The organism is Klebsiella sp. BIGb0138 (genome assembly GCF_004342285.1).
Classification (GTDB): Bacteria; Pseudomonadota; Gammaproteobacteria; order Enterobacterales; family Enterobacteriaceae; genus Klebsiella.
Genome location: NZ_SMCV01000010.1, coordinates 114,152 through 203,157, shown reverse-complemented (window position 1 = coordinate 203,157; position 89,006 = coordinate 114,152). Strand labels below are relative to the sequence as shown.

Here is an 89,006-nt window from a genome sequence, read left to right as displayed (position 1 = left end):
CTGGTAGCGAAAAGCATTTTTTCGCCGCGGCAGAACGCCGCTAAAGAATCCGCGTGAGTCGAGGCATTCGAGCTTGCCGACTTTACGCCCGGTTTGCGGTTCAATTACCCATACCTCGCTGGCATCGGGTAATAATGCGCGCACTTCCAGACCAGCATCGGTTGAGTGCATGCCAAGCACGGAGAATGGATCGGAACAATGACCTGCGAGAAGTGCTGAAATCGCACTTTTTTCATTATAATCAGACATGTCAGTCACCCTACTATCATCCTGCGGAAAGAATTAAAACGCCTCTTTCTGCTTTATTGATCCGGTAATATTCCGCTGCAATGCTGCGCATCGAAATATCAACACGTTATTCCAGAGCCTTAAGACATGTCGGTCGTCCACAAATATAGAGTGATTAACCTCCTGAGAAGTGAATTAAATGCGCCGTACGATTTTTGTATTATCTACCTCCAGAATAATTACTCCTGATTTTCTTTCTGTGAGTAAACACTCATTTCTATATCAATTGGAAAACTAATTTTTATTTCGTCACTAATGATGAGTTTCCTCCTGCTAATTTTGCCAGATCGCATACAAAAAAATAAAACATACGCCTGATGACAGCTCAATCATTCTGGGGAGCGCCTTCATGGCAGCATTTACCTCCACCAGACGGCCTGACAGGCGGATTGCGGCGGCAGGAAACGCCCTAAAGTACAAAATCTGCGGCTGGCCTCACAGTTTTCGCGACTCTGCAGGAGAATATCGAGAGGCTGGGCCATACTGAAAATAGCAGAGCATAAACCTTACTCTTCATGGCGATTAAAAGGGAGGAATATGCAGGCAATACACCACGTAGAAAAGTTTCATCCAAAAGATTTTGATTTTATTGCATTAAGTCTGGCCCAGATGAACTCACAAGGGCGGAAAGTGGATGTTGAACAGGTCACCGGCAGTATGAATGATGCATGCAAATCACGGTTCCTGGACAGCTATCGCTACCATCTCAATCTATTTGCAGAAAAATCGCTATCCTGAAACAACAGGCCGGATGATATATCCGGCCTTTCGTTTTGTACCTGCCCTGCGTTAATGACCGGTGGTTAATTTCATTCTGGCGATATTAGCAACACTCATCATAGGAGAGGGCTTTTATTTCTGACGCTCGTTCAAGCGAGCCGTCGTTGCCGGGGTACGCCATTTTCCCTTTTCAGCTCACGCCGAGATAAGCATTCCTGACCTGCGGATTATTTAAAAGCTCTCTCCCGGTTCCGCTCAGCTGGATCTGGCCGTTAACCATCACGTAGGCACGATCGGAGAGCTTAAGCGCATGGTGCGCGTTTTGTTCCACCAGAAACAGCGTCATTCCCTGCTGCGTCAGTTCACGCAGAATCTGGAAAATCTGTTTTACCACCAGCGGCGCAAGCCCGAGGCTGGGCTCATCCAGCAGCAGCAGCTTCGGTCTGCTCATCAACGCCCGGGCAATGGCCAGCATTTGCTGTTCACCGCCCGACAGCGTCATGGCGCGTTGCGAGCGTCGCTCTTCGAGACGGGGAAAAAGCTGATACATCCGCGCCTTATCTTCATTCTGATAGCGGTTGCCGATGGGGATCGTCCCCATCAGCAGATTCTCCTCCACCGTCATATCGGCAAAGATCCGCCGCCCCTCCGGGGCCTGGGCAATCCCGTTGCTGGCGATAAAATGGGTGGACTGTCGGCTGATATCTTCCCCTCGATAGCGTATCTGCCCTTCGGCAATACGCGGCTGACCAAAAATGGACATCAGGAGCGTGGATTTACCGGCGCCATTGGCGCCGATCAGCGCTACCGTCTCCCCCTCATTCACCGTTAAGGAGACCTGTTTCAGCGCCTGGATCTGGCCGTAAAAAACATCCACCTGACGAAACTCAAGCAACGGCTGGTTCATTCGGCGATCTCCTCTTCATCCGTGCCCAGATAGGCCGCAATCACGCTGGTGTTTGACTGGATCGCTTTCGGTTCGCCCCGGGCAATCACATCGCCATGATCGAGCACGATCACGTGGTCTGAAATTTCCATCACCATGCCCATGTCATGTTCAATCAGTAAAACCGTGACGCCATGATGCTGGCGCAGGAAACGGATAATCCGGCTCAGCGCCTGGGTCTCCACGGGGTTAAGACCCGCGGCCGGTTCGTCCAGACAGATCATCTCCGGGTCGGTACACATCGCGCGGGCGATCTCCAGCCGCCGCTGCTGCCCATAGGAGAGCGTCCCGGCCAGCAGGTTGGCGCAATCCACCATCCCCACCACCTCCAGCCAGTAAAAGGCCCGGTCCAGCGCCTGATTTTCCGCTTGACGATAGCCGGGGGTATTTAAAATCCCGGCCAGCAAATTGCGATTGACCTGCATATGCTGGGCCACCAGCAGGTTTTCAACCACCGACATTTCACGGAACAGGCGGATGTTCTGAAAAGTGCGCGCCAGTCCCGCCCGGTTAACCAGATGCGTCCCGCCGAACATTTTGTAATACAGCCGCGTCCCCAGAACGGCAGGATGTAAGAAATCAGCCGGCCGAATCTTTTGCCCCAGCACCTGAATCACATCGGTCATCCGCGCATGGGCATTGAGCTTAATCACCCCGCCGGTGGCGCGATAAAACCCGGTCAGACAGTTAAACACCGTGGTCTTCCCCGCGCCGTTGGGACCAATCAGCGCGGTGATTGAGCCGCGTTTAACCTCAAGATTGACGTCATTAAGCGCCTTGATCCCGCCAAAATGCATCATCAGATGCTCAACCTGTAAGATGTTGTCGCTCATGGCGCCACTCCCTTGCGTACCGCGACGCCGGTGCGGCTGGTTCGTACCAGCCCGCGCGGGCGCCAGATCATCATCAGCACCATCAGCATGCCGAACAGCAGCACCCGGTATTCGTCAAAACCGCGCAGCAGTTCCGGCGTAACCGTCAGGACAAAAGCCGCCAGCACCACTCCCAGCGTCGACCCCATGCCGCCCAGCACCACAATCGCCAGAATCAACGCCGACTCAAAAAAGGTAAACGAAGTCGGATTAACGAACCCCTGATAAGTGGCAAAAAAGACCCCGGCGATCCCGGCGGTAGACGCCCCGAGCATAAACGCCGACAGTTTAACCAGCACGTGGTTCAGCCCCATCGCCCGACAGGCGATCTCATCTTCGCGCAGCGCTTCCCATGCGCGGCCGATCGGCATTCGCGTCAACCGGTGCTTGATAAATAGCACCACCAGCACCACCAGGCACAGCACCGCGTAGATAAAGATAAATTTGAGGTTGGGGTTATAGCTGATATGCAGAAACTCATGGATCGGCACTCCGCCTTCCTTCGCCCGCCGGGCAAACTCCAGCCCGAACAAGGTCGGCGCCGGGACCGAAACGCCATTCGGGCCGCCGGTAAAACTGACCCAGTTATTCAGCACCAGGCGGATAATTTCGCCAAACCCGAGGGTGACGATCGCCAGATAATCCCCATGCATTCGTAGCACCGGGAACCCGAGCAGCGCCCCGGCCAGCGCCGCCATGATCGCCCCTAGCGGCAGCATCGCCCAAAATCCCAGCCCCAGATACTGATAGCCCAGCGCCAGGCCATAGGCGCCAATGGCGTAGAACGCGACATAGCCAAGATCGAGCAGCCCGGCCAGGCCAACAACGATATTCAGCCCCAGTCCCAGCAGGACATAAATCAGCCCGAGGATGGCGACCGTCAGCAGATATTTGGTGGCGATAGCCGGGAAGATTATCGCTATCACCGCCAGCAGCGGAACGATCCACCGCAGTCGTGAACGATAGCCTGGGGGACGCACGTAAACGCCGTCATCGCCCCCTTCAAAGCGCGCGAGAAATTTCCGCCCGCCGCGGCTTTGCAGCAACAGACTGAGCATCAGCCGCCCGGTCATCACCACGGCGACCAGGATCGCCACCCGCTGGGTCGACAGATTGAAGCTATAACCTTTAAGCACAATGCCCACAATCGGGCCAAATACTACCAGCGCGCACAATCCGGCCAGGACGCTATCAATCAGGCAGCTTCTGATATCCAGCCCTGGTTTACGGGACACTTCAGCCATGTTTTACCCCTTAAACCTTTGCAACCATCGGACGACCGAGCAGCCCCTGAGGGCGGAAGATAAGGATCGCCACCAGCAGAGCGAAGGAAAATACGTCTTTGTAGTCAGAGTTCACCAGCCCGGCAAACTGCGCCTCGGCCACGCCCAGCAGCAGCCCTCCCAGCATGGCGCCGGGCAGCGAACCGATCCCCCCCAGCACCGCGGCAGTAAAGGCTTTAATCCCGATGATAAAACCGATATAGAAATCAAAGGTGCCGTAATTCATGGTCACCAGTACCCCGGCCAGCCCGGCCATCGCCGCGCCAATCACAAACACCAGCGAGATCACCCGGTCGGTATTAATCCCGAGGATCGCCGCCATCCGGCGATCCTGTTGCGTCGCCCGACAAATACGCCCCAGCCGGGTGTACTGAATTATCCAGGTCAGGACGATCATCCCTATCAGCGCCGCCGCAAGGATAAAAATTTTGGTCCAGGTGATTTGCACGATGCCATCGCCAACCTGCAGGCGCAGTACGCCGGTCAACAGCGTCGGGATACCCTGTTGGTTGGGGCCCTGGCTAAGTTGCACATAGTTCTGCAGGATAAGCGACATGCCGATGGCCGAAATCAGCGGCGCCAGCCGGGTGGAGTTACGTAAAGGCCGGTAGGCAATCCGTTCAATCGCCCAGCCATAGACGCCGGTGACCACAATGGTGAACACCAGGGTGCCAAAGATCAGCAGGGGAAAAGAGTGAATACCAAACCAGGAGAGCAGCGCCAGCCCGATGGCGCACAGGTAGGCTGAGATCATATACACCTCGCCGTGCGCGAAGTTAATCATGCCGATGATGCCGTACACCATGGTGTAGCCAATGGCGATTAATCCATACACGGCGCCCAACGTCAGCCCATTAATCAGTTGTTGCAGAAAGAACGCTTCCATAGACACCATCCTGCCGGTACACGGGCAGCGAACGGCCAGGCATCCGCCGCACGCTGCCTTGTTTGCGAGTCACACCCTTCTTAATACAGGGCCGGAGAGTTCAGTTAACGGCTAAAGCTGGTGATATTTGCCTTTATCATCCCACTTGTAGACGACGTAATCCGACACTTTAAGATCGCCTTTTCCGTCCCAGGCTTTTTTGCCCATCACGGTATCGACGCTGTTGGCTTTCAGCCATTCGCTGGCTTTGCTGTTATCGGTGCCGACCGCGTTATAGGCCGCGGCAATCGCCTGAATGGAGGCGTAGGCATACAGGGTATAGCCTTCTGGTTCAAAACCGCTGGCGCGGAATTTTTCGATAACGGTTTTCCCTTCCGCCAGGGTTCGCGGATCCTGGCCAAAGGTCATCAGGACGCCGTCGGTGAATTGCGGCCCGCCAGCGGCGGTAACCAGCTCCTCGGTGACGATACAATCGCCGGAGAAGAATTTCGCCTGTACTCCCTGCTCCCTCATCTGGCGAACCAGCGGGCCAGCTTCCGGATGACAGCCGCCGAAATAGACCACGTCAGGTTTCAGCGCCCCGATTTTGGTCACCAGCGCGTTGAAATCCTTTTCGCCACGGGATAACCCTTCATACAGCACCTCTTTCGTGCCGCGCTTCGCCAGCGCCGCCCGGGTTGCATCCGCCAGTCCCTGACCATAGGTGTCTTTATCGTGAATAACGGCGATTTTTTTCGCTTTCAGCACGTCAAGCATGTAGTTTGCCGCAATGGCCCCCTGCTGATCGTCGCGACCGCACATACGGAACATGTCTTTCATCCCGCGCTCGGTAATCAGGGGGTTAGTGGAGCCCGGCGTGATAGTCAGGATCCCCGCTTCGTCATACACTTCCGAAGCGGGCATCGTTGAGGATGAGCAGAAGTGACCGACCACGGCTGAAACGCCGGACTCATCCACCAGGCGGTTAGCCACCGCCACCGCCTGTTTCGGCTCACAGGCATCATCGCCCTGAACCAGCACAATTTTCTCGCCTTTAATTCCTCCCGCCGCATTAATATCCGCCGCCGCCTGCGAGGCCCCTTTCCAGTACTGGGCGCCGTAGGTGGCATTCGGCCCGGTAAACGGTCCGGCAACCCCAATCTTCACATCCGCCTGTGCGTAAAATGCCACACTCATACAACCGGCAATCGCAAAATGAAGAGTCAACTTTTTGAGTTTCAGAGACATTCGATATTCCTCAGCGATTTATAGCCTGGCGCCAGGTCATGGCGCGGAAAATATCATTTACTGTTTGGTTTGCCGAAGGCGGACAGCATGCCGTTACGGCCAGGGTGGAAGAAGCAAAAATCCCGCCAGGGAGAAATGGCCAGCCAGATCGCTTACTAATGGGTGGAGGTCACGCACGGTAACAGCGCATCCCCCTCCGGCTAACGTGCATTTCAGTACAGGTCAGGAGGTTCTGTTGCCATCACGTGGCGAGTCGGGAACTGCGGCGTCCGTACCGACCAGCGTGCTAAACATAGTTGCTCTTTTCACACGTTGCGCACTGCCCTGGTGCAAAAGTGCGAAAATGATCATGAGTGTGAATAATTTTGTTGCGGTATTGTGAAGATGCTAACAAGAAGATGAGGGGAAAGAGGATAAATAGCGCCCGGTCGCGAGGTTAAGCATTGCGTCGTCCACCGCGCTGTGCAGCCCATAGAGGGAAAACGCGCCGTCGGAGGCGCGGACGGCCCTGCGTACGCTGCCGCTATTTATTCCGTCGCGCTATTTTCCGCGCAGGGCCGATTTATCGCCAACCATAGCGATATATTCATCGACCGTTAACGCCTTCGAAAAATAATAACCCTGGAATATGTCGATCCCCATCTCTTTCAACATCGCGATCTGGGCCTTCTCCTCCACTCCTTCGGCGATAATCTGGCAGTTGAATTTCTTCGCCAGGTTCACCATATTTTTAACCACCAGCGCGGAGGCATGGTTGGTTAAGATGTTAAACGTAAAAATCTTATCAATTTTGATAAACTCTGGCGTGAACTGCTGTAAATAGCTGTAGTTGGCATATCCGGTACCAAAATCGTCGAGGGAAAACTCCACTCCCATCGCCCTGAGTTTTTCCGTCACCAGCGAGGTTTGCCGCGTATTTTCAATCGATTCGCGTTCGGTGATCTCCAGCACCAGCCGTACCTGAGAAGCATTCAGCCGGTCCATAAACTGCCGGCACAACGCAATAATGTCATGGTCCTGGAAATTGAGCGAACTGGTATTAAAACAGATAAATAATCCCTGCGGGATCGTCTGCGCCCGCCTACGAAACTGGTTAATCACCTCGGTGAAACAGATGTCGGTGATCCCTTTAATCAGCCCGGTCTGTTCAGCCACCGCAATAAACTTATCCGGAGAAATAGCCCCCAGCCGCGGGTGCTGCCAGCGTACCAGCACCTCTCCGCCAACCACTACTCCCGTCTCGCTATTGACGATCGGCTGGATCCAGGGCTGCAGCTGTTTCAGCTTAATCGCCTGCTTGAGCATGTACTCTACCGTTTCACGGTAGTTGAGATAGTTTCTGAACAGGAACGTCGCGAGGAGCGCGACGAGGATGATAACCAGCAACGAATTGCGCTCATATTTTATAAAGCTGGCGACACTGGAAGCATATCCCCGGTCGGCAATAACGGAATATTTAAAACGTTGCGAGGGTAATTCCACGGCCTTATTAATATCCGGATGGCGGGTCACCGCGCCGGTTTTCGACATAAACCGGTCAGCTACTTTTAAATATAAGCGGGCATCGCGATCGAGCACATTTAATATATTATATAAATAGTAGCCATCAATACCGATCAGCGCGGTATGACCCCGCTGGTCCTGCACACTGTAAACAATTAGCGGGCGTGAGGGCGTTATTTCATTACCGCCCATCATCAGCATCTGACCATGGGCGTATTGCGCCTGATCGACCTTGAATTTACGGCCGCCAAACACCGAGGTACAGTATATTTCATTATTGTTAACCAGATTAACGGTGCGGACATCGGGAATGGTCGCGACAATGGTGCGGATCGCCGTCAAGACCTGTTCATTACAGCTTTTACCCAGATACGGTGCTGCCTGGCTGGCGGCCTGTTGCGCATGGGAGAGCGTCACATCAAGGCTGGCTATTGACTGTTGAAGACGGGAGCGGATATCCGCGTCGAGATTTTTTTGCATCTGCCAGTAGCAAAAACCGTTCCCGAGAGCCAGCGCAAAAATCAAAAATGAAATGATCCAAAGGCGATGTCGAAATGATGTGTTTTTCATGGAAGTCCAGCGTTACTCGCCATTCGAGATGAATAGTTACTCACCGGGCAGAATTTTAACGTATTAAGGACATCCTCACCCAGAATCGATCAAAGTTTAATGTTTTTTATTGAGAAATCATGGTAAACGGCGACATAATTATCAGCTTGCGGCCAGGCTCCGGGACGAAAACCGTCCAGGAAAAGCCTGAAGACAGCCTGTTGATATAAATTTGAAGAATATGAAAATGCTTCTTTCACGCACTCACCTAACCAGCAGGCGTATATGATCATGCGCTTTTACCGCCCGGATGTGATGACCAACCTGACAAGGTCAGGGGTGGCGGCCGCCATCGCCCTGCTACTTGCCAGCTGCAGCAGCAAACCGCCGGTCTCCGTGGTTACTCCGCTGCCACCGGCGCTCAAACACCCCCATCCGGGCAAAAACCATGAGCCGGTGCGCGGCGTCTGGCTGACGACGGTCTCCCGTCTCGACTGGCCGCCGGTTGCCTCCGTCACGATTGGCGACCCGCAGGCGCGCATCCGGCAGCAGCAGAAGGCGCTCACCGACAAACTGGATAAGCTGAAAAGCCTCGGCATCAATACCGTCTTCTTCCAGGTGAAACCGGATGGCACCGCTCTGTGGCCGTCAAAAATTTTGCCCTGGTCCGATATGCTGACGGGCAAAATCGGCCAGGATCCTGGCTACGACCCGCTACAGTTTATGCTGGATGAAGCCCACAAACGCGGGATGCGGGTCCATGCCTGGTTCAATCCCTACCGGGTATCCGTAAATATCCGGCCGAAGACCGTCGCCGAGCTCAACGCGACGCTGCCGCAGGTTCCCGCCAGCGTCTTTGTTCTGCATCGTGACTGGGTCCGTACCGCCGGGGAGCGCTTCGTCCTCGATCCCGGCATTCCGGAGGTTCGCGACTGGATCACCAGCATCGTGGCGGAGGTCGTTGAGCATTATCCGGTTGATGGCGTGCAGTTTGATGATTACTTCTATACCGAGTCCCCGGGCTCAGCCCTCAACGACAGTCAGACCTACCGAAGATATGGTCAGGGATATGCCGCAAAAGCAGACTGGCGGCGGCACAATACCCAGCAGCTGATTGCTCAGGTTTCGCGCGCCATCAAACAGCTTAACCCCGACGTTGAATTCGGCGTCAGCCCCGCCGGCGTCTGGCGTAACCGTTCGCACGACCCGGCGGGGTCAGACACCCGTGGCGCGGCGGCCTATGATGAATCCTACGCCGATACCCGCAGCTGGGTTCAGCAAGGGCTGCTCGACTACATCGCCCCGCAGCTGTACTGGCCCTTTGCCCGCGACGCGGCCCGATATGACGTGCTGGCGAAATGGTGGGCGGACGTGGTGAAACCGACCGGTACGCGACTTTATATCGGAGTGGCGCTGTATAAAGTTGGTGAACCGTCGAAGAGTGAGCCCGACTGGATGGTGAACGGCGGCGTGCCTGAGCTGAAAAAACAGCTCGACCTCAACGAGTCGATGCCACAAATCCAGGGCACCATCCTGTTCAGGGAAAACTATCTCAATCAACCGCAGACCCAGCAGGCCGTCAATTATCTGCAAAGCCGGTGGGGACGCTGAGGGAGAGCAGAAAGATAGCGTCCGGCAAGGAAACTGCGCGGCGAAACGCTCCGCCGCGCAGCTGCAGATCAGTTATTTACCGGGATCACGGCGCCTTTATACTTGCTGCGAATCCAGTCCTGAATCTCTTTTGAGTGCAGAACGTTCACCAGCGCGACGATATCTTTTTTGTGCTCATCGCCACGGTGGACGGTAATGATGTTGGCGTAAGGGTTATTTTCTCCACTCTCCACGGCGATCGGATCGTGTACCGGATCGAGACCGGCATCAATCGCATAGTTGGCGTTAATCACCACCGCGTCGCCTTCATCATTGTTATACATTTGCGGCAGCAGCGCCGCTTCAACGTTAGGCTGGAACTGCAGTTTCTTCGGGTTATCGACGATATCGCTGATGCGCGCATTCACTTTATCGACGCCCGGCTTCAGTTTAATCACCCCCTCTTTTTCGAAGATGGACAGAATACGCCCCTCTTCTGATACCGCATCGCGCATAATGATCTTCCCGCCCTGCGGCAGGTCTTTCAGCGATTTATATTTTTTCGAGTAGATGCCGATCGGCTCAATATGAATCGCCCCGGCGCTGACGAAATCATAGGATTTATCGCCGGCATGATCCTTCAGCACGCTGTTGAGGTAAGGAATGTGCTGGAAATAGTTGGCGTCGATTTCACGACCCGCCAGCGCGGTATTGGGCAGGATGTAGTCCTGGAATGGTTTAATCTCCAGATCGATGCCCTGCTGCGCCAGAATCGGCTTCGCCTGCTCGAGAATTTCCGCATGCGGCACGTTGGAGGCCCCGACGGTCAGGGTATCCGCCCATGAGGCAAAGCTCATGGCGCTTAAGGTGACGGCTGCAATCATCGTTAACGTTTTTTTCATGATGTGATTCCTTGATATTATTAGCGTTTGTCTAACTAGCGTTTGTCTAACAAAGAGGTCAACAGGTCGCCGCAGAACTGGATGATGAAGACAACGATCAAAATCGTTACCGTCGCCACCAGCGTGACGTCACCGTGGTTTCGCTGGAATCCCTCCAGATAAGCCAGATTTCCTAAGCCGCCGGCGCCGATCACGCCAGCCATGGCGCTGTAGCTCACCAGCGCAATCAGCGTCACGGTGATACCGGACACCAGCGCCGGCGATGATTCAGGCAGCAACACCCGAAAAATCAGGGTACTCAGACGCGCGCCCATGGAACGGGACGCTTCGATAACGCCTTTATCCACTTCCCGCAGCGCAATCTCCACCAGCCGGGCATAAAACGGCGCGGCGCCGACAATCAACGCCGGCAGCGCCGCGTTCGCGCCTAAAATCGTGCCGACGAGGGTTTTGGTGAACGGGATCAGCAACACAATCAGGATGATGAAGGGAATCGAGCGAAAGACGTTCACCACCACCGAGATAACGCTATAGAGCGTTCGGTTCTGAAACAGCCCGCCGCGGGCGGTCAGAAACAGCGCCAGCCCCAGCATAATTCCCAGCACAAAAGTCGCCGCCCCGGAGAGCACCGTCATATACAGCGTCTCCTGAGTCGCTGCCCATAGCTGTGGCCATTTAAGGTGCGGAAATAATGTCTCAAACATGGTGAATCACCTCGCCTTCAATATCGCTGCGGCGTAAATCCGCGAGGATATTCGCTATTTGTTCGGCATTAGCCTCCACGTGAACCCACAGCTGGCCGAAGACCCCCTGCGCGGTTTGCGTCATTTTGCCGTGCAGAATGTTGAACGGCAGGCCATAGCGCAGCGTTAATTCCCCGACAATCGGCTGGTGGGTACTGTGGCCGGTAAAGGTCAGCTTAATGACCGTACCGCGCAGATGCTGATTTAGCTGCGGATTAAACGCTTCATCCGCATACTGCCCAATCTGGCGCACAAACTGGCGGGTAATGGGCTGCTGCGGATGGCTGAAGACGTTGATGACCTCGCCTTCCTCAACCACCTTGCCGTTCTCCATGACCGCCACCCGGTTGCAAATCTTGCGCACCACGTGCATTTCATGGGTGATCAGCACGATCGTCAGTTTGAAGCGGCGATTGATGTCCTGTAACAGCTCCAGAATTTGATCGGTCGTCTGCGGATCCAGCGCCGAGGTGGCTTCATCGCACAGCAGAACGTCCGGGCTATTCGCCAGCGCGCGGGCAATCCCCACCCGCTGTTTTTGCCCGCCGCTCAGCTGTGAAGGCCAGGCATTTTCCCGGCCGGTTAACCCGACCAGCTCAATCAGTTCAGCCACCCGGCGTTTGATGGTCGCCTTCGGCGCGCCGGCGATTTGCATCGAGAAAGCGATGTTCTCACTTACGGTGCGCGACCACAGCAGATTGAAGTGCTGGAACACCATGCTGATTTTGAGCCTCGCCTGACGTAGGGCCTCCCCTTTGGCGGCGGAAATATCCTGGCCGTTAATCACCACGCTGCCGGAAGTGGGCTTTTCCAGCCCGTTCAACAGACGAATCAGCGTACTCTTCCCGGCGCCGCTGTAGCCGATAATGCCGTAAATTTGTCCCTGTTCCACCGTCAGATTGACGCCATCCACTGCCGCGATCGATGCCTTTCCCTGGTCGAAAACTTTCGAAATATTCCTGAGAATAATCATGCTGTTGCTTATCCACCCAACGGTTTGGAAGTATAGATGTCCAGACGATGGTAATCATCAATTTATATATTTCAAATGAATAAAAGGAAATTAATTATAACTTTATAGAATTAAACGCCGGCTGGCAGGAAAGTTTGCGGTTATGGCCTCATACAGAAATAGTGAGTCAGAAAAGGATAGCCAGCGGCATGACCCCCTGCCGTTACCCGTTTTTACGGACTTAAACCGCTATCTTCATCAGAGGCAGGCGCCTCATCACCAGACGCCCGCCGGTCAATCTCATCTGCGGTGTTCAAAGGCCAATAGCAGCCACAGTAAAAGTTCGCATCCAATGTTAACCCGATACCAATCTGGAACAGGCCGCCGCAATTCGCCGCCCTGCTTCAATCACGGTAGCGGTATCGGTGGCAATCGACAGGCGAAAATAGGGCGACAGCCCGTAAGCGCTGCCTGCCACCCCCGAAACCCCGTTTTCCAGCAGGTAATCCACAACGTCGGCTTCCGTCTCAATCTTCACCCCGTCCGGACGGTAGCGCCCGATAAGCCCCGCGCAGCGGGCGAAGACGAAGAACCCGCCCTGCGGCGGCGTCAGCGCAAGGCCGTCAATGCCGGCAAGAATGCTGACCAGCGCATCGCGACGCTGTTGATAGGTCGCCACCTGCGGCGCCAGGAAATCCAGCTCACCGCGCCAGGCGGCCAGCGCCGCGGCCTGGCTGACCGAACTGGCGCCGGAGCTGATCTGCGACTGGACGACGGTCATCGCGGTAATCAACGCCTGTGGCCCGGCACCGAAGCCAATGCGCCAGCCGGTCATGGCGTAGGTTTTCGAGACGCCTCCCACCAGCAACGTACGCGCCTGTAATTCAGCGGCAACATTGAGCAAATTGCGGTGCTCGCGGCCATCGAAAAGTATCTGTTCGTAGAGATCGTCAAGCATCACCAGCACCTGCGGGTGTTGCCGCAGCACCTCCGCCAGCGCCGCTAATTCTGCCGCGGAATAGACCGCACCGTCCGGATTACCGGGATGGTTGAGCACCAGCCAGCGCGTGCGCGGCGTAATGCTCGCCGCCAGCTGCTCCGGCTGTAGTTTGTATCCCTGTTCCAGGTGACATTCCACCAGCACCGGCGTGCCGCCATTAAAGCGCACGCTGTCCGGAAAGGTCGGCCAGTACGGAGCCGGCACAATGACTTCATCGCCGTCATTCAGCGTGGCCGCAAAGGCATTAAAAATAACCTGCTTGGCGCCGTTGGCGATGATGATGTTCTCCACGGCAAACTGCAGCTGGTTTTGCTGCTGCAGTTTCTTCTGCACCGCTTCCAGCAGCGCCCGGGTTCCCTGGGTTGCCGTGTATTTGGTTTCTCCGCGGGCAATGGCCTCGTATGCCGCCCGCTTAATATGTTCAGGCGTATCGAAATCCGGCTCGCCGGTGGTGAGATCGAGAATATCGACGCCCGCCTTTTTAAGATCGTTAGTACGTTGTTTCGCCGCCGCGTTAGCCGAAAGCGAAACGCGCTGCACGCGCTGTGAGAGAGAAATGGTCATTCTGTTATCCTTGCGGGCCGATCGCCGGCAGACCCAGATTTTCGCGTAGCGTACTGAACTCATACTCCTCGCGGAACAGGCCGCGACGTCTCAGTTCAGGGATCACCAGCTCAACAAACAGGGAAAGCTGTTCCGGCATTACGGCGGGCATAATATTGAAGCCGTCCGCACCGCCCTGTTCCAGCCAGCGCTGGAAATCATCGGCGATATCCTCTGCGGTTCCCACCAGCACGCGGTGGCCGCGTGAACCGGCCGCAATCGCCGCCAGCTCGCGTAGCGTCAGGTTTTCGCGATACGCCAGATCGGTCAGCAGCTTCACCCGACTCTGATTCCCTTCCCCCGCCGGGACGGCCGGCACCGGGCCATCGAGCGGGAACTGGCTAAGATCCATATTAAAGCGGGTGGAAAGCTGACGAATGCCGTTATCGATATCCACCAGAGTATTCAGCTCGCGCCACGTCGCCCGCGCTTCTTCTCGCGTACGCCCGACAATGGGCATCACCCCGGGCAGGATAAGCACGTGATCCGGATTGCGCCCCGCCTCCTGCACCTGCTGTTTCTGCGAATGGTAAAACGCCTGCGCCTCTTCGAGCGTGGCGGCGGCGGTAAAGACCACTTCGGCCGTTCGCGCCGCAAGTTTCTGCCCGTCGGCGGAGGAACCGGCCTCGATAATCACCGGCCGCCCCTGCGGGGAACGCGTAATATTCAGCGGTCCCTGCACCTGGAAATATTTGCCCCGGTGGTTTATGGCCTGAATCTTCTCGTCCACAAAATAGCGCCCGCTCGCTTTATCCGGCTGCACCGCCCCGTCCTGCCAGCCTTCCCACAGTTTGAAGGCCACCTCGAGGAATTCATGGGCGACCGCGTAGCGCTCGGCGTGCATCGGCATATTTTCGCGACTGAAATTGCGCGCCACATCGGTAGAAAAAGAGGTCACCACGTTCCACGCGGCGCGACCGTGGCTGATATGATCGAGGGATGAAAAGCTACGCGCCAGATTAAACGGATCGCTGAAGGTGGTGGAGGCCGTCGCCGCCAGACCGATATGCCGGGTCTGCACCGCCAGGGCCGCCAGCAGCGTCAGCGGTTCAAGGCGCGCCATGGTAGACGGTAGACGGTAAACGCTGGTCGCCAGCGCATCGCCGATAAAGAACATATCGAACTTACCCTCTTCGGCCTTTTTGGCGATCCACGTCAGCCATTCAATATCGGTCGGCGATCCCAGCGTTTCGGTTAAGCGCCAGCCGCTGACATGGTGGCCAAGCGGTTGTACGAACAGACCAAGGCGCAGCTGCCGGGAGGTGGTGTGGCTCATTATCTTTCCTTCTCAAAAAGTGGCGTTGTCGATCGCCAGTAGCGCATGCTCAATATTTTCGGCGGCAACAGAGAACGGCAGGCGCCCCGCCTCTTTTGCCGGGAATTTCACTTCGCGGGCAATGACGGCAAGGGTTTCCGCACGGTTGTCGCCGATATCGGGTAGCGCCAGCGGCGACCCGTAGCGCCGAAGCAGCGCCAGCAGTTCCGCTTCCGGCTGGCCGTCGTGGCTTTCCAGCAACGACTGGACCAGCAGGCCAAAACCGACCTTCTCGCCGTGCAGCCAGCCGTGCAGTTCCGGCTGATGGGTCAAACGGTTGTGGATCGCATGGGCCACGCCCGGGGCCGGCGTATCATCGCGCATACTGTTCGCCATCCCGGCGACGGCGATATTGGCATCGATCGTTTTCATCAGTGCCGGGGTGACCTCCTGCCGTTCATTGTCCCTTACCGCTTGTGCGCCGTATTTTTCGAAGATCTCCACCGCCAGCCGCGCCGCCTGCACTTTCAGGTTGAGCGCCAGGCTGTCATCGCTTTTCTGCTGATACGGACGGAATTCATACCACTTCGCCAGCGCGTCGACGATCCCGGCTCTGAGATAACGCGCGTCGCTGCGCGCAATCACTTCGCTGTCGACCAGTACCATCAGCGGCATCAGAGACAGCGGCTGGCTGCGGAGGTGCCCGCCGCATTCGTTATAGATAATACTCACCGGCGACCAGGCCGCGCAGGTCGCGGCTACCGTCGGTAGCGTCACCAGCGCGACATCCGCCAGCTGGCTGGCGATGGCTTTGCTGCAATCGAGTACCCGTCCGCCGCCAATCCCCAGCACCAGGGTCGCGTTTTGTCTGCGAACGCAGGCCAGGTGCGTCATAATCGCCGCATCGGTGCACTCCGTGGTCAGAAAATGGGTCTGCCAGCGGATCCCGGCAGCATGCAGGCTGTTCTCCAGCTGCGGATTAACCGCTTTCCATGCCTGTGGACTGGTGATTATCGCGATATTGGTCGCCTGCTTGTGGAGAAGTTCCCCCACGTGGGCGCACAGCCCGGGCTGATGGTGATAGGTTTGCGGTGATTTAATAGCGAACACGTTGTTGGCCTGTTTTCGGATAAAAAGGAGATATCACAACTTTCCGGTACGCCTTCCGTAATAAACGGAAAGTGAATCTCTGGATATATTAAAAAGGTTATTACTCCATCCTACGAGAATGAAAAAAAGAAACAAAGCGCTGATTTGCAATCCTTATTCACTAATTCGCAATAGGATAGATGAAATTTAGCTATCCCTTTAAAAGCTCTTGCATTATGCGCAGGATCAAAGAAATGATACTGCGACATGGGACTAATTTAACAACCGGCTTTCTGCAAATAAGAGATTCAGCTGGCCCGTTTGATAACTGAAAAATAAATTAGCCCTTTAAATAATGAGATTATTATGGCCGCGCACCCAATAGATTTTCTTTTACTTGGTAATAATTTTGGCACCGCGGAAATGCGGGAAATTTGGTCAGAGAAAAATCGCCTGACGCAGCAAATACACGTTGAGGTGGCGCTGGCCTTAGCCGAAGGCGAGCTTGGCGTTATCCCTGAGCAGGCAGCCCTCGCTATCGGCGAACTGGCTGACGCCGACAAGCTCAGCATTGCAGCGATCGCCGCCTCCGGCGCGCAGATGAAACATTCGCTGATGCCGGTCCTGACCGCGCTACAGCAGCAGTGCGGCGCCGCCGGCGAATACATCCATTATGGCGTCACGACACAGGATATCGTCGATACCGCCACCGTCTTACAGCTTAAACAAACTCTGGACGTTGTGGCGCGCGACAGCATCGCGGTGGCTAACGCGCTGAAAAAACTGGCTCGCGATCACCAGTACACGCTGATGGCCGGGCGCACGCATGGTATGCAGGCGTTGCCCACGACATTTGGCTTTAAGGCCGCGGTGTGGCTGGATGAGTTTATCCGCCATCTCGATCGCCTGACGGCCATCAGGCCCCGGCTACTCACCGGCAATCTTAGCGGCGCCATCGGCACCTACGCCGCGCTCGGCGAGATCGGTCCCGAAGTTGAGCGCCGTACCTTGGCGTATCTGAACCTCAATTCGCCGACCATCAGCTGGCAGTCAGCCCGGGACCGCTTTTCAGAATACGCTTCGCTGGCGGCGCTTATCAGCGGCACCTTAGGTAAAATCGGCAACGAGCTGTATAACCTGATGCGTAGCGAAATTAACGAGATCGAGGAACCGTTCAGCGCCGGTAAAATCGGTTCGACCACCATGCCGCATAAGCGCAATCCGGCGGCGATTGAGGGGCTAGCCAGCCTGACCGCCCCGCTGCTACACAGCGTGGCCCTGATCCATCAGTCGATGCACGTTGAGCACGAACGGGATGCCATGAGCTGGCGTGCCGAATGGATTGCGCTGCCAGAAATCTCCGTTTATCTCTCCGCGCAGCTGCAAAACGCTCATGCCATTTTATCCGGCCTGACGGTGAACAAAACCCGGATGGCGGCTAATCTGCAGATGCAGGACGGTCTGCTGTTATCCGAAAAAGTGATGTTCGAGGTCGGTAAAAAAATCGGCAAGCAGAGCGCCCACCGCCTGGTTTACGACTGCGCCATGCGGGCTTTTGAACAGCAGCGATCTTTTAAATCCGTTCTGCTCGCCCATCCCACCCTGGCAGCCAGCATCAACGAAGAGGATCTGCGAAGCTGGCTGGATCCAGCAAACTATATAGGCTGCGCGCCGCAGAAGGTTGATGAAGTCATCCGCTTAGCTGAGCAGTCCGGACATCTATCGCCACCGGAGACGCACGTGTTATGACCCACCATTTCCGCCGGCTGACGCTGGACGACAGGCACGACTACCTGGCGCTGATGCTCGCCGCCTATGCGCCGATTAAAGCGCTGGGAATCCATTTTGATGCCGCCACCGCCGATCTGGCGCGGGTGACCAGACACCTTACCGAGCACGCCGTCTTTGCCCTGTTTTACGACGAACGGATGGTCGCCTCGGTCACCCTGCGTTTCCCGTGGGGTATCCTGCCAGGGCCGTTTAACCTGCCGCATATCGGCTGGTTCGGCACGCATCCGGAGTTCAAAGGGCAAAATCTTGGCGGAAAACTGCTGAGCTGGCTGGAACAGACCATTCTGCTGGGCGAGCTGAAAGCGCCCGCCTATTCGCTCGGCACCGCGGTCAGTCATCCGTGGCTGCGCGATTTCTACCGCAAGCTGGGGTTCGTTCCGATGCATACAACCGACCTCGGCAAAGGCCACATCACGCTGTATATGAAAAAAGTTCTCGATGAATCACAGCACGCCCGCTGGCTGGAACGACAGCCGCCCACAGGAGTTTGACATGCCCGATATTGCTATCCCCCAGGAACATCAGCCTCTGGCGACATTCCTGCAGGATTTTCGTCATCATCTGCATCGCCACCCGGAGCTCTCCAATCAGGAGTTTCAGACCACCGCGGACATCAAAGCCGCGCTGGAACAGCGGCAGATCCGCATCCTCGATTTGCCGCTGAAAACCGGCCTGGTCGCTGAAATCGGCGGCCACCAACCCGGTGCCATCGTGGTGCTGCGGGCCGACATCGATGCCCTGCCGATTGAAGAAAAATCCGCGCTGGATTACGCCTCGCTGACGCCGGGGGTAATGCACGCCTGCGGTCATGATTTCCATACCTCGGCGGCGTTAGGCGCGGCAATTTTGCTTAAAGCGCGGGAAGAGACGCTTACCGGCACCGTGCGCATCCTGTTTCAGGCCGCGGAAGAGACCGGCCACGGTGCGCCGGCGCTGATCGCCACCGGCGCGCTGGACGACGCCGACGTGATTTTCGGTATCCATAACGATCCGTCACTCCCCGTAGGTACCCTCGGCAGTAAGGACGGCGCCCTGACCGCCGGCGTAGATCGTTTCGCCATCACCCTGTCCGGCACCGGCAGCCACGCCGCCCGGCCGCATGAAGGCAACGATCCGATTATCATCGCCGGACAGGTTATCAGCGCTTTGCAGACGCTGATCGCCCGCAATGTGCCCTCCGACCATAACGCCGTGGTCTCCATCACCCAGGTACACAGCGGCAGTACCTGGAACGTCATCCCCGACAGCGCCTGGCTGGAAGGGACGGTGCGCACCTTCAACCAGACCACCCGCGAACTGATCGAACGCCGTTTCCGTCAGGTACTGCGGGGCATCGCGGAAGCCTTCGACGCGCAAATCGATCTCGACTGGCAGCCCGGTCCGCCTTCGGTGGTCAATACCGCCAGATGGGTGGATTTCGCCCTCGCCCAGGGCGAGGCCTCCGGCTTTGAGGCGCGACGCGTCGAGGCCAGCCCGATTGGCGAGGACTTCGCCTTTTACCAGCAGAAACTCCCCGGCGCGTTCATCATGATCGGCTCCGGCGGCCCCTTCGCGCTGCATCATCCCGAATTCCGCGTCGACGATCGCGCGCTGTTCCCGACCGCGAACTATCTTGCGCAGCTTGGCGCGCAGGCGCTGGAGACACTCCGCCAGCAGGACACAGGAAAATAGCCGATGAGCTTAACCCGGGCGCTGGCCGCCCTGATTGTCGATACATTGCCTTCCGCCGACGCGCGCGCGAAGGCCCGTACGGGATTGCTGGATTTTCTCGCCGTCACGCTGCCGGTGACGCGCGGAGATATTGATGATCCCGGGTTGAAAAGTTTGCGCCAGGTTTACCCGGCGGACGATGCCCGGAGCCGCGCGCTGCGGCTCGGCTATGCCGGGCACGCGCTGGATTTCGATGATTTTCATCCCGATTTTCGTGGCCATCCCTCTACCGTCATCCTGCCTGCGCTGCTGGCGCTGGCGGCTGAACGACCGGATATCGACGGCGACCGGTTTCTCGATGCTTATGTCATCGGGGTGGAAGCCGCCGGGCGCCTCGGACTTGCTGCCGGGCCACAGCATTATACCCTCGGCTTTCATAGCACCGCGACGCTCGGCACCATCGCCGCGGCGGCGGCCTGCGCACGGCTGGTCGGGGCGGATGAACAAAATAGCGCCGTGATACTGGGGATTGCCGCCACCCAGGCCTCGGGGCTGCGGGCGCAGTTTGGCAGCGAGGTTAAACCGCTCCACGCCGGACTGGCGGCGCAGGCCGCGGTCAGCGCCACATCGCTGGCAATAGCAGGATTTCACGGCCAGGCAGATAAAGTCCTGGACGCTTTCCTCGCCGCCTGCTGTGCCAATGCGCAGCAAACGGAAAAGCTCACCGCCGGCTGGGGCACGCCGTGGCGCATCGTTCACCCCGGGCTGGAATTCAAACCCTGGCCGACCTGCGGCGGAACGCACGGCGCCGCCGATGCCGCGCGCGCTATTCGCCAGGAGTGGTTGCGGCAGGGAAAAAGCCTTGCGGCGCTGAAGCAAGAGCTGGAAAAGATCGAAGTCTCTTTCCCGCCCGGCGGCGATATTGCGGCCTCTGTGCGCCAGCCGGGCAACGGCATCGAAGCCCGCTTTAGTCTCGAATATGTGATTGCCGCCAGCCTGCTGCGTGAGACGCTGCTGCTGGCCGATTTTTCGCAAGGCGCGCTTGATCCGGAAATTGCCGCGCTGGCACGGACCGTTGTCCGCCGCCCGGACCTCACCGCCCCGCCGGACGAGCTGAATCCGGCGGCCCGTTTTCACCAGGTGACGATCTTTTTACGCACCGGTCACACGCTACAAAAGCGCTTTACCCGCCAGCAAAGCCTGGCTATTCCTTTCGATTTAGCCGGTAAAGTACGCACCTGCTTATCGCGGGCGACGGACGCGCAGCGGGAAGAGGTGGCGGCGCTGAGCCGGCTGAAAAGCCGTGACAGTCTGTCACGGCTTACTGATTTACTCTTTACAGAACGGTAGACAGGAACTCCCGGACACGGACGTTTTCGGCATCATCCAGCACCGTTTTACTCGGCCCCGAGGCGACGATTTTTCCGCCCTCCATAAAGACGATGTTGTCCGCGACTTCGCGGGCAAAACCAATTTCGTGGGTGACGATGACCATCGTTATCCCGGAATGGGCCAGCTTTTTAATCACCTGCAGCACCTCCCCCACCAGCTCCGGGTCCAGCGCGGAGGTGGGTTCATCAAACAGCATGACTTCTGGATCCATCGCCAGCGCCCGGGCAATCGCCACGCGCTGCTGCTGCCCGCCGGAGAGCTGCTGCGGCCAGTCATCTTCGCGGTTGGCCAGCCCGACCTGCTGCAGCAGCGCGCGAGCCTTGCTCAGAACCTGCTGACGATGTTGTCCTTTCACCCGCAGCGGCGCATCGGTAATGTTCTGCAGCACGGTGCGGTGCGGAAACAGATTAAATTGCTGGAACACCATACCGGTGCGGCTGCGCTGTTCGGCGATTTTCCGGCTGCTCAGCTCATACAGCGCATTGCCTTTTTGCTGATAGCCCACCAGTTCGCCGCCGATGCGGATCGTGCCGCCGTCCAGCTTTTCCAGATGGTTGATGCAGCGCAGCAAAGTCGATTTGCCCGAACCGGACGGCCCAAGGATCACGGTCACCGACCCGGCTGGAATATCGAGATTGATGTCATCAAGAACGGTATTTCCCGCAAAACGTTTACTGACTTTACGAAATTGAATCGCCTCACCCATGGCTGGCCTCTCCTGAATTAAGCCTGACGGCGACGGAATGCGGTCGGGATTTGCGTTTCGCCTTACGGTGGCTGCTGCGGCTGAAATAGCGTTCGACGTAATACTGGATCACCGAAAGCAGCGAGGTTAGCAGCAGATACCACAGCGTGGCGACCAGCAGCAGCGGGATCACCTCATAGGTTCGCTGATAGATAATCTGCGCGGAAAACAGTACATCCTGCAGGGAGATCACCGACACCACCGCCGTGGTTTTCAACTGACCAATCACCTCATTGCCAGCCGGAGGCAGGATCGCGCGCATCGCCTGCGGCAGCACGGTGTGGCGGAAGATCTGCGCCGGACGGTAGCCGAGCGCCCGCGCGGCCTCTACCTGGCCGACGCTGACGCTCTGGATACCGGCGCGGATAATTTCCGCGGCATACGCCGACTGGTGCATCACCAGCGCAATCACCGCCGCGCTAAACGGGCTGATGAGCGAATTGGCCGACGCGCTCCAGATTTCCCCTACCCACGGCAGCGAGAGTGAAATAGTGGGATAGAGCGCGGCGATGTTGTACCACAGAAACAGCTGAACCAGCATCGGTACGCCGCGGAAAAACCAGGTGTACCCCCAGCTGACGGCAACCAGTACCGGATTGGAGGAGAGACGCATTAGCGCCAGCACGGTGCCGCCGGCAAAACCGCAGATAACCGAGATGGCCGTGAGCTGCAGGGTCATCAGCACGCCCTGCAGTATCGATGGTCCGGTAAAGTTTTCGGCGATTATCGCCCATTCAAAGCGCGGGTTGTGGAGCATGGAGTTCGCGATAGCGACCAGCGCCAGCACCACGATCAGGGCGCTGATCCAGCGCCCGATATATCTTTTACTGACGATCCGCAGTTCTTCCGGCTGCTGACCGCGGTGGGTATCGCTGCTCATCCGAAAATCTCTTCGTTACGTTTCGACTCGGTGACGGCACCGAAACCGATTGACCATTTGTCGAGGATCTTCTGATACGTGCCGTCTTTAATCAGCGAATTGATCGAGGCCTGGATCGCGTCTTCCAGCGGCGACTGTTTTTGCAGCGCGACGGAGACCGGCGCATCATCAACGTGAATTGTTCCGCTCAGCGCCAGTGCTTTTACCTGGCTGACCTGATAGGTCAGTCCCTCATACGGGCCAAAGAACATCGGCACCCGGCCGCTGACCACCGCCTGGACGCCCGATGGCCGATCCGGGAAGACAGCGATTTTAATCGGATTTTTGCCCGCATCCGTACAGGCTTTGCTGGCCGCTTCAAGCCGGGCGATTTGCGTGGTGCCGGCGCCAGCGCCGATCTCCGCGCCGCAGACCGCATCAAAGGAGGTAAACGGTGCGATACTGGCGTCTTTGCGCGAAATCACGCCAAGACGCGAGGCATCGTAATAGCTGACGAAATCAACCTGCTCAAGGCGTTTGCGGGTCGCATTGATGTTAGACAGCGCCACGTCATAGCGGCCTGATTTGAGACCGGGAATAATGTTGTCGAAACCGCCGGTATCCTGCCAGCGAACCGTCACGCCGAGACGCGCGGCGACGGCATTCATCAGGTCGATCTCGCGACCGGCCAGCGTTTTATTATCTTCCTGAAAAAAGGTGGTCGGCGGCGTATTGGGGTTGGTACCCGCCACGATATAACCGCGTTGAATAATCTCCGCCGGCAGTTTGCTTTTCAGCGCCTCATCCGCAGTCACCTGGAAAGTCGAATAAGAAGGAACATTTTGCTCAGCGGCCCAAACGGTAGATAAATTCCCGGCAAGCAGCGCCGGGAGGAATAATTTGCATAACTTCATGGCGAGACCTATTCGTGGTTGCAAAATCCTGGAGAAAAACCGCGCTAATATCGCGGCTAAAGAGACAAGGTCCGTACCGTTTTAATTTCATGCTTAAAGTTACGCCTGACCTGCCTTAGAACCAATTCTGCAAGGACAGACCTTTTACTGACAAATGATAAAATTAGCTAAGGTTTCCACTAATATGGCTAACGCGCTCCGCGCGGAAAAGAAGTGCGTCGCCATGCTGGGCGCGGTGTTAACCGGGAAGAGGATGAACGTGGGGAATATTTCAGGTCAGCATTCGCTAACCCTGCTCGAGCGCGCTCTGCAGCCGGGCATGAAGCCTGAGTAAGTGCGAAATAATCGCCTCATAGACCGGTTGGGAAAAATCGGGCGGTAATGACCCTTTTGCCGTATCGATAGCCCGCGGGATGTTATCGGCAAAATCATGCAGAATTTCCAGCATCTGCTCCTGCGCAAACCCCACCTCTTTGGCGGTGGCTAAAAAGTGACGGGGATAGAGGGTATGAATGTCCGTTTTGCGCCCTTTGCTCGCTTTCAGGCTCATCGACAGCTTGAGATCGCTCATATGCAGCCCCGCGCCGCCCAGTACCGGAAAGGCGGAGATAATGTCGTAGAACGGGGTTAACCGGTAGCTGCCGCCCGGCTGGAGGAAAATCGAAAAGTTCTTGGCGTGCCCATCGGTGGCGCCAATCAGCCATTGAAAAACGATAAACTTCATAAAATCATAGCGATCCTTCAGGGCGTCGCTCGACCCCAGCAGAAAGTCCATGATCCGGCGAATGCCCGGACCGCCGTCTGACTCATACTTAATGGATGATGGAATGCCAAAAGCCTGGCACAGATCTTCCTGCGGTAAACGCAGCAACACCGTGTTTTCCCGCGCCCAGCGGCGGTCAAAACGTTCCACCGCCAGCGCGCGGATGCTGGCGGTTTGCATAATTTCGGCATCCGGTACCGCGAAACCCAGCGCCCTGGCGAGGGCCAGACACAAATATTCGTTATCCACGCTCTCGCTAAGATCCAGCACCGCGTTAGGCTGCTTTATTTCGCCGATAGGCAGCTTAATAATGTGGGTGGTGGGCGTGGTGCCGGTGGGAATGCACCATTGGCCGTCGATGTTCAACAGCGCGGTTTTTTCCTGCGCCCCGGCCACCGAGATCCTGAAATCATCCTGCTCGTTGACCATTCCGAGAGGAATATCGGACTGATAGGCCGTCAGCAGCGCTTCCAGGCTACGGCCATCCAGAGGCTCCCAGCTTAATGCTCCCCGGTCGGCGTTTTCTCCCGGCGGCAGTAACGTCACCGCCCCGACGCTATCGCGGCCGATCTCGGCCAGCAGATCAAAGGGCTGCTTTGAGCGCGCCTGGTAGCGTTTAACAATCCGCTCCCGCACTTTTGGGCTATCCGGCAACAGATTATCAAAGTAGTTAAACACCGCATCGGCGGTGATGTTGCCGTACTGCAGCGGCAGCGACAGCGACAGCGAGAGTGGACGGGCGCGAGGACTGCGCATCCAGCTCTCCTGATAGCGGAAAACGTGCGCCCCGTTACTCTGCTTGATCAGCTCGCCGACGCGTTCATTGTTCATCCATGTTACGAGGGTTGCCATTACCACTCCAGATCCTGTGGTCTATCGTCTTTTACCCCAACGGCCGGCGCATTTCTTTCGCTCAGCACCATCGTCATTTCAAGCGATTGTAAAATTTTAAACAGCGTCACTAAGGTGGTTTTGTCCGGATGGTTTTCGAAGTTAGAGATGGTCGCCTGCTTTATGCCAATCCGCTTCGCCAGATCGCTCTGCGTCCAGTGGTTGTTCTGCCGGATCAGCTTGAGGTAGTTAGCCAGCTGAACCGGGCCATATATCATCGGTGAAATGCTCACACGCTCTCCTTATCCTCTCTTGGGGATAAAAGCATATTTATACCCTGGTGAGGATAATGTCAATCGGCAAAAATATCCTCTTGTGGGTATAATAACGGTAATATCCCCAGTAGGGGATATCAGAAGTATAAAAAAGGAAGGAGAAAACCCGGCCGCCCGCAGCGACGACCGGAGGAGCCTAGTCGGCAATCAGTTCATCATAGAGGACGCGCAGGCGCGTGCGGAGGTAGAGAACGGCTTTATGTTTACGCGATAACAGCGTCTGCTCGCTGACCCCGCTCTCTTCCGCCAGCGCCTTATAGCTGTAGCCTTGCAGCTCGGTTTTCTCAAACACCTCGCGCTGGGCCGGCGGCAGTTCGCCAAGCGCCTGAGTCAGCTCTTCCCACAGTAGCGCTTTAAGGTACTCCTCTTCCGGGGTGTGCGCTACGCCGAACAGCGTCTCTGAGATCTCATCTTCAGGCCGCTCGCCCTCCTCTGCAGCGCTAAAATAGCCCGCGAGCGGCAGCTCGCGTTTTTTGCGCGCCCGGTCGGTCATTTCGTTGCGCGCCGCGCGGAACAGCCAGGCAGCCACGTTCTCCACCGGTTGTTCCACGGTCATCAGCTGGTAAGTGACTTCCTGCAGGATATCATCCGCATCGGCGCGCACCGAGGTTCGGCCGCGAATGAAGGCTTTCAGCCGTGACCGGCAGGCGTTAAGCGCCGAAATAAGCAGCGACTCCCCCGCCATCCCGGTTTTCATCTCGCTCACTCGACAGGCGTCGTTTTCGTGGCGTCATCCCGCGGCGGGGCTTTCCCCTCCCGCCGCTCGCGCCAGCCGCACGGCCCGCGTTGGCTGAAGCGCTGAACGAACTCTTCACGCTGTTGCGGGCTCATGTTCATCCAACGTTCGTGCATCCGCCGCCGTTCGCGCGCCATACCGAACATTCCGGGGCGAAAACCGAGGCCGCCAAACAGAATGCGCGACAGGGCCAGAATGCCCAGCGCCTGCCAGAAGCCGATGCTCTTGACGCCGAGAATCGCCGGCAGCAGCGCGTTCCACAGCGACATCACCAGCAGCCCGAGGATGGCGATCAGCACCACACCCACGATCAGCGGCTTCGCCATTCGATGGCCACCGAAGCCGCGACCGCGGTGGTGCCCGTGCATATCAAAACCTCTCATCATCGTATGACCTCATTACAGTAGTGAATCGTGATAGGTGGAGAGGTAGACGAATGAGCAACGGAAATATTGCCAGGAAAATGACAAAATCAACGCATACGCTTGGCTATGGCGCATAGCGGGTTGATATTATTGATAAACGACCGAAACCGTCGGCAATACGCTAAATCTCCTGTCCGACCATCAGCCGGTGGCCATCGGGGGTAGCCAGCAAAAATTCACGCATGCCGTGGGGCTTATCGGCCGGCGGCTGCAGGATAAGCGCCCCGTTCTGCCACCATTCATCGTGTAGCGCATCAACATCGGCGACGTTGAGGTAGGCAAAATAACTGTGGTCGCCCAGCGCTGAGGGGCTGATGGCATCCGGGCAATGGCCGAGCATCAGCCTGACGCCGTCGCGGACCATCAACTGCCAGTCCGCCCCTTGCGGCCACTGCGCGGTAAAACCCAGCGCATCGCGAAAATAGTCGACGTTTTTTTGCAGATCGGGGACGGCAAGCACAAACGCAAAAGGTTTTAGTCCTGAGTCGGTCATTTTTCACCTCCATGCTGATATGTTACAACGGATGGCCCAGCCAGCGCTTTTCAAACAGCGGCCTGGAGCGCAGGCTTGCCCGGCGCTGCGCGTATTGTTGATAGATGCCGATCATGTTCTCAGCACAAACATCGTTCAGAGCAGGCTTTGCATCGGGCTGCACGCGGTTTATCTCCTGACATTCGGTCGCCTTGCGCCAGATAAAACGTCACTGTATTACCCACTTCATTGCTGGCGGTATACCGCGCTTTGTCCAGACTATAGCCAGTAGCATTATCAGGCCCTCATTTTCAGCCGGGCGTTGTCTTTCATTCTGGACAAAAAACGGGGTTTAACCACCTGCATGGCCCATATAAACGCCAACAGGCTGCCGACGAAAGGCTTTCTACGGATAAAATTCGTGACAACGTCACAAACAGAGCGACGCTGGCGACCGCTTTCGGGATTGTAATCAAAAAATGAATGCCGTATAACATGACGCAACCGAGGGGTGTCCCGTGAGGGCTGAGATGGCGTAAGCCGAACCCTTTGAACCTGATCTGGGTCATGCCAGCGAAGGGACGGGTCGGCAATTTTGCCAGTTTACCGCCATTGCCTGTTCATACTTCTGCACGCCCGGATCTCCCCTTGTATCAGGAGGTCCTGTGATTCTTCCCGTTTTTACCCAAGGTCTTTATGGTCGTCTGCGCCAGCAGGCCGGTCGCGACTGGGAACGCTACGTTGCGCATCCCTTCTTACGCCAGCTTGCCGATGGCACCCTGCCCGAAATCGCCTTCCGACGCTATCTGACTCAGGATTACCTGTTTCTGATCCATTTTGCCCGCAGCTACGCCCTGCTGGTCAGTAAGCTGCGTACGCTGCCGGAAATGCGCGCCGCCGCCGCCTCGATGAATGCCATCCTTGGCGAGCTGCCGCTGCATGTCGGCTATTGTGCGGGCTGGGGGCTCGATGAAGCCACTATGGCCGGCGAAAACGAAGCGGCGGAGACGGTCAATTACACTCGCTATGTCCTGGATATCGGCCATTCCGGCGATGCGCTGGATCTCCTGACGGCGCTGATGCCCTGCGTCGCCGGCTATGCCGAAATCGGCCTCGGTCTGCTTCACGACCCCGCCACCCGTCTCAGCGATAACCCGTACGCCTCGTGGATTCGTAACTACGGCGACGAGGGCTACCTCAACGGCGTCAATGCCGCGGTCGGCCTGCTGGAAACCGTCTGGCAACAGCGCGGCGGCGAAGCGCGGTTCGCCGAGCTGAGCACCATTTTCACCACCGCCGCTCGCCTGGAAGCAAACTTCTGGCAGATGGGGCTGAATGCCGCGGCGGAGGGGCAGGCGTGAATGCCCCCGCGATTCAGGTCCGGGAGTTAGGCCTGCGCTTCGGTTCGCGGGTGATTTTCACGGATCTGTCATTTGATATTCCCGGCGGAGAGTGGATTTCGCTGCTGGGCGCCAGCGGCGCCGGCAAAACCAGCCTGCTGCGGATTATCGCCGGATTAGCCTCCCCGACTCGCGGTCAGGTGCATGCCAGCGATGGGCTCCCCATTGCGCAGCGGCTGGCGTGGATGGGGCAAAAAGATCTGCTCTATCCGTGGCTGAGCGTACGCGATAACGTGGCGCTCGGCGCCCGGCTTCGCGGTGAACGGGTCGACAGCCAGCGAGTGGCGACCTTATTAGAGCAGGTGGGCCTCAGCCATTGCGCCGACGATCGCCCGGCTTCGCTCTCCGGCGGAATGCGACAGCGGGCGGCGCTGGCGCGCACGCTGTATGAAGATCGCCCCATTGTTTTAATGGATGAACCGTTCTCGGCGTTGGACACCATTACCCGCACGCGAATCCAGAACCTGGCCGCCGGGCTGCTGGTGAATCGTACCGTGGTGCTCATCACCCACGACCCGATGGAAGCCTGCCGGCTCAGCCATCGGCTGCTGGTGCTTTCGCCGCCGGGAGGCATTGACGATGCGCATCATCTGACGGGGGTACCACCGCGCGCGCCGGACGATCCCGTACTACTGGCCAGCCAGGCCGAACTACTACAACAGCTGGTGAGGGGGAACGGATGAGAGGCAAACTGTTGCGCGGCGGGGTGGTGTTTTGCGGCCTGCTGCTGCTGTGGTGGCTGGTCAGCCGCAGCGGCATCCCCGCTTTCCTGCTGCCCTCGCCATCGGCGGTGGCTAACGCCCTGTGGGTCAACCGCAGCTGGCTGGCCTGGCATACCCTGATCACCGTCAGCGAAATTCTCAGCGGTCTGGCGCTCGGCGTAGCGCTCGGGGTGGTGCTGGCGCTGTGCATGATTATCTCGCCGCGCTTTCAGCGCTGGCTGATGCCGCTGGTGCTGACCAGCCAGGCCATCCCGGTTTTCGCCCTCGCCCCGCTGCTGGTGCTGTGGTTCGGCTTCGGGATGAGCGCCAAGGTGATGATGGCGGTGCTGATTATCTTCTTCCCCGTCACCTCGGCGTTTTTTGACGGCCTGCGGCGGGTCAATCATGACTATCTCGATCTGGCGCGAACGATGGGCGCCTCTTTTAGCGCCCAGCTGCGTCACGTGCGTCTGATGGCGGCGCTGCCGGCGCTCGGTTCCGGCCTGCGTATGGCCGCCGCGGTCGCCCCGATCGGCGCGATCATCGGGGAATGGGTAGGCTCCGCCGAAGGGCTGGGCTACGTGATGCTTAACGCCAATGCGCGCATGCAGACCGACGTCTGCTTTGCCGCGCTGTTTATTTTAGTGCTGCTGACCGTCCTGCTTTGGCTGGCGGTGGATGCTTTCTTGCACCGGCTGATCGACTGGACGCCGGAATCGTGACTCACAAGGACAATGAAGGAATCGCCATGAGTAAATCCCTTATCGCCACAATGGCCTTCAGCGCGCTGTTCAGCGCGCAGGCGCTCGCCAACGAGAAACTGACGCTGGTGCTTGACTGGTATATCAACCCTGACCATGCGCCGATTATGGTCGCTGAACAGATTGGCGCCTTTAAAGAGCAAGGGCTGGACGTCAGGATCGTGCCGCCATCCGACCCGGCGCTCCCGCCGCGGCTGGTGGCCGCAGGCCAGGCGGATCTGGCGATCACCTACCAGCCGCAGGTACACTTTTTTGCCGATGAAGGCCTGCCGCTGGTGCGGGTCGGCACATTGATTAATTCGCCGCTGAACACGGTGATCGCCCTCGATAAAAACATTAACACCCCTGCCGATCTAAAAGGAAAAAAGGTTGGCTATTCGGTCAGCGGAATTGAGCAGGCAACCCTGGCAACCATGGCGCAAAACGCCCATATCGACCCGCAAAGCATCAAGCTGATTAACGTCAATTTCCAGCTGACCAGCGCCCTGCTGGCCGGTCAGGTCGATGCGGTGATTGGCGGCTATCGCAATATTGAGGCGCTGGAGCTTAAACTTCAGGGTAAAGACCCGCGGGTGATGAATGTGGAGGATTTTGGCGTCCCGGCCTATGACGAGCTGGTGATTGTGGCCCATCGCGATCGAATTCACGCGGCGAAAATTAAAAAATTCCTCGTTGCCTTGCAAAAAGGCGTGGCGTATCTGCACGCCCATCCGCAGGAGAGCTGGCAAGCTTTTGCCGCCGCTCACCCGGAGCTGAACACCGAACTGAACAAACAGGCCTGGCTGCAAACGGAACCGCTGTTTGCCCGCGACCCGGCGGCGCTGGATAAGCCGCGCTATGAAGCTTACGAACAGTTTTTATATAACAATAAGTTGGTTAAAAAAATCACACCTTTAACCCATTATGCGGTTGAACTGTATTGAGTAACCATACTGCTGGCGGAAGTATTTTCGCCAGCGCATTCAACGAAGCGGTATTAAACCCGGCCGATTTCCTCACTAAGAATTACACTTTTAATGGTTTTATCACACTTTAAATACTTCATTAAAATCAATGAACTATCATCTATTTTCGTTATGTAAAAATAACGTAAAAATACCTCAATAAATAAAACATTGAATGCAGATTTAAAAAGCCATATATTGTGCGCGCTTTATGCATGGCGATTCAATTTCTTAAACCAATTATTCAACCAGTGTTCAACCGCAACGCTGGTTGTGGGAGTGATATGATGACGGATAAAGTCCGTATTGATACTTTAAGTGCAGATTTATTGGACGCAAACAACGAAACCTTTTTGGCCCGTCAGGCTGAATTCGAATCGAACGTCAGGAGTTACCCGCGCAAGCTGCCGCTGGCCATCGCGAAAGCGGAAGGCGTGTGGCTGACCGATGCGGATAACAAGCAGTACCTGGATTGTCTTGCCGGTGCTGGAACCCTGGCGCTGGGCCACAACCACCCTGATGTGCTGCAGAGCATCCAAAGTGTCATTACCAGCGGCTTGCCGTTACATACTCTCGATCTGACGACTCCGTTAAAAGATCGCTTCTCCGAATACCTGCTCTCCTTACTGCCTGGGGAAGGTAAAGAATACTGCCTGCAATTCACCGGCCCATCCGGCGCTGACGCCGTAGAAGCGGCACTGAAGCTGGCGAAAAAATATACCGGCCGGACGTCGGTCATCAGCTTCTCCGGCGGCTACCATGGGATGACCCACGGCGCGCTGTCGGTAACCGGTAACCTGTCGCCGAAAGAAGCGGTCAACGGCATGATGCCGGAAGTGCAGTTTATGCCGTATCCGCATCAGTACCGCTGCCCGCTGGGTATCGGCGGTGAAGCGGGCGTCAAAGCGCTGACTTACTACTTCGAAAACCTGATCAACGACGTGGAAAGCGGCGTGCGTAAACCGGCGGCGGTCATTCTCGAAGCCGTTCAGGGCGAAGGCGGCGTGAACCCGGCTCCGGTCGAGTGGCTGCAGCGCATCCGCAAAGTGACCCAGGAACACGGCATTCTGCTGATCGTTGACGAAGTTCAGGCTGGCTTTGCCCGTACCGGTAAACTGTTTGCCTTCGAACACGCCGGCATTGAGCCGGACATCATCGTGATGTCGAAAGCCGTTGGCGGCGGTCTGCCGCTGGCCGTTCTGGGTATTAAGAAGCAGTTTGACGCCTGGGAACCGGGCCACCACACCGGCACCTTCCGCGGCAACCAGCTGGCGATGGCTACCGGCCTGACCACCCTGCGTCATCTGAAAGATAACGACATTGCTGGCAAAGTCGCGGCACAAGGCGAGTGGCTGAAAGGCAAACTGGCCGACATGCAGAAACGTTTCCCGGTAATGGGCCACATTCGCGGCCTGGGTCTGATGATCGGGATTGAGATCGTCAACCCGAACGAAGCCCAGGACCATATGGGTTGCTACCCGGCTGACGGCGCGCTCTCCGCCCTGCTGCAGAAGAAGTGCTTCGAAGCGGGTCTGATCCTCGAGCGCGGCGGCCGCGGCGGCTGCGTCCTGCGTCTGCTGCCATCGCTGCTGATCAGCAACGCCGAGCTGGAAATTTTCCTCGACAAATTTGAACAGGCCATGCTGGCCGCCGGTGTCAAACCGGTCTGAGTGGAGCGAGTGACCGCAATGTCCAAATTGAATCCGATTCTTGCTGGTTCGGCACAAAGTATTGAGGCCTATCAGCAGGTTATCGCCCAGACCAGCCAGGCCGTCGCGCAGTGGCTGCAGCAGCCTGAGATGTATCAGGGGAAAAGCGTCGCCGAACTGCGCGAACGTATTACCCTTGAGTTCACCGAGCAGGGTTTGGGTAACCAGGCGGCGATTGAACGTGCGATCGAGTACTTCCTGAAAGACAGCCTGTCGGTGCATCACCCGCAGTGCGTGGCGCATCTGCACTGCCCGAGCCTGGTCGTCAGCCAGGCCGCGGAAGTGCTGATTAACGCCACCAACCAGAGCATGGACTCCTGGGATCAAAGCCCGTCGGCGACCATCATTGAGATGAAGCTGATCGAATGGCTGCGCGCTCAGGTGGGCTATCCGGCGGGCGACGCTGGGGTGTTTACCAGCGGCGGCACCCAAAGCAATCTGATGGGGCTGATGCTGGCGCGCGATGCGTTCTTCGCCCGCCGGGGTCACTCAATCCAGCAGGACGGGCTGCCGGGCGATGTGCGTCAGTACAAAGTGCTGTGCTCTGAAAACGCCCACTTCTCGGTGCAGAAGAACATGGCGCTGATGGGCCTCGGCTACCGCGCGGTCACCCTGGTGAAAACCGACCGTTTCGCCCGGATGGACGTTGACGACCTGAAAGCGAAAATTGCCGCCGCGCAGGCCAACGGCGAGCAGATCATGGCGATCGTCGCCACCGCGGGCACCACCGACGCGGGCGCGATTGATCCGCTACGCGAGATTGCCGGAGTGGCGGCGGAACATCAGATCTGGCTGCACGTGGATGCGGCATGGGGCGGCGCGCTGCTGCTCTCTGAGCAGTATCGCGACTATCTGGACGGTATTGAATGCGTGGATTCCATTACTCTGGACTTCCACAAGCAGTTCTTCCAGACCATCAGCTGCGGCGCGTTCCTGTTAAAAGACGCGCGCCACTACGAGCTGATGCGCTATCAGGCGGCCTATCTGAACTCCGAGTTCGATGAAGAACACGGCGTACCGAACCTGGTCGCCAAATCGCTGCAAACCACCCGCCGTTTCGATGCGTTGAAGCTGTGGATGGGCCTGGAAGCGCTGGGGCAGAAGCAGTACGCGGAAATCATCGATCATGGCGTGACGATGGCGAAAAAGGTCGCAGAGTACGTGACCACGCAGCCGACGCTGGAGCTGGTCATGGCGCCGCAGCTGGCAAGCGTGCTGTTCCGCACGCGCCCGCAGCAGATGGCCGACAGCGATGATGCCGCTATCGCCCTGCTCAACCAGCGCGTCGGCGACGCGCTGCTGGACTCCGGCCGCGCCAACGTTGGCGTGACCGAGCACAACGGCGTCACCTGTCTGAAGCTGACGCTGCTGAACCCGATCGTCACCCTTGATGACGTCAAGGTCTTGCTGAGTCTGGTTGAGCGCACCGCGCAGGAACTGCTGGCGCAATAAGCGCTTCCCCGGGTGCGACACAACCCGTCGTTGCAGAAGCCGATAACGCTGGTTATCGGCTTTTTTTTGTTTTTTTCCCACCGGTTCAGCTGACGTGTTCGGGCAAACAAGTGACAACGTCACCGATTCAGCTTGTGGATTCCTGCAACAGCTGTTGAATCATCTTCTCCTGCCCGCGGTAGTCGCCTTCGCCAAACGCGGTATAGCGCAGCTGGCCGCGGGCATCAAACAGATAGTGCGCCGGCCAGTACTGGTTACCAAACGCCTTCCAGATGGCGTAGGCGTTATCCGCCACCACCGGATATGGCAGCCGCCATTTCGCCACCGCCTCACGCAGCGCCGGGAGCGAACGTTCCCATGGATATTCCGGAGTATGCACCCCCACCACCACCAGCCCCGCGGCGCGATATTTATTCGCCCAGTCGCGGACGTGCGGCAGCGTGTGCTGGCAGTTAATACAGTCCCGGGTCCAGAAGTCGATAAGCACAACCTTGCCCTGCAAAGCGTGCGGGCTCAACGCTGCGCTATTGATCCACGCCGTTCCTCCGGCCAGCGACGGCATGGTGCTGGAAGGCGGCGGCGCGACGACAGGCTGCAACCGACCGGCAGGTTGCGCCTGCGGCAGACCGCCGCTCAACCGCTGTTCCAGCGCCTGAGTTAAACCGCTGGCCCCTTGCAGGTAGCGGTCCGCCCCGCTGGCGATTAACGCCACCGAAGCCAGAATCGCCAGCCCCGCCAGCTGACGTAGCCGCTGGCTGAAGGCCAAACCGCGGCGCAGACGCGCCGCCAGGCGGTCGCCAGACCACCACAGCAGCGCCAGCATCAGCGCACACCCGCTGCCATAGGCAACCAGCAGCGCCCCCATCGTGGCCGCGTTAGCGCCAGAGTAACCCAGGCTAAGCACCGCTCCCAGCACCGGCCCGGCACAGGGCGCCCACAGCAGGCCGATGGCCAGACCCGCCAGCAGCGCCGACGTCCCCCCGGTGTGCTGGTCGCTGTGATGATTGATACGGTTGCCCAACGCCACCAGCGGCGCACTCAGGCGCCAGGCAACGCGTAACGACAGCAGACTCAGCCCCACCAGCGCCAGAAACGCCAGCGCCAGCCAGCGGCCGGCCACGGTCAGGTTCGCCACCCAGCTGCCGGTTACCGTCGCCAGTAATGATACGGCGGTAAACATCAGCACCATCCCGGCAAGCAGCAGCAGCAGGTGGCTGCGCCTGCCGCGGAGGTTAGCAAAAATGAGCGGGATCACCAGTAAAGTACAGGGGCTCAGCAGCGTCAGCATGCCGCCCGCGAAGGCTATCAGGACAGACATCATATTCATTCTCCTCGGTATGAGCTCGCGGCCGAAAGCGGCAGCCAGCGCATTACAACAGGCGAATGTATTGACGAAGTGTCTGAAACAGCGCGGTTTTGTCAGTTCAGGTATCTGCAGCCGCGCCGGATACAGAAGGATACAAGGTGGCGGCGGCGAGCAGAAGACTGGCTTCCAGTCCCCCCTGCGCCCGGTTGCGCAGCAGGAGTTGTCCCTGCATCTGGCCCGCCAGCTGAGCGGCAATCGCCAGCCCCAGACCGGTGCCGCCGGTATCCCGATTGCGCGAGTTTTCCAGACGGTAGAACGGCTGCAGAACGGCTTCCAGCGCCTCCTCCGGGATCCCCGGCCCCTGGTCCAGCACCTGAATGGTCAGGTCGCCGCGACGGCTATAAAGCAGCCTGATATCTACCCGTTCCCCGAACTTGAGCCCGTTATCGATCAGATTGGTCATGATGCGTCGTAGCGCCTGCGGCGGGAGCAGCACCGCGGCGGCTTCCCTGGCGGGATGAAAGAGCACCGGCCTGCCGACATCGGCGTAATCGCAGGCGATGCTGTCGAGAAAGGCATTGACATCCAGGCGCTGGCGCGGCTCTTCCAGCGGCTGCGCCGAACGGGCAAAGGCGATCCCTTCCCTGACCAGCCGGCTCATATTATCGAGATCCTGCAGGAGCTTATCGCGCAGCTCCGGCGCTCCCGCCATTTCCACCCGCAGCTTCATCCGCGTCATCGGCGTCTGGAGATCGTGGGAGATCGCCGCCAGGATCCGCGCCCGTTCCTGCAAATGGTCGTGGATCCGCGTCTGCATCGCGTTGAACGCGCGGGCGGCATGCTGCACCTCCCGTGGCCCCTGTTCCGCCATCATACCAGGAACGTGGGCCGCCGGTTGCAGGGCGTCAATGGCGTCGGTGAAGCGGGTCATCGGGCTCACCACCTGGCGTACGGCGTACCAGGCGCAGGCCAGCAGCAGCAGGAACTGGGCGACCAGCAGCGCCGGCAGCCAGCGGGCAATGGCGGGCAGCCGCGGCCATAAATCAAGACTCAGCGGCGCGCCGTCATGCAGGGTGATGTGGGCCTGAATATGCTCACGCGGGCCGGGCACCGCGATAATACTCAGCGGATAGCTGCCGCTGAGCGACTCTTGCAGCGAACGCACCGCGTCGCGGGAACGCCAGCTGGTGGGATAATCGCCGCTGACGCCGGCGGAGAGCTGATAGCGGTAGTTCCCGCGCGCCAGCCGCGCCAGCCACTGCGGACGCTCGGCGGCAGGCAGCCGGTCGAGGATCGCCACGCTGGTGGCCACATCGTATTGCAGATTTCCCAGCATCACGCTGCGGGCGCTGCTCATGCGCTCATAAAACAGCAGCGACAGGGTCAGCGCATTCGCCAGCAGTAGCGCGAGGAACATCATCAGCATCAGCCGGGACCGCAGCGAGCCGGGCCAGAACGTCATTCCCGGGCCTCGCGAATCGAGACCGCGACCGCGAGCACATAGCCTTCGCTACGCACGGTTTTGATGTAGGCCGGTTCGCGGGCATCTTCGCGCAGCCGTTGGCGCAACCGGCTCACCAGCAGATCGATGGAGCGCTCAAACAGCTCCGCATCGCGCCCCTGAGTCAGATTCAGCAGCTGATCGCGGTTCAGCACCCGCTGCGGGTGGTCGAGAAAGACCCGCAGCAGCCGGTACTCCGCCCCGCTCAAGGCGACGATGGCTCCGCTGTCATCCAGCAGGTGGCGCGCGGAGGTATCCAGCAGCCAGTCGCCGAAGGCAATCAGCCGCCCCGCCTCGGTAATTTGCAGATTGGGCGGCAGCGCCCGCGTGCGCCGCAGAATGGCTTTAATCCGCGCCAGCAGCTCGCGAGCGACAAACGGTTTAACCAGATAGTCGTCGGCTCCCATTTCGAGGCCCAGAATCCGGTCGCTGTCCTCCGTGCGCGCGGTCAACATCAGCACCGGGATATTCCGTTGGCCGTGGCTGCGCAGCTGACGGCAGAGGATCAGGCCATCATCGCCGGGCAGCATAATATCCAGCACGATCAGATCCACCTGCCGGGTCTGTAACACCGACCACATCGCTTTGCCGTTGGCGGCCCCGGTGGCACGATAGCCCGATTTATGCAGATAATCGCTCACCAGTTCGCGAATATCGCGGTCGTCATCGACAACCAAAATATGGTCAATGTGTTCCACTGCCGGCTCCACTCACAATCATATCGACTCCAAAAGAATATGCGCTGGCGCCGGAAGCGCAACTCACCGCTTCCGGCGGGCGGGCTATAGATGATCGGCATCGACCACGGCGTTAACAAAATCGTCAGGGGCCTCCTGCGGCAGATTGTGGCCGATGTTGCCGGTTAACGTGCGATGTTCATATTTACCGGTAAATTTCGCCCGATAGCTGGCGGGCGTCGGATGCGGCGCGCCGTTATTATCCCCTTCGAGGGTAAGAGTCGGGACGCCGATGGTCGGCAGTTGCGCCAGCTTTTGCTCGTAGGCCGCGTATTTCTGTTCCCCCTTCTCGAGACCAAGGCGCCAGCGATAGTTGCTGATAGTCACCGCCACGTGATCCGGGTTATCGAGCGCTTTAGCGCTTTGCGTAAACGCGGCATCGCTGAAGTCCCAGCCTGGCGACGCCTGGCGCCAGATCAGCCTGGCAAAAGCATGCGTATTCTGGCGATACCCGGCCTCCCCGCGCGCGGTGGCGAAATAGAACTGATACCACCATGACAGTTCTGCCTCCGGCGGCAGCGGTTTCGCGCCAACCTGCTGGCTGCCAATCAGATACCCGCTCACCGAAACCAGCGATTTGACCCGCTCCGGCCATAGGGCGGCCACGATATCGGCGGTACGCGCCCCCCAGTCAAATCCGGCAAAATCGGCCTGCTTGATGTGTAAGGCGTCCATCAGATGGACAATATCCGCCGCCATGGCCGACGGCTGCCCGTTACGCGGCGTGCTGGCTGCAAGAAAACGCGTACTGCCATAACCGCGCAGATACGGCACGATGACCCGGAAACCTTTTTCCGCCAGCGCGGGCGCGACGACGGCATAGCTATGAATGTCATACGGCCAGCCGTGCAGCAGAATAACCGCCTGCCCGTCGCGTGGGCCCATATCGACATAGCCGATATTCAGATCGCCGGCGTTGATCTGTTGAATATGCTCAAACGCCGCGGCATCTTCCGCCGCGCAAACGCCGGCTGAGCACAGCGCTGAAAGCGACAGCAGCAGCGCGCTACTTTTACGTATCAGGGATAATCTGTTCATCACTAAACCCACCTGTTAATTGCGGACATAAGAACGTACGCACACAGTTAAACAAGGTTTTGTATCCGGCATATGCGGAGAAAGCCGGGGTTTTGCATCGTGATGTATTGCATGCCCCGCCAGATACAATGTGATACATAGCGATGGCATCGTGAAAAGGGGCATTTGTTGCTGGCTTGTCAATTCGAGCTTGCGCCACCGCGGAGATCCGGTAGTTTGTCTCGCCATTAACGGTTGATGAAAGAACAAGGTGTCTGCACGTTATGTTGGTTTTTGATGGTCACAACGATCTGCTGCTCAATCTGTGGCTGCATCACCGCGAAGAGCCGGTTCAGGCCTTTTTCGACGGTATCGCGCAGGGGCATCTGGATTATCCCCGCATGCGGCAAGGCGGCTTTGGCGGCGGCCTGTTCGCTCTGTTTGTCCCGCCGCAGGCGTATATCGCCCGCATGGCCCCGCGCTACGCTAACCAGCTCTGGGATCCGCTGAACATCCTCTGGCAACAGCTGGCGATTCTGCAACGCATCGTGGCGGAGTCGGCCGGCCGGGCGCGGCTATGCCTGACCGCCGCGGACATTGCGCGCTGCCGGCAGGATAGCGTCCTGGCGATGGTCGCGCATATCGAAGGCGCCGGCGGGCTGGATGGCGCTGGCGAAGATCTGCAGGCGTTTTATGCCGCAGGCGTTCGCAGCATCGGTCCGTTCTGGAACCTGGCGAACCGCTTCGGGGAAGGGGTAACCGGTCCCTTCCCCGGCAGCCCTGATAGCGGCCCGGGGTTAACCGCGGAGGGGGTGGCGCTGATTCGTCAGGCCAATGCGCTGCGGATGCAAATCGACGTCTCGCACATGAACGAGAAAGCCTTCTGGGATACCGCCCGCCACTCAATGGCGCCGCTGGTAGCCAGCCACTCCAACGCTCATGCGCTCTGTCCGCAGCCGCGTAACCTGACCGACGCTCAGCTGCTCGCGATCCGCGATAGCGGCGGCGTGGTGGGCGTCAATTTTGGTAATGCCTTTCTGCGCGCCGACGGCCAACGCGACAGCGATACGCCGTTAACGGTGGTGGTCCGCCATATCGACTATCTTATTAACAAAATGGGTGTCGACCACGTGGCGCTGGGCTCAGATTTTGACGGCATCACCCTACCGGACGAATTAGAGGATGTCAGGGGTTTACCCAGACTGTTCAAGGCGTTGCGTCATCACGGCTATGATCAATTGGTGCTGGATAAGCTGGCGTCAGGCAACTGGTTACGTGTATTAAAAAATGTTTGGCAACAATAGGTTGTATTGTAAACATAGCGTTAATTCCTTACATATTCCGGGTTGATCTCTGTCACCCAGAGGCGCACTATTTGTCGGCTATGACTCTTTTTATCTGAGTCGTTAACCCTGTTTAGAGGAAAAATACTATGTGGAAGAAACCTGCCTTTATCGATTTACGTCTGGGTCTGGAAGTGACGCTGTACATCTCCAACCGCTAATCGTTCTGCCCGCCGTTCGCGCGGGCATTTTGTTTTACTATCTGGTCCGTCTTCATGTTTATAAAAGTCCTTGGCTCCGCGGCCGGCGGAGGTTTTCCGCAGTGGAATTGTAACTGCCCCAACTGTCATGGCGTGCGCAACGGGACCATTCAGGCCACCCCGCGCACCCAGTCGTCGATTATCGTCAGCGATAATGGCGAAGATTGGGTGCTGTGCAACGCTTCGCCCGATATCAGCCAGCAGATCGCCCACACCCCGGAATTAAATAAAAAAGGGGTCCTGCGCGGCACCGCCATTGGCGGCATTATTCTGACGGATAGCCAGATTGACCACACCACCGGGCTATTAAGCCTGCGCGAAGGCTGCCCGCATCAGGTGTGGTGCACGCCGGAGGTCCATGAGGATCTGTGCACCGGTTTCCCGATTTTTACCATGCTGCAGCACTGGAATGGCGGCCTGGTTCACCATCCCGTGACGCCGCTGAGCGCTTTTAAGGTCGATGCCTGCCCGGATCTCGCCTTTACGGCCATTCCGATTATCAGCAACGCGCCGCCCTATTCGCCGTATCGCAACCGGCCGCTGCCGGGCCATAACGTGGCGCTCTTCATCGAAAACCGCGCCAACGGCCAGACCCTGTTCTATGCGCCGGGTCTCGGCGAGCCGGATGAGGCGATTCTTCCGTGGCTGCGTAAAGCCGACTGTCTGCTGATTGACGGCACCGTCTGGCAGGACAATGAATTGCAGGCCACCGGCGTCGGGCGCAACACCGGCAGAGATATGGGCCATCTGGCCCTCGGCGAAGAACACGGTCTGGTGGCATTACTGGCGTCACTGCCGGCAAAACGCAAGATTCTTATTCATATTAATAATACCAACCCAATCCTGAACGAGCAGTCTGCGCAGCACCTCGCCCTGACGCAACAGGGCATTGAAGTGAGCCGGGACGGGATGAGTATTTACCTTCAGGACTGAACTATGCTGATAACTGACACCCTGACGCCAGAGGCGTTCGAGCAGGCGCTACGCGCCAAAGGCGCCTATTACCACATTCATCATCCCTACCATATCGCGATGCATAACGGCCAGGCGACGCGAGAGCAGATTCAGGGCTGGGTGGCGAACCGTTTTTACTACCAGACCAATATTCCGCTCAAAGACGCGGCGATCATGGCCAACTGCCCGGATCCGCACACCCGGCGCAAATGGGTTCAGCGGATCCTCGACCATGACGGCAGCAACGGCGAAGAAGGCGGAATTGAAGCGTGGCTGCAGCTGGGCGAAGCGGTCGGTCTGAGCCGCGAGGCGCTGCTGTCGGAACGTCATGTGCTGCCGGGCGTTCGTTTCGCGGTGGATGCCTATGTCAATTTTGCCCGCCGCGCGAACTGGCAGGAGGCGGCCTGTAGCTCGCTGACCGAACTGTTTGCCCCGCAGATTCACCAGTCGCGCCTCGACAGCTGGCCGCAGCACTACCCGTGGATCAAAGAAGAAGGCTATTTTTACTTCCGCAGCCGCCTGAGCCAGGCGAACCGCGACGTCGAACACGGCCTCGCGCTGGCGAAAGAATTCTGCATCACCGTCGCCCAACAAAACCGCATGCTGGAGATCCTGCAGTTTAAACTGGATATCCTGTGGTCGATGCTCGATGCGATGACCATGGCCTACGAACTGCAGCGCCCGCCCTACCACACGGTCACCGACAAGGCGGCCTGGCACACTACCCGACTGGTATAACCGATGAACGAAACCGCTATTGTCGCCTTCCGCCGCGGCTACCGTCTGCAGTGGGAAGCCGCCCAGGACAGCCATGTGATCCTCTATCCGGAAGGAATGGCTAAACTCAATGAAACCGCCGCCGCGATTCTCGAACTGGTGGACGGTCAACGCAGCGTCGCCGCGGTGATTGCCGAGCTGAACGCCCGTTTTCCGGAAGCGGGCGGCGTCGATGACGACGTCAAAGAGTTTTTGCAGATCGCCTATGAACAGAAGTGGATAAAGTTTAGTGAAGCAAAATAAACCCGGCGTTAACCCGCCGCTATGGCTGCTGGCGGAGCTGACCTACCGCTGCCCGCTGCAGTGCCCCTACTGTTCAAATCCACTGGATTTTGCTCAGCAGGACAAAGAGCTGACCACGGCACAGTGGATCGAGGTTTTCCGTCAGGCGCGGGCGATGGGCAGCGTCCAGATGGGCTTTTCCGGCGGCGAGCCGCTGACCCGTAAAGACCTGCCGGAGCTGATCCGCGCCGCACGCGACCTCGGGTTTTACACCAACCTGATCACCTCGGGTATCGGTTTGACCGAGAGCAAGCTCGACGCCTTCAGCGAGGCCGGTCTGGACCATATCCAGATAAGCTTTCAGGCCAGCGATGAGACGCTGAACGCCGCGCTGGCTGGTAACAAAAAGGCCTTCCAGCAAAAGCTGGCGATGGCCAGGGCGGTGAAAGCTCGTGACTACCCGATGGTGCTGAACTTCGTTTTGCATCGCCACAATATCGATCAGATCGACAAAATTATCGATCTTTGCATCGAGCTGGAAGCCGACGACGTCGAGCTGGCCACCTGCCAGTTTTACGGCTGGGCGTATCTCAACCGCCAGGGGCTGCTTCCGACCCGCGAACAGATTGCGCGGGCGGAAAAAGTGGTCGCCGAATACCGCGAGCGAATGAGCGCCAGCGGCAATTTGACCAACCTGCTGTTTGTCACCCCGGATTATTACGAAGAGCGCCCCAAAGGCTGTATGGGCGGCTGGGGGTCGATTTTCCTCAGCGTCACGCCGGAAGGCACGGCGCTGCCGTGCCATAGCGCCCGTCAGCTGCCGGTCGAATTTCCGTCGGTGCTGGAGCACAGTCTGCAAGATATCTGGTACAACTCCTTCGGCTTTAACCGCTATCGCGGCTTCGACTGGATGCCGGAGCCCTGCCGCTCCTGCGACGAAAAAGAGAAAGACTTCGGCGGCTGTCGCTGCCAGGCCTTTATGCTCACCGGCAACGCCGATAACGCCGACCCGGTGTGCAGCAAATCGCCGCATCATGACCAAATTCTCGACGCGCGACGTGAAGCGGCCTGTAGCGATATGAAAATCGGCCAGCTGCAGTTCCGTAACCGTACGCAGTCGCAACTGATCTATAAAACCCGGGTATCGTAATGCAGCCAACGTCGCGCGCCATTGTTCGCCCGGACGGCCTGCGGATCTCGCTGGTTCATCAGGCCGGAGCCTCACGCGCGGCGGCGTTAGTGCAGGTGGCCGCCGGGAGTCACGATGAACCCGAACGCTGGCCGGGGCTGGCGCATCTGCTGGAGCACCTGCTGTTTACCGGTAGCCGCCGTTATCCCGACGATAGCCGCCTGATAAGCTGGATCCAGCGGGTCGGCGGCAGCGTCAATGCCACCACCCAGGCCCGCCGCAGCGCCTGGTTTTTCGAGGTGGATGCCCCGCTGCTCGCCGACGGCGTGCGGCGCTTGCAGGATATGCTGCTGGCGCCCACGCTGGAACCTGCGGCAATTGAGCAGGAGATCGCGGTCATTGATGCCGAAAATCGGCTGATTCAGCAACATGACCCTTCCCGCCGCGAAGCCGCGGTTTTTCACGGCGTACAGGCGCCCGCCGGTTTTCAACGGTTTCAGGTCGGGAGCGCGGAAAGCTTCGCCGGCGAGCGGCAGGCATTACGCGAAGCGCTGACCGCCTTCCATCAGCGCCATTACATCAGCAATACGATGCAGCTATGGCTGCAGGGGCCGCAGTCGCTGGAGGAACTGGAAGCGCTGGCCGCGGAGTTTTGCGCCGACTTGCCCGCTGGCGCGGCTCCGCATCCGTCGCCGCCGATTCTGCTGGCTCACGACCGCTACCTGCAGCTGGAAACTCCGGCACCGGCTGGCTTCTGGTACTGTCCATTGCTTCAGCACGTAGGTGACAACGTCACGTTATTGCGCGAGTTTTTACTCGACGCGGCCCCGGGGAGCCTGCTGGCCACGCTCCGCGAACGCGATGCCGCTTACGATGTTGAGCTTAAATGGTTGTATCAGGATGAGGTTACCGGCTGGCTGGCGCTGGCTTTCAGCGGCGATGACGCGGAAGGCATAAACGCCCTGCTGCCGACGTGGCTTCAGGCGCTGCAGTCCACCACGCAGACGCAGCAGAACCACTATTACCGTCTGGCCCGCCAGCGTTTTGCCGACCTTTCGCCGCTGGAGCAGCTGCGGCAGCGGGCGTTCGGCTTTGCGCCGCTGGCGCAGCCCGTGGACTTTGCCGCCTTTTGCGCCCGGCTGGCCGCCGCGCCGGCGGTGCGTCTGCGCTGTACAAAAGAGAGCGTCTCCCGTACGGTGACCACGCAAGGCTTCACTCTGCCATTAACCCGCTGGCAGCCGCAGCCGACCGCACCTGCGACGGCGGATTTTATCTTTTACCCGCATCACCCCCCCGCCGCTACGCCGCCATTACCTGAAACAAGCGTGCCGCTGGTGCATATTCAGGCGGGTCAGCACCCGACGACGCTGATTTTACGCCCCGCCTTCGGCAGTAATTTTAGCTACGCCGAGGGTCAGCATCGGGGGCAGCGGCTACGTCCGCTGTTCGCCGAACTCCGCCACCTCGGCGGCCACGGCGAATGGCGCCCGGTAGAGGGCGTCTGGCAGCTGATGCTGCGCCTGCCTGAAGCGGTGGCTGCCGTCGAGGGGATACTGGCGGCGATTCTGCAGGTGCTCGCCGCATCGGGCGGGGATGCCGACGCGCCGGCGCAGGAAAGCGTGGCTATCCGCCATCTGCTCAATCACCTGGCCGACAGTCTGCAAACCCAGCCGCCCACACGCGGCTGGCTGGCGGCGCTGGCGGGTGGGAGTGACGCCACCTGTCAGCTCCTGGCCCGGCGCCTGAGCGTACTGCCCACGCCGGTCAACGCCTCCGCCGTCGGGCCGCTGGAGGCGTCTCCCGCCGGGGTGACGCGCCTGACCCACACCAGCGATGACAGCGCGCTGCTGCTGTTTATTCCCTTACCCGATGGCGGGTCGCTGGCGGCATTGCGGGCGCTGGCGCTGCTGTGCGAGCCGCTGTTCTTTCAGCGTCTGCGCGTTGAGCTACAGATAGGCTATGTGGTCAGCTGCCGTTACCTGCGCTGCGCCGACCGGGAGGGGCTGCTGTTTGCCCTGCAATCGCCGGACCGCAGCGTAAGCAGCCTGCTGGGGCACTGCAAACGCTTTTTACGGACGCTGCCTGTGCCAGATGAAACGCATTTCGCTCAGTTGAAGTTGCGCCTGAAAGCGCTGATTGCCGCTCAGCCGCAGGCCGGGACCGCGGCATTGCAGGCCCTACGCCAGCGGCAGCAGCTGGCGACGTTTACGCAGCAAGAGATTGATGCGCTGCAGCGGCAGGACCTGCTCGCGCTGCAGCAACAGTTAAGCCGCCAGCGGCGACGTTGGCGGGTGCTGTGCAGCGCGGGAGATTAAGCCTGCGGACTGTCCGGTTCCATATAGTTCGCCACAAAGCGGGTTAAGATCCCTGCCGCCGTCGAACACTCCTCCACCCCATCCAGCAGCTGCTGCGGGTCGATCCCCTCCATCCGCAGCACTTCGTCACGATACTGAATCAATGAACGCGCGATGTCGGGAGTGAACTCGGGATGGAACTGGGTTGAAAGCGCATGCTGGCTGTAGCGCACGATCTGGTGAGGGTCGTGGGCGGATGAAGCCAGCACCGTGGCCTCCGGCGGCAGCTGTATAACCGTTTGCAGATGGCTGAGATGCGCGGGGAAATGCGCCGGACGGTCGCTTAACAGCGGGTCCGTGCGCCCGGCGGCGGAAAGCGTAATCGCTTTGCAGCCCGTCTCGCGCCCCGCCGGATGGTATTCCACTTCGCCACCCAGCGCGTCGGCCATCAGCTGATGGCCGTAGCAGATACCAAATAACGGCATCTCCACCGCCATCGCCGCGCGGATCCACTCCGCGGTGCTCTTGCTCCACGCCAGCCGATCGGTAACCATCGCCCACGAGCCGGTCATCACTGCCACGGTCTGACTGTCCGGGGCGGGCAGCGCTTCCCCTGCATATACGCGCACGGTGGAAATCTGCCGACGCCAGGGCGCAAGCAGCCGGCTAAACCAGACGGGGAGATCGCCATGCTCGGCCTCGATTTCCGCCGGAGGCGCCCCGGTCTGCACAATAAGGAGCTTGTTTCGCAACGCCATAACCCGTTTACCCTCGATGCTGACCACAGACCTTTCACTATGACGAAAGGCGGCGGTTTCGGCAAATAACCAATATCTATGAGTGACGCCATGCTGGAATAAGCGTTACCGCCAGCAAAGACATTTTTACCTGCAACATCATGGCCGTTTTATGGATGCTATCTTTTGGAAACGAAGAATATCCGGGACGTTGGCAAAATAGGGATCGGAGGTGTTTAAAGGCAGCATGGCCTGCCTTTTCAGTACGTCAAAATCAATTTGCCGCAATAGTTGCGCGACGGGTGAATTTGAACGCACAACCAGTACCGCGCTGGAAATCGAGTCTGCCAGCTCCAGCGCCTGAGGATTATCCAGCGCTCGCATCTTTAAGCCAATTTTATCCAGCGGGATCAGCGAGGGTTCCTGGTGCCAGACACCGGTATCGATCTCCCCAAGAAATACGGAGCGCGGTAGCAGAGTAAAATCCACCTCAACGTACTCACATACCGCCTCCGGAAACTGGGCGCGGGTAAGACGCTGATGATCGCTGGAGTGGAAATCAATCCCGACGCGCAGGCGCCCAGCCGCCGCGGTATCGGCTTTTTCAACTACCACCAGGCTTTCAGGCCGGTAGTAGCTGCCATTACCAACTTCAAATAGTTCATAACCCTCAGCCGCAGCATCGGCCATTAACATCTGCGCAGATCCGGACGAAAGCAGAACGATGTCAGCGGTGTTTTCAGAAAAAGCGGCCAGACGTGAGTGCGCGCCGCGCAGGTAGCCAACGGTCGTGACGACGCTCCATTGGCTACACTGCTCAACCAGCGCTGAGGCTACCTGCGTTGCTTCCCGGGAACCACGAGGGGGTAACAACATATGAACCGGGGGTATCCGCGCGGCATTCCACAACAAAGCAAAGTCCCAGGAGACCACAAAGGTCCCCTGGTGACCGCGAGAAACAAGGGTTACCGCACCGGCTTTTTTCAGTTCCTGTAGCGCTTTTTGGACGGTACCGGAGCCTATCTCCAGAACTTCCTGATACCAGGACGTCGTGGGAAGACGCCCGGACAAGCCAAGCGAAATAATCGAGCGGGCAATAAATGCTACCGGAGAGAGATGCTTCGCTTCGTGCGCAATAACCGTCATTGTTTTCGCCGACTTTTACTGTTCAAGATACCGTAACGCCTGTTCAACGCTCTGATCCTCATGCACTACAGCATTGAGCGCACGCAGGACACCGGCGGGTTGCTGCGCGCGGAAAATACGTCGACCAAACATCACCCCTTTGGCCCCTGCCCGAAACGCATCCGCCGCCAGTTGCAACGTTGCGTGCGGATCCTCGCCACCCGCACCACCGGCAAGTAGCACCGGAGTATAACAGGTGCTTGTTACCGCAGCAAAATCCTCCACGGATCCCGGCCAGAGCGCTTTGACCAGATCCGCCCCGATATCCGCGGCGATACGGCAATACAGACTCATAACTTTGGCGCTCAGCGCATCGGGATCGACGCCTTCCAGCGCGGAACGCGGCTCGATAATCACGCCAATGCCATGCCGCTCGCATTCGCGCACAATACGCGTATTGCGCGCAATTTCCGCCTGCTCCAGCGCCGTATCCTTCTGCCCAAGATACATATAGGTCATAACCGCATCAATGCCGCATGCCGCCACCTCGCCAATCTCAGCCAGTTGCGCGAGGACCCCTTCACCGCGGCCATCTTTGCCCGGCGTATAGATAGAACGCGCATGATTTTTCCAGTCAAGATGCAGCACAAAACCGGGCCGGTCGCGCCCGATAAAGGTTTTTTCAACCAGTGAAATCATCCCCGGCGAAACCATGACGCCATCTGCGCCACGGAGCTGGGCAAAAACGGTTTCAATTTCATCACGCGTTTTCAGCCCCGATGGCGGACCTGACATCACGCCGTGGGACGCGGCAACGACCACCGCGCGCCCCGTTTCCGGGCGCAAAATACGACCTAAGCGAACTGCTTTACCGGTACGGCTATCCATTTTGCTCTCCTTCACAAAGTTGGGAAAAAATGAAAAATGCAATTTGCAGCTTTCTGCAAATTGATCGTATATTAGCCATTAACGTGCTGTCAATGAAATATACCCGGCGCGTTTTTATCCGGCTCACCGTGCAAGGATATTCCTTTAAACTGTCAATACAGGAGTTTGTATGCCCGACATTTCCCATCTCATCGCCGCCCTGAAAGCTGAACTCCCTGAATCGCAGGTGCTCACCGATCGCGACACGCTTCAGGCATCCAGTCACGATACCTGGCCCCTATCCACAAAACTCAGGCGCTTCGGATGCCATGATTATCAGGCTGATGTTGTGGTAAAAGTCACCGACGAAACACAGATCCAGCGGGTACTGGCGCTGGCGACAGCACATGATGCGCCGGTAACGCCTCGGGCGCTGGCATCCTCGGTAACCGGCCAGCCTCTCCCGACTCGCGGCGGCATCGTACTGGATTTAACCGGCATGACGGATCGCCGTGAAGTCAATATCACCAACCTGACCGTGGAAGTGTCCGCCGGTTATAACGGCGGTCAGTTGGAAGATGAGCTCCAGAAGATGGGCTGGACACTCGGCCATTCTCCGCAATCCCTGTATCAGTCCAGCGTCGGCGGCTGGCTGTCGACATTGGCAACCGGGCAATTTTCGTCTTACTACGGTGGTATAGAAGATTTAATTACCGCCTATACGGTCATTCTTGCTACAGGTGAAAAACTACGGCTTAAGGCTTCGCCACGTGCGGCAATGGGGCCGGACCTACGCCAGCTGTTTATTGGCGCAGAAGGTACGCTTGGCATCGTCACCTCGGTACAGCTTAAAATATTCCCCCTCCCCCAGACCCGGCTGTACGACTCGCTGGAACTCCCTTCCGTGGATGCCGGCCTGAAGATCATGCGCGAGCAGGCCATGGCAGGGCTGCGGCCGTTCCTGCTGCGCCTGTATGATGCCAATGAGGCCCGGCATGCTATGCAAAATCCGCAGCAGGATAAGCCGGTGATGTTCCTCGGCGCCCAGGGCGTGGAAGCCGTCGCGCGCGCGGAAATGGACGCTTTTATGACGATTGTCCACCGCCACGGCGGAAAATCAATCGGCTCCGAAGGCGTGCTGAAGTGGATGGATCGCCGTTTTGATTTTTCTACCGTCGAAAAACGGCTTGATAGCAACGGGGGGTTTGCCGAAACCATCGAAATTGCTCATACCTGGGACGGTATAGCCGGACTGTATCACGATCTGAACAAGGTGCTGACCCCCCTCGCAGACGAAGTTCTGTCACATTTCTCTCATGTTTATCCTCAGGGAACCTCGATGTACATGATCCTGCTTGGACGGGAGAACAGCGATCGCGAGGCGGTAGAAAAATTACGAACCATCTGGCGGGAAACGATGCGCGTTTGCCTTGAACACCATGCCGAACTTTCGCACCACCACGGCGGAGGACTGGTACGTTCGCCATACGCCCGCCAATCTCTCGGATCGGCACATTTACTGTTGCGCCGCTTAAAGCAGGCACTCGATCCTAACGGGACGCTGAATCCAGGCAAGCTGGGATTATAAACGCGACATTGAGGGTCATCACGATGTGGTTTCTCGGTATAGATATTGGCACCACACATATCAAAATCATCGGTATCAGCGAGGAAGGCACGCTTTTACCCGTGAAAAAGTGCCGCACTCCCGTCCTGCAACGTGACGGATTAACCTTCCACGATGCGCAAGCCGTATGGCAGGTGCTGGCGATACTGATTGCCGATTACTCCCGCGCGGAAGCGCGGGCCTGCGGTCCGTTGGCCGCCCTTTCTATCGGAACTTTCGGACAAGAAGAATCCGTTGCCGTTAATCAACGCGGAGACATTCTCTACCCTTCCCTGGCATGGTGGGAAAACTATCCCGTCTCCGCGCTGGATAAGGAGACTCACAGCTGGCTGGACAGCGAGGAACACTATGCCATCTCCGGTATGCGTTCACGGCCTAACCAAAGTCCGCAGCGATTAAGCTGGATACGCCGACACCACGGAGATATCTGGCGTCATATCGACCGCTGGGTGGACTTTGGCAGCTTTATCATATGGCGCTTAACCGGAGAATGGCGCGGCGGCACATCACAACTGACGCATTCACAGTGCTTTGATTTAAAAAGCATGCAACCGCATGAACCGACTCTGGCGCGGCTGGAGATTGCGCCAGAGCTATTCCCGACGCCGGCCGATACCGGCGAATGCTGCGGAGAAATTCAAGCGCAAGCGCTGCCGGGGGTAGCCTTGTGTCAGGGAGCCCGCGTATTTATGGGCGGGCATGACCAGATCGTCGGTGCGTTAGCGGTTCAACACAACCAGCCGACCCATGTTTTCGATTCGATAGGCACCTCAGAATATCTGATGGTATTAACCCCCCACTTTCCGGATCCACAGATTGCCTGGAAGCTTGAAATCGACATCGAACGCACATGGAAAGCCGGCGAGTTTGTGATGGGCTGCGCAACCCCTTCCGGGAAAATAATCCAGACCCTCGCCGAACTGCTCTATCAGGGTGAGTATGACCCACTTTTCCACGATCTGTTGATCGAAACAGACGGCAACAGCGTGTCGGTTTCCGTCGATGAAAACGAAGACCAGGGACTTTTCTCCCTGCATCATCTGCATGCCGGCATTCGTCCTGCCGGGTTAGTTCAGGCCACCCTCAACCACATTGCCGATCGCGCCTATCGGCTGCTTACCCATATGTGTGAAATTGGGGCTATTCGTCCCCAGGACGCCGTGCTGATGGGCTCCCTGTTCCAGCGTTCGGAAATGGTTGAACACCGTAAACGCCGCTGGAAAATACCGCTCTTCGCCAGCGAATTAAGTGAACCCGTTGCAATGGGGGCAGCGATGATTGCCCGTGAAAGCTGGTTTATTGCCACCCACCGGGAGGACCAATTATGAAAGTCATCATCGCTTCGTTGAATACGGCTATCGAACGGTTGCTGCTGGTTGATAAACAACGGCCTGGCGAGGTTCATCGCTTGCTGGATGATAAAACCCTGGCCGGGGGCAAAGGGGTAAATGTGGCGCGGGTACTCCAGCAGCTGCGCCAGCACCTGCCTGATGCGCCAGCGCCACTGCTGCTGGGCTTCCTCGGCGGCGCGACGGGACGGCTGTGCGGTGATCTTCTGCGCCAGGAGGCGCTGGAAGGATGCTGGTGCGATATCGCCGGCAGCACCCGCATTTGCGAGGTGATAACAGAGGTGGATTCACCTGAAAACGCCAGCGTCTACAACGCCGGAGGTCCGCCAATTCGCCCGGAGGAGCATCAGCGCCTTCATACCTTGCTGCAGCAAGAAATAGCGCATGCTGATGCTTTGATTTGCACCGGTTCGCTGGCAAAAAACTTGCCTCCTGACGAGTACGGGCGCTGGATCACGTTGGCACGCGCCCGCGGTGTGCTTTCGCTACTTGATACGCACGGCGCCGCGCTGCTGCACGCTGCCAGCGCGCACCCGGATATTATCAAAATCAACCGCGATGAACTGCGCCAGGCCAACGCGACAGCGCAGCAGGATCTCCCGGCAGTCTGGTTGGCGCAGGGGGTCCGCTGCGTGATTATCACCGATGGACCGCGCCCGACGCAGGCCCTGACGCCGGATGGCAATTTCGAACTCACCGCCCCCTCCGTGATAACCGCCAGCCCCGTTGGCTCCGGAGATGCCTACTGCGCGGGGCTGATTGCCAGTCTGCTTTCCCGGCCACAGGCTGGCTGGGTCGAGCATCTGAAGCTGGCGGCAGCCTGCGGCGCCGCGAATGCCGCCAGCTCAACTGCCGGGCTCGCGACCAACATCAATCTTGCAACATTGCAAAATCGTTGCGCGGTACGCGCTATTTCAATACCGCCACGCTCACCCGCTTGATAACGGAGAGTATTATGGTCAGTCATGTACATGTCAGCGCAAAAAATGTCTGGATGCGTAACGTCCTGTTGATTTCAATCGTTACCGCCGTCGGCGGATTCCTGTTTGGTTTTGATAACGGCAGTATTTCGGGTTCTGTTGGCTTTTTGCAAAACAGATTCGCACTTGATGCCGACGGTATTGGCTGGGTAACCTCATCCATCATCGTCGGGTGTATCATCGGCGTGGCGCTGGCAGGCCCGCTTTCCGACGCCGTGGGAAGAAAAAAGGTCCTGTTACTGACGGCGCTGATTTTTATCTTCGGCGTGCTGGGCGAAGCCATGGCGAGCTCTTCAGAGATGCTGGCGGGGTTTCGCATTCTGGTGGGCGTCGGTATCGGCGTGGAAACGACGATTGCCCCGCTCTATATTGCGGAGGTCTCTCCCGCCCATATCCGCGGCCGCCTGGTCTCGCTGAATCAGCTATTCAACTGTGTGGGTAATCTGGCGATTTTTTCCATTGCCGCAGTTATTGCCAGCCAGGCCAGCGAAGCATGGAATATTGAACACGGCTGGCGCCTCATTTTTGCCACGGGTATTGCGCCCGCGCTCCTTTTTCTGGTGCTTCTGGTCTGGGTACCGGAGAGCCCACGTTGGCTGATACGTAAAGGGCGAGATGCGCAGGGTCTGCAGGTATTGCGCAAAATAAATCCGGATGAAGCAACGGCCTGTGAACAGCTTGAAGCCATTAAGTCCGCGTTATTGACTGATTCCCCTTCGCGGCTGAGCGAACTATTCACCCCGCGTTTACGCAAAGCGCTGGTTATCGGTTTCTGCGTCGCACTCTTTCAGCAGATTACCGGCATCAACGCGATTTTTTATTACGCTCCTGAAATATTTAAAACAGCGGGAGTGGATGTCAGCGGTGCGATGTCCTTTACCGTGCTTATCGGATTAACATTGGTTATTTCAACACTGCTCTCTATGTGGATAATCGATAAGGTTGGCCGCCGCTCGTTGCTGATTTTCGGCTCAGCAGGGATGGCTCTCACCCTCAGTTGTACAGGTATGCTGTTTCGCGCCAGTGAAACGCAAACTACGCTCTTGCTAATTTGTATTCTGGCCTATGTGGCAATTTTCGCCGTATCTTACGGTACGGTAGCCTATGTCATCATCGCTGAAATTTTCCCTATTCACGTTCGCGGCATCGCCGTTTCAATTGCGACCTTTGCATTATGGGGGGGTAATTTCTTCGTTTCACGCTATTTCCCGGTTCTGGTAGAAAATATTAGCGCAGCAAATACTTTCTTTATTTTTTCCGGAATTTCGGTGGCCGCGCTGATTTTTGTATTGTGGATGGTTCCGGAAACTAAAGGCAAAACACTCGAGGAGATTGAAGCCGAACTTCATCGTCAATAATGGCTATTCACCGCCAGGAGACATAGCGCACTATCTTACCTATTTGTCTGTAAGCATAAATAATTATAACCGGAGAACATTATGAGACCTGGTAAAATCCTACATCCGCAGATCGCCGCAGCCCTGGCCAGTTTGGGCCACGGGGATATTATATTAGTGACCGACGCAGGCGCCCCAATCCCAACCCATGTCCAGCGAATCGATCTGGCTTTTTATGCCGGCATGATTGATTTGCTTGATATTCTTTCCGTCCTGAGAAATGAAATTTTTATTGAGAATGTTATTTTTGCCGATGCGATCCCGCAAAAAAACCCAAATCTTCTGCAGCGCGTCACTGAAATATTTACTGGTTCAGGAGCCGATTTTACTTTAATTCCGCACACCAGATTAGTTGCTGAAATCTACGGCAGCGCTAAAGTCATTATTCGTTCCGGGTCCTTAATGCCCTGGGGCAACTTCGCCCTGGTGGCAAGCACCGATCCTGACGCCTGGTTTGACGATTCAATGCAAATCATTCCCGAATATGTTGCGAGATCGGCCAGAATCAAAAGTGGCGCGATTCCCGTCATAAAAAACGAGCGGGGAACAAAATGAAAACGACATACGCCATGAGTTATAAGTTGTCCTTCATTGCCTCCCTCGCCGGTTTGTTATATGGATTTGACTCAGCGGTGATAGCCGGGGCGATAGCGCATCTGAAAAACTATTTTTCCCTCGATGCTATCGGTACCGGATGGGCCGTGTCGTCCGTCGTACTCGGTTTTATGATCGGAGCCTTCAGCAGCCAGTTTATCACCAACGCGTTGGGCAGAAAAAAGGCGTTAATGATTACCGGAGGGCTGGTTTTTCTCGCCGGAATGGGAACGGCGTTCCCGTATAATTTCACTCTGTTTATCATCTTCAGAATCGCTGGCGGGATCGGCGTAGGTCTGGGCTCTGCTAGCGCCCCCGCGTATATCGGTGAAATTGCGGCCAGGCAAATTCGCGGTAAGACGCTCGGCTTTTATCAGATGATGATCGCCTTCGGGATCCTTTCTGTCTATCTGGTCAATGCCCTGGTTGCCGGTTGGACAGCGGATCCCGGGTGGGCCACGCAGTACTCCTGGCGGTTTATGCTCGGTGCCATGTCGGTTCCCGGCGGTATATTTATGCTTTTGACATTCTTTTTACCGGAGTCGCCTCGTTGGTTAATTAATAAAGGCCGCGAAGATGAGGCTGGGTTTATCCTGAAATCTATCCACGGTCAGGAATATGATAGTCAGGCCGCCATTAGCGAAATAAAGCGTTCCTTTCAGCAGCAAAAAATCGGCATCGGAAATGAACACGTCTTATCAAAAAGATATCGTAAAGTCTCATTCACCATCATGGCTATGGCCTTGCTGGCTAACCTCTGCGGGATTAACGCTGTACTGTATTATGGCAATGTGCTGTTCGAAAGTATCGGCATTGCCACTGAAAAAACAGCTTATTATCAGCAGATTATTATCGGGGTCGCTTTCTTTGCCGCAGCACTGTGGGCGGTATATAACGTAGAGAAATACGGGCGCAGAAAATTACTTATTATTGGATCGTTCGTCTGCTTCCTCGCCATCACGCTGCTGGGAATTCTCATCTGGATCGGTATCACTCATATTTTTATGCTGGGCATTATGATTGTTTATATTCTCTTTTTCGGCGGAACCATTGGTCCTATTTTATGGATCATCATCCCGGAGCTGGCGCCCAATGCGATCCGCGATAAACTAATGTCGTGGGCCACGCTACTGATCTGGACGGGTAGTTTTATTGTTTCACAAACATTTCCGATGCTGACCAACAGCATGACGCTAAACCGCATGTTTAATGGAAGCTTCCCTTTCTTTTTATATGGGATCTGCTGTTTGTTATGGTTCCTGGTTAACGTATTTTATGTCACGGAAACAAAAGATAAATCACTTGAGCAAATCAGTGCAGAAGTGAGTCAAGCCTGAACTCGCTATGAAACGTCAGCCAGAGTATGCTGGCTGACGCCCTGCTGAACCGCCACATTCAGTCTTCTTGTCGAACCGCATCAGCAACAACCTGAGTACGCACAAATCGGCAAAAAGTCATTATTGACTCATCAGTCCAGAAAGGACTACAGTTGCGGCCATGGCGAGAAATAAAGCATTCGATGAAAACGAGGCGCTGGACAAAGCGATTACGGTATTTGCCGATCGTGGTTTCAGCGGAGCCTCTACCGGCACCCTGCTCAAAGCAATGGGCATTAGCCGTCAGAGCCTCTATGACACCTTTGGCGACAAGCGCCAGCTCTATCTGCGGGCGCTCTTCCGCTATACCGACGATAGCGTGAGCGACATTATCCGCAGCATGGCGGAAGCGGCACCGGCAAAAGCGGCCCTCAACCATGCGCTGGTGAGGTTCGCCCGCCGTCCGGCGGAACAGGGTTGCCTCGGCGTCAGCGCGATCTGCGAGTTTGGCACCAGCGACCCGGAAATCGTGGCCATTGGCGAGGCGGCCGCGCGGCGCCTGCTGGCGGCGCTGGAGGCTCGAATTCACGAGGGGCAGCGGTGCGGCGAAATCGACAGTCGCCTCGATCCGGGTGCCGCCGCCCGCTATCTGGGCACCTTGCTGAATGGCCTGAAGATCAGCGCCCGCGCCGGCGCAACGGCGGACAGCCTGCGACAAACCATCGATATCGCCCTGCGAAATCTGTAACCGCTCCCTTGGGGAGCTTTTTTTGGCCTTATTTTAGACTAATCAATCCAGAAAGGAGTGAGAAATGACAACAGCAGCACTCAGCGGTAAAACAGCCCTGGTCATTGGCGGCTCGCGCGGCATAGGCGCGGCCATTGTCGCGAAGCTGGCAGCCGACGGCGCCGCGGTCGCCTTTACGTGGGTTACCCCGTCTCAGCACATTGCGCAACGGCTGGCGGAGTTTCAGCAGGCGGGGCAAAACGTGCAGGCGTTGCAGGCGGACAGCGCCGACCCGGTCGCGCTGTCCGACGCCGTCAAGCGCGCGGCGACGGCCCTTGGCGGACTGGATATTCTGGTGTACAACGCCGGCATGCTGAAAACCGGCCCGATTGATGATTTTTCGCTGGCGGATTTTGACCGCATGTATGCGGTTAACGTCCGCGGCCCGTTTGTGGCGGTGAACGCCGCGCTGGCGCATCTGCGCCGCGGCGGACGCATTATCACCACCGGCAGCATCGCCGGCGAAAAAGCCGGGGCGCCCGGTTCGACCGTCTACGGGTTGACCAAAGCGGCGGTGGCGCGGATGGTCAGAGGGCTGGCGTGGGATTTAGCCGAACGCGGCATTACGGTGAATGACGTTCAGCCGGGGCCGGTGGTCAGCGATATGACGCCGGGCACCGGTGACATTGGCGAGTGGCTACGCCAGGCGAATCCGCAAAAACGGCTCGGCAACCCTGAGGAAGTGGCGAATCTGGTCAGCTGGCTTGCTGGTCCGGAATCCTCCTACGTTAACGGCGCAGGATTTAAAGTCGACGGCGGCTTTACCGCCTGAAGGTATGCCCGGCCAGCACAATGGCCGGGCAATATCCTACTGCGCGTCGGCGCTATCCACCTGCGGAATAGCGGCTTCACTGCCCTCGGCCACGTCCGGCGCATTGGCCGGATCAAAAATATGATCGAGAATGGCGCGCGCCGTCGGCCCGGCCACCACCCCATCGCCGCCGCCGTTTTCCAGAATCAGCGCCATCGCCACCTTCGGATGCTGATAAGGCGCAAACAAGGTGTAGAAGATATGGTCACGCAGTCTGACCGGGATCATCTTCGCGTTATAGGTCTGGTTTTCCTTCAGGCTAAAGACCTGCGAGGTCCCGGATTTCGCCGCAATCTGATACGGTGCGCTATGGAACAGCTTGTAACCGGTTCCGTTGGGTAAGTTCGCCATGCCGTACATCCCGTTGCGTACAATACCCCAGTACGGCGATTTCGGATCGCCGACCTGCGGAGTATTTTCCGCTGGCTGGTAGCGTTCCACTTTATTACCGCGTTTCATGGAATAGAGCAGATGGGGATTTTTCACTTTACCGTTGTTAAGCAGCGTGGTCAGCGCCTTGACCATCTGGATAGGCGTGGCGATCCAGTAGCCCTGGCCGATACCGACTGAAATGGTATCTCCCTGATACCACGGTTTTTTGTGCACCCTCTGCTTCCATTCGCGGCTGGGCAGCACTCCGGCATACTCCTCATTAAGATCGATACCCGTCGACTGACCGTAGCCAAATTGGCTCAGCCAGCTGTGGATCCGGTCGATCCCCATCTCGAACGCCACCTGGTAGAAGAAGGTATCCGCCGACTCTTCTATCGCCTTGGTCACGTTCAGCATCCCATGCCCGGTTTTCAGCCAGTCACGGTAGCGGCGCTGGGTGCCCGGCAGCGTCCAGGTCGGTGCGCCAAAGAAAGTGGTGGTCGGCGTAATCACCCCGGCAGAGAGCGCCGATAGCGCCATGTATGGTTTCACCGTCGACGCCGGCGGATACAGCCCCTGGGTGACGCGGTTAATCAGCGGGCGATCGGGGTTATCGAGTAGCGCGCGGTAGGCCTTATAACCGATGCCCTTCACAAACGGATTCGGATCGTAGCTGGGGCTGGAGACCATCGCCAGCACCCCGCCATCGCGCGGATCGACCGCCACTACCGCCGCACGCTGCCCCTTCAGCACCCCTTCAATATATTGCTGCAGGTGCAGATCCAGCGTCAGGTAGATATTTTTCCCGGCCACCGGCGGAACCTCTTTCAGCAAGCGCACGACGCGGCCGTGGTTATCCACTTCCACTTCCTGATAGCCGGTGGTGCCGTGCAGCTCTTTCTCGTAATAACCTTCGATCCCCTGCTTGCCGATGTTGCGATCAGCGGCATAATTCTCCGACTCGCCGCTTTTGGCCAGCCTCTGCAGGTCGTTATCGTTAATTTTCGACACATAGCCGACGACGTGCGCCAGCTCTGCGCCGTAGGGATAGTCGCGCTGCTGATAGCTCTCCACGGTTACGCCGGGGAAATGAAATTCGTTTACCGCAAAACGCGCCACTTCAACATCGCTCAACGCCGATTTTAAGGTCACCTCTTTGTAGCGGCTGTTGTGGGACATATCATCGCGGAAGCTGGCGATATCGTCCGGGGTTAAATCGACGATCGGCGTTAACGCCTGCAGCAGCGCGTTGATATCGGGAATTTTGCCTGGGGTCACCTGCAGTCGGTACAAGGTGATGTTTTGCACCAGCGGGATGCCGTTGCGATCGAAAATTAGCCCACGGCTCGGCGCGATAGGCAGCATTTTGATGTCGTTCTGATTCGATCGGGTCTGATAAAAATCGTGCTGCTTTACCTGTAAGCGGTACAGGTTAAAAATCAGCACGCCAAAACAGACCACCACCAGTAGAAACGCAATCACCGCGCGGCGAATAAACAGCATCTCTTCTGCCGGATGATCGCGGATTTCATCTCTCAATAGGGTCATTAGCGGCAATTCACATGAGTTTCAAAAAAGATCAAAAAAATAAAAAGCGGGGCAGGATAGCCTTATCGCCGCGCCAGCCCTACAGAAAGGTTGCTAATGATTTAGCAGAAATGTTTCAGCATGTTAGAGGCATGACCGCGAGTGCGGGGTCAGAACGGCGTTCAGACGGCGGCGGGTCGTTAAATAGGTGACAACGTCACCACAGGCCTCTCCCCCGTGCAGGGCAGAGGCCTGTGGGCAGCTAGCGTTTCAGCCACGCCCGCCAGCCGCCGTAGCGGGTGATGTCGGTTGCTCCCTGCAAACCATAGCCCTCACAGATAAAGCCGCTTAGCCACCTTCCGTCGGACAATTCGACTTTACCTAACCCCAGCGGCGCGGGAATGGCCGCCAGCAGCGATCCCAGTTCGGCGGAAGGCAGCTCCCAGACTTCAACCGCGATAGCCGCGCCGTTATTTTCATCACGCACCATGCCAGGCCGTTTGCCATCGGCCAGCGCGTACAGCCGGTAATGCGCTGCGCTTTCCGTCGCCGTCAGCAGACGTCCGCCCCGCTCCCGCAGCTGCCCGTTCAATGGCAGGCCGTCAAGATGCGCCCCGCAAACCACCAGCGGCAGACGATCGTGGCTGGCAACGGTAGCCGGCGGCGCGCCTGCCAGGTATGTACCGCCGACCAGCGGCAGCGGCTGCGCGCGCTGGAAAGCGTCGGCAAGGCCAAGAAGATACTGGTCGGTAAAAACCCGCCCGAACAGCGTGACGCCGGACGGGAGTCCATTGGCCAAAAAGCCGGCGGGGACGTTGACCGCCGCATAATCCAGCAGGTTCATAAAGTTGGTGTAGTAGCCAAGATCGGCATTACGCTGTAGCGGCTCGGCCTCCAGTTCGGCGAGGGTCACCGGGCGCGGATAGGTCGGGGTCAGTACGCAATCCAGCGTGTCGAGGATCGCGTCACACTGCGTCTTATACGCCTGCAGCTGGTACATGGCCCTGAAGGTCGCCACCGCGTCGGTACCCGGCGCTTTCGCCAGCACGTCGCGAATCACCGGCAATACCGCCTCCGGCTGCTGCTCGATTAGCGCGCCCACCACCGCATAACGCTCCGCCACCCACGGTCCTTCGTACAGCAGGCGAGCGGCGGCAAGAAACGGCGTCAGATCGACGCTCACCGGCACCCCGCCAAGGGCAATTAGCCGCGCTTTGGCCTGCCTGAATAGCGCCTCGCTCTGCGCGCAGCCGAGAAAATTCAGCTCATCGGGTACGCCGAAGCAAAAACCCGGCTGCGGCGTGCCGAACGCCTGACGGCTGTTCCACTGCGGGTTGCGGCGGCTGTAGGCATCCCGCGGATCGTACCGCGCGGTGAGCGCCAGCAGCTGGCTGGCCTCATCGGCGGTGGCGGTAAAGAAGGTCGTACAATCAAGCGTCCGACAGGCGGGCACCACTCCGGCGGTGGAGATGAGGCCTTTACTGGCCTTCAGCCCCACCAGATTATTCAGCGAGGCCGGCACCCGCCCGCTGCCGGCGGTGTCGGTTCCAAGGGCAAAACTGGCGACGCCGAGCGCCACCGCCAGCGCCGATCCCGCGCTGGAGCCGCCGGAAGGATAGTCCGCATGGTAGGCATTACGACAGCGCCCGTAGGGCGAGCGCGTACCGTTGAGACCGGTCGCGAACTGGTCAAGATTGGTTTTGCCGATCGGGATCGCGCCAAGGGCAATCAGCTGCGCCACGATGGTCGCATCCTCGCCCGCGGTATGGGCGAACGCCGGACAGGCGGCGGTAGTGGCAATCCCCGCGAGGTCGATATTATCTTTGATGGCAAACGGCACCCCGTACAGCGGCAGCGTTTCCGGCGAGATGCCGTCCAGCGCCGCCAGCCACGGCTCCAGCTCTTCCGCTGTCAGAATATGAATAAACAGCTGATATTCCGGGTTCAGCATCAGCGCCCGCTGGCGTAAATCGGCCAGCAGCGCGCGCGGCGTCACTTCACCGCTCCGGTAGGCGCCCGCGAGGGTCGCCAGACGTAAATCAAAAGTTTGCTGGCTCATATTTTTTCCTCCACGATCACCGCCACCCGCTGCCCGGCGCGTACCGATGCCCCGGGCTGCACGTTAACCTGCGCAATCACCCCGTCGCACGGCGCCAGCAGCGGGATCTCCATTTTCATTGACTCCAGCACCACCAGCACCTCGCCGGCGCGGACGCGGCTGCCCGCCGCCGCCTGCACCTGCCAAAGATTGCCGGAGATGGGGCTCTCCACCCCCTGCTGTCCCGCCTGCAACGGCGCCTCATCGCCCTCTTCAGCCGGCGTCTCCTGGCTGTCGAAATGCGCCTGGCCGCTGGCTATCCAGCGCTCGCGTTCGTCATGGAAGGCGCGCTGCTGGTGTTCTCGAAACGCCGCGATACTCGCGGCTTCACGTTGCAGAAACTGCTGATACTCCGCCAGGCGCAGCGTGCTGTGTTCGATTTGCAGCGGATAGCGGCCGAGCGGGAAGTCGCGGCGGATCTGCAGCAGCTCATCGGCAGAGACCGGATAGAATCGCAACTGGTCGAAGAAGCGCAGCAGCCAGGGTTTACCGGCGAAATCGGCCACTTCGTGATAGCGGTTCCACATCTGCAACGTTCGACCGACAAACTGATAGCCTCCGGGCCCCTCCATGCCGTAGACGCACAGATAGGCCCCGCCGATGCCGACCGAGTTTTCCGCGGTCCATGTCCGCGCCGGATTATATTTGGTCGTCACCAGCCGATGGCGCGGATCGAGCGGCGTCGCCACCGGCGCGCCAAGATAGACATCCCCCAGTCCCATCACCAGGTAACTGGCGTCAAACACCGTGTTCCATACCGCCCGTTCATCGGGCAGATCGTTAATTCTGCGGATAAACTCAAGATTGCTCGGGCACCACGGGGCATCGCGGCGTACGGTGGTCATGTACTTATCGATGGCCTTGCGGCAGGCCGGGTCGTCCCAGGACAGCGGCAGGTGTACCACCCGGGTCGGGACCTGCAGGTCATCGCTGACGCACACCGTCGTCCACTCCGCGCTCACCCACGCCAGCAGCGCATCGAGCGTCAGGGTTTCCGGCTGGAAATGGATCTGCAGGGAGCGAATCCCCGGCGTCAGGTCGACCACCCCGTCCCGCGACTGGCCTTCCAGCGCCTGCATCAGGGCGTGGATGCGAAAACGCAGTACCAGATCCAGCTCCGCTTCCCCCGCCTCCAGCAGCAGATGGGTATCGCCGGAGAGCCGGGCCACCAGGCGCTTGTCCGCCTCGCCGCAGCTCATCACCATCGGCGAGCTCAGCGCCGCGGGTTGCCAGGCCACGGGCGCGGCGTCGAGAGTCGCCAGCTCATCGCTACGCCCCTGCGCCAGCCGGCGGGCGGTGGGCAGGTCCACCGCCACAAAGCGCACTTTGTCGCCGGCTTTAAGCTGCCCCAGTTGCCAGAGATCGGCCTCGATCACCGTCACCGGGCAGACAAAACCGCCGAGGCTCGGACCGTCGGGGCCGAGAATAACCGGCATGTCGCCGGTAAAATCGACCGCGCCGATGGCGTAAGGATTATCGTGAATATTCGACGGATGCAGCCCGGCCTCCCCTCCGCTTTCGCGTGCCCACAGCGGTTTCGGGCCCATCAGCCGCACGCCGGTACGGCTGGAGTTGAAATGCACCTCCCAGTTGGTGGCAAAGAAGGTGGCGATATAGTCGGCGGCAAAGAACTCCGGCGCGCCGTGGGGGCCGTAGATTACCCGCAGCGTCCGCACCGCCGGGAGAGGGGTCCGCAGCGCGGGGGGCAGCATCGCGCCATCTTCTGCGCCGGTGGTTGGCGCCAGATGCAGGACATCGCCGCTGCGCAGCGCCCGTCCGGCATGACCACCGAACTGCCCGAGGGTAAAAGTGCTTTTACTGCCCAAATAGTCCGGGACCTGAATACCGCCGCGCAGGCACAGGTAGCTCCTGACCCCTGCGCCGCTGATGGCTCCCATTTGCAGCGTCGATCCCGCCGGGATGGTCAGGACGCGGTCCATCGCCTGAGGGACGCCGTCGAGGGTGACCGCTAGCGGCGCGCCGCTTATCACCGCCTGGGTTGTGCAATTAAACTTCAGCGTCGGTCCGTTGAGGGTGATTTCCAGCGCCGCTTCCCCCTGCGGGTTGCCCAGCAGCCGGTTGCCGAGGCGCAGCGCTCGATCGTCCATCGGCCCCGACGGCGGCACCCCCACCGCCCAATAGCCCAGACGGCCGGGGTAGTCCTGCACGCTGGTTTGCGTTCCGGCGCTCAATACTTCTACGGTGGCGGCCTGGTAATGCAGCTGCTCCAGACAACGGGTCCAGGGTTCGCCCTCGGCAAACGGGGCGAAGGCCAGAATCTGCTGGAGATACGCGCGGTTGGTTTCCACGCCATACAGCCGGGTCGCCGCCAGCGCCTGCGCAAGGCTGGCAATCGCCTCTGCGCGGTCGGAACGCCAGGCAATCATCTTGGCCAGCATCGGGTCAAAGTACGGCGGCACCTCGCAGCCGGCTTCCACCCAGCGATCGATACGCAGCGTCTCCCCGTTCGCCGGCGGGAAGGCCACTTCGGTCAGCAGGCCCGGCGAAGGCTGAAACTGACGACCCGGATCTTCGGCATAAATACGCGCCTGAATGGCGTGGCCGCGCGGCTGCACCGTGGCCAGCAGCTCGGAAAGCGGCGGTAAATCCCCTGCCGCCAGCGCAATCATCCAGCGCACCAGATCGACGCCCCACACCTGCTCGGTGACGCCGTGCTCCACCTGCAGGCGGGTATTGACCTCCAGAAAATAGAAGCGCTGCGCCGCGCTGTCATAGACAAACTCCACCGTCCCGGCGCTGCGATAGCTGACCGCTTTGCCGAGCGCGACCGCCGCCGCGCACAGCGCATCCGCCATCCCCATTGGCAGGTTCGGCGCCGGGGTTTCTTCCAGCACTTTCTGGTTACGGCGCTGTATTGAACAGTCGCGAACGCCGAGGGCGATCACCTCCCCCTGACCGTCGCCGAAAATCTGCACTTCCAGATGACGCGCGCGTTCAATGTACTTTTCGACAAAGACTCCCGCGTCGCTGAAGTTGTTCTGGCCCAACCGCTGCACGGCGTCGAAGGCGTCCGTCAGCTCGCGGGCATCACGACAGACGCGCATCCCTATCCCGCCGCCGCCCGCGGTGCTTTTCAGCATCACCGGGTAGCCGATGGTGTCCGCCGCCCGGCGCGCCTCGGCGCTATCGGCCAGCAGCCCGGTGCCTTCCAGCAGCGGTACGCCCTGCGCTTTTGCCAGCGCTCTGGCGGTGTGTTTCAGGCCAAACGTGCGCAGCTGTTCTGGCGTCGGGCCGACGAAAACCAGCCCGGCGGCTTCGCAGGCTTCCGCGAAGGCGGCGTTTTCCGATAAAAAGCCGTAGCCGGGATGAATCGCCTCGGCCCCGCTTTTTAACGCGGCGGCGATGATTTTTTCACTGACCAGATAGGTTTGCGCCGCAGGACCATCGCCGAGGCTCAGCGCTTCATCGGCCTCGCGGATATGCAGGCTGCTGAGATCGGCATCGGAATAGACGGCCACCCCTTTGACCCGCAGGGTACGCAGAGTCCGCAAAATGCGACAGGCGATGGCGCCGCGATTGGCAATCAGTAAGGTATTGAACATAAAGGAGACTCACATCGTGGCGGGTCGTCCCGCAGCAAAACAATCGGCGTCCCCGGGGTCGTCCCCAGGGCGCGCAGCCACTCAGGGCTTGCGCGATGGCGTGCTTAACAGACGATCGGCGCGCACGGCAAACAGGCGATACGCCATCAGGCGCCAGCGCTGCCAGCGGGTCAGTTCCATACCAGCACCTCCGCCGGCGTCGGGTTCCAGCCGTTGCAGGGGTTATTCAGCTGCGGACAGTTGGAAATCAGCACCATGGCGTTGCACTCGGCGCGCAGCTCAACGTACTTCCCGGCGGCCGAGATGCCGTCTTCGAACGTCAGGCCGCCGGCTGCGGTGACCGGGACGTTCATAAAGAAGTTGATGTTGGCGCCGATATCGCGCTTATGCAGGCGACCGTCGTGCAGACAGGCGCACAGGAAGTTGTCCCGGCAGCTGTGCATGTAGCGTTTATCCAGCGCATAGCGCACGGTGTTGCTCTCCTGCGCGCAGGCGCCGCCGAGAGTGTCGTGACGCCCGCAGGTATCGGCCACAATGGTCAGCAGCGGATTGCCCAGATTCGAGAACAGCACGCTGCCGGTGGTCAGATAGGCATTCCCCTGGCGGCGCAGCGTGCGCTGCGGGTCGTAACGTTCGCGCGGGTTATCGGCGTTATAAAACAGGGTATCGATGGCCTGATTACCTTCGAGATCGAGCAGACGCAGGGTCTGCCCCTTTTTGATTTCGAACAGCCAGGGTTCGCCCGCCGGGATCACGTGGCGATAAACGGCATCGGCCGGGTTACGGGTACTGGTCACAAGGCTCATGGCGGGCTCCTCAGAGGGCAAAAAGTTGGGTATTGGCAAACGCGCGCTGGTTTTCATCGCGGGTCAATAGCGCTGCGACCGCCGCCTCTTGATCATCGGCCTGGTACCAGCTCAGCTGGACCGGGCGCGGCGCATACTCCGTGACGGGGTTCTGCGGATGCGGCAGTGCGGTCAGGATCATCAGCACGTCCATCGGCGCAAATAGCTCGACGTAACTGCCCGGGGCGGAGTGCCCCGCGCAAAACTGAAAGCGCCCCGCGCCGTCCACGGTTATCTTGCTGAAAAAATTGACCACCATCAGCAGATCCTCGAGGCCGAGATCCCATTTTCCCATCTCAACCAACAGGTTATCGGTACCGTTGCGGTAGAAAGCGTTGCGCAGCTCCTGGTAGCGGCCGCGGCCATATTTTTCCTCTGTCTCTTGCGCATTGAGCACGCCGCCGAACGGGTCATGCCAGCCGCAGCTGTCGGCAACGATACCGGCCAGCACCCGGCCCATATCGGAATAGAAACAGTGCCCGGCGGTCAGGCGGGCGGTGTGCTGGCCTTTCAGCGTATCCGGCAGGTTCAGACGCTCGCTCTTTTCATGCGGGTTGAGCATCATCATGCTGACGTTCGCCCCGCCGTCGACGTCAGTCAGGCGCAGAATTTGCCCGCGGCGCAGTATGAATGAGGTATGGCCTCCGCCCGGCAAAAACTCTTCGCGCAGGCTCGGTGATGAATGAAAAAGTGTCGTCATCGGACTATCTCCTTAATGCATAAACGTTGTTATCGGAACCGGTACCGAGCATCTGCGACATCCGGGTCTCGTTAAGCGGAATATCGTAGGTGATGCGCGCGCCGTAGGCGTTGGGGGCCTGCGGATCGTGGCGCACCTTGTCAAAGACCAGCAGCCGGGTGCCGAGGTTGAATCCTTCGGCCAGATCGTGGGTGACCATGAAGACCGTCATGCGCGTCTCGCTCCACAGCTGCAGCAGCAAGGCGTGCATATCCTTGCGGATGCCGGGGTCGAGCGCGCCAAAGGGTTCGTCGAGCAGCAGCACCCGCGGCTGCATCACGAATGCCTGAGCGATCGCCAGGCGCTGCTGCATGCCGCCGGAAAGCTGCGCCGGATACCGGTCGAGGGCATGGGCGAGCCCCACTTTGTCCAGCATCTGCGCCGCCTGTTCGCGCGCGGCGCGTTTACGGGCGCCGAACAGGCGGCCGAAGAGCGGCGAGGCCGGAAGCTCAAAACCGACCGCCACGTTATCCAGCACCGTGAGGTGCGGGAACACGGAATAGCGCTGAAACACCACCCCGCGGCTGCGATCCGGTTCGCCCGCCAGCGGCTGACCGTCGAGCGTAATCATGCCGCGGGTCGGCCGCTCCTGGCCCAGCAGCAGGCGCAAAAATGTCGACTTTCCGCAGCCAGAGGCTCCCACCATTGAACAAAATTCCCCTTCCCTGACCTGCAAATTGATGCGTTCCAGCACCACGTGATCGCCATACTCCTGCCAGATATTTTTGATGGTGATGAAACTCATGTCCGGCCTCCTTCGGCCCATGGGAAGCAGGCTTTATGCAGCTGGCGCAGTCCGAGATCCATCAGCCAGGCCAGCAGGGTTATCCAGATGACGTAGGGAATAATCACGTCCATCGCCATGTAGCGGCGCACGAGAAAGATGCGATACCCGAGGCCAGCGGTGGCCGAAATGGCCTCCGCCGAAATCAAAAACAGCCACGCCGAACCGAGCAGCAAGCGCAGCGAGGTAATCAGGCGCGAGAGCAGCTGCGGCAGCACTACCCGCAGCACCACCGTCCAGCTGTTGGCGCCGAGGGTTTGCGCTTTGATAAACAGCTCCGCCGGTATTTCCCGCGCCCGCTGCTCAAGGTCGCGCGCCAGCATCGGCGTAATGCCAATGACGATCAGCATCACCTTCGAGAGTTCATCAAGGCCGAAGACGATAAACAGCACCGGCAGGATCGCCAGCGGCGGGACCATCGAAATGACGGTCATCAGCGGCGACAGCGCGGCGCGGTACACGGGAAATACGCCGGCGACGATCCCGATGCTCAGACCAATCAGCGCGGAAACCGCCAGCCCGGTCAGCAGGCGGGCCAGGCTGATAAGCGTATCGCCCCACAGCAGATAGTCGCCGCTGCGCTTATCCGGCGTGAAGGCCATCCGATCGACCGCGGCCACCATCTGCGACAGACCCGGCAGCAGTTTGTCCTGGGGGTTAGCCTCCAGACGAACGGCGGAGCCGATAAACCAGGCGGCGATAAGCAGCACAAAGGGCAAGAGCATCAGCATCAGCCGCATGCCCTGCTGTGGATGGCGATTAATTTGTCGCATGGCGTTAACTCCCGTCGTCGATGATTACAGCTGGCCGGCCGCGGCCAGCTTCAGGTAGCTATCGTCGAAGCGCAGCCGGGTATTGCCGCCATCGCCGACGGTGACATTCCCCGGGAAGCGCATGCCGATGAAATCGGCGCTTTGCGCCCCTTCACCCAGCAGACCTTTATCAAACGAGAACTGCGCCACGCGCTGCATGGTTTTTGCCAGATCGGGGCTGGAGATGAACGTCAGGGCGTCGGCAGGAGTCCAGAACAGATGGGTCGTTTTCAGCTGTACCTGATAGCCGGCGAGGTCGGTACCGGAATCCGCCGCCATCGCGCTCAGCGCCTGCGGGTCTCCGGCCTGCATTTTGGCCATCATTTCAAACCACGCGCCGGTCAGCGCCTTGCCGAGGGCCGGGTTGTCTTGCAGGGTTTGCGTATTGACCACCATCATGTCGATAATCTCGCCAGGGACCTGGGATGAGCTAAACACTTCGCTGGTTTGTGGGGTCTTTTTGATCGCGGAGAGCTGTGGGTTCCACGCCACGGCGGCCTGCACGTTGCGGGTACCGAAGGCGGAGACGATATCGGCGTCGGAGGTATTCACCACTTTAACGTCTTTTTCCTGCAGGCCGGCTTTTTCCAGCCCGCGCACCAGCAGATAGTGCGAGACCGACAGCTCCGGCAGATAGACCTGCATCCCTTTCAGGTCGCTAAGCTTTTTATCGACGCCTTTCAGCACCACGCCGTCGTTGCCATCGGAATAGCTGCCGGTAATCAGCGCGGTGGTATCGACCCCGCCCGCCGCCGGAATGGTCAGCGCATCCATGTTGGTCATGGTGCAGCCGTCAAACTGACCGGCGGTGTACTGGTTGATCGACTCGATATAATCGTTGAGCTGAACGATGTTGATTTTGATGCCGTACTTACTGGCCCATTTATCAATGATTTTTTCGTTACTGATGGCGCCCCAGGGCATCCACCCGGCATAGATCGTCCAGCAGACGTTGAACTCTTTTTTCACGGCGGCAAAGGAAGGGAAACTGGCCAGCAGCGCCAGCGACAGCATGAAAGAACGGATGACGGCGGATGTCTTCATTATGAACCTCTGGTTGGCACAAAAATAACAGGAGCAGCGCGACACCTGATGGTGCTGCTGTCTCCCGGGCTTTTGTCCCGCCGTGTAACCTCGCAGAGGTCGCCAGCTCTCGGACCAGACATTCACCTGCGTGAACCGGAACCCTAGCCAGCTATTGGTCATCTAAATTGTCTGTTGCGCTGCCTTCTGGTTTTAAGTGTGCAAAGCGCATGCCAGGAAAATAGAGTGAGTAAATTCAAAAGGATAAATAATGCCATCGCCGAGCCACCCCACAATGGTGAGCGATTTTGGGGCAATGCGTGGATGTGGTGCAGGCGGTCCGCGCCGGACAGGCCGCCCGACGGCCGGGTAAATAGCGCTATCGCCGGCGAGAATACCCCACATGCCAATTTCACCGCGCGGGTGCCGCATATAAATGAGCGCTTTCCCGCGCCGGCGTGCTTATTTTCTCAGCATCGGCTCAGCGGCCAGTAATTGACCAGAATTCACCTGCTTAGCTTTTTTTACAACCGCTGCTTTTATCACCAGACGAGGCGCAACAGTATCCTATACTGATACGTTAATACGAATGTGGGTAAGCCGCTTTACGTATTTTGGCGTTTGTCCACAAATATTATATGGATTTCTTTATCACCCGCTGTTAAAAGGATATAACTATTAATTCCGTAGATTCATTCAAGTATCACTTATTGGAAGCAGTGTATATCGTAATGGCATTCACAAAAGCAAACGGAGCCTGATATGAGCACGTCTAACGATCCATCTAACAACGCATCCGCCGGGCAGTGCCCTTTTCACACAGGGAAGCCCACACAAAGTGTCGGTGGTGGCACCGCCAACCGGGACTGGTGGCCTAATCAGCTCCGCGTGGATCTGCTGAACCAGCACTCCAGCCGCTCGAATCCACTGGGCGAAGAGTTTAACTACCGTGAAGAGTTTAAAAAGCTTGATTATGCCGCGCTGAAGGCCGATCTGCGCGCGCTGCTGACCGACTCGCAAGAGTGGTGGCCAGCCGACTGGGGCAGCTATATCGGGCTGTTTATTCGTATGGCCTGGCACGGCGCGGGCACCTACCGTACCGTCGACGGGCGCGGCGGCGCAGGCCGCGGCCAGCAGCGTTTCGCCCCGCTCAACTCCTGGCCGGACAACGTCAGCCTGGATAAGGCACGCCGCCTGCTGTGGCCGGTGAAGCAAAAATACGGGCAGAAAATTTCCTGGGCGGATCTGTATATGCTGGCCGGTAACGTCGCACTGGAAAACGCCGGTTTCCGCACCTTTGGTTTCGGCGCCGGGCGCGAAGACGTCTGGGAACCGGATCTGGACGTTGACTGGGGCCATGAAAAAGCCTGGCTTGAGCACCGCCACCCGGAAAGCCTGGCGCAACAGCCGCTGGGCGCCACCGAAATGGGCCTGATTTATGTTAACCCGGAAGGGCCGAATGCCAGCGGCGACCCGCTCTCCGCCGCCGCCGCGATTCGCGCCACCTTCGGCAACATGGCCATGAACGATGAAGAGATCGTCGCACTGATTGCCGGCGGTCATACCTTAGGCAAGACCCACGGCGCAGCCCTCACCAGCCACGTTGGCGCAGAACCGGAAGCCGCACCGATTGAGGCCCAGGGCCTGGGCTGGACCAACAGCTACGGCAGCGGCGCCGGCGCCGATGCTATCACCTCGGGCCTCGAAGTGGTCTGGACACAGACGCCGACCCAGTGGAGCAACTACTTCTTCGAGAACCTGTTCAAATACGAGTGGGTACAGACCCGCAGCCCGGCAGGCGCGATTCAGTTCGAGGCCAAAGACGCGCCGGATCTGATCCCCGACCCGTTCGACCCGGAGAAAAAACGCAAGCCGACCATGCTGGTTACCGACCTGACGCTGCGTTTCGACCCGGAATTCGGCAAAATTTCGCGCCGTTTCCTCAACGATCCGCAGGCCTTCAATGAAGCCTTTGCCCGCGCCTGGTTCAAACTGATCCACCGCGATATGGGGCCAAAATCCCGTTACCTCGGGCCGGAAGTGCCGAAAGAAGACCTGATCTGGCAGGATCCGTTACCGGCGGCGATCCACAACCCTACGTCGGAAGATATCGCCACCCTGAAAACCGCCATCGCTGACGCTGGCCTGTCGGTCAGTGAACTGGTATCGGTTGCCTGGGCATCCGCTTCCACCTTCCGCGGCGGAGACAAACGCGGCGGCGCTAACGGCGCGCGTCTGGCGCTGGCGCCGCAAAAAGAGTGGCCGGTGAACGCCGTCGCAGCGCGCGTTCTGCCAACCTTGCAGGCTATTCAGCAGTCCTCCGGCAAAGCGTCGCTGGCCGATATCATCGTGCTGGCAGGCGTGGTGGGTGTTGAACAGGCGGCAGCGGCGGCAGGCGTCCAGGTTAACGTGCCTTTTGCCCCGGGCCGGGTTGATGCCCGTCAGGATCAAACCGATATCGAGTCTTTCGACCTGCTCGAACCGCTGGCCGATGGTTTCCGTAACTATCGTCGCATTGAAGGCGGCGTCTCGACGGAAACGTTGCTGCTGGATAAAGCTCAGCAGCTGACGCTGACCGCGCCGGAAATGACGGTGCTGGTAGGCGGCCTGCGTGTGCTGGGCGCCAACTATGACGGCAGCCGGCACGGCGTGTTCACTGACCGCGTGGGGGTACTGAGCAACGACTTCTTCGTCAACTTACTGAGCATGGCGACCGTATGGAATGCCACCGACGAACAGGGTGAACTGTTTGAAGGCCGCGACCGTAAGACCGGCGAGAGCAAGTACACGGCGACCCGCGCCGACCTGGTGTTCGGTTCAAACTCGGTACTGCGTGCGCTGGCGGAAGTTTACGCCTGTCAGGATGCGAAGCAGAAGCTGGTCAACGACTTCGTGGCCGCCTGGACCAAAGTGATGAATCTCGATCGTTACGACCTGTAATCTCCCTCCCCGGCTGGCGCCTTGCCCGCCGGGGCTTTTCCCCTTTCACGCTGTGCTTACATTCGCTGCAGCTGTAATAATCGGCTGTAGGTTCGCTGAATATCCTCCTGCCCGACATCCGCCACCAGTTCGGCTAGCCCGCAATCGGCCACCACGATCAGGCGACACTGCTTTTCATAGAGTACATCCACCAGGTTAATAAAACGCTGCTGCGCCGCCGGGCCTGCCTGACGCAGAGGCGGGACCGCATCCAGCAGCCAGCGCTCATGCCTTTCGCATAGCGCCAGATAATCCATCACCGACGTTGCCGCCATGCATAGCTGGGCAAAGGTGAAATGCAAAAAATGCGCCGGCGCGGAGGCGGCGTGCAGCGTGCGATAGCCCACCTGCAGCGGCTGCGCCCGATCAGCGGGTTCTGGCAGATCCAGCGCCCGGCGGGCCTGTGCGGAGGGCTGCACCAGCAGCCACCCCTGACAAAACGGGCTCTCCGCCGGCGCATGACGCGCGCGGTAATCCTCTTCGCCGTTAAGCGCTGCGATCGTCATATGCTGTTTAATCAGCATGATCGATGGCACAAAACGCTCGTGATACAGCGGGTTAGCCAGTAATTGATCCGGAGGATAGTTGGAGGTAGCCAGCAGAATGATGCCGCGCTGAAACAGCAGCGTAAGCAGGGCCTTCACCAGCATCGCGTCGCCCGGATCGTGCAGATGGAACTCATCAAAGCACAGGAGCCGACAGCCGTCGGTCATCTGCGCCAGCACCTCAGGCAGAGCTGGCGCAGGGGAAGCATTCAGACGCTGATGCAGTTCGCGAAAGAAATAGTGAAAATGCACCCGGCGCTTTTCCGCCAGCGGCAGGCTGGCAAAGAAATGATCGACAATAAAGCTTTTGCCCCGTCCGGTACGCCCCCAGACATACAGGCCTTTAGCGCGCCGGGACTTTGCCGACGCCAGCGCGCGGCCCAGCGTATCCAGCAGGTTAACCAGCCCCTGCTGGTCCGCATCAAGAAGTAGCGCCTGCTCCTGAGCCCGCAGCGCCATATATGAGGTAAAACTAAAATCGGTCATTCCTTGCGTCATTTTCCTGTCTCAGGGTGGTCGCCGCCGGCCGTATCTGACGGGCAAAATGGAGAAACGGAGACCAATTAAACCGTCGCCAGCCGACAATGACAAGTTCCGCCGATTCCGCTGAGCGTCGCGAAGGCCTGCCCGCGCTACGGGCTGAGAACCCCGCCTACTCCATCAGGGTTATATCGCTAAAATAAAACCAATAAAAAACAATCAATAAAAATGATTTTCTGGCGAATTATCGGCTATTGAGCCGTCACTGAGCATTCGCTATATATTGACATACATAGCGTTGACCTTTATCTTTTCATCATACAAATAACAATCGTACCCTTCAGACAGAGACGAGATTTCCCCGCCTCATTCCGTTTTCATTCGTCTGAAATTAAAATTAATGCGCTCATATAAACTCGTTTTATTAACCGGGATGATTCCCTGTTCCCCCCTTGTCCTGACCATGACGGCACATGCTGCAGAAACCATGGTGGTGACCGCAGCCCCGCAGGCTGAATCGCTCGATGATGTGACGCCAGCCGCGGAACAGCAGGCCACGTTAGGTAACCTGGGTAAACGCAAACTGATTAACGTCCCCTGGTCCGTACAGACGCTGTCGGATTCCCTCACCCGCCAGCTTCAGGTCAATAGCGTCAAGGACGTCTATCGCTATCTGCCCTCGGTGCAGGGAGACGGCGTACGCCCGCAGACCCGCGGCATGCAGGGCAGCGTCGTACAAAACAGCATGATTGATGGCTTAAACGCCGTCTCCACCACCGAGTATCCGGCAGAACAGTTTCAGCGGATCGAGGTGCTTAACGGCATGGCCGGCGCGCTGTATGGTCCGGCGAACCCGGCAGGAATGTTCAATCTGGTCTCAAAACGCCCGACCGATGTGCCGCTGCGAAGAGTCACGGTTGGCGGCGGTACCGCCAGCGGAGCAAATGCCGCGCTGGACCTCAGCGGCCCGCTGGATGCCGCGGACCGGGTAAGATACCGTCTCAATCTGCAGGATCAGGACGGCAGCAGCTATACCCGCGGCAGCCGCCAGCGCAACCAGTATGCCGGTCTGGCGCTCGATTTCCAGCTGACCGACCAGACGGTGCTGGAGAGCAACTTCAGCGACTACCACTTCTATCAAAAAGGGCTACCCGGTTCGTTCGCCCTGGCAAAAGGGACCCACTTCCCGTCGCCGCTGGATCCCACTAAAAGCAAATATGGTCAGTACTATGCCGGCAATGATGACACCACCACCACCGGCAGCCTGCATATTAAGCACGATTTTGACGGCAACTGGCTACTGGACGTGGGCGTGCTGCGCCAGATAGCCGACCGTGAATCGACCGCCGTCACCCATACGCTGACCGACAATCAAGGTCATTACACCACCACGACCGCCAACTCCGCCGCCAGCCGGTTTACCATCAACAGCTACCTGGTTAACCTCACCGGCAGCATTGATACCGGCTGGTTACAGCATGACCTGGCGGTTGGCATGCGCGGTTTCGTGTGGAAAAATTACAACCCACGCGACGGCGGTACGCAAACGCTGGGCAGTTCTTCGCTGGAGGAGAGCCCGGATTATGCCCGTCCCGCCTATCCGGATTTTACCGACCGTTACCACTCCGCCACCACCACGCAGCACGTTTTTCTGCTGAGCGATACTCTGACCTTTAATCCCCGGTGGAGCCTGCTGCTCTCCGGTAGCGAAAATCTGTTTACCGTAGACAACTACAGTAAAACTGGCAATCGTAGCAGCAATCATGACGATCGGGGGGCCAGCGGTTCCGCCAGTCTGATGTACAAGCCGGTGGATAATGTGACGCTCTATACGACCTGGGCCAATAGCATGCAGCAGGGAGATACCGCCCCTGTCGGGGCTAATAACGCCGGCGCGGTCCTTGACCCCTATCGCAGCCATCAGGTGGAGGTCGGCGCGAAATACGCTCCGCACAAGGATCTGCTGCTCACCGCGGCGCTGTTCCAGGCCGAACGCCCGTTCGCCTATACCAATGCCGGCGGTGATTTTGCCCAGGACGGGACGCAGAAAAACCGCGGGCTGGAGCTGATGGCCGATGGTCACGTCACCTCGAACCTGCGCCTGCTCGGCGGCGGCAGCTGGCTCGACCCGCGTTTGCACAACACCTCCAGCGCCGATGCTGACGATCAGCAGGTGGTCGGTCTGCCTCGCTTCACCGCCAGTATGCTGGCGATTTACAGCATCGATCCGGTCCCCGGGCTTGATGTTAACGGCACGCTTCGCTACGTCGGTCGTCGCCCGACCGATAACGCCAACGATAGCTGGGTGGGCAGCTATACCACGGTGGATATCGGCAGCAACTACCGCACCCGGCTGTTTGGCACCGATACCACATTTAGGTTAGCAGTCACTAACATCACTAACCGCCGCTACTGGAGCAACGTCGTTCCTGGCGCGCTGACCGGTTACACCGGCGCCGGATACGCCAGTGCGCAGCTGGGGGCGCCGCGCGAAGCGACTGCCTCGGTGCAGTTTGATTTCTGAGGACGATGATGAACAAGATTGCCGCTGGCTTACTTACGCTTTCTCTCGCCATTCCGGCGCTGGCCGACCGCCAGGTCACCGATGACGCCGGACACCGCGTCACCTTACCGGACACGGTGACGCGGGTGGCTGAAGGATGGTTCGCCCACCACTCGCTGCTGATGACTCTCGGGGCCGGCAGCGCTATCGTGGCGACGGTCAACCGCCCGGACAGCCGCCCGTGGATGTTCCGCCTCGATCCGCGGCTGAATCACGCGCTTATCAGCCGCGGCCCACACTTTACCAGCGAAGCGCTGCTGGCGCGCGGCGCTCAGGTGGTCTTTGTCGCCCAGGGAGACGGCGATGCCGATGCCTATCGCCAGGCCGGTCTGCCGGTGATGGAGATGCGTTTTACCGACTATCCGTCGCTGGCCCGCGCGGTGGAAACCACCGCGGAGGTTATCGCTACGCCGCAGGCGCGGGCCCGCGCCCAGGCGTATAACCAGTACCTGCAACAGGTCATCGCGCGCGTCGGCCAGCGAAATGCCGCGCTCACCGACGCGGAACGCCCGCGCGTGCTGCATATACAATCGCTGAAACCGCTGAAGGTCGATGGCAGCCATACGCTGATCGATACCTGGATACAGCTGGCGGGGGGACGTAACGCGGCGCAGGGCATCAGCGGCAATATGCAGGAGATCTCCCCGGAGAAAGTGCTGGCGTGGCAGCCGGACGTCATTATCCTCGGTGCGGGATGCGGTGACCTGCAGCACTCGGCTTATGGGGAACTTTTCTCAGCGCTGCGGGCGGTTAAACAAGGCCGGGTGGTACAAAACCCGGCGGGCGTTTTTCCGTGGGATCGCTACGGCAGCGAAAGCGCGTTGCAGATTCAATGGGCGGCCAAACAGCTTCAGCCGCAGCGCTTTGCCGATGTCGATATGATCGCCGTCACCCGCGACTTTTATCAGCGCTTTTTTGCTTATTCGCTGAGTGAACCGGAGGCCAGGCGGATTTTGCAGGCGCTCCCCCCGCAGGAAAAATAGCGTCCTGAGCCAGTCAAAATGGCCCCGCTATGCGCCGGGGCCATTTTTATACGTTCTGACTTAATGCTTGCCGTCCCCAGCGCCACGCGCAGCGTCCCCCTTAGCAGATTATCGCCAGCCCCTCCTCTCACCCACTCCTGAATGGCGTGCTATGGTCGTTTACTTCAAATCCGTCGGCTTCCTGTCGCTGAAAGCAGTTAATTCCTCATGTTTATGGCTTAATCACAACATTTTTGCCTGCAGAACCCCGATAGGAAGAGTAATTAAAAATTTAAAACCATTAACAATCAAATAACATTAGCAGGCAAACATTTTAGCTGAGGAAAATAATAATATGTCTACCACCCAGGTTCTGGGGGATGCGCCTTTTGCATCCGCAGGACAACCCCACTCCAGTTTAACCAGCCGTATCGATGCGCTACCTGCCTCCTTCGGCTTATGGTCGTTTATTACACTGCTGGCACTGGGCGGCTTTTTCGAGCTATACGACCTTTTTCAGACCGGGTATATCAGTACCGGCCTGCTGGCAGAGCACATTTTCCATAGCGACCAGCAGGGTATTTTTGGCGTATCGGATCAGGCCGCTTTTGCCTCGGCCACCTTCCTCGGATTGTTTATCGGCGCCAGCCTGCTCGCGCCGCTGGCGGACAAGCTCGGCCGTCGACTGACCTTTATGTTTGCGCTGGCCTGGTATGGCGTGTTTTCGCTGCTGATGGCCTTTCAGAACAGCGCCGAAGGGGTGATCTTCTGCCGCTTTCTGGTGGGGATCGGTCTCGGCATTGAGCTGGTCACCATCGACACCTACCTGAGCGAATGGGTGCCAACGCACCTGCGTAACAAAGCCTTTGCCTTCGCGTTTTTCATTCAGTTTCTTTCGGTGCCCGCCGTGGCGCTGATGTCGTGGATGCTGGTGCCCACCACCCTGTTCGGTCTGACCGGCTGGCGCTGGGTAATCATCTTCGGCGCGCTGTGCTCGCTGGTGATTTGGGTGATTCGCAAAAAGCTCCCGGAGTCAGCCCGCTGGCTGGAAGTGAAAGGCCGGCACGATGATGCGCACGCGGTGATGTGCCAGATGGAACAACGCTGCGGCGTCGCGCCGTCGGCGCAGCATATTCCTGATACCCGGCAGGAGCAAAACAAAAGCGGGACCTTTAAAGAGATCTGGGCGCCGGAATATCGCCGGCGGACCATCATGCTGATGGTGATGAACTTCTTCCAGGCCATCGGTTTTTTTGGCTTTGGCAACTGGCTGCCGGCGCTGCTGTCCGGCCAGGGAGCCAGCATCACTCACAGCCTGCTGTACGCGTTCTTTATCACTCTTGCCTATCCGCTGGGCTGCTTGTTCTGTACCCGCTTCGTGCACCGCTTTGAGAATAAGTGGCAAATCGTACTCTCCGCGCTGATGACGGTGGTGTTCGGCACCCTGTTCGCCCTGCAGAATAACCCGGTGATGCTGGTGATCTGCGGGTTTATGATCACCTGGTCCAACGCCTGGCTGACCATCAGCTACCACGCCTATCAGGCGGAAATCTTCCCGACCCGCATTCGCGCCAGAGCGGTTGGCTTTTGCTACTCGTTCAGCCGCCTGTCGACGGCGATCACCAGTATTCTAATTGGGGTGATTCTGCAATACGCCGGGACGCCGGGGGTGATTAGCTTTATCGTGGCCAGTATGCTGATGGTCATGCTCTCGGTCGGCATTTATGGCCCGAAAACCCGCGGTATTCGGCTGGAAAATATCTGATTAACCGCTTCGCCGCCGGGGTCTCCCTGGCGGCGCTACCCTAGACTGAATAACTTACCGAATATTGCCCGCGATTAGCGCCGCCGGGCGTTTAAATAAAGAACGGCTGAAGCCGCGTTTAGTTAGCCAAAAATCGCCTGGGCATCGGCAAAGCATTTTTCCGCCAGCGACGACACCGGCTCTTTGTTACGCATGATCAGCGCCAGCATAGAATCCACTGCCGTTTCGGCAATCGGGATAATCTCCAGATTGTCGCTCAGCTCCTCCAGTCCATTGTTGAGCGGCATAATTGCGCAGCAAATGCCCGCCTGGACCGCCTGAATAATCTGGAACGTGGAGTCGCTTTCAAAAACATATTTCGGCGTCAGCCCTTTGCCCTTGAAGCTCATTTCGATGGATTCGCGGTAATACATTCCTTTAGTGAGAAAACCGAGCGGCAAGGCGGCCAGGGTATCCCAGCCGGGGATGCCCTCGTCGAACTGAAAATGGCGTTTATCATGCAGCAGCCCCATCCGCGTCGCCGGGAGCCACTTCACGTTAAAAAGCTGGCTATCGACATGGTGCAGATAGCAAATCCCCAGATCGAGCTGATTGCGGCTCACGCCATCAATAATCTGCTCTGAGGTCAGCGACAGCAGGCTGAACTGAAGCTCGGGGTACTTCTCCGTCAACGGCTTAATCAGCTGCATCGGGTTCAGGCTCGCCAGCGGTACCATTCCCACCCGCAGTTGCCCCACCATCTGACCGCGGCAAATGGCCGCTTCCGCTTCCAGCCCATCGTGCGCCGCCAGCAGCGCCCGTGCCCAGGCGAGAATACGCTCGCCTTCGGCGGTAAACCCCTCAAACCGCTGCCCGCGTTGAATCAGAACCAGATTGAGCTCCTCTTCCAGATTGCGGATACGCATCGACAGCGTCGGCTGAGTGATATGGCACTGCGCCGCGGCCTGGCCAAAATGACGCGTTTGATCGAGTGCGATCAGGTATTTGAGCTGTTTGATATCCATTGTTAATCCAGTCATGTTGGCGTCCGTAGACCGAACGCGCGGGCGCGATGCAGACTCCCCTCGCGCCGTAAAAAATATGTTAGTTAAATGTTACGTTCAGTATCGGACAAATACAAGGTACGCCGCATTTGCCCATCCGGCGCTTACCGGGCTACACTCGCGTAGTGACCAACGCCGGAGAAGCAGATGAAACCTCGCCTTCATCACGTTCAGCAGCACCGGTTAACCCTGCCCGGTCTTGAAGCCATGACGCTGCAGACGGAGCGGCATTTTTCACGCCATTCGCATGACCAGTTCGGTCTGGGTATTTTTACCCATGGGGCCCAGCGTTCATGGAGTCATATCGGCCAGGTCGACGCCGCGGCCGGGAATATGATCATGGTTAACCCGGGCGAAATACACGACGGCGTCCCCCTGCGCGGCCCCCGCAGCTGGCAGATGGTGTATATCGAGCCGCAGATCGTCACCGCTGAATTTGAGGACGGCATAAGGGCCGAAGATATCCTGTTACGCCCGGTAGTTGATGACCCTCACCTGCGCCAGCTCATGCTGCGCCTGTTTCGCGAAATCACCGCCCCTGGCGCTGATGAAACGGCCATCGAAGAGGCGCTTCTGCTCTGCCTGCTGCGGGCAACCCACTACCATCGCGTTATCCCACCGGTCGCACAGCGCTTTTCCCCCGCCATCGCATGGGCAAAAGCCTATCTCGATGATGCTCCCGGGGAAAAGATCTCGCTGGCAAACCTCGCCGCGCTGTGCGGCATCAGCCGCTTTCAGCTGATTCGTAGCTTTGCCCGTGAAACCGGCATGACTCCTCACGCCTACCTGGTGCAGTCCCGGGTGCGCCTGGCGCGCCGGCTGCTGCGTAGCGGCCATCCCCCTGCCGAGGCCGCGCTGATGGCCGGCTTCGCCGATCAGAGCCACCTGACCCGCGCCTTTCAGAAACAGTTCGCCATCACCCCGGGCAGCGTTCAGGCGATGCGCTAAGAGGCAGCGCAATTTTGTTCAATACGCCCTGATGCCCTTAAGAAATACTCTGCGTGACCGATTTCTCACGCAGGAACACTTCCATGTCGCTTATCAGTCCTGAGTTTCTTTTCACCGCCCTGATGGTCGTCATCGCCCCCGGAACCGGGACGCTCTATACCATCGCCACCGCTCTGACCGCCGGAAGAGGCAGCAGCTTCGCCGCCGCTCTCGGCTGTACCCTCGGCATCATTCCGCATCTGCTCGCTGCCGTCACCGGACTGGCGGCGATTCTGCTGCGCGTTCCCGCGGCCTTCGCCGCCATTAAGCTGCTCGGCGTCGGCTGGCTACTGTACATGGCGTGGACCACGCTCCGCCAGGGTGACGCCTTGACGCCAGACGGTCACGGGCACGGCGGATCGCCGCGGGAGATCGTACTCCACGCGGTGCTGATTAATCTCCTCAATCCGAAGCTGCCGCTCTTTTTCCTCGCCTTTTTACCGCAGTTTATCCGCAGCGATAGCGCCACTCCGCTGCAGGAGATGCTGACGCTCAGCGGCGCTTTTATGCTGATGACGTTGCTGATATTTATGCTATACGGGGCATTTGCGGCGGCCATGCGCGGATACGTGCTCACCCGCCCGCGGGTATTGCTGGGGCTACGGGTGGCGTTCGCCGCCGGTTTTGTCGGGCTGGGTATCAAGCTAATGCTGACACCAGGATAGCGAGGTCGTTGCTGCCGGCTTCTGCCGGCAGCAAGTCGCAGACGATTTAGCGCATTCCGGCCACGGGCCCGATCTCTTTCGAGCGCAGGGTCAGCCGTATCGGCACTGATTTGTAGGATGGCGTTCCGCTCTCTTCATCAAGATAATCCAACGGCACCAGCACGTTCGCTTCCGGATAATAGGCCCCGACGGTGCCAGGGGCGATGCTGTAGGCCACCAGCGTAATATCCTCGAGACGCAGGTCGCTATCGGGCAGCGCGGTGGTGATATCCACCCGGTCGCCGTGCTCCAGCCCCTGCTGCGCCATATCCTGTTCATTCATAAACAGCACATCGCGGCGGCCAAAGATACCGCGGTAACGGTCATCCATGGCATAGATCGTGGTGTTGTACTGATCGTGGCTGCGCAACGTGACCAGACACATCACATCATCGCCAGCAACCTGAACGTTTTCATGCACGCCGTGGAATACCGAGAACATCGCCTTGCCGGTTGGCGTCGGCCAGATGCGCTCCGTCGGCGGCAGCGGCATACGGAAACCCCCCGGGTGACGAATACGCTCATTGTAGTTGTCAAAGCCCGGAATGGTGCGTTCAATCAGCTCGCGGATGCGATCGTAATCCGCCACCAGCGCCTGCCAGTCGATTTTTGTATCGGTCAGCGTCGCTATTGCCATCCCTGCCACGATCGCCGGTTCAGAACGCAGGAACGGCGAGGCCGGTTTCAGTTTGCCCGACGAAGCATGCACCATCGACATCGAATCTTCGACGGTGATCGACTGACGTCCGGTTTCCTGAATATCCAGTTCGGTACGGCCAAGGCATGGCAGAATGAAGGTTTCTTTCGCCACCAGCAGGTGCGAACGGTTCAGCTTGGTACCGATATGTACGCTCAGATCCAGCCCCTGCATCGCCGGGAAGGCCCGTTCGCGATCGGGCATCGCCACCGCAAAGTTACCGCCGAGGCACAGCAGCGCCTTCGATTTCCCTTCGATCATCGCCTGCAGCGCTTTCACCGCATCGTGTCCGTGTCCCTGCGGCGGAACAAAGCCGAATACTTCCTGCAGCTTCGCCAGAAACTCCGCCCCCGGTTTTTCAGTGATGCCGACGGTACGGTTGCCCTGAACGTTGGAATGACCGCGCAGCGGGCAGATCCCGGCCCCCGGCTTGCCGATATTGCCGCGCATCAGCAGCAGGTCGGCAATCAGCCTGACGTTCGAGGTACCCCTGTTGTGCTGGGTAATGCCCATCCCGTAGGTGATGATGGTGGCGTTGGATTTGGCATACGCCTCGGCAACCCGCTCAAGATCGCTGCGCTTCAGGCCCGATTCGCGCTCGATATCCTGCCAGCTGGTCGCCAGAATATCGGCGGAAAATGCCGGGAAATTCAGAGTGTGTTCGGCGATAAAAGCATGATCCAGGACGTTGCCGCGCGTCTCTTCCATCTGCAGCAGCGCCCGGGCAATGCCTTTCAGCGCCGCCGCATCGCCGCCGGCCTTCACCTGAAAGTAGGTCGAGGCGATATTGGTCGAGCTGTAGGTCGCCATCTCAATGACGCTCTGCGGGTCGGCAAAACGTTCCAGCGCCCTCTCTTTCAGCGGGTTGAAGACGATGATCGGCACGCCGCGGCGCGCCAGTTCGTGCAGGGTCCCCATCATGCGCGGGTGGTTTGTTCCCGGATTATGGCCGATGGAGATAACCAGTTCGGTGTTGTCAAAATCATCCAGCGATACCGTCCCTTTGCCGATGCCGATCGACTGCGGCAGCCCGACGCTGGTCGCCTCATGGCACATATTGGAGCAATCCGGGAAGTTGTTGGTCCCCAGTTCACGGGCAAACAGCTGGAACAGCCAGGCCGCTTCATTCGAGGCGCGGCCGGAGGTATAGAACTCGACTTCATCCGGCTGCATCCCGCGGATTATCTCGCCAATACGGCTAAAGGCGCTTTCCCAGGAGACCGGGCGCAGCGTATCGCTGGCGCGATCGTAGGCCAGCGGGCGGGTCAGACGCCCGTAGCCTTCCAGTTCAAAATCGCTTTTGGTCAACAGCGAGCTGACCGTATTCGCCGCCAGGAACTCCGGCGTCACGCGTTTGCTGGTCGCTTCCCAGGTCACCGCTTTGGCGCCGTTTTCACAAAACTGGAAAGTGGATTTATGTTCTTTGTCCGGCCACGCGCAGCCGGGGCAGTCAAAACCGTCAGGCTGGTTGGTCCGTAGCAGCGTAACCGGAGCATCAAGGGCATCCATTTGGGTACGGACGGCGATGGCCGTGGCTTTGAGTGCACCCCAACCGCCGGCGGGACCATCGTAAGGATGGACGCCAGGTACTGAGCGTCTTTTCTGGGTCATATCTACTCCTGAATGCGCCTTCGATAAGCAGGTGATACGTGCGTTAAATCGTCTTATCCGGGCGATCCGCATCGTGATAACGTTCCGCTCACCGCGCTGGACGGCAGCGGAGTTTTTGTTAACGAAAGCATAACAATCAGGATCGTAACTGTATAATCAATGTTATCTATCACACGTTAGATTTAACTTATTTAACAGTTACCACGGGGGACGGTCAGGTCAGGTTGTAGTACCGATCGGGCTGGATGATTTCCGGTAGCGGATGCTGCCCGGTCATATCCATCAGGTTGCGCTCGATGGTATTGCACATGGCGTTAAGCGGCAGATCGTTCGCCGCCGTGCCAAACGGATCTTCCAGCTCTTCCGCCAAAGAATCCCACGAGAGAAAGGTGTACGAGATAAAGACCGAGACAAAGGGCGTCATGTAGTGCAAATCGCCGACCAGCGCGAACGGCAGCAAAGCGCAGAACAGGTAGACGGTACGCTGCAGAATCAGGGTGTAGGCGAAGGGCACCGGCGTGCTGGCCAGACGCTCGCAGCCCCCCAGCACGTGGGCCAGCTCATCGAGTTTATTGTCCATCAGACCATAGGTGATATCGCTCACCTTCCCCGCGGCACGCAGTTGACCCAGCTCATGACCCACCAGCAATAAGATCCGGTTAGTCGGCATCGAACTGGCGAGGATTTCCGTCACGTTAGCGCGGGGCAGCAGGCGGAGAAGATCGTCTGTAGGGTCGGTTTTACGTAACTGGTGTTTCAGACTCCAGCTGAAAGCGATCAGGTAGCCGGCAATTTTTTTATGCGTCGCACTCTCTGCCGGCAGAATATTTTTTAGCTGGCGCGTCAGGGTGCGTTCGGCAATTAAGACCGTGCCCCACAGGTTTCTCGCTTCCACAAAGCGGTTGTAGCTGGCGCTGTTGCGGAACCCGAGAAAAATGGCGATGGCAATCCCCAGCAGGCTAAAGGGCGCCACGGTGAGGTGGATCCCCAGCTGCTCATACCACTGATAGCTGATGATGGCGACAATCGACATCAGGACATTAAGCAGCAGGCGAAAGACGATTTTTGACAGCACGGAGCCGTGCCAGTCAAACAGACGAAGGAACCAGTGTTGTTCTGGCCGGATGATCATGGTATTACTTCCTGAACGCCCATTCTGGTTATATACCCGTCATATTTCAAGCTGCCTATGCGGCGGCTGTATTCGCTCCCCGGTCACTTACTTGAGTCAGCTCCTGGGGATTCTTTTACTTGCCGCCGTCCTGCAACTCGCACTATTTAGGATATAGATAATATCTATTAACCGAGTGGATTATTTTATTGGACATACACGCGATAATGCGGTTGCTATTGACCATTAATTAGCGATGAAAATAATGGCCGCGGAATTATGTTCCCTTTTTATTTATCAGGCAATATGCCAGCCGGGCGTGGCGATGAAATAAAGTGCGGGGAAATTGCTTTCCCCGAATTTCCACAGGGTTATTCTGTTACTGCCGTGACTGATTGCCGCTGCGGGAGGATAACGACGCCATCAGCGTGGCCGACGGCACAAAAAACAGGCTACCGGTCACCGGGCGGCTGTAGTCAAGCAGGCGGTCGTAATTGCCTGCCGGGCGGCCGACAAACATGTTTTCCAGCATCTGTTCCATCGGCGCCGGCGAACGGGCATAGCCGATAAAATAGGTACCAAACTCCCCCATCCCGGGCTTACCGAACGGCATGTTGTCACGCAGGATTTTCACCTCCTCGCCGTTCTCCTCAAGCGTGGTTAACGAGCTGTGCGAACAGGAGGGTTTAACGTCGGCGTCCAGTTCAATGTTGCTCATTTTTTTGCGTCCGATAATGCGCTCCTGCTGCTCGACGGTGAGGGCGTTCCAGCCGGCCATATCATGCAAATACTTCTGAACAATCACATAGCTGCCGCCAGAAAAATCGGCATCTTCATCGCCGATGAGGGTGAAATCCGCCGCCGCCCGCCCCTGCGGGTTCTCGCTGCCGTCGACGAAGCCAATCATCGCGCGTCGGTCGAAATAGCGAAAGCCGTGGACTTCATCCACCACCGTCACCGCGCTGCCCAGTTTTTCCATCAGCTGCGCGGCCAGCTCGAAACTTAGCCCCATATCATCTGAACGGATGTGCAGTAGCAGATCGCCCGGCGTTGAGACGGCCACGCGTTCGCCGCTACCGACGCTGCGAAACGGATGCAGCTGCTTCGGCATCGGCTGGCCAAACAGCTGAGGCCAGATGTCGGCGCCAAAACCGCAGATGCAGGACAACCCGGCCTGAGGCATGCGGGTACCGACTGAGCGCACCACGGCGGCAAAATCATCGCACCAGTCGCGAACCCGCGCGAGACTTTCCGCCGAGCGCGCAACCGTGGCGACGATAAAAATGGCCGTGCGCGGCAGCGGTAAAGTTATGGCCTGAGGTTCATTAATCTGCATGGAGTCCCACCCTATTTGCGAAAATGAAAAGCGCGCGGCGGATTTAACGCTGCGCCGTTGCTGCATATAACCTATAAATAACGAGGGAATGTCAAGGAATAGAAAAAAATTAATCCATACGGCGTCGCTAAGCAGGCTGGAAATATAAGTGGCGTGGGTATTTTTCGCGCTGAATAATGGCCGGAGCGGTTTCCGGCTAGCGTCGCCGTGGGTTAATTGACCGCCATGCGCCGCATCGCGCAATGATAGGCGCCGTTGCGCACCGAAGCGCGCAGCACTCTCGCCACGCCGTGGACCGCCAGACGGGCGGTATGCCGTTGCAGAGGACTCAGCGGCAGAGACAGCATCGCCTGCGCCCACGGCGGCAGTAGATCGATTCCGGCGCGCATCAGCAGATGCCCGACGGGCCGGCTCAACCGACCCGGTAAACGGGTAGTCAGCAGCACCTTCGCCACCTCCCGCGTGCGTTCATCGCAGCGCAGACGCGGGCGCATATCGTGTAAATACTCCGCAACCTGCTGCGGGGTGACGGGGATATCCCGCGCCCCCAGACGACGGGCGATCTCGCCCGCCTCGTGGAAATATTGTTCCTGGCGGGCCTGACTCACTACCGTGCGCTTATAGCGCAGATGTGAAGCCATAAAGCTGCTGCATTCGGCCACATGAACCCAGGTGAGCAGCTCCGGATCGCTGGCGGCATAAGGCGTGCCGTCCTTGTCCTGCCCGCTGACCCGTAAGTGAATACCCTGCACTTTGGCAATCAGGCGCTCGGCGTCGACGGTGGTGCCAAAGGTCGTGGCGGAAATAAACTGGCTGGTGCGCCGCAGGCGGCCAAAGATATCTTCCCGGAAGTTGGAGTGGTCCCAGACGCCAGCCAGCGCCAGCGGATGCAGCATCTGCAAGAGCAGCGCGCTCACGCCGCCGCAGAGCATCGAGGTGAAATCGCCATGCACCTGCCAGATGGCTGACTGCGGGCCAAACAGTCCCGGCTCCCCTTTCGGATGCTCAAAGTCGATCTCTTTCAGCGCCATGCCGGTTAAGCCCAGTACCTGAGCTTCTATCATTCCACGTATGCGGGTCATTGCTGTGCCTGATTCTGTCCGTGACAGCAAAACATACCATTATTCGGCGCCGGACTCATGTGCCAGAGGTGACTTTATCGGTATAAACCGCGGAAGGGAATGCCCGTCGTTAACGGGCACCGGACGATCAAGGATTAAGCTGATAATCGAGGCTAATATCGACTTTTAACACCTGCGAAACCGGGCAACCGGCTTTGGCTTTCTGAATGATGCCGTCAAAGACATCGGCATCGATGCCCGGAAGCACAATCTGACTCTGCAACGCCACTTTAGTGATCGCAAACCCGCCGTCGGATTTGTCCAGGGTGACAACGGCCACCGTATCAATCGACGTTGCCGTGTAGCCCTCTTCGCTGAGCATCAGCGACAGCGCCATGGAAAAGCAGGCGGCATGGGCCGCGCCGATCAGCTCTTCCGGGTTAGTGCCCTTCACCCCTTCAAAACGGGTATTGAAACCGTAGGGCTGCTGGCTCAGCGCCCCGCTCTCCGTCGAAACCGTCCCCTTACCGCTTTTGAGATCGCCTTCCCAGTGCGCCTGACCTTTCTTATGAATTGCCATGAATTCGCTCCTTATTTGCCGTGAAAGGACTAAGTATAGGCCCGGATGCGGTATTCGACATGCTATTGATGAAGAATGCCTCAATCGTCACCGGCGCTATTGCTCGTCAATATTCTGACTCATACTGACACCGGTGACCCGCAAGCCGCTGACCTCATACACATGGCGGGCGCGTGAATTATCCCCGGCCACCCGCAGTTTTATCTGTGCAAACGCTCCTTTAAGCAGGCCCTCGCAGGCGTTATCCGTTCTGCTTAGCTGAGTTGCGCCAGCTGCTGCTGGACCTCGTCAAGAAACAGCGGCAGCGCGCTGGGCTGATAGTCACGTGAGAGATAGATTCCATACACGCTAAGCGCTTTCGGCGTCCAGTCCGGGAGCACCGGCTTTAGCGCACCGCTGTTCAGGGCGCGCTGCGCCTCCAGCTCCGGCAGCATCGCAATGCCGCAGCCGGCCACCGCGGCTTCCAGCAGCAATGAGGAGATCCCGGCGCTCAGGTTGCCGGAGACCGCCACGGAGACGGTTTCGCCCTGCGGATCGCTGAACTGCCAGGTTGGCGTGGCGAAATGGCTGTAGTGCAGGCAGTTATGCCGGGTCAGATCCGCCAGCGTCTGCGGCTGTCCGTGCAGCTGCAGCCAGCGCGGTGACGCGCACAGCACCGAACGGCAGACGCCGAGCCGGCGGGCAATGGCCCCCGGCTCCGGGTTGTCGGTAATCCGAATCGCGACGTCTATCCGCTCGCCGATCAGACTCACCGGATGGTTATTGATATCCAGCTCCAGACGCAGCTGTGGATAGCGGGCGAGGAAATCCGGCAGCAGCGGCGAAATCAGCTGCATGGCCGTAAAGTGGGCGCAGGCGACGCGCAGCGTCCCGCTGGGCACCGCGCGCTCGGTCTGCCCGGCGATTTCGTCAGACAGCTGCGTCAGACTGCGTGTTTTTTGCAGCACCTTTTCCCCGGCGGCTGTTAAGGTAAGCTTGCGGGTCGAACGGTGTATCAGCCGGGTTCCGGCCCAATGTTCCATCTGTTCCAGATAGCGGCTGACCATCGGCCGCGACATCCCCAGCGCGCGGGCTGCCGCGCTCAGGCTCCCCAGTTCGCAAATCCGCATGTAGACCTGCGCGGCGATAATTCTGTCCATTCCTTGTTTCCATCTGCACGTTTTATGAAACTCAGCATCTCTTTTTTCAGGAATTTTCGCAAATCAGGAAGTACGTACAATAGCGCTATTCATCTGACATTGAGAAAAACACCATGAAATTATCCGCCCTTGCCATCGCCGCCGCGCTGTTCAGCAGCGCCGCTTTTGCCGCCCCTTTAACACTGCAGACCTATAACCCGCAGGATAAAGGCATTTTCGCCGTCAACTCGACGCTGGCCTCCGGCCCGCATGAGGCGGTGCTGTTTGACGCGCAGTTCAGCGTTAAAGACGGCGAGAAGCTGGTGGAGATGATCCGTAAAAG

At 58.4% G+C, this 89,006-nt stretch carries 78 protein-coding genes, 2 pseudogenes and 2 riboswitches (1 of these 82 cut by a window edge); of the genes and pseudogenes, 34 read left to right on the top strand and 46 right to left on the bottom strand.

The window, feature by feature from the left end:
* Positions 1-249: pseudogene (locus EDF73_RS21120) on the bottom strand (1,4-alpha-glucan branching enzyme); the annotation flags it as partial.
* 576 nt (positions 250-825) lie between these two features.
* Here EDF73_RS21120 and EDF73_RS21115 point away from each other — a divergent pair.
* A complete protein-coding gene (locus tag EDF73_RS21115) occupies positions 826-1,026 on the top strand; it encodes a glycogen synthesis protein GlgS (protein ID WP_132731001.1) in 201 nt (66 codons plus the stop codon).
* 172 nt (positions 1,027-1,198) lie between these two features.
* Here the strand turns inward: EDF73_RS21115 and EDF73_RS21110 are convergent, their stop codons facing one another.
* The 6 genes from EDF73_RS21110 to EDF73_RS21085 form a co-directional block, all read right to left on the bottom strand.
* Positions 1,199-1,915, bottom strand: a complete 717-nt coding sequence (locus EDF73_RS21110) for an ABC transporter ATP-binding protein (protein ID WP_132731000.1) — start codon at positions 1,913-1,915, stop codon at positions 1,199-1,201.
* Entirely contained in the window at positions 1,912-2,787 is an 876-nt protein-coding gene (locus EDF73_RS21105) for an ATP-binding cassette domain-containing protein (protein WP_132730999.1), read from the bottom strand. The genes EDF73_RS21110 and EDF73_RS21105 overlap by 4 nt, the downstream gene beginning before the upstream one ends.
* Positions 2,784-4,070: a high-affinity branched-chain amino acid ABC transporter permease LivM gene (gene livM, locus EDF73_RS21100; protein WP_132730998.1), complete on the bottom strand. Its 1,287-nt coding sequence runs from the start codon at positions 4,068-4,070 to the stop codon at positions 2,784-2,786. The genes EDF73_RS21105 and livM overlap by 4 nt, the downstream gene beginning before the upstream one ends.
* Before the next feature lie 10 nt (positions 4,071-4,080).
* The gene (locus tag EDF73_RS21095) at positions 4,081-4,995 is read right to left on the bottom strand and encodes a branched-chain amino acid ABC transporter permease LivH (protein WP_132730997.1); all 915 of its coding nucleotides are present in this window, start codon (positions 4,993-4,995) and stop codon (positions 4,081-4,083) included.
* 111 nt (positions 4,996-5,106) lie between these two features.
* Positions 5,107-6,165, bottom strand: coding sequence for a branched-chain amino acid ABC transporter substrate-binding protein (locus EDF73_RS21090; protein ID WP_207896665.1), 1,059 nt, complete (start codon positions 6,163-6,165; stop codon positions 5,107-5,109).
* A gap of 597 nt (positions 6,166-6,762) precedes the next feature.
* The gene (locus EDF73_RS21085) at positions 6,763-8,295 is read right to left on the bottom strand and encodes a cyclic diguanylate phosphodiesterase (RefSeq protein ID WP_132730995.1); all 1,533 of its coding nucleotides are present in this window, start codon (positions 8,293-8,295) and stop codon (positions 6,763-6,765) included.
* Between the two features lie 264 nt (positions 8,296-8,559).
* Between EDF73_RS21085 and EDF73_RS21080 the strand changes: the two genes are divergently transcribed.
* The gene (locus EDF73_RS21080; RefSeq protein WP_132730994.1) at positions 8,560-9,885 is read left to right on the top strand and encodes a glycoside hydrolase family 10 protein; all 1,326 of its coding nucleotides are present in this window, start codon (positions 8,560-8,562) and stop codon (positions 9,883-9,885) included.
* A 68-nt stretch (positions 9,886-9,953) separates the two neighbouring features.
* Here EDF73_RS21080 and EDF73_RS21075 read toward each other — a convergent pair whose 3' ends face one another.
* The 6 genes from EDF73_RS21075 to EDF73_RS21050 all read right to left on the bottom strand — a co-directional run bounded on the left by EDF73_RS21075 (position 9,954) and on the right by EDF73_RS21050 (position 16,429).
* Positions 9,954-10,766, bottom strand: a complete 813-nt coding sequence (locus EDF73_RS21075; RefSeq protein WP_132730993.1) for a MetQ/NlpA family ABC transporter substrate-binding protein — start codon at positions 10,764-10,766, stop codon at positions 9,954-9,956.
* A 35-nt stretch (positions 10,767-10,801) separates the two neighbouring features.
* Positions 10,802-11,470, bottom strand: coding sequence for a methionine ABC transporter permease (locus EDF73_RS21070; protein WP_132730992.1), 669 nt, complete (start codon positions 11,468-11,470; stop codon positions 10,802-10,804).
* Positions 11,463-12,482 (bottom strand): ATP-binding cassette domain-containing protein, encoded by a 1,020-nt coding sequence (locus EDF73_RS21065; RefSeq protein WP_132730991.1) that lies wholly within the window; start codon positions 12,480-12,482, stop codon positions 11,463-11,465. Before EDF73_RS21065 ends, EDF73_RS21070 begins: the two co-directional genes overlap by 8 nt.
* Positions 12,483-12,816: 334 nt before the next feature.
* Complete coding sequence (locus EDF73_RS21060) at positions 12,817-14,025, bottom strand: aminotransferase class I/II-fold pyridoxal phosphate-dependent enzyme (RefSeq protein WP_132730990.1); 1,209 nt, start codon at positions 14,023-14,025, stop codon at positions 12,817-12,819.
* Between the two features lie 4 nt (positions 14,026-14,029).
* Positions 14,030-15,340 carry an LLM class flavin-dependent oxidoreductase gene (locus EDF73_RS21055; protein WP_132730989.1) on the bottom strand — a complete coding sequence of 437 codons (1,311 nt, stop codon included), beginning with the start codon at positions 15,338-15,340 and terminating at the stop codon, positions 14,030-14,032.
* A 12-nt stretch (positions 15,341-15,352) separates the two neighbouring features.
* On the bottom strand, positions 15,353-16,429 hold the full coding sequence (locus EDF73_RS21050; RefSeq protein WP_132730988.1) for an iron-containing alcohol dehydrogenase family protein: 1,077 nt from the start codon (positions 16,427-16,429) through the stop codon (positions 15,353-15,355).
* Between the two features lie 345 nt (positions 16,430-16,774).
* Here EDF73_RS21050 and purB point away from each other — a divergent pair, with 345 nt between their 5' ends.
* From purB to EDF73_RS21030, 4 genes are read left to right on the top strand one after another with little or no spacing between them, the layout of a single operon-like run.
* Positions 16,775-18,157, top strand: a complete 1,383-nt coding sequence (purB, locus tag EDF73_RS21045; protein WP_132730987.1) for an adenylosuccinate lyase — start codon at positions 16,775-16,777, stop codon at positions 18,155-18,157.
* On the top strand, positions 18,154-18,690 hold the full coding sequence (locus tag EDF73_RS21040; protein ID WP_132730986.1) for a GNAT family N-acetyltransferase: 537 nt from the start codon (positions 18,154-18,156) through the stop codon (positions 18,688-18,690). Before purB ends, EDF73_RS21040 begins: the two co-directional genes overlap by 4 nt.
* Position 18,691: 1 nt before the next feature.
* Positions 18,692-19,870: an amidohydrolase gene (locus EDF73_RS21035; RefSeq protein WP_207896662.1), complete on the top strand. Its 1,179-nt coding sequence runs from the start codon at positions 18,692-18,694 to the stop codon at positions 19,868-19,870.
* Between the two features lie 3 nt (positions 19,871-19,873).
* Positions 19,874-21,199, top strand: coding sequence for an MmgE/PrpD family protein (locus tag EDF73_RS21030; protein WP_132730985.1), 1,326 nt, complete (start codon positions 19,874-19,876; stop codon positions 21,197-21,199).
* Here EDF73_RS21030 and EDF73_RS21025 read toward each other — a convergent pair.
* The 9 genes from EDF73_RS21025 to EDF73_RS27490 form a co-directional block, all read right to left on the bottom strand.
* Positions 21,186-21,947 (bottom strand): amino acid ABC transporter ATP-binding protein, encoded by a 762-nt coding sequence (locus EDF73_RS21025; RefSeq protein WP_132730984.1) that lies wholly within the window; start codon positions 21,945-21,947, stop codon positions 21,186-21,188. The two genes, EDF73_RS21030 and EDF73_RS21025, sit on opposite strands and share 14 nt — an antisense overlap.
* Positions 21,940-22,866 (bottom strand): amino acid ABC transporter permease, encoded by a 927-nt coding sequence (locus EDF73_RS21020; protein ID WP_132730983.1) that lies wholly within the window; start codon positions 22,864-22,866, stop codon positions 21,940-21,942. The genes EDF73_RS21025 and EDF73_RS21020 overlap by 8 nt, the downstream gene beginning before the upstream one ends.
* A complete protein-coding gene (locus tag EDF73_RS21015) occupies positions 22,863-23,759 on the bottom strand; it encodes an ABC transporter substrate-binding protein (RefSeq protein ID WP_132730982.1) in 897 nt (298 codons plus the stop codon). The genes EDF73_RS21020 and EDF73_RS21015 overlap by 4 nt, the downstream gene beginning before the upstream one ends.
* 286 nt (positions 23,760-24,045) lie before the next feature.
* On the bottom strand, positions 24,046-25,374 hold the full coding sequence (locus EDF73_RS21010) for a type II toxin-antitoxin system HipA family toxin (protein WP_132730981.1): 1,329 nt from the start codon (positions 25,372-25,374) through the stop codon (positions 24,046-24,048).
* Positions 25,374-25,631, bottom strand: a complete 258-nt coding sequence (gene hipB / locus EDF73_RS21005) for a type II toxin-antitoxin system antitoxin HipB (RefSeq protein ID WP_132731013.1) — start codon at positions 25,629-25,631, stop codon at positions 25,374-25,376. The genes EDF73_RS21010 and hipB overlap by 1 nt, the downstream gene beginning before the upstream one ends.
* 193 nt (positions 25,632-25,824) lie before the next feature.
* Positions 25,825-26,385 (bottom strand): RNA polymerase sigma factor, encoded by a 561-nt coding sequence (locus tag EDF73_RS21000; RefSeq protein ID WP_132731012.1) that lies wholly within the window; start codon positions 26,383-26,385, stop codon positions 25,825-25,827.
* A gap of 5 nt (positions 26,386-26,390) precedes the next feature.
* Complete coding sequence (locus EDF73_RS20995; RefSeq protein ID WP_132731011.1) at positions 26,391-26,807, bottom strand: hypothetical protein; 417 nt, start codon at positions 26,805-26,807, stop codon at positions 26,391-26,393.
* Between the two features lie 163 nt (positions 26,808-26,970).
* A complete protein-coding gene (locus EDF73_RS20990; protein ID WP_132730980.1) occupies positions 26,971-27,342 on the bottom strand; it encodes a VOC family protein in 372 nt (123 codons plus the stop codon).
* Positions 27,343-27,364: 22 nt separating this feature from the next.
* On the bottom strand, positions 27,365-27,505 hold the full coding sequence (locus EDF73_RS27490) for a hypothetical protein (RefSeq protein WP_165905762.1): 141 nt from the start codon (positions 27,503-27,505) through the stop codon (positions 27,365-27,367).
* Between the two features lie 313 nt (positions 27,506-27,818).
* Positions 27,819-27,920: riboswitch (TPP riboswitch) on the top strand.
* 66 nt (positions 27,921-27,986) lie between these two features.
* Between EDF73_RS27490 and EDF73_RS20985 the strand changes: the two genes are divergently transcribed.
* The 6 genes from EDF73_RS20985 (at position 27,987) to EDF73_RS20960 (ending at position 34,288) form a co-directional block, all read left to right on the top strand.
* Complete coding sequence (locus EDF73_RS20985; protein WP_132730979.1) at positions 27,987-28,682, top strand: TenA family protein; 696 nt, start codon at positions 27,987-27,989, stop codon at positions 28,680-28,682.
* Positions 28,679-29,404: an ABC transporter ATP-binding protein gene (locus tag EDF73_RS20980; RefSeq protein WP_132730978.1), complete on the top strand. Its 726-nt coding sequence runs from the start codon at positions 28,679-28,681 to the stop codon at positions 29,402-29,404. Before EDF73_RS20985 ends, EDF73_RS20980 begins: the two co-directional genes overlap by 4 nt.
* Positions 29,401-30,144 (top strand): ABC transporter permease, encoded by a 744-nt coding sequence (locus EDF73_RS20975; protein ID WP_132730977.1) that lies wholly within the window; start codon positions 29,401-29,403, stop codon positions 30,142-30,144. Before EDF73_RS20980 ends, EDF73_RS20975 begins: the two co-directional genes overlap by 4 nt.
* Positions 30,145-30,170: 26 nt before the next feature.
* A complete protein-coding gene (locus EDF73_RS20970) occupies positions 30,171-31,106 on the top strand; it encodes an ABC transporter substrate-binding protein (protein WP_132730976.1) in 936 nt (311 codons plus the stop codon).
* A 305-nt stretch (positions 31,107-31,411) separates the two neighbouring features.
* Complete coding sequence (locus EDF73_RS20965) at positions 31,412-32,797, top strand: diaminobutyrate--2-oxoglutarate transaminase (protein ID WP_132730975.1); 1,386 nt, start codon at positions 31,412-31,414, stop codon at positions 32,795-32,797.
* Positions 32,798-32,806: 9 nt separating this feature from the next.
* A complete protein-coding gene (locus EDF73_RS20960; RefSeq protein ID WP_165905761.1) occupies positions 32,807-34,288 on the top strand; it encodes an aspartate aminotransferase family protein in 1,482 nt (493 codons plus the stop codon).
* Positions 34,289-34,415: 127 nt separating this feature from the next.
* Here the strand turns inward: EDF73_RS20960 and EDF73_RS20955 are convergent, their stop codons facing one another.
* The 4 genes from EDF73_RS20955 to EDF73_RS20940 form a co-directional block, all read right to left on the bottom strand.
* Positions 34,416-35,606, bottom strand: coding sequence for a cytochrome c biogenesis protein/redoxin (locus EDF73_RS20955; RefSeq protein WP_132731010.1), 1,191 nt, complete (start codon positions 35,604-35,606; stop codon positions 34,416-34,418).
* A gap of 106 nt (positions 35,607-35,712) precedes the next feature.
* Positions 35,713-37,056, bottom strand: coding sequence for an ATP-binding protein (locus EDF73_RS20950; protein WP_132730973.1), 1,344 nt, complete (start codon positions 37,054-37,056; stop codon positions 35,713-35,715).
* Complete coding sequence (locus EDF73_RS20945; RefSeq protein ID WP_132730972.1) at positions 37,053-37,793, bottom strand: response regulator; 741 nt, start codon at positions 37,791-37,793, stop codon at positions 37,053-37,055. Before EDF73_RS20945 ends, EDF73_RS20950 begins: the two co-directional genes overlap by 4 nt.
* A gap of 84 nt (positions 37,794-37,877) precedes the next feature.
* Entirely contained in the window at positions 37,878-38,870 is a 993-nt protein-coding gene (locus tag EDF73_RS20940; RefSeq protein ID WP_132730971.1) for an alpha/beta hydrolase, read from the bottom strand.
* 263 nt (positions 38,871-39,133) lie between these two features.
* Here EDF73_RS20940 and EDF73_RS20935 point away from each other — a divergent pair, with 263 nt between their 5' ends.
* The 7 genes from EDF73_RS20935 (at position 39,134) to pqqF (ending at position 45,789) form a co-directional block, all read left to right on the top strand.
* A complete protein-coding gene (locus EDF73_RS20935) occupies positions 39,134-40,153 on the top strand; it encodes a dipeptidase (RefSeq protein ID WP_132730970.1) in 1,020 nt (339 codons plus the stop codon).
* 128 nt (positions 40,154-40,281) lie between these two features.
* The gene (gene pqqA, locus EDF73_RS20930; RefSeq protein WP_002905689.1) at positions 40,282-40,353 is read left to right on the top strand and encodes a pyrroloquinoline quinone precursor peptide PqqA; all 72 of its coding nucleotides are present in this window, start codon (positions 40,282-40,284) and stop codon (positions 40,351-40,353) included.
* A gap of 54 nt (positions 40,354-40,407) precedes the next feature.
* Entirely contained in the window at positions 40,408-41,325 is a 918-nt protein-coding gene (gene pqqB / locus EDF73_RS20925) for a pyrroloquinoline quinone biosynthesis protein PqqB (RefSeq protein WP_132730969.1), read from the top strand.
* Between the two features lie 3 nt (positions 41,326-41,328).
* Positions 41,329-42,084 carry a pyrroloquinoline-quinone synthase PqqC gene (gene pqqC / locus EDF73_RS20920; RefSeq protein ID WP_132730968.1) on the top strand — a complete coding sequence of 252 codons (756 nt, stop codon included), beginning with the start codon at positions 41,329-41,331 and terminating at the stop codon, positions 42,082-42,084.
* A gap of 3 nt (positions 42,085-42,087) precedes the next feature.
* Complete coding sequence (gene pqqD / locus EDF73_RS20915; RefSeq protein ID WP_132730967.1) at positions 42,088-42,366, top strand: pyrroloquinoline quinone biosynthesis peptide chaperone PqqD; 279 nt, start codon at positions 42,088-42,090, stop codon at positions 42,364-42,366.
* Positions 42,353-43,495, top strand: coding sequence for a pyrroloquinoline quinone biosynthesis protein PqqE (gene pqqE, locus EDF73_RS20910; protein ID WP_132730966.1), 1,143 nt, complete (start codon positions 42,353-42,355; stop codon positions 43,493-43,495). Before pqqD ends, pqqE begins: the two co-directional genes overlap by 14 nt.
* Entirely contained in the window at positions 43,495-45,789 is a 2,295-nt protein-coding gene (gene pqqF, locus EDF73_RS20905; RefSeq protein ID WP_132730965.1) for a pyrroloquinoline quinone biosynthesis protein PqqF, read from the top strand. The genes pqqE and pqqF overlap by 1 nt, the downstream gene beginning before the upstream one ends.
* Here pqqF and EDF73_RS20900 read toward each other — a convergent pair.
* From EDF73_RS20900 to EDF73_RS20890, 3 genes are all read right to left on the bottom strand, one after another.
* Positions 45,786-46,526 (bottom strand): glutamine amidotransferase, encoded by a 741-nt coding sequence (locus EDF73_RS20900; RefSeq protein WP_132730964.1) that lies wholly within the window; start codon positions 46,524-46,526, stop codon positions 45,786-45,788. The genes pqqF and EDF73_RS20900 overlap by 4 nt on opposite strands.
* 138 nt (positions 46,527-46,664) lie before the next feature.
* Positions 46,665-47,651, bottom strand: coding sequence for a YhfZ family protein (locus tag EDF73_RS20895; protein WP_132730963.1), 987 nt, complete (start codon positions 47,649-47,651; stop codon positions 46,665-46,667).
* A 15-nt stretch (positions 47,652-47,666) separates the two neighbouring features.
* The gene (locus tag EDF73_RS20890) at positions 47,667-48,518 is read right to left on the bottom strand and encodes a hypothetical protein (RefSeq protein WP_132730962.1); all 852 of its coding nucleotides are present in this window, start codon (positions 48,516-48,518) and stop codon (positions 47,667-47,669) included.
* Positions 48,519-48,687: 169 nt separating this feature from the next.
* Between EDF73_RS20890 and EDF73_RS20885 the strand changes: the two genes are divergently transcribed.
* The 8 genes from EDF73_RS20885 to EDF73_RS20850 all read left to right on the top strand — a co-directional run bounded on the left by EDF73_RS20885 (position 48,688) and on the right by EDF73_RS20850 (position 57,319).
* On the top strand, positions 48,688-50,085 hold the full coding sequence (locus tag EDF73_RS20885) for an FAD-binding oxidoreductase (protein WP_132730961.1): 1,398 nt from the start codon (positions 48,688-48,690) through the stop codon (positions 50,083-50,085).
* 23 nt (positions 50,086-50,108) lie between these two features.
* Positions 50,109-51,452, top strand: coding sequence for an FGGY family carbohydrate kinase (locus tag EDF73_RS20880; protein WP_132730960.1), 1,344 nt, complete (start codon positions 50,109-50,111; stop codon positions 51,450-51,452).
* Positions 51,449-52,414, top strand: a complete 966-nt coding sequence (locus EDF73_RS20875; protein WP_132730959.1) for a PfkB family carbohydrate kinase — start codon at positions 51,449-51,451, stop codon at positions 52,412-52,414. Before EDF73_RS20880 ends, EDF73_RS20875 begins: the two co-directional genes overlap by 4 nt.
* A 14-nt stretch (positions 52,415-52,428) precedes the next feature.
* Positions 52,429-53,811 carry a sugar porter family MFS transporter gene (locus tag EDF73_RS20870; RefSeq protein ID WP_132730958.1) on the top strand — a complete coding sequence of 461 codons (1,383 nt, stop codon included), beginning with the start codon at positions 52,429-52,431 and terminating at the stop codon, positions 53,809-53,811.
* A gap of 81 nt (positions 53,812-53,892) precedes the next feature.
* Positions 53,893-54,405 (top strand): D-ribose pyranase, encoded by a 513-nt coding sequence (rbsD, locus tag EDF73_RS20865; RefSeq protein ID WP_132730957.1) that lies wholly within the window; start codon positions 53,893-53,895, stop codon positions 54,403-54,405.
* Entirely contained in the window at positions 54,402-55,781 is a 1,380-nt protein-coding gene (locus EDF73_RS20860) for a sugar porter family MFS transporter (RefSeq protein WP_132730956.1), read from the top strand. The genes rbsD and EDF73_RS20860 overlap by 4 nt, the downstream gene beginning before the upstream one ends.
* Positions 55,782-55,941: 160 nt before the next feature.
* Entirely contained in the window at positions 55,942-56,508 is a 567-nt protein-coding gene (locus tag EDF73_RS20855) for a TetR/AcrR family transcriptional regulator (RefSeq protein ID WP_132730955.1), read from the top strand.
* 64 nt (positions 56,509-56,572) lie between these two features.
* The gene (locus tag EDF73_RS20850) at positions 56,573-57,319 is read left to right on the top strand and encodes an SDR family oxidoreductase (RefSeq protein WP_132730954.1); all 747 of its coding nucleotides are present in this window, start codon (positions 56,573-56,575) and stop codon (positions 57,317-57,319) included.
* 36 nt (positions 57,320-57,355) lie between these two features.
* Here EDF73_RS20850 and mrdA read toward each other — a convergent pair whose 3' ends face one another.
* The 8 genes from mrdA to EDF73_RS20810 form a co-directional block, all read right to left on the bottom strand.
* Positions 57,356-59,278 carry a penicillin-binding protein 2 gene (gene mrdA, locus EDF73_RS20845; protein ID WP_165905760.1) on the bottom strand — a complete coding sequence of 641 codons (1,923 nt, stop codon included), beginning with the start codon at positions 59,276-59,278 and terminating at the stop codon, positions 57,356-57,358.
* Between the two features lie 241 nt (positions 59,279-59,519).
* Positions 59,520-61,316: an allophanate hydrolase gene (gene atzF / locus EDF73_RS20840; RefSeq protein ID WP_132730953.1), complete on the bottom strand. Its 1,797-nt coding sequence runs from the start codon at positions 61,314-61,316 to the stop codon at positions 59,520-59,522.
* Positions 61,313-64,918 carry an urea carboxylase gene (gene uca / locus EDF73_RS20835; RefSeq protein ID WP_132730952.1) on the bottom strand — a complete coding sequence of 1,202 codons (3,606 nt, stop codon included), beginning with the start codon at positions 64,916-64,918 and terminating at the stop codon, positions 61,313-61,315. The genes atzF and uca overlap by 4 nt, the downstream gene beginning before the upstream one ends.
* Positions 64,919-65,088: 170 nt before the next feature.
* A complete protein-coding gene (locus EDF73_RS20830) occupies positions 65,089-65,724 on the bottom strand; it encodes an urea amidolyase associated protein UAAP2 (RefSeq protein ID WP_132730951.1) in 636 nt (211 codons plus the stop codon).
* A 10-nt stretch (positions 65,725-65,734) separates the two neighbouring features.
* The gene (locus EDF73_RS20825) at positions 65,735-66,463 is read right to left on the bottom strand and encodes an urea amidolyase associated protein UAAP1 (protein WP_132730950.1); all 729 of its coding nucleotides are present in this window, start codon (positions 66,461-66,463) and stop codon (positions 65,735-65,737) included.
* A gap of 4 nt (positions 66,464-66,467) precedes the next feature.
* Positions 66,468-67,247 (bottom strand): ABC transporter ATP-binding protein, encoded by a 780-nt coding sequence (locus EDF73_RS20820; RefSeq protein WP_132730949.1) that lies wholly within the window; start codon positions 67,245-67,247, stop codon positions 66,468-66,470.
* On the bottom strand, positions 67,244-68,059 hold the full coding sequence (locus EDF73_RS20815) for an ABC transporter permease (protein WP_132730948.1): 816 nt from the start codon (positions 68,057-68,059) through the stop codon (positions 67,244-67,246). The genes EDF73_RS20820 and EDF73_RS20815 overlap by 4 nt, the downstream gene beginning before the upstream one ends.
* A gap of 24 nt (positions 68,060-68,083) precedes the next feature.
* Positions 68,084-69,142: a putative urea ABC transporter substrate-binding protein gene (locus EDF73_RS20810; protein WP_132730947.1), complete on the bottom strand. Its 1,059-nt coding sequence runs from the start codon at positions 69,140-69,142 to the stop codon at positions 68,084-68,086.
* Positions 69,143-69,201: 59 nt separating this feature from the next.
* Positions 69,202-69,300: riboswitch (guanidine-I (ykkC/yxkD leader) on the bottom strand.
* Positions 69,301-69,883: 583 nt separating this feature from the next.
* On the opposite strand from EDF73_RS20810, the gene katG reads away from it, so the two are divergent.
* A complete protein-coding gene (katG, locus tag EDF73_RS20805; protein WP_132730946.1) occupies positions 69,884-72,061 on the top strand; it encodes a catalase/peroxidase HPI in 2,178 nt (725 codons plus the stop codon).
* A gap of 56 nt (positions 72,062-72,117) precedes the next feature.
* Here the strand turns inward: katG and zapE are convergent, their stop codons facing one another.
* Complete coding sequence (gene zapE / locus EDF73_RS20800; RefSeq protein ID WP_165905759.1) at positions 72,118-73,131, bottom strand: cell division protein ZapE; 1,014 nt, start codon at positions 73,129-73,131, stop codon at positions 72,118-72,120.
* A 394-nt stretch (positions 73,132-73,525) separates the two neighbouring features.
* Here zapE and EDF73_RS20795 point away from each other — a divergent pair, with 394 nt between their 5' ends.
* The 3 genes from EDF73_RS20795 (at position 73,526) to EDF73_RS20785 (ending at position 78,415) form a co-directional block, all read left to right on the top strand.
* Positions 73,526-75,649 carry a TonB-dependent siderophore receptor gene (locus EDF73_RS20795; RefSeq protein WP_132730944.1) on the top strand — a complete coding sequence of 708 codons (2,124 nt, stop codon included), beginning with the start codon at positions 73,526-73,528 and terminating at the stop codon, positions 75,647-75,649.
* A gap of 8 nt (positions 75,650-75,657) precedes the next feature.
* A complete protein-coding gene (locus tag EDF73_RS20790) occupies positions 75,658-76,671 on the top strand; it encodes an ABC transporter substrate-binding protein (protein ID WP_132731008.1) in 1,014 nt (337 codons plus the stop codon).
* A 334-nt stretch (positions 76,672-77,005) separates the two neighbouring features.
* Positions 77,006-78,415 carry an MFS transporter gene (locus tag EDF73_RS20785; RefSeq protein ID WP_132730943.1) on the top strand — a complete coding sequence of 470 codons (1,410 nt, stop codon included), beginning with the start codon at positions 77,006-77,008 and terminating at the stop codon, positions 78,413-78,415.
* Between the two features lie 122 nt (positions 78,416-78,537).
* Here the strand turns inward: EDF73_RS20785 and EDF73_RS20780 are convergent, their stop codons facing one another.
* Positions 78,538-79,419 carry a LysR family transcriptional regulator gene (locus tag EDF73_RS20780; RefSeq protein ID WP_132731007.1) on the bottom strand — a complete coding sequence of 294 codons (882 nt, stop codon included), beginning with the start codon at positions 79,417-79,419 and terminating at the stop codon, positions 78,538-78,540.
* A gap of 186 nt (positions 79,420-79,605) precedes the next feature.
* Here EDF73_RS20780 and EDF73_RS20775 point away from each other — a divergent pair, with 186 nt between their 5' ends.
* Both EDF73_RS20775 and EDF73_RS20770 read left to right on the top strand, forming a co-directional pair.
* Positions 79,606-80,406: an AraC family transcriptional regulator gene (locus EDF73_RS20775; RefSeq protein WP_132730942.1), complete on the top strand. Its 801-nt coding sequence runs from the start codon at positions 79,606-79,608 to the stop codon at positions 80,404-80,406.
* A gap of 83 nt (positions 80,407-80,489) precedes the next feature.
* Positions 80,490-81,110 carry a LysE family translocator gene (locus EDF73_RS20770; RefSeq protein WP_132730941.1) on the top strand — a complete coding sequence of 207 codons (621 nt, stop codon included), beginning with the start codon at positions 80,490-80,492 and terminating at the stop codon, positions 81,108-81,110.
* A 46-nt stretch (positions 81,111-81,156) separates the two neighbouring features.
* Here the strand turns inward: EDF73_RS20770 and EDF73_RS20765 are convergent, their stop codons facing one another.
* The 7 genes and pseudogenes from EDF73_RS20765 to EDF73_RS20735 form a co-directional block, all read right to left on the bottom strand.
* On the bottom strand, positions 81,157-83,457 hold the full coding sequence (locus tag EDF73_RS20765) for an FdhF/YdeP family oxidoreductase (RefSeq protein ID WP_132730940.1): 2,301 nt from the start codon (positions 83,455-83,457) through the stop codon (positions 81,157-81,159).
* 214 nt (positions 83,458-83,671) lie between these two features.
* Positions 83,672-84,589, bottom strand: a complete 918-nt coding sequence (locus EDF73_RS20760; RefSeq protein WP_132730939.1) for a bestrophin family ion channel — start codon at positions 84,587-84,589, stop codon at positions 83,672-83,674.
* A 358-nt stretch (positions 84,590-84,947) separates the two neighbouring features.
* Positions 84,948-85,904 carry a Dyp-type peroxidase gene (locus tag EDF73_RS20755; protein WP_132730938.1) on the bottom strand — a complete coding sequence of 319 codons (957 nt, stop codon included), beginning with the start codon at positions 85,902-85,904 and terminating at the stop codon, positions 84,948-84,950.
* Between the two features lie 212 nt (positions 85,905-86,116).
* Positions 86,117-86,986: an oxygenase MpaB family protein gene (locus tag EDF73_RS20750; RefSeq protein WP_132730937.1), complete on the bottom strand. Its 870-nt coding sequence runs from the start codon at positions 86,984-86,986 to the stop codon at positions 86,117-86,119.
* Between the two features lie 127 nt (positions 86,987-87,113).
* The gene (locus tag EDF73_RS20745) at positions 87,114-87,545 is read right to left on the bottom strand and encodes an OsmC family protein (RefSeq protein ID WP_132730936.1); all 432 of its coding nucleotides are present in this window, start codon (positions 87,543-87,545) and stop codon (positions 87,114-87,116) included.
* 96 nt (positions 87,546-87,641) lie between these two features.
* Positions 87,642-87,752: pseudogene (locus EDF73_RS27780) on the bottom strand (GNAT family N-acetyltransferase); the annotation flags it as partial.
* A gap of 47 nt (positions 87,753-87,799) precedes the next feature.
* Entirely contained in the window at positions 87,800-88,684 is an 885-nt protein-coding gene (locus tag EDF73_RS20735) for a LysR family transcriptional regulator (RefSeq protein WP_132730935.1), read from the bottom strand.
* Between the two features lie 113 nt (positions 88,685-88,797).
* On the opposite strand from EDF73_RS20735, the gene EDF73_RS20730 reads away from it, so the two are divergent.
* On the top strand, positions 88,798-89,006 hold the beginning of the coding sequence (locus tag EDF73_RS20730) for a Vmh family MBL fold metallo-hydrolase (RefSeq protein WP_132730934.1). The gene runs 643 nt beyond the window's last position; 209 of the gene's 852 nt are visible here — the first part of the coding sequence; the start codon lies at positions 88,798-88,800; its stop codon lies off the right edge, out of view.

Bases quoted from the DNA above. Each gene is read 5' to 3' on its own strand.
- EDF73_RS21060 (WP_132730990.1), bottom strand. From the start codon at position 14,025: ATGACCATTTCTCTCTCACAGCGCGTGCAGCGCGTTTCGCTTTCGGCT.
- EDF73_RS20815 (WP_132730948.1), bottom strand. From the start codon at position 68,059: ATGCGACAAATTAATCGCCATCCACAGCAGGGCATGCGGCTGATGCTG.
- uca (WP_132730952.1), bottom strand. From the start codon at position 64,918: ATGTTCAATACCTTACTGATTGCCAATCGCGGCGCCATCGCCTGTCGC.
- EDF73_RS20770 (WP_132730941.1), top strand. From the start codon at position 80,490: ATGTCGCTTATCAGTCCTGAGTTTCTTTTCACCGCCCTGATGGTCGTC.
- pqqD (WP_132730967.1), top strand. From the start codon at position 42,088: ATGAACGAAACCGCTATTGTCGCCTTCCGCCGCGGCTACCGTCTGCAG.
- EDF73_RS21055 (WP_132730989.1), bottom strand. From the start codon at position 15,340: ATGAGCCACACCACCTCCCGGCAGCTGCGCCTTGGTCTGTTCGTACAA.
- EDF73_RS21105 (WP_132730999.1), bottom strand. From the start codon at position 2,787: ATGAGCGACAACATCTTACAGGTTGAGCATCTGATGATGCATTTTGGC.
- EDF73_RS21035 (WP_207896662.1), top strand. From the start codon at position 18,692: ATGCCCGATATTGCTATCCCCCAGGAACATCAGCCTCTGGCGACATTC.
- EDF73_RS20855 (WP_132730955.1), top strand. From the start codon at position 55,942: ATGGCGAGAAATAAAGCATTCGATGAAAACGAGGCGCTGGACAAAGCG.
- EDF73_RS20790 (WP_132731008.1), top strand. From the start codon at position 75,658: ATGAACAAGATTGCCGCTGGCTTACTTACGCTTTCTCTCGCCATTCCG.
- EDF73_RS20775 (WP_132730942.1), top strand. From the start codon at position 79,606: ATGAAACCTCGCCTTCATCACGTTCAGCAGCACCGGTTAACCCTGCCC.
- EDF73_RS21010 (WP_132730981.1), bottom strand. From the start codon at position 25,374: ATGGCAACCCTCGTAACATGGATGAACAATGAACGCGTCGGCGAGCTG.
- livM (WP_132730998.1), bottom strand. From the start codon at position 4,070: ATGGCTGAAGTGTCCCGTAAACCAGGGCTGGATATCAGAAGCTGCCTG.
- EDF73_RS20780 (WP_132731007.1), bottom strand. From the start codon at position 79,419: ATGGATATCAAACAGCTCAAATACCTGATCGCACTCGATCAAACGCGT.
- EDF73_RS20870 (WP_132730958.1), top strand. From the start codon at position 52,429: ATGGTCAGTCATGTACATGTCAGCGCAAAAAATGTCTGGATGCGTAAC.
- EDF73_RS20785 (WP_132730943.1), top strand. From the start codon at position 77,006: ATGTCTACCACCCAGGTTCTGGGGGATGCGCCTTTTGCATCCGCAGGA.
- EDF73_RS20825 (WP_132730950.1), bottom strand. From the start codon at position 66,463: ATGACGACACTTTTTCATTCATCACCGAGCCTGCGCGAAGAGTTTTTG.
- EDF73_RS20760 (WP_132730939.1), bottom strand. From the start codon at position 84,589: ATGATCATCCGGCCAGAACAACACTGGTTCCTTCGTCTGTTTGACTGG.
- EDF73_RS21025 (WP_132730984.1), bottom strand. From the start codon at position 21,947: ATGGGTGAGGCGATTCAATTTCGTAAAGTCAGTAAACGTTTTGCGGGA.
- EDF73_RS20990 (WP_132730980.1), bottom strand. From the start codon at position 27,342: ATGACCGACTCAGGACTAAAACCTTTTGCGTTTGTGCTTGCCGTCCCC.
- EDF73_RS21085 (WP_132730995.1), bottom strand. From the start codon at position 8,295: ATGAAAAACACATCATTTCGACATCGCCTTTGGATCATTTCATTTTTG.
- katG (WP_132730946.1), top strand. From the start codon at position 69,884: ATGAGCACGTCTAACGATCCATCTAACAACGCATCCGCCGGGCAGTGC.
- EDF73_RS20900 (WP_132730964.1), bottom strand. From the start codon at position 46,526: ATGGCGTTGCGAAACAAGCTCCTTATTGTGCAGACCGGGGCGCCTCCG.
- rbsD (WP_132730957.1), top strand. From the start codon at position 53,893: ATGAGACCTGGTAAAATCCTACATCCGCAGATCGCCGCAGCCCTGGCC.
- EDF73_RS20950 (WP_132730973.1), bottom strand. From the start codon at position 37,056: ATGACGTTCTGGCCCGGCTCGCTGCGGTCCCGGCTGATGCTGATGATG.
- EDF73_RS20970 (WP_132730976.1), top strand. From the start codon at position 30,171: ATGAGTAAATCCCTTATCGCCACAATGGCCTTCAGCGCGCTGTTCAGC.
- EDF73_RS21015 (WP_132730982.1), bottom strand. From the start codon at position 23,759: ATGAAGTTATGCAAATTATTCCTCCCGGCGCTGCTTGCCGGGAATTTA.
- EDF73_RS21075 (WP_132730993.1), bottom strand. From the start codon at position 10,766: ATGAAAAAAACGTTAACGATGATTGCAGCCGTCACCTTAAGCGCCATG.
- EDF73_RS20745 (WP_132730936.1), bottom strand. From the start codon at position 87,545: ATGGCAATTCATAAGAAAGGTCAGGCGCACTGGGAAGGCGATCTCAAA.
- EDF73_RS21110 (WP_132731000.1), bottom strand. From the start codon at position 1,915: ATGAACCAGCCGTTGCTTGAGTTTCGTCAGGTGGATGTTTTTTACGGC.
- EDF73_RS21020 (WP_132730983.1), bottom strand. From the start codon at position 22,866: ATGAGCAGCGATACCCACCGCGGTCAGCAGCCGGAAGAACTGCGGATC.
- EDF73_RS20975 (WP_132730977.1), top strand. From the start codon at position 29,401: ATGAGAGGCAAACTGTTGCGCGGCGGGGTGGTGTTTTGCGGCCTGCTG.
- EDF73_RS20850 (WP_132730954.1), top strand. From the start codon at position 56,573: ATGACAACAGCAGCACTCAGCGGTAAAACAGCCCTGGTCATTGGCGGC.
- purB (WP_132730987.1), top strand. From the start codon at position 16,775: ATGGCCGCGCACCCAATAGATTTTCTTTTACTTGGTAATAATTTTGGC.
- EDF73_RS20895 (WP_132730963.1), bottom strand. From the start codon at position 47,651: ATGACGGTTATTGCGCACGAAGCGAAGCATCTCTCTCCGGTAGCATTT.
- EDF73_RS20875 (WP_132730959.1), top strand. From the start codon at position 51,449: ATGAAAGTCATCATCGCTTCGTTGAATACGGCTATCGAACGGTTGCTG.
- EDF73_RS20885 (WP_132730961.1), top strand. From the start codon at position 48,688: ATGCCCGACATTTCCCATCTCATCGCCGCCCTGAAAGCTGAACTCCCT.
- EDF73_RS21040 (WP_132730986.1), top strand. From the start codon at position 18,154: ATGACCCACCATTTCCGCCGGCTGACGCTGGACGACAGGCACGACTAC.
- EDF73_RS20890 (WP_132730962.1), bottom strand. From the start codon at position 48,518: ATGGATAGCCGTACCGGTAAAGCAGTTCGCTTAGGTCGTATTTTGCGC.
- EDF73_RS21030 (WP_132730985.1), top strand. From the start codon at position 19,874: ATGAGCTTAACCCGGGCGCTGGCCGCCCTGATTGTCGATACATTGCCT.
- EDF73_RS20795 (WP_132730944.1), top strand. From the start codon at position 73,526: ATGCGCTCATATAAACTCGTTTTATTAACCGGGATGATTCCCTGTTCC.
- EDF73_RS20765 (WP_132730940.1), bottom strand. From the start codon at position 83,457: ATGACCCAGAAAAGACGCTCAGTACCTGGCGTCCATCCTTACGATGGT.
- pqqC (WP_132730968.1), top strand. From the start codon at position 41,329: ATGCTGATAACTGACACCCTGACGCCAGAGGCGTTCGAGCAGGCGCTA.
- EDF73_RS20880 (WP_132730960.1), top strand. From the start codon at position 50,109: ATGTGGTTTCTCGGTATAGATATTGGCACCACACATATCAAAATCATC.
- EDF73_RS20965 (WP_132730975.1), top strand. From the start codon at position 31,412: ATGATGACGGATAAAGTCCGTATTGATACTTTAAGTGCAGATTTATTG.
- mrdA (WP_165905760.1), bottom strand. From the start codon at position 59,278: ATGACCCTATTGAGAGATGAAATCCGCGATCATCCGGCAGAAGAGATG.
- EDF73_RS21065 (WP_132730991.1), bottom strand. From the start codon at position 12,482: ATGATTATTCTCAGGAATATTTCGAAAGTTTTCGACCAGGGAAAGGCA.
- atzF (WP_132730953.1), bottom strand. From the start codon at position 61,316: ATGAGCCAGCAAACTTTTGATTTACGTCTGGCGACCCTCGCGGGCGCC.
- zapE (WP_165905759.1), bottom strand. From the start codon at position 73,131: ATGACCGATTTTAGTTTTACCTCATATATGGCGCTGCGGGCTCAGGAG.
- EDF73_RS20755 (WP_132730938.1), bottom strand. From the start codon at position 85,904: ATGCAGATTAATGAACCTCAGGCCATAACTTTACCGCTGCCGCGCACG.
- EDF73_RS20810 (WP_132730947.1), bottom strand. From the start codon at position 69,142: ATGAAGACATCCGCCGTCATCCGTTCTTTCATGCTGTCGCTGGCGCTG.
- pqqB (WP_132730969.1), top strand. From the start codon at position 40,408: ATGTTTATAAAAGTCCTTGGCTCCGCGGCCGGCGGAGGTTTTCCGCAG.
- EDF73_RS20995 (WP_132731011.1), bottom strand. From the start codon at position 26,807: ATGAGAGGTTTTGATATGCACGGGCACCACCGCGGTCGCGGCTTCGGT.
- hipB (WP_132731013.1), bottom strand. From the start codon at position 25,631: ATGATATATGGCCCGGTTCAGCTGGCTAACTACCTCAAGCTGATCCGG.
- EDF73_RS21080 (WP_132730994.1), top strand. From the start codon at position 8,560: ATGATCATGCGCTTTTACCGCCCGGATGTGATGACCAACCTGACAAGG.
- EDF73_RS20830 (WP_132730951.1), bottom strand. From the start codon at position 65,724: ATGAGCCTTGTGACCAGTACCCGTAACCCGGCCGATGCCGTTTATCGC.
- EDF73_RS20735 (WP_132730935.1), bottom strand. From the start codon at position 88,684: ATGGACAGAATTATCGCCGCGCAGGTCTACATGCGGATTTGCGAACTG.
- EDF73_RS21115 (WP_132731001.1), top strand. From the start codon at position 826: ATGCAGGCAATACACCACGTAGAAAAGTTTCATCCAAAAGATTTTGAT.
- EDF73_RS21070 (WP_132730992.1), bottom strand. From the start codon at position 11,470: ATGTTTGAGACATTATTTCCGCACCTTAAATGGCCACAGCTATGGGCA.
- EDF73_RS20955 (WP_132731010.1), bottom strand. From the start codon at position 35,606: ATGTCTGTCCTGATAGCCTTCGCGGGCGGCATGCTGACGCTGCTGAGC.
- EDF73_RS20860 (WP_132730956.1), top strand. From the start codon at position 54,402: ATGAAAACGACATACGCCATGAGTTATAAGTTGTCCTTCATTGCCTCC.
- EDF73_RS21000 (WP_132731012.1), bottom strand. From the start codon at position 26,385: ATGAAAACCGGGATGGCGGGGGAGTCGCTGCTTATTTCGGCGCTTAAC.
- EDF73_RS20820 (WP_132730949.1), bottom strand. From the start codon at position 67,247: ATGAGTTTCATCACCATCAAAAATATCTGGCAGGAGTATGGCGATCAC.
- EDF73_RS21095 (WP_132730997.1), bottom strand. From the start codon at position 4,995: ATGGAAGCGTTCTTTCTGCAACAACTGATTAATGGGCTGACGTTGGGC.
- EDF73_RS20750 (WP_132730937.1), bottom strand. From the start codon at position 86,986: ATGACCCGCATACGTGGAATGATAGAAGCTCAGGTACTGGGCTTAACC.
- pqqF (WP_132730965.1), top strand. From the start codon at position 43,495: ATGCAGCCAACGTCGCGCGCCATTGTTCGCCCGGACGGCCTGCGGATC.
- EDF73_RS20935 (WP_132730970.1), top strand. From the start codon at position 39,134: ATGTTGGTTTTTGATGGTCACAACGATCTGCTGCTCAATCTGTGGCTG.
- EDF73_RS20940 (WP_132730971.1), bottom strand. From the start codon at position 38,870: ATGAACAGATTATCCCTGATACGTAAAAGTAGCGCGCTGCTGCTGTCG.